90 protein-coding genes and 2 tRNA genes (1 of these 92 only partly in view) are annotated in these 106,473 nt (G+C 66.1%); 31 read left to right on the top strand and 61 right to left on the bottom strand.

What is annotated here, in order from left to right; all coding sequences use genetic code 11:
- Window positions 1-252 precede the first annotated feature (252 nt).
- The 3 genes from K3F48_RS01830 to K3F48_RS01820 all read left to right on the top strand — a co-directional run bounded on the left by K3F48_RS01830 (window position 253) and on the right by K3F48_RS01820 (window position 2,463).
- Window positions 253-1,485 (top strand): aspartate kinase, encoded by a 1,233-nt coding sequence (locus tag K3F48_RS01830; RefSeq protein WP_222573687.1) that lies wholly within the window; start codon window positions 253-255, stop codon window positions 1,483-1,485.
- Window positions 1,486-1,559: 74 nt separating this feature from the next.
- Window positions 1,560-1,970, top strand: a complete 411-nt coding sequence (locus K3F48_RS01825; RefSeq protein WP_222573686.1) for a DUF2267 domain-containing protein — start codon at window positions 1,560-1,562, stop codon at window positions 1,968-1,970.
- Window positions 1,971-2,052: 82 nt separating this feature from the next.
- On the top strand, window positions 2,053-2,463 hold the full coding sequence (locus tag K3F48_RS01820; RefSeq protein WP_222573685.1) for a DUF2267 domain-containing protein: 411 nt from the start codon (window positions 2,053-2,055) through the stop codon (window positions 2,461-2,463).
- Here the strand turns inward: K3F48_RS01820 and tyrS are convergent.
- A complete protein-coding gene (gene tyrS, locus K3F48_RS01815; protein WP_222573684.1) occupies window positions 2,451-3,725 on the bottom strand; it encodes a tyrosine--tRNA ligase in 1,275 nt (424 codons plus the stop codon). The genes K3F48_RS01820 and tyrS overlap by 13 nt on opposite strands.
- A 150-nt stretch (window positions 3,726-3,875) precedes the next feature.
- On the opposite strand from tyrS, the gene K3F48_RS01810 reads away from it, so the two are divergent.
- Entirely contained in the window at window positions 3,876-4,706 is an 831-nt protein-coding gene (locus K3F48_RS01810; RefSeq protein ID WP_222573683.1) for an invasion associated locus B family protein, read from the top strand.
- A gap of 117 nt (window positions 4,707-4,823) precedes the next feature.
- Here the strand turns inward: K3F48_RS01810 and K3F48_RS01805 are convergent, their stop codons facing one another.
- Window positions 4,824-5,834, bottom strand: coding sequence for a methyltransferase (locus tag K3F48_RS01805; RefSeq protein WP_222573682.1), 1,011 nt, complete (start codon window positions 5,832-5,834; stop codon window positions 4,824-4,826).
- Window positions 5,835-6,157: 323 nt separating this feature from the next.
- Window positions 6,158-7,228 carry a hypothetical protein gene (locus K3F48_RS01800; protein WP_222573681.1) on the bottom strand — a complete coding sequence of 357 codons (1,071 nt, stop codon included), beginning with the start codon at window positions 7,226-7,228 and terminating at the stop codon, window positions 6,158-6,160.
- A gap of 961 nt (window positions 7,229-8,189) precedes the next feature.
- Between K3F48_RS01800 and topA the strand changes: the two genes are divergently transcribed.
- Window positions 8,190-11,108: a type I DNA topoisomerase gene (gene topA, locus K3F48_RS01795; protein WP_222573680.1), complete on the top strand. Its 2,919-nt coding sequence runs from the start codon at window positions 8,190-8,192 to the stop codon at window positions 11,106-11,108.
- Between the two features lie 54 nt (window positions 11,109-11,162).
- Here topA and K3F48_RS01790 read toward each other — a convergent pair whose 3' ends face one another.
- The 3 genes from K3F48_RS01790 to K3F48_RS24115 are packed head-to-tail and all read right to left on the bottom strand — an operon-like array spanning window position 11,163 to window position 13,713.
- A complete protein-coding gene (locus K3F48_RS01790; protein WP_222573679.1) occupies window positions 11,163-12,608 on the bottom strand; it encodes a pilus assembly protein TadG-related protein in 1,446 nt (481 codons plus the stop codon).
- A gap of 16 nt (window positions 12,609-12,624) precedes the next feature.
- Window positions 12,625-13,194, bottom strand: a complete 570-nt coding sequence (locus tag K3F48_RS01785) for a TadE/TadG family type IV pilus assembly protein (RefSeq protein ID WP_255607965.1) — start codon at window positions 13,192-13,194, stop codon at window positions 12,625-12,627.
- Between the two features lie 3 nt (window positions 13,195-13,197).
- Window positions 13,198-13,713 (bottom strand): TadE/TadG family type IV pilus assembly protein, encoded by a 516-nt coding sequence (locus K3F48_RS24115; RefSeq protein ID WP_255607962.1) that lies wholly within the window; start codon window positions 13,711-13,713, stop codon window positions 13,198-13,200.
- 588 nt (window positions 13,714-14,301) lie between these two features.
- Here K3F48_RS24115 and rnr point away from each other — a divergent pair.
- A complete protein-coding gene (gene rnr, locus K3F48_RS01775) occupies window positions 14,302-16,599 on the top strand; it encodes a ribonuclease R (protein WP_255607959.1) in 2,298 nt (765 codons plus the stop codon).
- 61 nt (window positions 16,600-16,660) lie between these two features.
- Here rnr and K3F48_RS01770 read toward each other — a convergent pair whose 3' ends face one another.
- The 6 genes from K3F48_RS01770 to K3F48_RS01745 all read right to left on the bottom strand — a co-directional run bounded on the left by K3F48_RS01770 (window position 16,661) and on the right by K3F48_RS01745 (window position 23,055).
- A complete protein-coding gene (locus tag K3F48_RS01770; RefSeq protein WP_222573677.1) occupies window positions 16,661-17,857 on the bottom strand; it encodes a glycosyltransferase family 2 protein in 1,197 nt (398 codons plus the stop codon).
- 433 nt (window positions 17,858-18,290) lie between these two features.
- On the bottom strand, window positions 18,291-18,659 hold the full coding sequence (locus tag K3F48_RS24110) for a hypothetical protein (protein ID WP_255607956.1): 369 nt from the start codon (window positions 18,657-18,659) through the stop codon (window positions 18,291-18,293).
- Entirely contained in the window at window positions 18,656-19,369 is a 714-nt protein-coding gene (locus tag K3F48_RS01760; protein WP_222573676.1) for a lytic transglycosylase domain-containing protein, read from the bottom strand. The genes K3F48_RS24110 and K3F48_RS01760 overlap by 4 nt, the downstream gene beginning before the upstream one ends.
- Window positions 19,366-19,803 (bottom strand): hypothetical protein, encoded by a 438-nt coding sequence (locus K3F48_RS01755; RefSeq protein ID WP_222573675.1) that lies wholly within the window; start codon window positions 19,801-19,803, stop codon window positions 19,366-19,368. Before K3F48_RS01755 ends, K3F48_RS01760 begins: the two co-directional genes overlap by 4 nt.
- Before the next feature lie 8 nt (window positions 19,804-19,811).
- Window positions 19,812-20,870 carry a tetratricopeptide repeat protein gene (locus K3F48_RS01750; protein ID WP_222573674.1) on the bottom strand — a complete coding sequence of 353 codons (1,059 nt, stop codon included), beginning with the start codon at window positions 20,868-20,870 and terminating at the stop codon, window positions 19,812-19,814.
- Window positions 20,854-23,055 carry a tetratricopeptide repeat protein gene (locus tag K3F48_RS01745; RefSeq protein ID WP_222573673.1) on the bottom strand — a complete coding sequence of 734 codons (2,202 nt, stop codon included), beginning with the start codon at window positions 23,053-23,055 and terminating at the stop codon, window positions 20,854-20,856. The genes K3F48_RS01750 and K3F48_RS01745 overlap by 17 nt, the downstream gene beginning before the upstream one ends.
- 212 nt (window positions 23,056-23,267) lie before the next feature.
- On the opposite strand from K3F48_RS01745, the gene K3F48_RS01740 reads away from it, so the two are divergent.
- On the top strand, window positions 23,268-25,148 hold the full coding sequence (locus K3F48_RS01740) for a substrate-binding domain-containing protein (protein ID WP_222573672.1): 1,881 nt from the start codon (window positions 23,268-23,270) through the stop codon (window positions 25,146-25,148).
- Window positions 25,149-25,432: 284 nt separating this feature from the next.
- On the opposite strand, the gene K3F48_RS01735 is transcribed toward K3F48_RS01740, so the two are convergent.
- The 11 genes from K3F48_RS01735 to K3F48_RS01685 form a co-directional block, all read right to left on the bottom strand.
- On the bottom strand, window positions 25,433-37,708 hold the full coding sequence (locus tag K3F48_RS01735; RefSeq protein ID WP_222573671.1) for a filamentous haemagglutinin family protein: 12,276 nt from the start codon (window positions 37,706-37,708) through the stop codon (window positions 25,433-25,435).
- Window positions 37,709-37,738: 30 nt separating this feature from the next.
- Window positions 37,739-38,212, bottom strand: a complete 474-nt coding sequence (locus tag K3F48_RS01730) for a YbjN domain-containing protein (protein ID WP_222573670.1) — start codon at window positions 38,210-38,212, stop codon at window positions 37,739-37,741.
- 21 nt (window positions 38,213-38,233) lie between these two features.
- Window positions 38,234-39,232, bottom strand: a complete 999-nt coding sequence (locus K3F48_RS01725) for a peptidylprolyl isomerase (RefSeq protein WP_222573669.1) — start codon at window positions 39,230-39,232, stop codon at window positions 38,234-38,236.
- Window positions 39,229-39,825 carry a hypothetical protein gene (locus K3F48_RS01720; protein ID WP_222573668.1) on the bottom strand — a complete coding sequence of 199 codons (597 nt, stop codon included), beginning with the start codon at window positions 39,823-39,825 and terminating at the stop codon, window positions 39,229-39,231. The genes K3F48_RS01725 and K3F48_RS01720 overlap by 4 nt, the downstream gene beginning before the upstream one ends.
- A gap of 2 nt (window positions 39,826-39,827) precedes the next feature.
- Window positions 39,828-41,684 carry a putative porin gene (locus K3F48_RS01715; RefSeq protein ID WP_222573667.1) on the bottom strand — a complete coding sequence of 619 codons (1,857 nt, stop codon included), beginning with the start codon at window positions 41,682-41,684 and terminating at the stop codon, window positions 39,828-39,830.
- 72 nt (window positions 41,685-41,756) lie between these two features.
- On the bottom strand, window positions 41,757-42,506 hold the full coding sequence (locus K3F48_RS01710) for a TonB C-terminal domain-containing protein (protein ID WP_222573666.1): 750 nt from the start codon (window positions 42,504-42,506) through the stop codon (window positions 41,757-41,759).
- 41 nt (window positions 42,507-42,547) lie between these two features.
- Window positions 42,548-42,952 (bottom strand): biopolymer transporter ExbD, encoded by a 405-nt coding sequence (locus K3F48_RS01705; protein ID WP_222573665.1) that lies wholly within the window; start codon window positions 42,950-42,952, stop codon window positions 42,548-42,550.
- A 3-nt stretch (window positions 42,953-42,955) separates the two neighbouring features.
- Window positions 42,956-44,770: a DUF2341 domain-containing protein gene (locus K3F48_RS01700; protein ID WP_255607949.1), complete on the bottom strand. Its 1,815-nt coding sequence runs from the start codon at window positions 44,768-44,770 to the stop codon at window positions 42,956-42,958.
- Between the two features lie 77 nt (window positions 44,771-44,847).
- Window positions 44,848-46,689, bottom strand: a complete 1,842-nt coding sequence (locus K3F48_RS01695; protein ID WP_222573663.1) for a ShlB/FhaC/HecB family hemolysin secretion/activation protein — start codon at window positions 46,687-46,689, stop codon at window positions 44,848-44,850.
- 223 nt (window positions 46,690-46,912) lie between these two features.
- Window positions 46,913-47,341, bottom strand: coding sequence for a DUF4880 domain-containing protein (locus K3F48_RS01690; RefSeq protein ID WP_222573662.1), 429 nt, complete (start codon window positions 47,339-47,341; stop codon window positions 46,913-46,915).
- 194 nt (window positions 47,342-47,535) lie between these two features.
- On the bottom strand, window positions 47,536-48,078 hold the full coding sequence (locus K3F48_RS01685) for an RNA polymerase sigma factor (RefSeq protein WP_222573661.1): 543 nt from the start codon (window positions 48,076-48,078) through the stop codon (window positions 47,536-47,538).
- A 357-nt stretch (window positions 48,079-48,435) separates the two neighbouring features.
- On the opposite strand from K3F48_RS01685, the gene K3F48_RS01680 reads away from it, so the two are divergent.
- Window positions 48,436-49,851, top strand: coding sequence for an SRPBCC domain-containing protein (locus K3F48_RS01680; protein ID WP_222573660.1), 1,416 nt, complete (start codon window positions 48,436-48,438; stop codon window positions 49,849-49,851).
- On the opposite strand, the gene ggt is transcribed toward K3F48_RS01680, so the two are convergent.
- Together ggt and K3F48_RS01670 are read right to left on the bottom strand one after the other, a co-directional pair.
- Complete coding sequence (gene ggt / locus K3F48_RS01675) at window positions 49,845-51,518, bottom strand: gamma-glutamyltransferase (RefSeq protein WP_222573659.1); 1,674 nt, start codon at window positions 51,516-51,518, stop codon at window positions 49,845-49,847. The two genes, K3F48_RS01680 and ggt, sit on opposite strands and share 7 nt — an antisense overlap.
- A 57-nt stretch (window positions 51,519-51,575) precedes the next feature.
- Window positions 51,576-52,343: a phytochelatin synthase family protein gene (locus K3F48_RS01670; protein ID WP_255607946.1), complete on the bottom strand. Its 768-nt coding sequence runs from the start codon at window positions 52,341-52,343 to the stop codon at window positions 51,576-51,578.
- A gap of 128 nt (window positions 52,344-52,471) precedes the next feature.
- Between K3F48_RS01670 and K3F48_RS01665 the strand changes: the two genes are divergently transcribed.
- Together K3F48_RS01665 and K3F48_RS01660 are read left to right on the top strand one after the other, a co-directional pair.
- Window positions 52,472-53,116, top strand: a complete 645-nt coding sequence (locus K3F48_RS01665) for a SagB/ThcOx family dehydrogenase (RefSeq protein ID WP_222573658.1) — start codon at window positions 52,472-52,474, stop codon at window positions 53,114-53,116.
- Between the two features lie 41 nt (window positions 53,117-53,157).
- A complete protein-coding gene (locus tag K3F48_RS01660) occupies window positions 53,158-53,898 on the top strand; it encodes a glutathione S-transferase (RefSeq protein WP_222573657.1) in 741 nt (246 codons plus the stop codon).
- Window positions 53,899-53,923: 25 nt separating this feature from the next.
- Here K3F48_RS01660 and ppsA read toward each other — a convergent pair whose 3' ends face one another.
- The 7 genes from ppsA to K3F48_RS01625 all read right to left on the bottom strand — a co-directional run bounded on the left by ppsA (window position 53,924) and on the right by K3F48_RS01625 (window position 63,882).
- Window positions 53,924-56,305: a phosphoenolpyruvate synthase gene (gene ppsA / locus K3F48_RS01655; protein WP_222573656.1), complete on the bottom strand. Its 2,382-nt coding sequence runs from the start codon at window positions 56,303-56,305 to the stop codon at window positions 53,924-53,926.
- Between the two features lie 205 nt (window positions 56,306-56,510).
- Window positions 56,511-59,066: a TonB-dependent siderophore receptor gene (locus K3F48_RS01650; RefSeq protein WP_370631330.1), complete on the bottom strand. Its 2,556-nt coding sequence runs from the start codon at window positions 59,064-59,066 to the stop codon at window positions 56,511-56,513.
- Window positions 59,067-59,217: 151 nt separating this feature from the next.
- Window positions 59,218-60,150 (bottom strand): FecR domain-containing protein, encoded by a 933-nt coding sequence (locus K3F48_RS01645; RefSeq protein WP_222573655.1) that lies wholly within the window; start codon window positions 60,148-60,150, stop codon window positions 59,218-59,220.
- A 126-nt stretch (window positions 60,151-60,276) separates the two neighbouring features.
- Window positions 60,277-60,774: an RNA polymerase sigma factor gene (locus K3F48_RS01640; protein ID WP_222573654.1), complete on the bottom strand. Its 498-nt coding sequence runs from the start codon at window positions 60,772-60,774 to the stop codon at window positions 60,277-60,279.
- 92 nt (window positions 60,775-60,866) lie between these two features.
- Window positions 60,867-61,268 (bottom strand): hypothetical protein, encoded by a 402-nt coding sequence (locus tag K3F48_RS01635; RefSeq protein ID WP_222573653.1) that lies wholly within the window; start codon window positions 61,266-61,268, stop codon window positions 60,867-60,869.
- A gap of 125 nt (window positions 61,269-61,393) precedes the next feature.
- Window positions 61,394-62,422: a nicotinate-nucleotide--dimethylbenzimidazole phosphoribosyltransferase gene (cobT, locus tag K3F48_RS01630; protein WP_222573652.1), complete on the bottom strand. Its 1,029-nt coding sequence runs from the start codon at window positions 62,420-62,422 to the stop codon at window positions 61,394-61,396.
- Entirely contained in the window at window positions 62,419-63,882 is a 1,464-nt protein-coding gene (locus K3F48_RS01625; RefSeq protein WP_222573702.1) for a cobyric acid synthase, read from the bottom strand. The genes cobT and K3F48_RS01625 overlap by 4 nt, the downstream gene beginning before the upstream one ends.
- A gap of 348 nt (window positions 63,883-64,230) precedes the next feature.
- Here K3F48_RS01625 and cobU point away from each other — a divergent pair, with 348 nt between their 5' ends.
- The 4 genes from cobU (at window position 64,231) to K3F48_RS01605 (ending at window position 67,979) form a co-directional block, all read left to right on the top strand.
- Window positions 64,231-64,743: a bifunctional adenosylcobinamide kinase/adenosylcobinamide-phosphate guanylyltransferase gene (gene cobU, locus K3F48_RS01620; RefSeq protein WP_255607942.1), complete on the top strand. Its 513-nt coding sequence runs from the start codon at window positions 64,231-64,233 to the stop codon at window positions 64,741-64,743.
- Between the two features lie 81 nt (window positions 64,744-64,824).
- Window positions 64,825-64,918 (top strand) — tRNA-Ser (locus K3F48_RS01615).
- A gap of 317 nt (window positions 64,919-65,235) precedes the next feature.
- Complete coding sequence (locus K3F48_RS01610; protein ID WP_222573650.1) at window positions 65,236-65,595, top strand: hypothetical protein; 360 nt, start codon at window positions 65,236-65,238, stop codon at window positions 65,593-65,595.
- A 74-nt stretch (window positions 65,596-65,669) separates the two neighbouring features.
- Window positions 65,670-67,979: a TonB-dependent siderophore receptor gene (locus tag K3F48_RS01605; protein ID WP_222573649.1), complete on the top strand. Its 2,310-nt coding sequence runs from the start codon at window positions 65,670-65,672 to the stop codon at window positions 67,977-67,979.
- Between the two features lie 276 nt (window positions 67,980-68,255).
- On the opposite strand, the gene K3F48_RS01600 is transcribed toward K3F48_RS01605, so the two are convergent.
- On the bottom strand, window positions 68,256-70,379 hold the full coding sequence (locus tag K3F48_RS01600; protein ID WP_222573648.1) for a S9 family peptidase: 2,124 nt from the start codon (window positions 70,377-70,379) through the stop codon (window positions 68,256-68,258).
- 381 nt (window positions 70,380-70,760) lie between these two features.
- On the opposite strand from K3F48_RS01600, the gene K3F48_RS01595 reads away from it, so the two are divergent.
- From K3F48_RS01595 to pqqA, 7 genes are all read left to right on the top strand, one after another.
- Window positions 70,761-71,858, top strand: a complete 1,098-nt coding sequence (locus K3F48_RS01595; RefSeq protein WP_222573647.1) for a formylmethanofuran dehydrogenase — start codon at window positions 70,761-70,763, stop codon at window positions 71,856-71,858.
- A complete protein-coding gene (locus tag K3F48_RS01590) occupies window positions 71,852-73,483 on the top strand; it encodes a formylmethanofuran dehydrogenase subunit A (protein ID WP_222573646.1) in 1,632 nt (543 codons plus the stop codon). Before K3F48_RS01595 ends, K3F48_RS01590 begins: the two co-directional genes overlap by 7 nt.
- A 22-nt stretch (window positions 73,484-73,505) precedes the next feature.
- A complete protein-coding gene (locus K3F48_RS01585) occupies window positions 73,506-75,137 on the top strand; it encodes a formylmethanofuran dehydrogenase subunit A (protein ID WP_222573645.1) in 1,632 nt (543 codons plus the stop codon).
- Window positions 75,125-76,030: a formylmethanofuran--tetrahydromethanopterin N-formyltransferase gene (fhcD, locus tag K3F48_RS01580; protein ID WP_222573644.1), complete on the top strand. Its 906-nt coding sequence runs from the start codon at window positions 75,125-75,127 to the stop codon at window positions 76,028-76,030. The genes K3F48_RS01585 and fhcD overlap by 13 nt, the downstream gene beginning before the upstream one ends.
- Window positions 76,031-76,840 (top strand): formylmethanofuran dehydrogenase subunit C, encoded by an 810-nt coding sequence (locus K3F48_RS01575; protein ID WP_222573643.1) that lies wholly within the window; start codon window positions 76,031-76,033, stop codon window positions 76,838-76,840. It abuts the gene before it with no gap.
- A 251-nt stretch (window positions 76,841-77,091) separates the two neighbouring features.
- A complete protein-coding gene (locus K3F48_RS01570) occupies window positions 77,092-78,018 on the top strand; it encodes a cysteine synthase family protein (protein ID WP_222573642.1) in 927 nt (308 codons plus the stop codon).
- A 213-nt stretch (window positions 78,019-78,231) separates the two neighbouring features.
- Window positions 78,232-78,357: a pyrroloquinoline quinone precursor peptide PqqA gene (pqqA, locus tag K3F48_RS24765; RefSeq protein ID WP_370631329.1), complete on the top strand. Its 126-nt coding sequence runs from the start codon at window positions 78,232-78,234 to the stop codon at window positions 78,355-78,357.
- 182 nt (window positions 78,358-78,539) lie between these two features.
- Here pqqA and K3F48_RS01560 read toward each other — a convergent pair whose 3' ends face one another.
- The gene (locus K3F48_RS01560) at window positions 78,540-79,529 is read right to left on the bottom strand and encodes a PEP-CTERM sorting domain-containing protein (protein WP_222573641.1); all 990 of its coding nucleotides are present in this window, start codon (window positions 79,527-79,529) and stop codon (window positions 78,540-78,542) included.
- Window positions 79,530-79,771: 242 nt separating this feature from the next.
- Between K3F48_RS01560 and K3F48_RS01555 the strand changes: the two genes are divergently transcribed.
- On the top strand, window positions 79,772-81,205 hold the full coding sequence (locus K3F48_RS01555; RefSeq protein ID WP_222573640.1) for a PepSY domain-containing protein: 1,434 nt from the start codon (window positions 79,772-79,774) through the stop codon (window positions 81,203-81,205).
- Window positions 81,206-81,349: 144 nt separating this feature from the next.
- Entirely contained in the window at window positions 81,350-82,387 is a 1,038-nt protein-coding gene (locus K3F48_RS01550) for a cytochrome-c peroxidase (RefSeq protein WP_222573639.1), read from the top strand.
- Between the two features lie 45 nt (window positions 82,388-82,432).
- Here the strand turns inward: K3F48_RS01550 and K3F48_RS01545 are convergent, their stop codons facing one another.
- A complete protein-coding gene (locus tag K3F48_RS01545; protein WP_222573638.1) occupies window positions 82,433-82,801 on the bottom strand; it encodes a TIGR02300 family protein in 369 nt (122 codons plus the stop codon).
- 255 nt (window positions 82,802-83,056) lie between these two features.
- Here K3F48_RS01545 and K3F48_RS01540 point away from each other — a divergent pair.
- The 3 genes from K3F48_RS01540 to K3F48_RS01530 all read left to right on the top strand — a co-directional run bounded on the left by K3F48_RS01540 (window position 83,057) and on the right by K3F48_RS01530 (window position 84,766).
- Window positions 83,057-83,130: transfer RNA gene (locus K3F48_RS01540), tRNA-Gly, on the top strand.
- A 160-nt stretch (window positions 83,131-83,290) separates the two neighbouring features.
- A complete protein-coding gene (locus K3F48_RS01535; protein WP_222573637.1) occupies window positions 83,291-83,746 on the top strand; it encodes a hypothetical protein in 456 nt (151 codons plus the stop codon).
- A 342-nt stretch (window positions 83,747-84,088) separates the two neighbouring features.
- The gene (locus K3F48_RS01530; RefSeq protein ID WP_222573636.1) at window positions 84,089-84,766 is read left to right on the top strand and encodes an outer membrane protein; all 678 of its coding nucleotides are present in this window, start codon (window positions 84,089-84,091) and stop codon (window positions 84,764-84,766) included.
- 140 nt (window positions 84,767-84,906) lie between these two features.
- Here the strand turns inward: K3F48_RS01530 and K3F48_RS01525 are convergent, their stop codons facing one another.
- A complete protein-coding gene (locus tag K3F48_RS01525) occupies window positions 84,907-85,851 on the bottom strand; it encodes a right-handed parallel beta-helix repeat-containing protein (RefSeq protein WP_222573635.1) in 945 nt (314 codons plus the stop codon).
- A gap of 68 nt (window positions 85,852-85,919) precedes the next feature.
- Window positions 85,920-86,858, bottom strand: a complete 939-nt coding sequence (locus K3F48_RS01520; protein ID WP_222573634.1) for a right-handed parallel beta-helix repeat-containing protein — start codon at window positions 86,856-86,858, stop codon at window positions 85,920-85,922.
- 372 nt (window positions 86,859-87,230) lie between these two features.
- On the opposite strand from K3F48_RS01520, the gene ilvD reads away from it, so the two are divergent.
- A complete protein-coding gene (ilvD, locus tag K3F48_RS01515) occupies window positions 87,231-89,075 on the top strand; it encodes a dihydroxy-acid dehydratase (protein ID WP_222573633.1) in 1,845 nt (614 codons plus the stop codon).
- A gap of 25 nt (window positions 89,076-89,100) precedes the next feature.
- Here ilvD and K3F48_RS01510 read toward each other — a convergent pair whose 3' ends face one another.
- The 4 genes from K3F48_RS01510 to K3F48_RS01495 all read right to left on the bottom strand — a co-directional run bounded on the left by K3F48_RS01510 (window position 89,101) and on the right by K3F48_RS01495 (window position 92,715).
- Complete coding sequence (locus K3F48_RS01510) at window positions 89,101-90,552, bottom strand: TadE/TadG family type IV pilus assembly protein (RefSeq protein ID WP_222573632.1); 1,452 nt, start codon at window positions 90,550-90,552, stop codon at window positions 89,101-89,103.
- A gap of 13 nt (window positions 90,553-90,565) precedes the next feature.
- Window positions 90,566-91,078 carry a TadE/TadG family type IV pilus assembly protein gene (locus tag K3F48_RS01505; RefSeq protein ID WP_222573631.1) on the bottom strand — a complete coding sequence of 171 codons (513 nt, stop codon included), beginning with the start codon at window positions 91,076-91,078 and terminating at the stop codon, window positions 90,566-90,568.
- Window positions 91,079-91,148: 70 nt separating this feature from the next.
- Entirely contained in the window at window positions 91,149-91,745 is a 597-nt protein-coding gene (locus tag K3F48_RS01500; RefSeq protein WP_222573630.1) for a TadE/TadG family type IV pilus assembly protein, read from the bottom strand.
- A gap of 118 nt (window positions 91,746-91,863) precedes the next feature.
- Window positions 91,864-92,715, bottom strand: coding sequence for a 23S rRNA (adenine(2030)-N(6))-methyltransferase RlmJ (locus K3F48_RS01495; RefSeq protein WP_222573629.1), 852 nt, complete (start codon window positions 92,713-92,715; stop codon window positions 91,864-91,866).
- A gap of 368 nt (window positions 92,716-93,083) precedes the next feature.
- On the opposite strand from K3F48_RS01495, the gene K3F48_RS01490 reads away from it, so the two are divergent.
- Window positions 93,084-93,341: a hypothetical protein gene (locus K3F48_RS01490; RefSeq protein ID WP_222573628.1), complete on the top strand. Its 258-nt coding sequence runs from the start codon at window positions 93,084-93,086 to the stop codon at window positions 93,339-93,341.
- Here K3F48_RS01490 and K3F48_RS01485 read toward each other — a convergent pair.
- Window positions 93,295-93,942, bottom strand: a complete 648-nt coding sequence (locus K3F48_RS01485) for a TetR/AcrR family transcriptional regulator (protein ID WP_222573627.1) — start codon at window positions 93,940-93,942, stop codon at window positions 93,295-93,297. The genes K3F48_RS01490 and K3F48_RS01485 overlap by 47 nt on opposite strands.
- Before the next feature lie 101 nt (window positions 93,943-94,043).
- Here K3F48_RS01485 and K3F48_RS01480 point away from each other — a divergent pair, with 101 nt between their 5' ends.
- Window positions 94,044-95,036 carry an aldo/keto reductase gene (locus K3F48_RS01480; RefSeq protein ID WP_222573626.1) on the top strand — a complete coding sequence of 331 codons (993 nt, stop codon included), beginning with the start codon at window positions 94,044-94,046 and terminating at the stop codon, window positions 95,034-95,036.
- Between the two features lie 289 nt (window positions 95,037-95,325).
- Here the strand turns inward: K3F48_RS01480 and K3F48_RS24105 are convergent, their stop codons facing one another.
- From K3F48_RS24105 to K3F48_RS01395, 18 genes are all read right to left on the bottom strand, one after another.
- The gene (locus K3F48_RS24105; RefSeq protein ID WP_370631332.1) at window positions 95,326-96,156 is read right to left on the bottom strand and encodes a tyrosine-type recombinase/integrase; all 831 of its coding nucleotides are present in this window, start codon (window positions 96,154-96,156) and stop codon (window positions 95,326-95,328) included.
- Window positions 96,157-96,182: 26 nt separating this feature from the next.
- Window positions 96,183-96,554 carry a helix-turn-helix domain-containing protein gene (locus tag K3F48_RS24095; protein ID WP_255608012.1) on the bottom strand — a complete coding sequence of 124 codons (372 nt, stop codon included), beginning with the start codon at window positions 96,552-96,554 and terminating at the stop codon, window positions 96,183-96,185.
- Window positions 96,551-97,090: a hypothetical protein gene (locus K3F48_RS01470; RefSeq protein WP_255607933.1), complete on the bottom strand. Its 540-nt coding sequence runs from the start codon at window positions 97,088-97,090 to the stop codon at window positions 96,551-96,553. The genes K3F48_RS24095 and K3F48_RS01470 overlap by 4 nt, the downstream gene beginning before the upstream one ends.
- Window positions 97,087-97,614, bottom strand: coding sequence for a phospholipase D-like domain-containing protein (locus tag K3F48_RS01465; protein ID WP_222573624.1), 528 nt, complete (start codon window positions 97,612-97,614; stop codon window positions 97,087-97,089). Before K3F48_RS01465 ends, K3F48_RS01470 begins: the two co-directional genes overlap by 4 nt.
- Complete coding sequence (locus tag K3F48_RS01460) at window positions 97,611-97,805, bottom strand: hypothetical protein (protein ID WP_222573623.1); 195 nt, start codon at window positions 97,803-97,805, stop codon at window positions 97,611-97,613. The genes K3F48_RS01465 and K3F48_RS01460 overlap by 4 nt, the downstream gene beginning before the upstream one ends.
- A complete protein-coding gene (locus tag K3F48_RS01455; RefSeq protein ID WP_222573622.1) occupies window positions 97,802-98,062 on the bottom strand; it encodes a hypothetical protein in 261 nt (86 codons plus the stop codon). Before K3F48_RS01455 ends, K3F48_RS01460 begins: the two co-directional genes overlap by 4 nt.
- The gene (locus K3F48_RS01450; protein WP_222573621.1) at window positions 98,059-99,075 is read right to left on the bottom strand and encodes a DUF5131 family protein; all 1,017 of its coding nucleotides are present in this window, start codon (window positions 99,073-99,075) and stop codon (window positions 98,059-98,061) included. The genes K3F48_RS01455 and K3F48_RS01450 overlap by 4 nt, the downstream gene beginning before the upstream one ends.
- Window positions 99,068-99,454 (bottom strand): ProQ/FINO family protein, encoded by a 387-nt coding sequence (locus tag K3F48_RS01445; protein ID WP_222573620.1) that lies wholly within the window; start codon window positions 99,452-99,454, stop codon window positions 99,068-99,070. Before K3F48_RS01445 ends, K3F48_RS01450 begins: the two co-directional genes overlap by 8 nt.
- Window positions 99,455-99,468: 14 nt before the next feature.
- Window positions 99,469-99,957: a single-stranded DNA-binding protein gene (gene ssb, locus K3F48_RS01440; protein ID WP_222573619.1), complete on the bottom strand. Its 489-nt coding sequence runs from the start codon at window positions 99,955-99,957 to the stop codon at window positions 99,469-99,471.
- Entirely contained in the window at window positions 99,954-100,490 is a 537-nt protein-coding gene (locus K3F48_RS01435) for a 3'-5' exonuclease (protein ID WP_222573618.1), read from the bottom strand. Before K3F48_RS01435 ends, ssb begins: the two co-directional genes overlap by 4 nt.
- Before the next feature lie 12 nt (window positions 100,491-100,502).
- Window positions 100,503-101,618 (bottom strand): DNA polymerase III subunit beta, encoded by a 1,116-nt coding sequence (gene dnaN, locus K3F48_RS01430; protein ID WP_222573617.1) that lies wholly within the window; start codon window positions 101,616-101,618, stop codon window positions 100,503-100,505.
- Complete coding sequence (locus tag K3F48_RS01425; RefSeq protein WP_222573616.1) at window positions 101,615-101,938, bottom strand: hypothetical protein; 324 nt, start codon at window positions 101,936-101,938, stop codon at window positions 101,615-101,617. The genes dnaN and K3F48_RS01425 overlap by 4 nt, the downstream gene beginning before the upstream one ends.
- A 56-nt stretch (window positions 101,939-101,994) precedes the next feature.
- A complete protein-coding gene (locus tag K3F48_RS01420; protein ID WP_222573615.1) occupies window positions 101,995-102,960 on the bottom strand; it encodes a DUF2303 family protein in 966 nt (321 codons plus the stop codon).
- Window positions 102,961-102,997: 37 nt separating this feature from the next.
- Window positions 102,998-103,339, bottom strand: a complete 342-nt coding sequence (locus K3F48_RS01415) for a hypothetical protein (RefSeq protein ID WP_222573614.1) — start codon at window positions 103,337-103,339, stop codon at window positions 102,998-103,000.
- An 11-nt stretch (window positions 103,340-103,350) separates the two neighbouring features.
- Window positions 103,351-103,962 carry a hypothetical protein gene (locus K3F48_RS01410; protein WP_222573613.1) on the bottom strand — a complete coding sequence of 204 codons (612 nt, stop codon included), beginning with the start codon at window positions 103,960-103,962 and terminating at the stop codon, window positions 103,351-103,353.
- Entirely contained in the window at window positions 103,959-104,666 is a 708-nt protein-coding gene (locus tag K3F48_RS01405; protein WP_222573612.1) for a hypothetical protein, read from the bottom strand. The genes K3F48_RS01410 and K3F48_RS01405 overlap by 4 nt, the downstream gene beginning before the upstream one ends.
- Window positions 104,667-104,909: 243 nt before the next feature.
- On the bottom strand, window positions 104,910-105,374 hold the full coding sequence (locus K3F48_RS01400) for a hypothetical protein (RefSeq protein ID WP_222573611.1): 465 nt from the start codon (window positions 105,372-105,374) through the stop codon (window positions 104,910-104,912).
- Window positions 105,371-105,598: a hypothetical protein gene (locus tag K3F48_RS01395; RefSeq protein WP_222573610.1), complete on the bottom strand. Its 228-nt coding sequence runs from the start codon at window positions 105,596-105,598 to the stop codon at window positions 105,371-105,373. Before K3F48_RS01395 ends, K3F48_RS01400 begins: the two co-directional genes overlap by 4 nt.
- 142 nt (window positions 105,599-105,740) lie before the next feature.
- On the opposite strand from K3F48_RS01395, the gene K3F48_RS01390 reads away from it, so the two are divergent.
- Complete coding sequence (locus tag K3F48_RS01390) at window positions 105,741-105,947, top strand: hypothetical protein (protein ID WP_222573609.1); 207 nt, start codon at window positions 105,741-105,743, stop codon at window positions 105,945-105,947.
- 33 nt (window positions 105,948-105,980) lie between these two features.
- Here K3F48_RS01390 and K3F48_RS01385 read toward each other — a convergent pair whose 3' ends face one another.
- Window positions 105,981-106,280, bottom strand: a complete 300-nt coding sequence (locus K3F48_RS01385) for a hypothetical protein (protein WP_222573608.1) — start codon at window positions 106,278-106,280, stop codon at window positions 105,981-105,983.
- Between the two features lie 145 nt (window positions 106,281-106,425).
- Between K3F48_RS01385 and K3F48_RS01380 the strand changes: the two genes are divergently transcribed.
- Window positions 106,426-106,473 carry the start of a WYL domain-containing protein gene (locus K3F48_RS01380; protein ID WP_222573607.1) on the top strand. 714 nt of this gene lie beyond the right edge of the window, so only the first 48 of its 762 coding nucleotides appear in the window; its start codon is at window positions 106,426-106,428; the stop codon falls past the right edge of the window.

The following is a 106,473-nucleotide window of genomic DNA, read 5'->3' as shown; positions in this document are numbered from 1 at the left end:
CTCGAAGGACGGCAACGGGGAGAAATCTTTGATTGCGCCCCGCGGCCGTCCTTCGAGACGCCGCCTACGGCGGCTCCTCAGGACGAAGGTTGGGGATTTTGTCCTTCACCCGATTGCCCTGACCCGTTCGCGCCCCCGGCGTTGACACCGCCTCCGAGGCCGTCACATATACGCCCGCTTTTGGTCGGATGCGAGCGGCCATCCGGCTCGCCCGCGAGCCTCGGCGCGTGTTTACACTCCTTCAGGTCGGTCATGGCTCGTCTGGTGATGAAGTTCGGCGGCACCTCCGTCGCCAATGTGGAGCGCATTCGCAATGTCGCGCGCCATGTGAAGCGCGAGGTCGACGCCGGCTTTTCGGTCGCGGTCGTGGTCTCGGCCATGTCCGGCAAGACCAATGAGCTCGTCGCCTGGTGCAAGGACGCTGCGTCCCTGCACGACCAGCGCGAATATGACGCGGTCGTCGCCTCGGGCGAGCAGGTGACCGCCGGCCTCCTCGCGATCGCGCTGCAAAATATCGGGATCGCCGCCCGCTCCTGGCAAGGGTGGCAGATCCCCATTCTCACCTCGGACGCGCATGGCTCCGCCCGCATTCAGTCGATCGACGGCGCGCAGCTCCTTTCCGGCTTCGAGCGCGGCGAAGTCGCCGTGATCGCCGGCTTTCAGGGAATCCATCAGCCGACCGGCCGCATCGCCACGCTCGGCCGCGGCGGCTCGGACACGAGCGCGGTCGCCGTGGCGGCGGCGATCGAAGCCGACCGCTGCGACATCTACACCGATGTCGACGGCGTCTATACGACCGACCCGCGCGTGGTGCCCAAGGCGCGGCGGATGGAGCGCATCTCCTTCGAGGAGATGCTGGAGATGGCCTCGCTCGGCGCCAAGGTGCTGCAGGTGCGCTCGGTCGAGGTCGCCATGGTGCATGGCGTGCGCACCTATGTGCGCTCGTCCTTCGACGATCCGGCCGCGCCCAGCGACGGCACGCTGATCTGCAGGGAGGAGGATATTGTGGAAGCGCAAGTCGTCACCGGCATCGCCTTCTCGCGCGACGAGGCGCAGATCACCCTGCGCGGCGTCGCCGACAAGCCCGGAGTCGCGGCCGCGGTGTTCGTGCCGCTGGCGGAAGCCGGCGTCAATGTCGACATGATCGTGCAGGTCGCCTCGGAAGACACGATGACCGACATGACCTTCACCGTTCCGGCCGCCGAATATGAGCGCTGCGTCGCCATTCTCGAGGCGGCGCGCCCCTCGATCGGCTATGCGGCGCTGACCGGGGCCAAGGATGTCGCCAAGGTCTCGGCGATCGGCATCGGCATGCGCAGCCACGCGGGCGTCGCCGCGCGCGCCTTCAAGGCGCTCGCCGACAAGGGCGTCAATATTCGCGCCATCACCACTTCCGAGATCAAATTCTCGGTGCTGATCGACGCCGCTTATACAGAGCTCGCCGTGCGCACGCTGCACTCGCTCTACGGGCTCGACGCGGCTTGACCGTCGCTTTCGCGCCGCGCCTGTGCCATGCTGGCGCGCGGGCGCCGAACCCGGCGCGAGATTCGGAGTGAGGGATGGAGGAGCTGGTCGCCCGGCTGACCTATGCGCTCGGCGTCGACGCCGAGACGGCGCGCATCGCGGCCGGCCATGTCCTGGGGTTTTTCCTCAAGGCCTTTCCCGACATCGGCAGGGAGATCGTCGAGAAGACGCCCGGCGCGCGCGAGGCGATCGCCGAGGCCGATGCGAAACGCTATAAGCGCGGCCTGTTCGGCGCGCTCGGCGGCCTCGGCAGCGTGATCGGCGGCAAGGCCGAGGTCCTGGCGCTGACCGCAAAATTGAACGCCATGGGCTTTTCTCCCGACCAGCTGCAGAAGCTCGCCCGGGTCGTCTTCGCTCATGCGGAACAGGCGATCGGCCGGCCGAAGCTGCAGAAGCTGACCGATACCATTCCCAAGCTGTCGCAATTTCTCTGGCCGAAGGGCTGAGCCTGCTCCGGGCGGGCTCCCGCCCCCTTCGTCGGGATGGGCGTCTTCGGTCACTCGTTCCACCTTTTGAAGGGAGTCTCGGATGGAAGAACTGGTTGCGCGCATTTCCGCGGCCCTCGGCGTCGAGCCGGACACGGCGAGGCTGGCGGTCGGCCATGTACTCGGCTTCTTCCGCAAGGAATTCCCCGACGGCCCGATCGCCGAGCTGATCGGCAAGCTGCCCGGAGCGGAAGAGGCGATCGCCGCGGCGGAGGCGGCGCCGGCCGCGGACGGAGGCCTGCTCGGCGGCCTGCTGGGCGGGCTCGGCGGCCTCGTCGGCGGCTCCAAGGGCGATCTGATGGCGCTCGCGGCGAAGCTCTCCGGCGTCGGCCTGTCGATGGATCAGAGCCAGACGCTCGCCAAGGAGTTCTTCGCTCATGCCGAAGGGATCGTCGGCCAGGAGAAGCTGAAGAAAATCGCCGATTCGGTGCCGGGCCTGTCTCAGTTCCTCTGAGCGCCTTCGGGCGCCAGCAGCACATGGCGCTTCTTGCCGAGCGACAGCTTGACGACGCCGTCGACGAGATGGGCGTCGCCGAGCGTCGCCCGCTCATCGGTCACCGGCTCGTCATTGAGGCGCAGCCCGCCGGCTTTGATCTGGCGGCGCGCCTCGCCGGTCGAGGCGACGAGCCCGGCCTTCACGAAGGCGGTGAGCACGCCGAGCCCGGCGGACCATTCCTCGGCCGTCGCCACGACCTTGGGCAGCGACAAGGCCAGCGCCCCCTCCTCGAAGGTGCGGCGCGCGGTTTCGGCGGCGGCTTCCGCCGCCTCGCGGCCGTGCAGCAGCGCCGTGGCCTCGGTGGCCAGCGCCTTCTTCGCCTCATTGATCTCGGCGCCGCCGAGCGCGCCGAGCTTCTCGATCTCGCCCAGCGGCAGGAAGGTGAACAGCTTCAGGAAGCGGACGACGTCGGCGTCCTCGACATTGCGCCAATATTGCCAATAGTCGTAGGGCGAGAGCATGGACGCATCGAGCCACACCGCCCCCGCCGCGGTCTTGCCCATCTTCGCGCCCGAGGCGGTGGTGAGCAGCGGGGCAGTCAGCGCATAGAGCTGGTGCGTGCCAAGACGCCGGCCGAGATCGACGCCCATGACGATATTGCCCCATTGGTCGGAGCCGCCCATCTGCAGAGAGGCGCCGTGGCGGCGCGCGATCTCGACGAAATCATAGGACTGCAGGCACATATAATTGAACTCGATGAAAGAGAGCTCCTGCTCGCGATCGAGCCGCAGCTTCACCGAATCCATCGACAGCATGCGATTGACCGAGAAATGCCGGCCGACGTCGCGCAAGAAATCGATGTAGTTGAGCTTTGTGAGCCATTCGGCGTTGTCGAGCAGCACGGCGTCGGTCTTGCGCGCGCCGAAGGACAAAAATTTCTCGAAGGTCTTCTGGATCGCCGCCTTGTTGGCGTCGATGGTCTCGATGGTCAGCAGCTTGCGGCTCTCGTCCTTGCCGGACGGATCGCCGACCCGCGTCGTGCCGCCGCCGACCAGCGGCAGCGGCTTGCCGCCTGTGCGCTGCAGCCAGGCGAGCATCATGATCGACAGGAGATTGCCGACGTGCAGCGACGGCGCCGTGCAATCGAAGCCGACATAGGCGACGAGATCGCCGGACGAGGCTTTTTCGTCGAGCCCCGAGAAGTCGGAGCATTGATGCACGAAGCCGCGCTCGATGAGCGTTGCGAGAAACTCGGAATTGGGGCGGAAAGCGTCTGACATGGGAGGGGTGTTACGGGGAATGGCGCGCGAAGGCAAGGAGAAGCCGGGGCGACACCGGTGAGCCGCGCCTCGCGAAACATTGCAGGGAAAGACGCTTCGCCGCGCGGGCGCCACTGGTTCGCCACGTGGCGAATCGATAAAATTCGATTGATGATTCGTTCCTTCCCCTTCCCCCTGGTCGCCGCCCTGAGCATCGGCCTCTCGCTCGTCTGCGCCGGCCCGCATGCGCCGGCTTTCGCCAAAGAAAAAGCCGCCGCGGAAAACGCGGCCGCCGACTCCAAGACCGACAAGAAGAAGCCGGCGAAAGCCGAGGCGAAGAAGACGGAAACCGCCAAGCCGGAGGCCAAGAAGCCGGTCGACGGCAAGAAGACGGCGGAAGCCAAGAAGCCGACCGGAAAGCCCGAAGCCGAAGCGAGCTCCGCCGCCGGCAAGGATGCGAAGCACGCCAAGGGCAAGCCGGCCAAGGACGCCAAATCCGAAGGCAAGGAGAAGCCCGCGGAGAAGGACAAGCCCGCCGAGAAGGACAAGGGCGCCGCCAAGCCGCCGACTGCGGTGGGAACCTTCGGTGATTGGAACGCCATGACCGCGCATGGTCAGGGCAAGGACAAGACATGCTACGCGCTCGCCGAGCCGAAGGATCGACAGCCCGGAAAGCTGCAGCGCGACAAGGCCTATGTGTTCATCTCGACCCGCCCCGGCGAGGGCGTGCGCAATGAGGTGGCGATCATACTGGGCTTTCCGCTGAAGGACGGCGGCGCCGCCACCGCCGAGATCGACGGCGGCTCTTTCGAGCTCGTGACCAAGGGCGCCAACGCCTGGGTGAAAAACCCCGCGAAGGAGAAGGAGTTCGTCGAGGCGTTGAAGAGCGGCGGCAAGCTCGTCGTCAAGGCGCCCTCGATGAAGGGCAATGTGACCACCGACACTTATTCCCTCAAAGGCCTTTCCGAGGCGCTCGGCCGCGTCCAGAAGGAATGCCAGTAGTGGCGTGATTCAGCCGATTTGAGCGAGCCTAAAGGCTTCAAATTTGTCGACGCGAGCCAGTAGCCTATTCGTGCAGAATGATATGCGCGAGAAGCGAGCCCGAAGGCTCGCTCCAAATTATTTGATCGCGACGACCATGGAATCGGGTCCGAGCAAATGCTCGACGCGCGTCTGCGCAAATCCGGCCTCGCGCATCCAGCCCTGGCAGTCGGCGCCGGTGTAGTCGAAGCCGCCGGGCGTCTCGATCAGCATGTTGAGGCTCATCAGCAGGCCGAAGGCGTTCGTCTTGCGCTCGTCGTCGATCAGCGCCTCATACACGATCAGCGCCCCGCCCGTCGGCAGCGCCGCATAGGCCTTGGCGAGCAGCTGGCGCTTCTCCTCGAGATTCCAGTCGTGGAGAATATGGCCCATGATGATGACATCGGCCGTCGGCAGCTCATCGCGGAAGAAGTCGCCCGCAAAGAAGGCGAGCCGATCGGAAAGCCCATTCCCGGCGATGAAATGGTCGAAGATCGGCTTCACCTGCGGCAGATCGAAGCCGCCGCCGGTCAGATGCGGATGGGCGCGCGCGACGGTCGCCGGAACCATGCCCTGCGCGGCGCCGACATCGACGAAGCTCGCATAATCCTTCCAAGGGAATTTTGCGGCAATCGCCTGCGCCGGCCCGGCGCTGATCCCGCTCATCGCCGCGAGAAAGGAGCGCAGCCGATCCGGGTCGGCATAGAGCGCGCCGAAGAAATCCTCGCCGCCGGCGTTCTCGCTCTGAGCGCGGCCGGTCTTCAGCGCTTCGGTGAGGCGGCCCCAGCTCGAGAACAGCCGCGCATTGCTCATTTCCAGGATTTGGCCGACATAGCTCGGCTTGGCGCGGTCGAGAAAGAACTCGGCCTCCTTGGAGTTGCGATAGACGCCATCTTCGCGTTCCAGCAGTCCGAGCGCCACCAGAGCGTCGAAAAAGTCCCGGGCCGAACGCGGATGCAGGCCGAGCCGGCCGCGCAGCGCCTCCGAATCCGCCGGAGCCTCGGCCAGAGCCGTGAACAGGCCGAGCTCGACGGCCGAGAGGAGGGTCTTGGAACTCCAAAAACCAAGACCGAGACGAAGAATTTTTTCCGGGGACAGCTGATCCGGCATGATCGTCTCTCTCTCCGATGGAAATAAAGCGCGCGAACAGATAACATGGCACCGCGCCGAGGTCGATGCGCGAGCTCCGCCCGGTCATTCATGGACCGGCGAGCTTGACTCTTTCGCGGCTTATATCAAACTCGAGAACAGCGCCGGAGAGTGCCTTGGCGCTGGAAGAAACTGGAGGGAAAAAAATGGAGGGCATGCTTATTCCGGGGATCATGGTCGGCATGGCGATCGCTGGCTTCGTGATCATGACTCGCCTGTACGGTTCGAAATAATCGATCCGACGCATTTGCGAGTTACGGCCCGGTCCATGTGACCGGGCTTTTTCATTCCCGGGCGTCGCGCGCATGGGCCGGGCGCAGGTCGCGCAGCTGGTCCGGCAGCGCGGCGCCGATCGCTCCGGCGAGCCGGGCGCCATAGCGATGGAACAGCAGGCCCGTCGCAATGATGGCGACGCCGATCGCCGAGAGGGCGAACGGAAAGAGAATCGAATCCTGGAACACCTCGCTCGCCAGATGGCCGAGGTAGAGCGACAGGCCGAAGGCGCCGAAAACGGCGTAGGCGCGGCGCATCAACACGAGCGACAGCGTCACCAGGCCGAAATTGATCAGGCAGTAGAGCGCTTTGCCGATCTCGTCGCCACTGTGCTGCGCCGTGAGCCCGCCCCAGAAGGCGAGTAGGCCGGACAGATGCAGCCAGAAGGCGAAGTCCCCTCCCCTCCACCGTTTCAGATCGATGAGCCAGGCGGCGGCCATCACCACGAGGCCGAAGACGAGGCTGACATTGGCGCGCTGCTCGAAGCTGAACGCCTCGCTGCGCAGGAGCCAGGGCGTCACATCCATCGACATGAACCAGAGCGCGAAGGCGATAATCATGGTCAAAAAGGGAAAGGGAAAGAAGATCAGCGCGATCAGCGCCGCCGCCATGGTTCCGAGCTCCATCGGCAGCCAGCTCGACCGCACCCAGACGTAGAAATCGTGATAGTTCGGCGCCTCGGTCGGATCATGGCCGCCGGCGAGCTGCAGAGCGAAGACCAGCAGCGGCGCCATGGCGACCGCGCAGGTGACGAGCAGCCCCGCCGGCGTGCGCAGCCCGCGCCGACGCCAGAGATAGGCGCCCGCCGCCGTGAAGGCGAGGCCATAGGCCAGCGAGGTGACGATCAGCGACGGCGCGCCCCAGAGGCCGAAGGCCGTGGTGCTGAACAGGCTCATCGCCGAGATCACGATCAAAGCGCCCATGTACCAGAGGACATTGACGACGTCGAAGCGTGGAGCGGATTCGCGGCCGCTCGCCCGCTCGGCGAGAAAAGCCTCGAGATTGTGATGAGTCGACGCGTCGATCACGCCGGCCTCGAGGGCGGCGCGCAGATCATCGGTCGCGAAAGTCGTCTGGGGCATCGAAGAGTCCTCGTTCAAAGCGGCCGCGCGGGCGCGAACGTCGCCGGCCCCGCAGCTCTGTCTCCGATAGCGCAGGATTTGGAGCAAATTTATGCGGCGACGCACGGGAGGCCGAGACGAGTCGCCGCACGTCCATTTTGGGCTAGTGTTCTGCTTCATCTGAATTGAAGGCCCCTCCCCTACTTCGCGGGAGAGGGGCGCGTCGACGTTTCACGAACGTTGATAAAACGCCGAATCTACGCCCTCTCCCGCGAAGCGGGCTACCGCACGCACACATCTTGAAATGCACAGCGCCGTCATGGCCGGGCTTGTCCCGGCCATCCACGCCGAGCCGAGCAGTTATCTTCGGAAAGCGCCCGCGATCTGCGGTTTTCTCATTTTTTGCGGCAAGGCGCGGAACGCGTCGCCGCAACGTCAACGCCGTGCGTAAACTTGCAAGACACAGCGGCGTTGCGGCGTGGATGGCCGGGACAAGCCCGGCCATGACGGCCTTCTGGAAATGTGTGACTCCCTTAGCCCGCGAAGCTGGGGAGGGTTGGAGGGCGGCGAACGCTCGAATCGCTCGAGGACTCGTCTCGAATGCTAAAGCGCTGCCGCCGGATCGGCGACGCGCCCTTCGGCGGCCGGGCGCACGACGACATCTCGCCGGGATCGCGGATCGTTCCATTCGAGCGATCCGCGGTGATCGCATAACGGGTCGAGGACGACTGCGTTCGGATCATCGACGTGTTTTACGGCGGCCGCGATTTCGAGGCGTTCTTTCGTCGAGGCGGGGCCGAAGACCAGCAGTGAGAGCCTCGTCCCGACATTGACGGGCGGGCCAGCGACTTCCCGCCCCGTCCTCCCCCGATTTGACAGGCGGCCCCTGTTTTGCCCATCTTCGCGCCCGAATGCGGGACGGGGCCCCCGGCGCGAGCCGAGACGGGGCCGCCTGCGCGCGGATTTCTCGAGGAACTGACGGATGAACCTCGTCATCGTCGAATCGGCCGCCAAGGCTCAGACGATCAACAAATATCTCGGCCGAGACTTCAATGTCCTCGCCTGCTACGGCCATGTGCGCGACCTGCCGCCCAAGGACGGCTCGGTCGATCCGGCCGAAGATTTCGCGATGAAATGGGAGAGCGACGCGAAATCGGCGAAGCGCATCTCCGCCATCGCCGACGCCGTGAAGAGCGCCGACAAGGTCATCCTCGCCACCGACCCGGATCGCGAGGGCGAGGCCATCTCCTGGCATCTGCTCGATATATTGAAGAAGAAGAAGGCGCTCGCCGGCAAGCGCGTCGAGCGCGTCGTCTTCAATGCCGTGACCAAGGACGCGATCAAGCACGCGATGGCGCATCCGCGCGAGATCGACCAGGCGCTGGTCGACGCCTATCTCGCCCGCCGCGCGCTCGATTATCTCGTCGGCTTCACCCTTTCGCCCGTGCTGTGGCGCAAGCTGCCGGGCGCGCGCTCGGCCGGCCGCGTGCAATCGGTGGCGCTGCGCCTCGTCTGCGACCGCGAGCTCGAGATCGAGAAATTCGTCAGCCGCGAATATTGGTCGCTGGTCGCGCATCTGAAGACCAAGGCCGGCGAGCCCTTCACCGCCCGCCTCTCGGGCGCCGACGGCAAGAAGATCACGCGCCTCGACATCGGCTCCGGCCAAGAAGCCGAGGATTTCAAAAAGGCGCTGGAGAGCGCCGCCTTCACCATTCGCTCGGTCGAGGCGAAGCCGGTCAAGCGGCACCCCTACGCCCCCTTCACCACCTCGACGCTGCAGCAAGAGGCCTCGCGCAAGCTCGGCCTCGCGCCGGCGCAGACGATGCGCATCGCCCAGCGCCTCTATGAGGGCGTCGACATAGGCGGGGAGACCGCCGGCCTCATCACCTATATGCGAACCGACGGCGTAGACATGGCGCCGGAAGCGGTCGCCTCGGCGCGCAATGTCATCGCCAAGGAATATGGTGATCGCTTCGTGCCCAAGGCGCCGCGGAAATATTCGGCGAAAATGAAGAACGCCCAGGAGGCGCATGAGGCGATTCGTCCGACCGACCTCACGCGCCTGCCCAGGCAAATGGCCAAGCATCTCGATCCGGAGCAGGCCAAGCTCTATGAGCTGATCTGGATCCGCACCATCGCCAGCCAGATGGAATCGGCCGAGCTGGAGCGCACCACCGTCGATATCGACGCGGCGGTCGGCAAACGCGCTTTGGAGCTGCGCGCCTCCGGCCAAGTCGTGCGCTTCTCGGGCTTTCTGGAGGTCTATCAGGAAGGGCGCGACGACGAGGCGGACGAGGATGGCGGCCGCCTGCCGGCGATGAAGCCCGGCGAGCCCGCGACGCGCAAGACGATCGAGGCGAGCCAGCATTTCACCGAGCCGCCGCCGCGCTACACCGAGGCGACGCTCATCAAGCGCATGGAGGAGCTCGGCATCGGGCGCCCCTCCACCTGGGCCTCGACGCTCGACGTGCTGCGCGAGCGGGATTACGTGCGTGTCGATAAGAAGCGTCTCGTCCCAGAGGACAAGGGCCGCTTGCTGGTGGCGTTTCTCGAAAGCTTCTTCACCCGCTACGTCGAATATGACTTCACCGCCGATCTCGAGGAGAAGCTCGACAAGGTCTCCAATAATGAGATCGATTGGAAAGAGGTGCTGCGCGACTTCTGGACCGATTTTTCGGGGGCGGTCGACGGCACCAAGGAGCTGCGCACCAGCCAGGTGCTCGACAGCCTCAACGAGCTGTTGGGACCCCATATCTTCCCGGCCAAGGCGGACGGCTCCGACCCGCGCGCCTGCCCGGCCTGCAGCGCCGGGCAGCTGTCGCTGAAGCTCGGCAAGTTCGGCGCCTTCATCGGCTGCTCCAATTATCCCGAATGCCGCTTCACCCGCACGCTCTCCCCGCCCACGGGCGAGGCCGCCGAGGGCGCGCGTCCGGGCGTGAAGGTGCTGGGCCAGGACCCCGAGAGCGGCGCCGAGGTGACGCTGCGCGGCGGACGCTTCGGCGACTATGTGCAGGAGGGCGAGGCGACCGAGGACGGCGAGAAGCCGAAGCGCTCCTCCATTCCAAAGAGCATCAAGCCCGACGAGCTGACGCTGGAGCAGGCGATAAGGCTGCTCTCGCTGCCGCGCGAGGTGGCGAAGCACCCGGAGAGCGGCGAGCCGATCGTCGCGGGCATCGGCCGCTTCGGCCCTTATGTGCAGCACGGAAAAACCTACGCCAATCTCGGCCGTGACGATGATATTCTGTCGATCGGCGGCAATCGTGCGATCGACCTCATCGTGCAGAAGGAGAGCGGCGGCGGCGGCTCGCGCTTCGGCCGTTCGTCGGACCCCGGACGCTCGCTGGGCGATCATCCGCAGGGCGGCGCGATCACGGTGAAGAGCGGCCGCTTCGGGCCTTATGTCAGCTGGGGCAAGATCAACGCCACTCTGCCCAAGGGGACCGACCCCGAGAGCCTGACGCTGCAGCAGGCGGTGGAGCTGCTCACGGCAAAGGCGAGCGGCGCGCCCTCCGGCGGCGGCCGCGCGCTCGGCGAGCATCCTTCGGGCGGCGCCATCACGCTGCGCGACGGCAAATACGGGCCTTATGTGAATCTCGGCAAGGTCAACGCCACCCTGCCGAAGAACATGAGCCCGGAGGATGTGACGCTGGGGGAGGCGATCCGCCTGATCGAGGAGAAGGGCGGTCCGATCAAGGCCAAGAAGGCCCCCGCGAAAAAGGCCGCGCCAGCCGCGAAGGCGCCGGCCAAGAAGGCCGCGCCCGCGGCCAAGGCGCCGGCGAAAAAGGCTGCGGCCAAGAAGGCGATCGAGGAGAGCGACGAGGTCCCCTTCGCGGATTCGAAGCCGGTAAAGAAGGTCGCCTCCGCCCGGAAACCGGCGAACAAGGCCGCCTCCGGGAAATGAGCGCGGGTCTCATCCCTGGCGTGACGCACGCCCTGACGCGCGTCGGCCGCCGCACTATTGCGTGAGGTGCGGCGCCGTCGAGACGGCGTTCTTGAACAGCGTGGTCATCGCCTCGGTGATATCGCCATTGGTGTTCACCTCGAAATAGAGTTGAGGCGACGACGCGCAGCTTTGCAGATTGGTCGGCACCTGCGAGATGAAGGGCGCGACGGTGTCTCTGTACCAGCCGTTGCTGGTGACGGGGAAATAGGTGGTATAGAGCACGGCGATCCGAATGCCGCGGCTTTTGATCGTCGAGCAGAGCGAAACGTCGATCGGCTGCTGGCAGCGGTAGAATGATCCGAAGCTGTTCGAATAGGACCAATTAAATCTCGTGCTGCATTGCCCGCTCAAATAATGGCTCGCGTCGTCGACGCCATCGGTGACGAGCATCAAGACCTCTTGCGGTTTGTCACCGCCGGTACTCCCGCCATTGCCGGGATCGGGAAGATCTGAGTTCATTTTTGTCAACGCCATATTAAAATCGGTCATGGCGTCGTTATTATACAGGGACCCCGACAGGACCCTGTTCGTCGTGACATAGGAGCTGGGACCAGTCGGGTAGGTATAGTATTGGTCTCCGGCGAGATTGTTGTTGTCGGACATCAAGGGCGGCGTCAGCTGGCCGATATTTTTGCTGATGATTTTCACAGTGCCATTCGTGATCTTGGTAATTTTCTGCAACTCGGCGTATTTATAGTCGAAGCTATATGCCGCGAGGCGATAGGCGGCGCCGTTGGTCGCCATGACCGACTGAGCGGTCGTGGCGAGGCTCTGCGCCGCCGCGCGCACATTGTCGATGCGCAGGGTGATGCCGTTATCCTTGGCGTAAGCATAGCTGTCCTTGGACCCCCAGCCGCTATACGTCTTCAGCTCTGGATCCTTGAAATTCGTCTCGTGACAGGCGAATGCGCAACCGGTCGCCTGCACCATGCTGTCAATTCCCGCCGTCGTCGCCGGCAGCTCCATGGACGGGGAATTGTCCAGGAGGAGATAGAAATCGATGTTCGGCGCATTGGACCGGCTCGCCGCCGAGCTCACGGCGACATTGGTGTATCTCGAATAATACAGTCCGCCGAACGAGTTGGCGACCCTCCCGGAATATGACACGGTGACCGTGCGCATCTTGTTGACCTCCGCGCTATCGGCGACGTCGATCGTCAAATTGCGTCCGTCATAAGCAAACCCCTTTATCAGATTGGCCTGGGCCGCGAACATGTTCGTCGCGGCGGTCTCCGCATCCGCTTCGGACTGCTTCATCATCGCGGGGGTCGTCGCGGACAGGGCCGCGGCGTCGGCGATGGCGGCGAGCTGGGTTTTGATCTTCGCGGCGAAGCCATAGTCGATCGCCACTCCTGCGGCCACGAACAAGGGCGTCGCCCCCAGCGCGAAGATGATCGCAGTGTTGCCGCGACGATCATGGACGAGAGAGGAAAGTCGGGACAGGACTGAAAATGTCATGGTTTCCACTCGGTCGTCAGTTCAGTGGGATGGATGCAGAAACGCGCGGGTTCATGTAGAGCGAATAGGAGATCGGTATGGCGCCCAGCAGGCTGGAGCCGACCGGCGGGCGGTAGTCGAGCCGCACGGATCCGTAGATCAGCGATGTGTTCGCCTGCGCGACCCCGGCGGGAAGCGCGACTGTCGCGCCCAAGGCGAGCCGGTCGCCATGGAGCGCTCTGCTCCAGTCGACGGTCGCGTTTCCATCCCCGTCGATTTTCAGATGCGAGAGCACGATCACCATGTCCGCGGACGAATAGGGCGCCGCGATCTGCGCCGAGGCGCTGAGAATGGATGTGACCTTGGACTCCGTCACATCCGACTCTTGCGCGACGAGATCGACGACGACACGACCGGTGATCGCGACCTTTCGACTGATGGAGATGGCTTCTCCCAGCGCGAATTCGCCGACGAGCAGCAGAACGAAAACCGGCGCCAGCAGAGCGAATTCCACTGCGGAGATGGCGCGCTGATCGCACGACAGGCGCCGCGCGGCATCGCGCAGGTCGCGCATTCCCATCAAGGCGCGGTAGGGCGGGCGGATCATTGTCTAAAGTCCCGTCGTTGAATAGGGTTCGACCTTGAAGACGGCGACGGACGCCAGCAAGCGCTTGCCGCCCGGCAGATTGGCGAGATGAAAGCGCAACGGACCGTTCACGACGGGAAACTGATAGATGACGCGCAGCACCATGATCGCGCCGGCGCCGCCGGTCTCGAAAAGCCAGTTATTGGTGACGTTGCCCGTCCTGTCGAAGGTCAGGACCGGCGTCGACGTATCGAGGGAGGAGAAGGCGTTCGCCGTCCGCAGATCGACCATGACGCCGGAACATTCGAACAGCGCCGGCAGATTGGCGCAGACTGTGGCAATGAACTCGTCTCGCGTCGAGCTATTCTGTTGCACATGGCCGGTCAGCAAGGTGCGAGCGGCCTTTTCGGTGGCGGTCTCCAATTCGTCCTGCGCGAGAAAGACGATTCCGATCTGCACGATCGCGACCAGAAGCGCGAGCAGCGGCAGGGCGATGAAAGCGAATTCGACGGCGGCGACGCCCCGCCGGCAGGTCGCCAAGCGCCGGATCGAACGACGGACGCGCCGCGCCACCTCGGCGACGAGGCCCCGCCCGGCCGTCGCGGACGTGTCGAACCGCTTTCGGCGCGAGGCGCCGGATATAACGTTACGGAACGGAGCGACAGATCGCACTTTCTCACCTCGCGGCCGATTGCAGTCGAATGCGGCGCTTTCCTGACGGAGTGGCCCACCCAGCCGATCCGGGGGGCTTCGAGATCTGCGCCGCACCTTGCGGCGACGGGGCGGCGATGCCGCCCGATGGCGTCGAACTCCCTTCGCCTTCAAGGCGAAGCGACGATGCACGCTCGCGATTAAGCCGGCCAAGCTGCAATAAACCGCTAACGCGATCAGCGAAAACCGAACATGTTTTACGAAAATGTCCCGAACTTCGTCCGCACGCGGCAAGCGGCCAGGACAGCGGCCAGGACAGCGGCCAGGACAGCGGCCAGGACAGCGGCCAGGACAATCGATGAAGCCCATATCTGAGGAGAGCGAAATCGGCCGCGGTCGGCGTTTCGGCTTCTCGCGAAGGCCGTATATATTGCGAGCGACGTCGGCCGGACGCCTCCGGCCGCCCCGAGACCGACCTTGACCAGAAGACAGCGCGAGACCGACCTGCTTTCCACCCTCCCCTCGAAAGAGGATATTCTCGCCTTCATCGCCCGCGAGCGCGAAGCCGTCGGCGGCGCCGGAAAAATCGGCAAGCGCGAGATCGCCCGCGCCTTCGGCGTCAAAGGCGCGGATCGCGTCGAGCTGAAGCGCCTCATCGCGGAGCTCGAGGCCGAGGGCGCGCTGGAGCGGCGCGGCAAGCGCCTCGCGCGTCCCGGCGTTCTCCCCGCCGTCGTGCTGGCCGACATTACGGGACGCGACAGTGACGGTGAGTTGATTGCCGTCCCCGCCGAATGGAACGCCGACGAGTTCGGCCCTGCGCCGCGCATTCTGGTGAAGGCGCCGCGCCGCCCGAAGCCCGGCGAGCCTTTGCCCGGCGTCGGCGACCGGGCGCTGATCCGCGCCGAGCCCGACCGCGACGCCGGGCCGAACGAGCCGCCCTATGCCGGCCGCATCGTCAAGCTGCTCTCGCGGGCGCGCGGGCGCATCATCGGCGTGCTGCGCGTCGCGGCCAATGGCGTGGCGCGCATCGAGCCGGTGGACAAGAAGCAGGCCGGCCGCGAGCTTTCCATCTCTGCCGAGGATCGCGGCGAAGCGGAGGACGGCGATCTCGTCGCCGTCGATCTCATCGGCAAGACCCGTTTCGGCGCGCCGCGCGCGCGCGTGCGCGAGACGCTGGGATCGCTCACGACCGAGAAGGCGATCAGCATGATCGCGCTCAAGGTCCATGGCATTCCCGACGTGTTCCGCGCCGAGGCCCTCGCCGAGGCCGCCGCGGCGAAGCCCGCTTTGGTCGACGCGCATCGCGAGGATTGGCGCGAGCTGCCGCTCGTCACCATCGATCCGCCCGACGCCAAGGACCATGACGACGCCGTCTTCGCCGAGCCCGACACGGCACTGGACAATGCGGGCGGGCATATCGTGACCGTCGCCATCGCCGACGTCGCTTTTTACGTCCGCCCCCATTCGGCTTTGGACAAGGACGCGCTGGAGCGCGGCAACTCGGTCTATTTCCCCGATCGCGTCGTGCCCATGCTGCCCGAGCGCATCTCCAACGATCTCTGCTCGCTGCGCCCCAATGAGGACCGCCCCGCCCTCGCCGTGCGCATGCGCATCGCCGACAATGGCCGCAAGCTCGACCATTCCTTCCATCGCATCATGATGCGGTCAAAGGCCAAGCTGAATTACGCGCAGGCGCAGGAAGCGATCGACGGTCGACCGGACGAGATCTGCGCGCCGCTGATGGAGCGCGTGCTGTCGCCGCTCTATCGCGCCTATCAGGCCGCCGATCATGCGCGCGGCTTGCGCGCGCCGCTCGAGCTCGAGCTGCCGGAACGGAAAATTCTATTGAAGCCGGACGGAACGGTCGACCGCGTCGTCGTCCCGCCTCGTCTGTCAACGCACCGGCTGATCGAAGAGTTCATGATCCTCGCCAATGTGTCGGCGGCCGAAGTCCTCGAAGAGAACCGGCAAAAGCTCATCTATCGCGCGCATGACGAGCCCTCGCGCGAAAAAATCGCGGCGCTTTCGGAATTTCTCGCGACGATCGGCGTGAAGCTCGCCAAGGGCCAGGTGCTGCGTCCGTCACATTTCAATGTGATCCTCGCGCGCGTGCGCGGCATGGAGCATGAGAATATCGTCAACGAGATCATCCTGCGCACTCAGGCGCAGGCCGAATATACGCATGACAATTACGGCCATTTCGGTCTCAACCTGCGCCGCTATGCGCATTTCACCTCGCCGATCCGCCGCTACGCCGATCTCGTGGTGCATCGCGCGCTCATTCGCGCGTTGAAATTCGGGCCGGGCGCCATGCCCGATGTCGCCGCGGGCGAGCTCGCCGAAGTGGCGGCGCGCATCTCCGGCGCGGAACGGCGCGCCATGGCGGCGGAGCGCGAGACGGTCGATAGGCTCATCGCCGCTCATCTCGCCGAACAGATCGGCGCGCGATTTTCTGCACGTATCTCGGGGGTCGCCAGGGCCGGCCTGTTCGTGCGCCTCCTCGACACCGGCGCGGACGGATTCGTGCCGGCGGCGACGCTCGGCCGCGATTATTTTCGCTATGACGAAGGCGCCCATGCGCTGACCGCGCGCGGAACCGGCGAGAGCTTCCGGCTCGGCGACATTATCGAGGTGCGGCTCGTCGAGGCGACGCCCATCGCCGGCGCCCTGCGCTTCGAGGTGACGGGCGGCGGACGAGCAGCAGGCGGCTCGAAAGGCGGGCGAATCTCCGGGCGCGGGCGCTCCGAGCTTCCCAAGACCAGGCGACGCAAATAGGACCTGTCGCGCCGGCCTGCGAGCAAGACATTTTTTGCTCTCGCTGTCGAATCGGGGAGCTTCAGGCCCGCCAGAGACGCTCGCCCAGCGCCGAAATCGCCGAAGCGTGAAAGAACCTTCCCATCGTCAGGAAAAACTCGGCGACGCGTCGTATCCTTCGCCGCCTTCGACGCTCGATCTCGATCACACGACGCAGGAAACGGCGGTCGACATGTCCCTCCTTTGCGGACACGCCGCGCAGCTTCGTCGCGATATAGGATTCCGCGCCGGGGACGTCGGAGAGCTCCGGGATCATGGCGGAAGCTCTCTGCAGCGTGGCCAGCATTTCCGCATAGCGCTGCAAGCCGACCTTCGCGACGAGCGGCGCCGCGTCGGCGATCAGCCGATCGACGAGCATGCGCCAGGCGATTTGGTCAGCGCGACCGGCTTTGCTCATATTCGCGCCGTGAAAGCCGTGCAGCTCCGGATGATCGATGAAGCCATTGCGGTCGTGGAAGCGATAGACGAATAAGGGCAGATCGATCAGAATTGCGCCGCACAACAGGCAGGCGCCCTTGTTCACATAATTATCGGAATGAAACCTCAGCGCCTCGACGCCGTCGTCGCCGAGGAGGAGCTCGAGCGCCTCGCGACGAAAGCAATTGCCCGAGGTCGGCGCATAGATCCAGTCTTCCCACTCATGGGTCGTGCCGACGAAATGGACGCGCGACTCGATGTCGTCGAAACCATCGCTCGTCATCGGCCACACATCGGGAGCGCAGGCGTCGATGCGCCGCAGCAGCCCGCTCCGTCGCCCGCGCCCGGAGACGATATAGCGGTTCATTCGCTCCCAGGCGGAGGTGACGACATGGCGCCCCTTCGACTGAACCATGTCCGACGACGTGAAGCCGACCGCCCTGCGCGATGAGAGATGGACGAAGATATGCGTCTCGACGAAGCGCGGGAACAGCATGTCGTCGGCGTCGAGAAAGACGACATATTCTCCGCGGCTCGCCAGCAGGCCCGTGCGAAACGCCATCGACTGTCCGCGATTGGTCTCGTGGAGAGCGAGCTTCAGTCCCGGCGTCCGCTGAGCGAGCGCCTCGATGATCGCCGGACTATCGTCGGTCGACGCGTCGTCGACGATCACGCATTCGATGCGCGGATAGGTCTGGGCCGACACCGACGCGACCGCATCCTGCAGAAAGCGCCCATAATTGAAATTGGTGATGACGATGCTGACCAGCGGCGGCCCGAATCCCGGAACCTTGTCCTCCATGCGATCGACCCACGCAAGCTCGACGGAAGGCGGCTCCTAACATGGGCGCCCCCTCCGGTAAAGCGAGCGCGAGGCCCGGTTCAGGGCTCCGAATTCGGGTTAACGAGCAGAGAGTTTCCAGCGTCATGGCCGCGCTTGTCGCGGCCATCCACGCCGTGACGGCCCGCAAAGCCGGAACATGAGCCGAACATCACCGCCTCTTTTTCCCGCACGTCGCGATGTCACGGCGTGGATGCCCGCGACAAGCGCGGGCATGACGCGGTTGCACGGAATTTGTTAACCTGGATTCGAAGCCGTGGAGGCCCGGTTCAGGGCAACGGGTGAAGGATAAAAATCCCAAACCCTCGTCCTGAGGAGCCGCCGCAAGGCGGCGTCTCGAAGGACGAGGATGATGGGGCTATAGTCCTTTACCCGATTGCCCTGAAGGCCCGGTTCAGCGTCCCAGGACCGGCGACGCCCGGACGACCGGATCGCGGTAGGGAACGGTCGAAATCCCGAAATTGCGACCGAACTGCTGGCGTATGGCCGGGATGTTGACGACGCCAGTCTTCAAATCCGAGGATCTCGCGTCGATCGGCGGGGCCGGAAGATGCGGCTCCGTCTTGCTCACCTCGCTGCGCAGCCGCCGATTGAGACAATCGAAGGAGCGGTGGGCGCCGATCTGCACATCGACGCAAGGACCGGAGGACGCGACGGACGGCGCCCCGCCGATGATGATCTCCTCTTTCGCAGCGGCGTCCTCGGCCCGGACCGGCCCCGCGAGCGACAAGATCACGCCAGTAACGAATAAAAACATCTTCATCGCAGCCTCACCACATTGGCGCTCGCCTGCGTGACGAGATGATCGAGACGCGCATTGATAGCATCGAAATCGGGACCGCGCGACGGCGCCGCGAGACAATCGCGCCGGCAGCGCGACGCGAGCGCCCCGCCGAGCCCTCCGCGCAGCGGCGGATCGCCGAAAGTGGCGACCGGCACGGATCCGGTCACCCGATAGCCGCGCGCCGCGAGCTTCGCGCGCACGGCGAGACAATAGTCCACCGACCTGCGAGAAAAGCGCGTCTCGCCATGGCCGGCGCGATATTTCATGACGGCCGTGCACAGATCGCCGCCGGCGAGCCGCCAAGCTCCCGCGAGATAGGTCACGCCATAATGGATATTGGTCGCCGGAGCCGCGAGGGATTCGGCGCCTCCGGCAAAGCCCATCATGCGCGCCGTCGACGGCAGCACCTGCATCAGGCCGATTTCGCCGGAGGAGCCGATCGCACGCGGATCATAGCCGCTCTCGACGGCCATGACAGCGTCGGCGACCTCGCCCGGCAGGCCGGCGCGCCGCGCCTCGTCATGGGCGAGCGATCGATAATCCGTCGCGGGGACGGCGCGCGTCAGGGATGGACCCGCTTCCGCCGAAGCCAGACGCGGGGCCGCCTGCTCTTCCGCCGCGAGGCACAGGCGCGGGGCGAACGCCGCCAGCATTGCGAGAAGGATCACGCAGGGGCGCGCCGCGATCATCCGCGCCGCTCCGGAAGCGCCGCATGGCTCTCGACCTGCAGAGACAGCTGCAGATGCATCGGCTGCGCCATATCCGCCGGCGGCGGCGCGCCGATGCGCCGATGCAGGACCAGCGCGCGCAGCTCGACGGCGGCCGCCGCTTCCACACCCTCGAATTCCGCGCGCGTCACCTCGCCGTCCGCGAGGAACCAGAGCCGCGCGACGAAGCGCGTCGCCGCGCCGCGTTCCGGCGCGCGCGCGTCGAGGGACGCGCGCAGCCGCTTTGCCGGCTCGTCGTCGCCCGAGAGCCAATCCTGCACGCGGCTCTTCACCAGAGCGGCATAGTCGCGCCAGGCGGCGGGAGCATCGGCCGGCGATTTGAAGGCGACGGCCGGCGCGCCGGCGAGGATCCCCGCTGCGGCGATCGCGAGAAATGCGAAGCGACGACGTGACATGGCGGACCTCACGACGGCCGCGCCAGCGCAGCGGCGTGCTGGAGCGCGACCTCCGCCCGATCGCGCATCCCCATGGCCTCGAGCGCGGCGCCGAGAGCCGCATAGAATTCGGCGGGCTGATTCTGATCGATCATGATCGCGCGATGAAAATGCTCGATCGCCTCCTGCGGCGCGCCCAGCTTCTGCAGCGCCATCGCAAAAGCGGCATGCGGCGCGGCGTCCTGCGGCGCGAGCGCGATCGCCTTCAGAAATTGCGCGCGCGCCTCTTGCGCGCGCCCTGCCGCAAGATGAGTTTCCGCGAGCGCGAGACGCGCGGGAAGGAAATTCGGATCGAGGCCGACCGCCTGCTCCAGCAGCGATCTCGATTGCTCTTCATGGCCGAGCGCCCGCTCGAGCGCGCCGAGATTGCAGAGACTGAAGAGATGGGACGGCGCGCGCTTCAGCACGCGCTCGTACATCGCCTTCGCCCGCACCGTCTCGCCGGCGCCGAGGCGCCGCGTCGCCTCGGAGAACAGAGCGTCGCAGAGCAGCGCCTCGTCCTCCGGCGACAGAGCCTCGAACTCGCGCGCGTCCTCCTGCTCCAAAAGGGCCGCCGCCTGCTCGGCCCGCTGATGACCGGGCGCGCGCGCCAGCGCTTCGTCGAGACTATCCCTCGCGAAATCGCCGAAGCCGAGCCGCCGCAGCGCTTCGGCAAATCCGCAATGCCAGTCGGCGTTGCGAGCGTCGAGCGCGAGAGCGGCGGCGAAAGCGGCGGCCGCCGACACCGGGCGCTCCTCGAGCAGCAGCGCGCCGAGCTGCGCATGCGCGTCGGCATTGTGCGGATTGCTCTCGAGAGCCGTTTTGAACAACAGCTGCGCCGCGACCGTCTCGCCGAGACGCGCCGCGATCACGCCGCGCAGATAAGCGACCGCCTCCACGGCGCTCGGCTCGGCGCTCAATGTCTTCAGCAGCACATCGGCGCTGTCCAGCCGGCCTGCCTCGATCATCGCGATCGAGCGATCGAAAACGGCGCGGATGTAATCAGGATGGCGCGCGCCCGGCGCATTCTCGTCAGTCATGTCGTTCATCCGAACTCTGCGCTTGCGCTCTTTGGCCGCTGCCCTGCTCCCGCCGCAGAGCGCACCATCGCGTCCACAGCGCCTCCAATTCCTTCGACAAATTCGCCCCGAAGCGCTGCTGATCATTGAGCGGAGACGCCGCGACCTTCTCGCGCAGGCCGGCGCGCAGCGCGGCGAGATCGCGCGGGCGCTTTGCCCAATCCACCGCCAGCGCCACATAATCGTCGATCGACTGCGCGCAGAAATCCGCGAGGCCGGCGGCGGTCAGATGCGAGGCCGCATGACGACCCGCGAAAGTTTCGCCGACCAGAGCGACAGTCGGCACGCCCATCCACATGGCCTCGAGCGTGGTGACGCCGCCGGAATAGGGAAAAGGATCGAGCGCGAGATCGACTCTGTTCGCGTAGAAGTCGAGAAGGTCGCGCTGCTCGGTGCGGCCGACGAGCTCGACATGCGCGCGCGCGAGGCCGCCTTGCTCGAGCACGCGATAGAGCGCGTCCTGCGTGGCGCTCTCGTCCAGCCCGCCATAGACCATGAGAACGCGCGAGCCGGGAAGCTGCTCGATGATGCGCGCCCAGGCGCGCCCGACCTCCGGATTGATCTTTGCCGGACGATTGAAGCAGCCGAAGGTGACGACGCCGCTCGCTAGCGCGGGAAGCGGCGCCGCCTCCGGCGCGCTCGTCGGCGGATGATAGCACACATAGCAATCCGGCAGGCGAATGACCGGCTCCGAATAGAATTCGTCGTCCTGCGGCGGAATTTCGACCGCGTCGGCGATGACGCCGTCATAAGTGTCGAGGCCGACAGTGCCGACATATCCCGCCCAGCTCAGCTGGATCGGCGCGGCGCGGCGCGCGAACACGGCGAGGCGATTGCCGGCCGTGTGTCCCGAGAGATCGAAGAGAACATCGATCCGATGCGCCTCGATCAGCGCGGCGAGTGAATCGTCGTCGAGACCGGACACGTCGTTCCAGCTCTTCGCCGCGGTCTTGTAGCGTTCGCTGAAATCATCGTCCTCGCGCCGCGCGTCGGTCTTGTAGCAGTAGAGCTCGTAGCCGAACGCCGCGAGCTGCTCGAACGCGCGAAGCGTGAGGAAGGCGGCGGCATGCCGATGCAGATCGCCGGACACGAGGCCGATCCGCGGCCTGCGCGAGGGGTCCGGATCATTGTCGAAGGCGAGCGGATCGCGCGGGGCGCTCGGCCGATACAGCGCCGCCCATTTCTCATGCGCCTCGAGCAAATCGCGCTTGGTGACGCTCGGATAGTGCTGAAGCGCGAACAGCAGCGTGCCGGCGGCGTTGGCGCTGTCCGGCGCGAGCTCGCAGGCGTGTCGATAGGAGGCGACGGCGTCGTCGATGCGTCCCTGCCCCAGCAGGCCGAAGCCCTTGGCGACATAATGCTCCGACTGCCGCGGATCGAGCGCGATGGCGCGCTCGATATATTGCAGGCCTTTCTCGAAGAAGCGCTGGTTCACGAGGAACTGGCCGAAGACATATTGCGGCAGCGCCACGTCCGGCGCGACTTTCGCCGCCATCTCGAACAGGCGTCCCGCCTGCCGGTCGCGGGCGGCGGCGCCGAAATCGACTCCGAGCTCCAGCATCGCCCGATAATTCTTGCTGTCCAGCGCGGCGGCGGCCTGCAGATCGTCGACCGCCTTGTCATACTCGCCTTCCATCACCCGGGCGAGGCCGCGCGTGCGATAGGCGTCCGCGAAGGCGCCGTCGAGCGCCAGCGCACGGTCGAGCGCGGCGAGCGCCTCGGCGCGGCGGTTCTCGGTGAGCAGCGCCAGGCCGAGACTATAATGCGCGAGCGGCAGATTGGGCATCAGCGCGAGTCCGCGCTGCAGGAATGGAACGCCTTGTCGCGTTCGCCCGGTGCGCGCGAGACACGTGCCGATCTCGGTGAGGGACCGAGGATGTTCCGGCGTCACGACGAGCTCGCGCTCGAAGGCGGCGATCGCCTCGTCGAAGCGATCGTTCCGGCATAGCGCGACGCCATGCACGAAATTATAGCCGGGCTGATCCGACGCGCAGCGGGCCGCCTCCGCGAATGCGTGCAGCGCGTCCCGCCACTGATCGGCGCGCGCATGCTCGACCCCGCGCGCATAATATTTGCGCCCGCGCGCGAGCCGGGCGTCCGAGAGGTCGGAGCAATCATGCGCCGACGACTCCAACGCGCCTGACGTTGCGGCCATTGTATCGGATCTCCTGCGCATCGAACCCTCACGAAGTATAAAAAGGAGCGCCATTCGCCGCGACTCATATTTTTTGCAAAATTCGGGATTTTTTTTTCGTGATCGTCGATGCGGCGCCGTCTGTGAAGGTGTAGGGGGCGTGACGGCGGCGAACCAATGGCGGCCGATCGATTTCGCGCGACCTTACGACGACGATCCATTGGGAGAAACTCATGTCTGCTTTTTCAGTCGGCAAAGGTCTGCGCGACGGAAGCTCGCTTCTGGCGCTTTCGACCGTCGCCCTGATCGCCGCGCAGCCGGCTCACGCCGCGAACTCCGGCATCTTCGGCGGCGGCAGCACGCTCGCCTCTCTCGTCATGCGTCAGGTCGGCGACTGCTATCTGAAGAAGACGGTCACCGGCGACGGCTACACGTTCAGCAGCTCCTTCAACGAAAACACCCCGACGCCCGGCAAGCTGCCGAACAGCTGCACCACCTCGCCGATTCTCTTGCTCTATGGCGGCGTGGGCAGCAGCGCCGGCCTGCGCGGCTTCGTGACCAATGATCCCAAGCAGCTGTTCCGCGGCAGCGTCAGCACCACCACGGCTGCGCAGACGATCCAGCTTCCGGCCGATCCGCCGAAATATCTCGAGAGCGCCGGCCCGGCTCCGTTCAACGCCTATCCCTATCCGAGCGTCGACTTCGGCGCTGGCGACTCGCCTCTCCCCTCGGCTCTCGTGAGCACGACGGGCACGGCCAGCGTCTTCTCCTACAACGTGTCTCCCGCGGCCAATTGGCAATCCGCGGCCTCGATCACCGCGACGCGCGCCGATACGACCTCTACGGTCGCCTATGACGCGACGAAGTTCGGCAAGCCGCTGCAGCTGCCGCTGTTCGAGGCGCCGGTCGCCGTCGCCGTCAATGTTCCCTCCATGGGCTCCACCGGCACGAGGGTCCTCAACGGGGTCAAGTGGACCATCAAGTCGCAGGTCTCGGCGACCGGCGCGGGCGACCGCATCCAGCTCTCCACCGCCCAGGTCTGCGCGATCTTCTCCGGCCTCGTGACCAATTGGAACTCCACGGCCACGATTCCCTATCTCAAGTCCAATGGCACGACCGGCACGGAGAGCTTTGCGGCCTCCAACACTTGGCATGCCGGCGCGGCGGCTCCGGGCACCGGCGGCGGCACGCCCTACGCCAACAAGAGCGTTCCGATCACCGTCGTCTATCGTTCGGATGGAAGCGGCACCAGCTTCATCTTCGGCAATTATCTGCGCACGGTCTGCCCGCTGCTCGATCCGAACAACACCTACGGCTACAAGACCATCTTCACCGCCGGCATCGTGCCCGACAACAGCTTCCAGAAGCTCGTGGACGCGGTCAAGGCCCAAGGCCGCAACATCAACTGGATCGGCGCGTCCGGCAGCGACGCCGTTGCGCTGGGGATCGGCAACAGCATCTCGAAATACGGCCGCATCGGCTATCTGAGCAACGACTTCGTCGTGCCTTACAATCCGGTCACGACGACGCGTCCGGCCGCTGCGCGGCTGCAGAACGACTATCTGCGCTCCGCCGGCGTCTATCATCCCGGTCAGTCGGCCTCGGGCGTGGCGAAGAACTTCATCGCTCCGACTCCGGCCAACGCCGATCTGGCTTGGGCGTCTCTCGCCATCTTTGGCGTCACGCCGTCCACGAGCTGGACGTACAATGACTACAATGTTTACACCAAGGCCTTCCCGAGCCCCACCTATCTTCCGGGCAGCGGCAGCAAGGTCAATATCTCGGGCCTTTCCATTCTGCCTCTGGCCAAGGCGGGCGGCGCTTATCCGGTGGTCGGCACCGCTTATGCGTATTTCTACAGCTGCTACGGCGCCGGCTCCGTGGGTTCGTCCGCGACCCGCGTCGCCAATCTGAAGTCGTTCCTGCTGTGGTTCTACGACGACTCCCGCGCGCGGAAGATCACTCTCAACAATGGCTTCCGTCCGCTGGCGAGCAGCTGGGTCCAGAACATCAAGGCGGAGTATCTGCAGGGCGCGACCAGCACGTCGATCACCGCCTACAACGCTCTCAGCAAGGTCAACGGCTGCCAGGGCGTGACCGGCGGCGCGAAGTAAGCTTTCGCTCTTCGCCTTCGATCACCTTCGGCCGGGCGCGTCGTCAGACGCGCCCGGTTTTTTTTGCGCCGTGGAGTTCGTTTCGCGCCGCCCTGTCGGCGACGCCGATATACGCCGGAGCCTGCGGGATCAATGTCGCGTTCGACGCGCGACGCGCTGCGGGAATAGGCGGGCGAAGACGAAGTCGAGCTCGCGCGGCACAAAGCGCGCGACGCCATTTGCGAGTTTTCGGCTACGCCGCCCTGATCGGCGGCAACGAGCGCGCGTCCCTTGTCCCGCGGCGCTCAGCGCCGGCGGCGCTTCTGATCATCCGCTCCGCCGTTGCTCGGCGGCGCCGCGGCGCCGGCGCTTTCGGCGTCGTGCTCGGAGCCGCCATAGCCGAGCACTTCGACCGTGATGATCGACGGCGCATCCGAGCCCGCATTGCCGGCGCGCGGCGTCTCCACCGCCTTGGCGGCGGCGCCGGCGGTGCTCGAAGCCGAGGTCAGAGCGCCCACATTGGCCGAGGAGGAGCTGGCCGGCAAACCGGATGCATTGCCTCCGAAGCTGATATTGGCGCCATTGCTCACTCTCTGCGCGACAATGACGAGATTGCCGCTCACGCGAATGCCCGCGGCGCCCGCATCCACCGTGCCGCGCGGCGCCGACAGAACGGCGTTGGAAAGGCTCGGATCCTGCGACGGCAGCGTGACGATGGCGCCGATGCCCGCGCCGGTGACGAGACCCTGCGGATTGACCGAGCAATAGCCGGTCGAATAATTGCACACCTCGCTCAGCACCGGATTGGCGACATAGGTCTTCGGGCCCGAGCCGGCGTCGATATCGCCATTGCCGCTGAAGATCTCCACATTGCCGCCCTGCTGCGTCATGATGCGGCTCTGGTTCACCAGCACCGTCTGATCCGTGTAGATGCGGATCGCGCCGCCGCGCAGCGTCAATATGCCTTCCTTGTCCGGCGTGAGCGTGTCGCGTCCGGCCGAGCCGACGCGAATGCCGCCGACGGGGCCGATGACATTGATGTCGCCGCCCGCCTGCGTCTCGATGAGCGAATAAGGCGTCACCAGCCGACCGACCGCGGCGGGATCGACGCGCTCGCTCTTCGGGAACAGCGTGTCGATCACTTCATAGGCGCGCGAATATTTGAGATAATAGGGGCTCGACGAGTCGCGATAGTCCGTCGCGACGCTGGTCAGGAACGAGAGAAACGCTTCGTCGATCATGAGCCGCTGCCGCGTCGCGGACAAATTCTGGAAGCTCGTCCAAGCCTCTTCGCGCGACTGACCGAGACTCGCCGCGATGAGGGCGAGGAAGTCGACGCCATTCGTTCCGGCCGACGCGGGATCGATATAGAGCCGGACCGCTTGCTCATAGCGATAGGAGAGAAAAGCCTCGTCGATCAGCAGATGCCGGCGCGTCTCCGAGAGTCCCTGGAAAGTGGTCCAGGCCTCCGTCCGCGACTGGCCGAGGCTCGATGCGACGAAGCGCAGGAGGTCGACGCCGCTCGTCGCCGCCGACGCGGGATCGACATAGAGCCTCGTCGCCGTGTCATAGTCGACGCCGCTGGCTACGCCATAAAGCACGAAGATGCTCGCGCCTTCGTCGGGAAGATAGCTGTGCAGCGTCGGAATGACGCCGTCGGCGAGCGTCCCGCCCGACCCGTTGCCGATCGTGTAGATCGAGAACTCGTTCTCCGGCGAGGCGTTCAACGGCCTGCGCACATTGCGGCCCGCCTGGATCAACAGCGACCCGGGACCGTAGAGATGATAGGCGCCGCCGATGTCGCGGCCGGCGACGAAGCTCGTCACATCCGCGTCAGTGAAATTGAGGCCTATGAAGGTGAAGACGTCGGAGCCGATGTCGCGGCCGACGTTAATTTGCGCGGGCCGGTTCACCGATAGCGCGCCGTCGAGATCGACGTCGGCGCCGACGACGACCGGCCCGCTGGTCGACAAGGCCGTCGACGCCATGGAATAGGACGACAAGCCGAGCGGATTGACATAATTGGAATCGTGCGCCGCCGTTCCAATGACGGCGGCCGACGGCGTGTCGAGCTGCAGGTCGACGACGATCGAGCCCGCGGCGGCGAGCGTGAGGCCCCCCGTGTCATGGCCGGCGCCGTCGGTCGGAAACGCGAGGATCGTCCGCGAGCCGCCTTCGCCGATCGTGACATTCCCCTGCAGCGCCGTGACCGAGAGGCTCGGCGGCAGCAGCGACGACGAGGCGATGCGTCCCGGGCCGTCCGGCTGGCTATTGTCGACCGCGAGCGTCATCGCATTCACATTGCCGGCGACGCTGAGGAGCGAGAGGCCCGCCTGCGCGCCATAGCTGGTGAAGCTGTTGCCCCACAGCACATTGCCCGTTCCGTCGAAGCCCGGCAGCCAGGCGATCGGCGTGAGGTTCTGAATGAACGTCATCCGCTCGAGCTCGTACTGCTGCGTCGTCGTCGGATCGAGCATCGTCCCGAGCGTGATATCGCCCTTGGCGACAATGGAAACGAAGCCGTTCTGCGCTGCGAGCATCAGCGGATAGGTCGCGGCGTCGCGCCCGCGCGTGATCGGATTGTCGGCGGTTTGCCGCACCGAGCCGCCGATCTCTATGCGGCCGACGCCGCGTCCGACGAGAAAGGTGCCGGAGTTCAGGTCGCCGCCGGCCTGCACGAGCAGATTGCCGCCGCCGTAATAAATCGCATGCGCGGGATCGGAAGCGGAGAAGCCGCCGGCGACGATCATCGTTTCTGGAAGCGAGGCGGAAATGTCGGTGATGTCGCGGCCGGCCCGCAGCGTGACGTCGCCGCCGCCGAGCGCCCCGAACTGCTGGAAGAAGGCGGCATAATTCACGAAGGTCGCCGTCTGGCAGGCGATGGCGCCGCCGTCGCAGGCGGAGAAAGGCGTGCCGTCGCCATCCGAGGCGCCATAGTGAATGAGCCAGTCCGCCCATGTCTCGCTCGCGCGCGCGGAAGAGAGGCCGATGATCGAGCCTCCCACCGCCACATCGACCGATCCTCCGCCCGTGCCCCAGGCGGGGGTGGATACGAGCCCGTTTGGATTGGCGAGATAGCTGCTGGTCAGGCTCGGCGCGACGTAATCGGACGGCGTCGCCGCCGCGGCGCCCGCCGTATAGACGGCGCCTTGAACGACCTCGTCGGTGAATTCCACATTGCCTGCGGCGGCGAGCGTGATCGAGCCCGTCCCCGTCCGCAGCATCGTCGGAATATGGATCGTCGTCGTATGCGTCTCTGTGTCGACGTAGGTGAAATCATAGCTCGTGTGGCCGCTGATCACGATGCTGGCCTTCGGCGCCGTCGCATCGACCGCCGACTTGCGCGAGACGACCGCATTGGGATCGACCGAAGCCTTGTTGCTGGTCAGGAAGCTCGCCCCGGCGACGAGATCATAGGAGAAGCTGTTGCCGAGGCTCACGGGCATCAGGCTCGCGGCCGACGTCGTGTTGGACACGGCGACATTGCCGACGCTGTAGATCGCCGGATTATTGGCGATGAGGTCCGCCGGATGCGGCGGATTGATCGTCTCGGACGACACATAGCCCGGCTGCAGCGTCGTATAGGCCGGCGGCGCGAAGGGCGGCGTGACGGCGACGGCCGCGAGGGCTCCGAACGCCGCGTCGGCGCCGGCCGCGCTGGAGAGAGTGAGATCGGAGACGACTTGGCTCAATGTGATCGTCTGCGTCATATTGAAGATGTTGAGATTGATCGTGCTGTAGAAATACGCCGCCCAGCGCGTCGCATAATCGGAGGCGGAGGTCGTCGCGGAGCCGTTCTCGGCGAACTGGATGGCGCCCAATCCGTGGCGGATATCATAATATGCCGAAGAAGTCGTCGGGGCCGTCGGAACGACGAGCGTCGACGGATCGATGGCGACGCTGCCGACCACGGCGGAAAGAATGGCGGAATAATCGGCGTAGGAGACGATGTTGCCGCCGGTGACGGAAACGCCGGTGTTGGCGGCGTTGACGTCTATGCCATGCAGGTCGAGCCCGGTGAGCTCGGTCTCATAGGCGCGGAACATCTCTAGATATTGCGCGTAATATTGATTGTACTGATCGACGACCTCGGCCGAGCCGGCGACCACGGTCGGCGCGCGTAGACTGAACTGCAGCGAATTGAACACGCTCTGCGACAGGTCGAAGAAGTCGGCGCTCGCCGGCGAGGAGTTCGCGGGGCCGGTGAGGCCGAAATCCCCCCAGGAGGAGCCGAGCGCGCTCACGAGATCGTTGAGGCCTTGCGCCGAATAGCGCAGCGCGCCATTCGAGAACATGGTGAGATAGGTCTGATAGAGACCCGAGTTGATTTCGTTGTTGTAGAGCGTCGCCGCATCGGTCGCGCCGGCGCCGCCGACGTCGTAGCGCACATAGAAGCCGTCGGTGATCGTGGCTTTGACGTCGATATTATTGGCGGCGCGCAGCACCAGCGTCCCGGGCTCGCCGCCATTGGTGGTGCGATAGAGCAGATTGAACGCGCCGGACTTGTCGATCGAGCCCGCGCCGAAATTCCAATTGCTGGCGACCGTGATATTGCCGCCATTGACGCTGGCGCTCGGATTGTAGAGATCGATTTCCGGCCGCAGATGCAGAGCGCTCCGCACATTCTCGCCGAAATGCCCCTCGACCGTCGCCTGCGCGCCGCCGAACGGATCATTGACGAAGCCGAGCAGCGTCTGCTGGTAGAAGGTCACGTGATTGGCGTTGACGGACCCGCTCGGCGTGAAAATGCCGGTCACGGGGTCCGTCGTTCCGGCGACCCGCGTACCATTCGAGCGGAACCAGCCGGCGGGATCGATGACGCCGTCGAAGTGCCGACCGGCGCCCCTCGTGGTCGGATCGGTCGTGCTCCACACGGCGAAGGCGTTCAGCGTCACAGCGCTCGCGCCGATGACGCTGTCGGAAGCGTTCTCGTAGAAGCTGACATTCACGTCGCGGCGACCATCGGCGTCGGTGACCACCGGCGCGCGCAAGGACACTGTTCCGCCGGTCCCGCCCGCTCCTGCGCTCACATCGATCGTCGCGCCCGAAGCGACCACGATCTTGCCGGACCCCTCGCGCGTCACCCGCTCGCTGCCGTCGGCGTTGAGCCTGACGCCGTCCCAATAGCCGGTCACGCCGAGCGTGATGCTGCCGCCATTGCGGTTGAGCTCGGCCTCGCCATTGGCGTAGCCGGGATCGTCGGCCTCCGGCGCCGCATAACGGGCGAGAAGCTTTGCGCCCGCATTGATGGCGACGCCGCCGGTCGTGACGCCGCGCGCATTCGTCTCGCCTGCGCCATAGAGCCCGATCACGCCGCCGGTCGGTCCGCTCGCGTCGATGGTTCCGTCGACGATGACGCTGCCGCGATTGGCGACGAGCCGCACCTCGGTCGAATTCAATGTTTGACCCGTCGGCACGACGAGATCGCCGTGACCGACAACGGTCTCGAAGCGGCGCGTGAAGCCGTTCCAGGGCAAGTCGCCGACGATGCTCCCTGTGCTCAGCACGAAGGTCCCGCCCGAATCCTTGTAGGCGGCCGAGGCGTCGAAGGCCCCGTGCAATGTGGTGACGCCCTCCGCGCCTGTCGCGATATAGACGCCGCCCGCATATCCTCTGCCGGACGCCGCGACCGTCACTTTCGCCCCGTCCTCGATCGTCACATCGCCCTTTTGCGACGCGATCCGCACCGTTCCGCCGGGCGTGTCCTGGGTGACGCCGCCGATCGCGACGCGCGTGCCGGATGCGTTCACGAGCGCGCCTGCCGCGAGCGTGACATCGCCCTCGGTCGCCGTCAGCGCCAAGGTTCCGCCCAGCGCCGTCAGCGCGCCGGAGCTCAGGATGCTCGCCGCGGTCAGGGACAGGCTGCCGCCGATCTCGGTGGGCGTGACCGCTGTCGCCGCGCCTGTGGAAACGATCGTCAGCGCGCCGCTCGTTTTCAGCGACTGGGCGCTGCCGGCCATCGCGATCACATTGCGCGCCGACAGGACGACATCCGCGTCGCCGGAGCCGTTGCGCGCGGTCAGCGAGCCCGAGCCGGAGAAGCGAATCTCCTCGCCCGCCACGAGATCGATCCGGCCAAAGCCGTTCGCCGTCATGGAGCCGGCGTCGCGCGTGATCGTCTGCGTCGCGTCGAGCCTCAGACGACCATCGCGTCCCGTGAGGCCGTTGGCGGTCGTCGAGGCGCCACGGGTGTTGGTCAGCACGATGTTGGCGGCGAAGACGCGGGTCTCGCCGCCCTCGCCATAAACTCCGCCGCCGTCCAGGATCAGCGCGCCGATCGGATGCGCGGCGTCGCCGATCGATAAACCGTCCGCGTCATGGAAATTAATGGCCGAGGCGCTGCGCAGACGCACAGAATCCGCGCCGGCGAAATTGGCGATGATGGCGTCGCTCAGAACGAGGCCGCCCGACGCGCCGTCGCCGCCGAAATCGACAATCTTGGCGGAGAGGTCGAAGGCCTTCGCCGTGAGCGCGACATTCGCGCCGAGCCGATTGGAGCCGCTCGAATCGATCGTGAGCGCAACAGCGGCGATCGAGACATTCTCGCTGATGAGAATGCCGCCGTTCTGCGCCGTCGCGCCGCTGCGCGTGACCGAAACCATGGCGCCGGCGGAGACGCGCAGCAGCGAGCCGTCGCCGTCGACGACGATGTCGCGGTCGCCGCCGCTCCCGGCCGTTCCGATGGCCCCTATGGCGGCGCCCTCGTCGACGACGATGCCGCCGCCGCCCGCCCGCGTGACGACGACGAGCTCGGGAGCGGTCAATCTGTGCGAAGCGTCCGTCGCGATCTCGACATCGGTCGCGACGCCGGTCACGGCGAGATCGCCGGAAGAGTCGACGCTCGAGGAGCCGCCGATCAGCACCGTCGTCGCGCCGACCCGGCTGATCTGATCGGCGTCGACGGTGAGATAGCCGGTTTGGCCCGGCGCCGGGGTCTTGTCCGAAGCCAGCACGAGGATCTTCGCGGCGCTGATCGCCAGCTGTCCGCCGACGCCTGTCAGGCCCGTCTCGAGCGGGCTCTCGCCAGCGCTGAAATCGAAGGAGCCGCCGATCGACAGACGATCGCGCGCGGCGAAGGTCAGCGCGCCGCCGTCGAGCGGCAGAGCGGGAATGGCCGTTCCGGCGGTCAGGGCGAGTTCGCGAATGTAGCGCGCGCCCGAGGTGATGTCGATCTGCGAATAGCGCGACCAGGTCGACTGCGCCTGCAGCTGGAACACCATGTTCTGCGACGATCGCGCGCCGGTGATGAGATTGGCGAACTGGCCCGTCACATAGATGGAGCCGTCCATCGACGTCAGGCTCCAGGACGCGGCGCTGGCGGTCGAAGCGGAAGCGACCGTGACGCGATAGGCGCCGGGCAGCGTCGCATACATGCCCGGCATCAGCGTGTAATAGCCCGCCGGCACGCCATTGCCGCCGGAGATGTAGATCGCCTGGCCCGCTGTCGCATTCAGCAGGCTCGAATCGAACGGCGCGCCGGTCGCCGACGAGGCAAAGGTCGGATCATAGGGCGCGACCCGAGCCGAAGAGGTCGGAACGAGCGCATAGACATTCGGGCCGGCGAGCACATTCTGGCTGCCGCCGACGCCCGCCACGAACTCGCTGGCGTAGATGTCGCCGCCGCCCGAAAGATCGAGCCGCGCGCCTTGGAGCGTGTCGACTTCCGCGCCATTGAGCGTGATCGCGCGCGCCGGGCTCGAGGTGAGGCGGAAACCTTCGTAATCCTTTCCGTCGGACGTCGTGTCGCCGACGAACCATCTCTCGCCGTCGACCGTATAGCCGTAAGGAACGACCGTTCCAGCGCCCGACACCGAGGTCAGGCTGCCCGCGCCGAGGGTCACGCTCGCCGTCGTGGTCTTGTTGCCGAGAACGACCTGTCCGAAGGGCGCCCAGAGCGTCCCGTTCTGCACGATCTCACGCGCGTCGAGTATGATCGAGCCCCCGGCCGACAGAGGCGCGCTCGCCACGCCGTTCTGCTCGACGGTGATCTTGCCGGTCGCCCGCAGCGTGAAGCTGGTCCCGCTCGTCGGATAAATCTCCGCCGCCTTCAGCGTCAGATCGCCGGCCACCGCGAGCGAGCCGACGAAGCGATTGCCCGTGCGCGTGGACGAGACATTGGAGCCGATGAGGCGGATCGCATCGGCGCTCTCGAGCGTGACCGAACCGAAATTCCGGAAGGTGACCTGCGAGCCTTCGTCGCGCACATGCGTGTCCGGCGTGCCGATATCGATCCATTGCGCCGAAACCTGGAGAACGCCGTCGCCCGTCCGCGCCGGCGATGGATCGATATCGGACTGCCGCAGCCAGACATAGCCGGCGTCGAGCGCGACCATCGCCGGCGATCCGTCGCTCCCCGGTCGCGCGGTCAGCATTCCGCCGAGGATCAGCGATCCGCGCAGGGCGACCGACATGGACCCGACGAAGGAGACGTCGGGCAATGAAAGGGAGTCGAAGCCGCTGCTATTGAGCGTGTCGACGCCGATGACCAGACTGTCCGCGGTCGCGTATCGACTGGTGGAAACTCCAACGACGCCGGCCTGCTCGATAACCGTCGGATCCGTCACGACCAGCGAGCCATTGTTCGCCAGCGGCGCGCCGCCGCGCGCGCTCACGGTTCCGGCGAAGGCGCCCGGCCCGTCGAGCGTCAGCACGCCGCCGTCGCTCCAGATCGGCTGCGCGACGAGACGCTCCCCCGACAGCGCCGCGCCCGAGGGGATTTCGACGCTGGCCGACGTTCCCTCGAGCAGCAGCCGCGCGCCGCGCTGCACATCGATCGCGCGTTCGGCGAACAGATCGATCGATCCGCCGTCGAGCGCGACTCCGGTGCGATAGGCGATTTGCGTCGGATCTCGGACAAAGACGCCGCTCACATCGAGCGACGCCTCGGCGCCGACGGTGACGGTCAGGCGACTCGATCCGCTGACATTGGTGCGCTCGGCGCGCAATTCGATCTCGCCGCCGGGCACCGTGATCGCGCCGAGCACAGTGACCGAGCCGCCGAGAGATTCGAGCCGGACCGACGCCTGCGCCTTCGCGCTCGCTTCCGCGACGATGCGCGCGCCGGAATCGAGCAGCACGCCCGCCGTCGTGCTCGGCCCCGTCTCGCCATAGACGTAAGCGACATGGCCGAGCGCGAAGCTCACCGGATTGCGCAATCCGTCCGGCGCGAGGCCGATCCGCGCCACATCACGCAAATCGGCGCCGGTCGGCAACGCCGTCAGCGCGTCCGTCGGCAGATAGCTCGTCTGCTGCAGGAGCACATGGGTTCCCGCCGTCACCGTCGAGCTTCCATAGACGCTGGTCAGCGCATAATCGGAAAAGCCGTTCGCGGCGAAAAAGCGCGCGGGCAGCACGACCTCGCCCGAGCGCTCGCCCGACGTATAGGAGGCGATCGCATTCGCGGCGCCGTCGATCGTGACGGTCGGCGCCTGCAGCGTGAATTTTCCGCCGGCGCCGAGCCCTTCGGAACGGATCGTTCCGCCGAGCACGACCGTCGCCGCATTCGGCTGATTGCCGCCGCTCGGATGCTCGTTATAGACGTTGGCGTTGGGATTGAGCGCGACCCAGTCGCCGACATAGGTTCGCAGCGAGAGATTGCCGCCGCGGCCGACGGGCAGTCCATCCGCGCCGAGCTTCAACTGGCCGTCGGCGCGGACATAGCCGCCGCTCGACACGTCGATGACGCTGCCGGACGAGAGGATGATGCTCTGCGTCGCGTCCAATATGTGGCTGTCGTCGTTCTGCACGAGCCGATAGCTCGCCGCGACCGTATTGATGCTGACCGAGCCGCCGTTCACGAAGGCGGCGCCCTGCAGCGCATCGCCGACCGCGCCCTGGTCATTGACCCAGAGGCCCCGCACATTCAGCTCGGCATGCGAGCCGAGCACCAGCGGCGGCGGAGCGGAGACGGCGTCGGCGCTGGCGTAGCTGCCGGTGAGGGTGATGCTTCCGCCCGCCGCTCTGATGACGCCGTCGATCCTCTGCACGCCGGCGAGATCGACCGCGCCGCCCGCCGCAACGGTCAGCGTCGCGCCCTCGGCCATGTTCACGACCGGCTGGACGTCCCCGGCGGGATTGATCTCGATGGAGCCGAAGCCGGTCGCCGAGAGCCGGTCCGTGAGCAGCGCCACCGTCGTCGGCGTGGAATAATCCGCCCCATAAGCATAATCGGCGAGCCCATAAGGATCGTCGCCGGCCTGCTCGCTCGTCTCGAGCAGATAATTGCCGCCGCGGGTGATGGTCAGCGAGGCGCCTGCCGGCAATTGCTCGAGCGAGGTCTGCCGCGTCGCGCCGCCGCCGACCGCGTTGGCGCGCTGACGCAGGCCCGCGACCGTGCGCGCGATGATGGTTCCGTCCAAAATCGGAATCGCCGTGGTCGACAGCGAGCCCGCGCTCGCCCCGGCGATATAGGTTTCTTCGTAATGCGCGCGATTGAGCAGCGAATTGACGTAGGTTTCGCTGACGCCCCAACGTGAATGATTCACGGTGAAGCCGCCCGCCGCCGCGGAGCCGACATAACGCATGCCCGGATCGGCGGAGCCGATGTCGTAAAAGCGGCCGTCGGCGCCGATGAGGCGCGTCGTGTTGATCGCGCCTCCGGTATAGGTGACATAGCCGCCCGAGAGATCGACGACGGAGCCGCGCTGCTGAATGAAGGTCTTGCCGGATATGTTCAGCGACCCGCCGACCGTCAGAAGCTCCTCGATCGTCTTGGGAATGAGGCCGGCGTAGCCGGACGCGTCGACGACCGGCGACCCGACCCAGCTCACGCCGTCGGCGCGCGTGCCGGAGAGGCGCGTGTCGATGGTCACCGTCTGGCCGATGAGCGCCGCGGCGAGCGGGGAATCGGCGACCTCATTCGGCGTGACGACGAAAGTGACGAGAAATTTGGAGACCGGAACCTGCACATCCGCGAGGCCGGAGACGTCGATGGTCGCGCCGGATTCGAGCAGCACCGGAGAGGAGAAGCCGCGAATCACCACCGCCGCGCTCGGAGCCCGCAGCAGCGAGCCCGATTGAAAATCGACGCCGGCGCCGCTGATCTCGATGCGGGGCTGCAGGCTGTCGGCAAAATAGTCGGGAGTGGCTGTTCCGGCCGGAGTCGTTCCGCTGCCTTCGTCCGGCAGAATAGTGGTCACGCTGTCGCCGCCGAAGATCACGTCGCCCGACGCGGAGAAGGTGATCGAGCCGGGACGCGCCACGCTGGTCGTCGCCGCGACAACGCCCTTCTGCTCGATGCGGTCGCTGGAGATGGTGACCGCGCCATTCGGAGCGAACAGCAATCCGTCATTCGTCGCGAGCCCCGCCCCGCCGAGCGTAAGCGACGTGAAGGTCGAATTCGACGGATTTTCGCCTCCAGAAAAATCCTGGTCGACGACGATCGAGGTGTGCACGCCCGTCGCCGTCGCCTGCGGCTCGCTGAGCAGCGCCGAGCCCTGCGCCGCGAGGATGACCTGCCCGTTCTGCGTCTTGATGCTGCCGGAATTGGCGACCCGCGGCCCGAGCAGCGCGACATAGCCGCCATCGTCGGTCTCATTGACCGAGGTCGTGAGCGATGCGCCGCGCTCGACGACGATCGCGCCGCCGCCCGGAGCCTGCGACGCCGCGACGCCGTCCATCGTCCCCATCGAGAAGCGCGTCGAATTGCCGACCGTCACGCCGAGCTTGGTCGCAATGGGGAATAATCCCTGCCCCGACCCGGTTCCGACGAAATTGCGATTTGCCGCCGCTTCGTTGGGCGGCGCAAAGGCCGTCACCGCTCCGAGCCCGGCGATCTCGAAGGTCATCTTATTGTAGGCGGCGTTTCCGTTGAACACGCTCGCCGCCGCCGTCCCGTCGATGTCGAGCGAGGAGGCGATCAGCGAATGCACATTGACCTGCGAGCCGGCGCCGAAGATGATTCCGTTGGGATTGATCAGCAGCACTGTGCCGTCGGCTTTGATTTGGCCGAGGATGCGGCTCGGCGCGCCGGTCGCGTCGATGCGGTTGAGCGCCACCCAATTCTCATGGCCCTGCTGGTCGTAGACGACGGACGTATTGGGCGAGACATTGTAGTAGAGCCAGGTCATCACCGCCTGCGCGGCGTTCTGCTTGATGGTGACCTCGGTCTTGCCGTCGCCGACGCTCTGCTTGGGCAGATCGGCGTTGATCCAGAGATTTGGATCGGAGCCGACGCGCGGATCGACGACGAGCCCCGGCAGCCTGCCTCCGCCCCCGAGGCTGAGGCCATCCGCGATCTGCGGTTGGACCGCAGCGCCCGCCGCGGCGCGCGCCGCCGCCTGCGCGGCCTGCATCGCCTGGATCGCCTGCGTCGCGCGCGTCAACGAGCTCTCGCTTTGGCGCGCGATCGTGGCGGCCTGCTGCGCTGCGGCGTTCGCCCCGTCCACCGCTGCGACGGCCGGCGCCGGAACGCTCGCGCCGCCCAACGGCCGCGCCGCGGCGCCCTCGAAACCTTGCGTGACGAAGGCGGCCAGAACGAGCGCGCTGGCGCCCGCCAGCAGCCGCTTGCGGGAAAAGGAGGCGACGAAGCCCGCCGACGGAGCGACCGACCGGCGGGAGTGGGCGCGCGCGCGCAATGTCATGACCGACCCATCCGTGATTTCAAGACGTCTTCACGCCACCGAGGCAGGCGCGGGCGATTCTGTCGCGACCGCCTGCTCGCGAAGACCTTCGCGCAGATAGACGACGAGATCTTGAATGAGACGGTCCCAGATCTCGATCTGCGCGCGCAGATACGCCTCTGTCACGCCGCCGACCACCGAGACGTCCATGCACAGCGCGACGAATGAGCCGCCGCGCTGGAGCCGCGCGAAGCGGCGCGCGACATTCCAGCCATTGATCAGATCCGCCGGCAGCTCGCCGACGATCTGCAGCACGCAGACGAAAGCGACGTCGGCGAACTGCGCTTCGCCCTCGCCGGCGAGGCGGCTGCCCGGCCGGATATCGAAGCCGAGGCCGCTCGTCGCCGAGCGCAGATAAGGAATGGCCGCGACCGGATCGGTCGCGGCCTCCACACGATAGCCGGCTCGTTGCAGGAGCTCGCGCAGATCGTCGAGCGTCAGGCGAGCGATGAGGGAATCCGACATGGGCAGCCTTTCCTGCGTGGCTTACTTGCGGACGCCGTCGAGAAGATTCGACAGCGCGATCTCGTTGACGACGGGCGGATTGCGCTTGACGAGCTCCGCCACATAGGCTCGGCGCAGCATGGACGCGCGCTCGGCCCGCATCTGCTGTGCGAGCTGCTCGCGCGCTTCCGCGAGCGGGCGCGTGTAGGACGGCTTGGTGTCGAGCAGCTTCACGATGTGCCAGCCGTCGTCGAGCTGAATCGGCTCCGACACGCCCCCCTTGGCGAGCCCCATCGCCCGCTGCCGGATCTCGGGTCGAATCTGCCCTTCCGACAGCCAGCCGAGTTCGCCGCCGTCCTTGCCTTCGCTCTCTGTCCTCGCGACCGCGGCGAAATCCGCGCCGGATTTCAGCTTGCGCTGAATCTCCTCCAGCGTCTTCTTCGCCTTGTCCTCCGTCGCGCGGTCGGCGTCCTTCGGCGCCTGGACAAAAATGTGGCCGAGCTGGAATTGCCGCGGAACCACGAAGGCGCTGCGATTGGCGTCATAAGCCTTCTGCATCTCCTCCTCGCCCGGATAGCCGGTGGGCGGAACAGACACGGACTGCAGATAGAGCTCGACCACAGCGCGCTCGCGCAGCCGCTCGAGCTGCGCCGCCACCTTGGGCTCCTGATCCCACTTCTTGGCGAGCGCCTCCTGCAGCACGACGCGCTCGCTGAGCATCTGCCGAACGGCCTGATTCAGCAGGCCGGGCTCCTTGGCGATGGCCGCTTGCTCGCGCGCGCCGAGCGCCTCGACATAGGCGCGCAGCTGGCCCGCCGTGATGTCGGTACCGCCGACATGGGCGACGACGTCCTCGCCCACCTTCGCGGCCGCGGGCGGCTGCGGCTTGATCGCCGAGACCTGCGGCGCCGCCGGCCTGGGCTTTTGAGCCGGAGCCTGCGTTTGCGCCAGGGCGCACGCGGGCGACGAGAGCGCGGCTCCGATCACGAGAGCGCGAAGCGCTCGGGACAGGAATGCGGGCCGTTTCGTCACACTGCTCATGGCGTCACCTTCTGATCGAGAATCTTGTCATTGTAGTCCTGCAGCAGATTTTGAATCTCGACCCGGCGCACGCCCGAGAGCGGCTCGCTCGCGACCGCGAGATCGGCGAAGTTGGCCGTTTCGTAATGCTGCAGCAGCTCGCGGCCGATTCTGGCGAGCTCCGTGTTCTTCGCCTTGCAGGTCTTCAGGCCCGCCTTGAAGCTCGCGGCCTGCGCCTCGAATTTGGCGCGCTCGGCGTCCTTGGCGCGCGCGACATCAGCCGCCTCTTCATAGGCCGCCTTCCATTTCTCCAGCGTCTGATCGCGTTCGGTGAGGCGCTGATTGAACTCCTCGACCGCGTCGCGATGCGCCTTCTCCACCTGTTTGATATCGGCCTTGGCCGCCTTCACCTGCCCCTCGAGCTTCGCGCGCACGGCGTCCGCTTCGGTGAGCTTGGCCTGCAGCGCGGCGCGCTGGTCCTCCAATGCGCGCTGCTGCGTGATCGCGCCACGCAGAGCCTCGCGGAGCCGGTCCGCCTCGGAATCCGCGGCCGCCGCCGGCAAGAACGGCGAGGCGGCCAGCGCCAGAGCGAAAGCAAGCGTGCGAGGGCGCATGATCAGAACTTTCCGTTGAGATCGAGATGCAGAACGTCGGCGGCGTAGGGCGAGCCGGAGATGTTATTTGCGCTCATCCAGCGCAGCGCGAGCCACACATTCTCGCCGACGCCGAGATTGCCGCCGAGGAAATAGCCTTTCAAATTCGTGCCGCCGAGGCCGAAATCCGCGTCGACGAAAGCGTCGACCATCGCATCCGACCCCAGATATTTATACCCCCCGAACACATTCCAATCCCAAAGATGCCGAATATCCTTGTGGCCGACTGTGGCGCTGGCGAGATAGCCGTATCGCCCGCCGACATACCAGCCCGGAAACACATCCTGGATCGCGCCCACCACATTATTGGCGAGGAAAGAAGTGTTCAAGTTTCCGTTAAACGCTGTATTTAAAATATATTCACCATCGAGCACGATGTGAATCGGATCGAAATGTCCGAAATCGGCCTGGGCGGCGGCAACGACCGGCCGATACTGCTGGGCAAGCCCGAAATATTGAAATTGATTGAGCTGGTTGCCATTGTTCGCGATGGTGCTGATGATCGAGCGCAGTGGGAAATAGGTGTTGCCGCGCTGCGCGAAGGACGGCCGCGTCAGATCCGTGTCGCACAGGTCGGACGCGCTGGAGACGGAGCAGGGAGTCGAGAGCTGCCCCTGCACATTGCTGAAATCATAATAAGTCGCAGCGAGCTTGAAAGAATAATCGGCGCCGATCTTGGCGGCGACGCCGAGCTGGCCGGCGAACAGCCATTTGTCACGGCTCGGCAGCTTCGACGGCGGACCGTAGTCATAGGCCGGGAGGTTGATGCCGGCGTTGAGATCGGTGTTGAAGAGCGGAAAGGCGCCGCCGGAGGCGAAGGCCGTGACATTCTCGGCGACTTGATACTTGCCCTGCGCGGCGAAGCCGTCGAACCCGATGTCGCGATACCAGACGAGATTGGTCGGCGACCAGAACGGATTGTCCATTCGCCCGGCCGTGATCGAGAACTCCTCGACCGGCCGAAATTTGAAGAAGGCGCGGTCGATCCACAGCGAATATTTCGAGAAATTGCCGCCGCCCGCGCCGAAGGTCTGGTTCTGCGACACGGGCGAATTATTCTCGCCGCCGGCGAAGCGCAGTCCGACCGAGAAGCTGTCGTCGAGCTCGGCGATCATGCCGAGGCGGCCGCGGAAGCGGAACTGGCTGCGGTCCTGCGTCACATTATAGGTCGGATAGTAGTACTCGTAGGCCTTGCTCACATTATAGGGCGAGCCGGTGTTGATGGCGTTGAAGTTGACCGCATTGATCTGATCGTTTCCGTCCGGATAGAAAATGCCGCGATAGCGCAGGCGCATGTCGCCATAGAAATGGATGCGCGTCGCCCATTCCGGAAACACGCCGGGAGACGCCCAATTCTCCTTCTGCGCTTGCGCCATCACGTCCTTCTTGATGTCCTCGCGCAATTGGCGTTTCACGATCTCGGGCACATAGGTCACATGCTTGACGCCGGGCGGCGAGGCGGCGGCGCTCGCGGCGGCGGCGGTCTTGGCCGCGTCCCCGGCTTTCGCCGTCGCGTCCTTCGTCGCCTGACGCTGCACATAGGCCTCCTTCTCGGCCTGATCGATCAGCGAGCGCGCCTGCTCCTCGCTGAGCACGCCCTGCTTCACGAGAAGATTGACGAGATTGACGGTCGCATTGGGCGAAATCCCCCGCGCTTTCGAAACCTTCGGCCGCGTCGCCTCGCTCGGCTTGCCGACGTCCACCGCATCCGCAGCATCCGCCGCGCTCTGCGCAAAGGCCGGCGTCGCGCAGATCAGAGCATGGAGCGATGCGGCGACGAGCAACGCCCCGCGACGAAAAATTGAATTTCTCTCCAACATCGAACTCCCCAGCCTACCCGCAGCGCCGCGTCGCGCCGCTCGACGATTTATCGTTTTCGAGCGCCCGAACGATCAGCTCGGACGTTGCTCCGTGATGCTGATGATGATCGGCATCGGCATTCCCTTGGGCGGCGGCTCGCGCAGCGTCAGATTGCCGAACACCTCGCTGCGAAGCGCCGCGTCGAGCTCCGCATCGCCGGTCGAGCCGGCGAGCTGCACGCGGACGACGCGGCCGCTCTGATCCGCCCAGAGCCGAATCTTGCCGCGCATGTTGGCCTTGCGCGTCTTCTTGTTCTGCTCGAGCGCGGAGCGCAGCTGCGATGTCACGATGGAGGCGTACCAGCCCCAGCCTCCGCCGCCGCCCCCGCCCCCGCCCCCGCCGAAGGCGCTGCCGCCCGGCTTGCCGCCGAGGCCGAAGCTGTCGCCCGGCCCCTGCCCTTTCGCATCGAGCGACAGCGGACCCGGCGGCTCGTCGGCCTTGGCGTCCTTCACCGGATCGGCCTTCGCCTCCTCGATCGGCTTTTGCTCCTGAAACTCCTGCTGCTGCTCCTCGAACTTCGTCTCCTCGATCGGCTTTTGATCGGGCGGCGGCGGCGGAGGGGGCGGCGGCGGAAGGCTGATGACCGTCAGCTCGCGCACCTGCCTGGGCGGCGGAAGATCGTCGTGCCGCGTGAGAGCGACGACGATGCCGCCGACCGTCAATGTCACGCCGCCGACGGCGATGGCGGCCTTGTAGCGCTCGAACCAGCCGCGCCGCCGGCGCGGCGATTGCCGCGATGGATCGCGCGTGCGCTGATGCTTTGGATCAATCGGCCATTTCATGAATGCGTCTCCGCTGTGCCGGCGTCGCGCCGACTTGCGTCTCATTTCACGAGCGGCTTGGTGGCGAGACCGACCTGCGCCAGGCCGATACGGGACAAGAGATCGAGAACGTCGATGACGCTCTGATATTGCGCCTGCGAATCGCCGCGCAGCACGATCGGAAAGTCGGGTGTCAGCGCCTTCTGCTGAATGAGCCGCTGCTCCAGCTCCGGCAATGTCACGGGTATCGTGTCGAGGAAAAGCTTGCCGTCGGCGCCGACGGTGATCGCCTTGGTCGTCTGCGTCGCAAGGCTCGGCGCCGCCGAGGCCTTGGGCAGATTGACCTTCTGCCCCTGCACGGTCGCTGTCGTCATGATGATGAAGATCACCAGCAGCACATAGGCGAGATCGAGCATCGGCGTGATGTTGATGTCGTCATAGGGCTTGCCGTCGTCCTGCGCCTTCATCGCTCACTCCCCCGCCGTCGGCCGCTCGGCGAGACCGCCGCGAGGCTCGGAATAGGCTTCGGCCATCTTCGTCACGAACTCGTCGACGAAGACGTGAATCTCGCTGGTCAAATCCTTGATGCGGGAGATGAGATAATTGTAGCCGAACAGCGCCGGGATCGCGACGCCGAGGCCGGCGACAGTGGCGACCAGCGCCGCCGCAATGCCCGGCGCGATGGCGTTGACGTTCACATCGCCGCTCGCCGCAATCGCGGCGAAGGTGATCATCACGCCGACCACCGTGCCGAGCAGGCCGAGGAAGGGCCCGCCGGAAATGGCGATCGTCAGCACCACCATCATGCGGTTGAGCGCCTGCGTCTCCTTGACGACGCCGCTGTCGAGCGCCGCGCGGATCGCCGCGATCGACGCGCCCGACAGAACCGTCGGCCGTCCGCCCGCCACGAAGCGGTGCGCAATCTCGGAGGCGCCGATGTGATAGATGCGATACAGCGCCGAGAGACGCATCATCTCGGCCTCGGCCTCGCCGATGCGGCCGCCGATCGTGGCGACCTCCTCGGCGTCGCCGTGGTCGAGCGCCGTCAGATCGGTCGCCATCTCGCGAAAGCTCTTCATGAACTGCTCATTGGCCTTGGCCTGGCGGCTCACATAGGAGGCACGGTCGATCATCACCATCCAGCTGATCGCCGCCATGATCATCAACAGGCCGATCACGATCCAGCCGTCGAGCGTGACGGAGCGCAGGATCACCGCGAGATAGCCGGAGGACCAGCCGGCGGCCTCCTCGTCGACGCTGAAGGCGACGAGCTTCGACGGATCGGAGCCCTGGCTGATGGCGGCGAATTTGACGAAGCCGGCGGAGCGGGCGGCCTTCGCCATCTGCAGTTCGTCCACGTCGCCGACGAAGGCTGAGGCCGTATCGCCCGCCTCGCCGCCCATCGTGGCGACGCTCTGCAGGGCCGGCAGCGCGGCGTCGATGTTCGCATAGACGGCGCCGTCGACATAGAGAGTCACGCGCCCCGCGCCGGCGACCACGGCGATGTGGCGCCAGGCGTTGGCGGCGACCGCGGCGCCGGCGGCGGTGCGGGTCGCGACGCCCGCATTGGTCACCTCGACGAAAGGCGCGCCATTGTCGAAGCCGACCACCAGAGCGTCGGCGCCATCGCGCCGGCTATAGAGAACGGCGTTCGGCGCATGCGCGAGCGGCTTCGCCCACAGCGATAGGCTGAAGGCGGAGCCGGCCGGAACGGCCATGGTCGGAGAAGCCGGCATAGCGAAGGGCGCGTGGCCGTCGAGCCGCAGGCCCGAGCCGATCAGCGCGCCATCCGCGCTCTGCACGATGCTCGACGCATTATGCGCCCAGATGGTCGCATCCATCGCCGGCGTTCCGCGCTCGGCGAAATGATACACCAGCGAGGCGTCGGGATCGTAGGTGCCTTTGGCGTCGGCGCCCGCGACCGCTTTCTTGTTTCCGTAGTAGAGCCAGATATCGGTCTTGCCGCCCGCCGGAACATTCGGCGCGCCGACCCAGACGAGCGCCTCTCCGAGCAGAGAATCGAATTTCTCGATGTGATATTTGAGCGGCGTCTTGTCGTCGCCGGCGACGAAGCGAAGATCCGCGCCGTCCTCCTTCGCCGAAGAGAAGCGGAAATTGCCCATATGCAGCCGCACCAGCACCGGCGCCGGACCGATCGCGTCGGTGATATTGGCGCCCGAAGCGCCGGCGTCGATGGTGATCTTCTTGCGCATCTCCCATTCGTCGTTCCACCAGGCCATGGCGGAGGACGAGCACAAGGTCAGCATCGCCAGCAGCAGCAGCATCCGCCGCGCCGCAGCACGCGCAAAACGAGAAGGGCGCGCTTCGATTCGCGGCCGCAAGTCGATATGATTCGTTCTCATCAGAATTCACCCCAGACGCGAAAATTCAGGCGTGGCTCCCTCGCCTGCGTGTAGACTTGGCGGATCATCGGCGTCGAATAGACGAACATGCCGCTCACATGATCGAGCAGCTTGACGCGCGCGCCGAAGCCGTAGCTCCACAGATTGAAATGCGCCTGCTGCTCGGCCAGCGGATGCAGCACTTCGGCCGCGCCCTTGTCGACGAAGCCGAACAGGCGCCATTCATCGAAGATCGCGACCGTCGGCTCCCCTTCGGCAGCTTCGCGCTTGATCGCGTCCTGCAGCATCTCGCCCACATCGGGACTGCGCAGCTCGAAACTGCCGATGGCGCCGGTGTCGCCCAGGATCTCCGATTCGAGATAGCCGCGGACGCTGTCGAGGCCGCCGACGCTGATCTGCTCGCTCGACACCAGCGGGCCGTCGGCGATCTGGCCGACGAAACGCCCATAGGCCTGGAATCCCGCCGGCAGCGCCTGCAGATGCGAGGCCTCGAGATTGAAATGGGCGAAGCGTCCAGACGCATAAGCGCGCTTGTTGTCGAAGGCGGAAAAGTCGCTGCTCGCCGTCCGCATGTTCAAGGTGAGCGACGCGCTGAGCTGCGAGGTGAAGTCCTCGGTCTGATAGGCGCCGCCATAGGTGAGCACGAAGGGATAATATGTGATCGGCGTCGAGGTGGCCTCGGCGCCGCCGAGCCGGACGATCTCGCCATAGTGTTTATAGTCGAGCCCGGCCGACAGCGAATGATACAGATTTTCGATCGCCGGAAGCGACATCACGGCGCGCGCGCCGATCGTCTGGCCCGGGCCGACGACATTGATTCCGCCGACGGTCGCGACGTCGCTGCTCGACGTGAGGCCATAGGCGAGGACGGAGAGCCAATCGACGTCGGGAATGCGCGCGAGATAGGAGGCCGAGAAGACTTCCGCATTGGAGCGCCGCTCGGGCGCGACCTGATAGGTGAAGCTCAGCGAATGGCCGAGTTGCCAGAGATTGTCGTATCGCACGGTTCCGACGACGCGCAGCGCCGACGTATTCGGCGAGCGCCGGTTGTTGAGCTCCACATTGGCGTGCACGGGGAGCTTGTCGTCGACGGTGAGATCGACGTCCACCGTGCCCGGCGTGACGCCGGCCCGCAGCGACGGCGTCACGCGCCGGTCTGGCCATTGATTGAGCGCGACGATCTCCTTCGTCACCGCGCCGAAATTCGGGACGTTTCCCTCCTTCAGAGAGGGGGCTTTCTCTTTGATTTTGTCGATGTCGAAATAGCGCGCGTTCTTCACGCGCAGCCGGCCGACCTTCAGCTCCGCCACCTTCAGGACGACAACGCCGCCCTTCACGCTCTGCTGAGGCACCGACACGCCGACGGTTTGAAAGCCCCTGTCGTGATAGGCCTTCTCCAGCGCGGCGCGCGCCTTCTCGACGTCGTCGGCCGTCTTTCGGGGTCCGACGAAGGGATAGATCGCCTCCTCGACCTCGACCTGCGTCAGGCGCTCGGCGCCCTCGACGGCGAAATCGTCGATGTCGAAACGCGCCGGCGGCGCCGGCTTGCTCGCCGCCTTGTCGGCGCCGGCCTTGGCCGAGCCGGCGTCGGCCGAACCAGCCTTTCCCGAACCTGCCTCGCCCGATGAAGCGCCAGAAGGCTTTTCAGCGTCGGCGGCCACGGGTGTCGTTGCGGCGCGGCGCGCTTCGCCCTCCCCCGCTTTCGCGGCGCTCGCCGACCATGCCGGAGCGGCCGCCGTCACAGCGCCGCACATCACGAGGACGGCCACGGCGGAACAATTGATCTCGCCGCGGAACCGCAAGCATTCGCGGCCTCCCGCCTCATCCTTGGACAGAATCATTCCGCCTCTCACGCCGCACAGTGAAAATCCCCTCCGTGCGGATGACTTCCGCTCGGAGCGACGAAAAAGCACACGCTCTCTACTTGGGAGACGATCGGGAGAGACCGGACCCGAAAAAAATTCGTCATGGACCCGGGGAAAAATTTCGCGGGCGCCACGACGACGCGGTTTCGAGGGGAGATGACGACGCGCCCGGCGCCGCGTCGGGCGCCGGATTTATGCGTCACCGCCGGCGTTTGCCGGGGCGGGCGTCGGCGGAAAGCGTTTCGAAGGTCGTGCGAAGCGATGAAACGGCGCTGCGCCAGGTCCAGCGCTCGCGCGCCGCGGCCCATCGCTCGGCCCGCCGCTCTGCGGCGAGTTCTCGAGCAGCAACGCCGACGCGACGCCAGAGACGAGCCGCGTCGCGAAACGCCTCGTCATGACGGGCGCTCCGATCGCGCCAGCGCCGCAACGCCTCGAGATCGGCCTCCGTCGCCTCGCCGGATTTCAACCGCACGATCCAATTCAGGGCGTCGTCGAGAAGCTGGCGCGGCTCGAGGGACGCGCTCCCTTCCCCGGCAATGGGAGGCTCGCAGACGGGTTCGACCCCACGGCGAGCATCCGCGGGAGGGCGATCATCCGAATATCGGCGATGTTCCTGGCTTATATCCATGCGCGCCCCGGATATGCCTGCGTCCCATTCGTCCGGTCCGCCCGCCGCCGCTCGGCGAAGCGCCCTCGAGACGCCAGCCGCGAAGAGCCCCCGCGCCCGACGCTTCGGCGAGTCGATGTCGTCGAACCTACACATAGAGAGACGATCGGCGGCTTTCTATCCCGAAAGGCGCGTCCGCGTTTTTTCGCGCCGGCTCACGCCCTCGGCCGCGGGCCGCCGAGCCGGACGACCGGCGTTCGGCTCAGACTATCGGCGCAATGCATCAGAGCATGCTTCAGATCGGTCTCGACGGTGCGCGTCGTCACCTGCAGGCTGGCGGCGACTTCCTGCGCGGTCCGCCCCTCGATGGCGATTCTGTGCAGAACTTCGCGCCGCCGCGCGGGAAGCGCTTCCATCGCGCGCTTGAACGCCTCGATCTCCGAGCGCGCCTCCGCGACCCGCGAAGGGTCCGGCGACTCGTCGCAAAGATCGAGCAGCTCATCGACCGTCGTCGCGCTCAGGCGACGTTGTCCGGCCTTCTTGCGATCCTTGGCGATATTGACGGCCGCGCAGAATATATAGTCCTTCGGGCTGCGTACCGGGGTCACGTCATTTACCCGGTCGAAGCGCAGAAACGCCTCGTGCAGCGCCTCATGCGCGAAATCGGACGAGCCCAATCGCCTCGTCAGCTGCCGCGCCAGCTCGTCATAGTTTTGCACGAGCTGAGCGCACAAACGCGCGCGGTTGGTTTCGATCACGTGACACCCGCCCCCGAGCCGCCATCCCCCGCTAAATGGGGGCGCGGCAGTAAGTAACGAGGCAGAGCTACAGATTTGTGACGCTCACGCCGGGGCTGCCCCGAGCGTGCCGCGGTCGGCCATGTTTCGGCCGTCCCGCCGCCATGAGGCGCGGCGCCGCCGAGCCGGAGCGGCTGCCGGGAAACTATCGGGCTCCCAAACGGTTGAGAGCGCTCGAGGGCGAGCGGACGCGAACCGGCTCCGGACGAGTCATCGCGCTGTCACACAATCCTCGTGAAATCCCGTGGTCGCGGGAGCGGCGCCTTGCGGCCATTTTTTCGCCCCAGGCCCCGGGCGCGCATACAGGAAAGAGGAGTAATGGGCGAGAAACCCGAGATCACCATGGACGCGGACAACCCCGTCATTTCTCTGCAGCGCAGCTTCGATGCGCCGCGCTCGCGCGTCTTCGAGGCGTTCACGCGCGCCGAGGACGTCGACCGCTGGTTCAAGCCGAGCGGCTTCCGCCTCGTGGAATGCGAGATCGATTTGCGTGTCGGCGGAAGCTGGCGCGTCGCGCTGCGCGGTCCGCAGGGCGAGACGCATCGCCTCAGCGGCGAATATCGCGAGATCGACGCGCCGCAGCGGCTCGTGCAGACGCTGCGCTCCGATGACGCGCCGCAGACGCAGGCGTTGGAGACTCTGGTCTTCTCCGAAGCCGACGGCAAGACGCTGCTGACCAGCACCATCACCCATGCGTCGGCCGCGAGCCGCGACCGCCATGTCGCCTCCGGGCTCGAGAAGCGGGCGGCGCAGCTGCTCGACCGTCTCGCGGACCATCTGCAATACGGAGACGCCGCGGCGATGGACGATCCGCCGGCGCCGGTCGCCGCGCCGGGCGAGCGGAGGACGGCCAGGCCGCTCGGCCGCATCGCGGCGGCGCTCGCCGTTCTCGTCGCGCTCGCGGGCGGCGGCGTGTATTGGACCATGCAGCAGACGCCCAATGCGGCGGCGACCGGGCCCGGGCCGGTCGCTCACAAGGCGAGCGCGACCGGCGCGCTCGTCGCTGTCGGCGCCGTTGCGCTGCGCGCCGAAGTCGCGGGACCGATCGAGCTGGTCGATTGCGATATCGGCGGAGAGGTCGTGTCGGGGACCGTCTGCGCGACGATCGACGAACGCGCGAGAGAAGCGGCTCGCGACCACGCCGAATTGGTCATGGCCGAGGCCGAGGAGCAGATCCGGATCGACGAAGGGCGCGTCGAGGCCGCGACCGCCGCGCTGGACCGGGAAAAGCGCAAGCGCCGCGCCGGCGCTCGCGCGGCCGAGAAGGCGCAGGCCGCCCTCGACGAGGCGCAGCAGCGAGCGGCGCGATCCAAGACGGCGTTCGAGCGGGCGACCGCCGCGTTCGAATCGGCCAGCGAGAGCGCCTCTCGCGCTCGGATCGTCTCGCCGATCGACGGCGCCGTCGCCTCGCGCAAGGCCGAGGCTGGCGCGACCGTCGCCGAAGGCGAGGAGCTATTCGTCGTCGCGCCCGCCCCGATCGCTCTGCAGATCGAAGCGCGCGTCGCCGACCCGAGCGAGGTCCATGTCGGCGACAAGGCGACATTCACCGTCGACGGGCTGGACAACCGCGCCTTCACGGGAGCCGTCGGCAAGATCGGCCGGCCGGCGGCCGACGGCGCCGACAAGAGCCCCGACGCCGATCTCGTCGTCATCGACGCGCCAGACCCGGACCATGTGCTGAAGCCCGGCATGACGGCGAAAGTCGAGATCGAGACCGGCGCGCGGCCTCAATAGCCGCGCGCCGCGCCTGCGGGCGAGCGCGGATCGTTGACGCCGGTGATGACGCCGTCGACGACTCCGATCGCCTCGCAAGCGCCGAAGGGCGCATGATCCTCGATCTGATGGCCCATCTCCTCGAGCCGGCGCCGCGTCTGCGGCGTGAGCGCGCCCGGCTCGGCGAGCGCCACGTCCGGCAGCCATTGATGATGAATGCGCGGCGCCGCGACCGCCTGCTCGAGGCTCATGCGGTGGTCGACGACATCGAGCAGGGCTTGCAGCGTCACCGAGATGATGCGCGGACCATTGGGGCTGCCGAGCACGAGGACGACCTTGCCGTCCTTCGTCACAATGGTCGGCGACATGGACGAGAGCGGACGCTTGCCCGGCGCGATCGCATTGGCGCTCCCCTGCACGAGTCTAAAGCCGTTGGAGGCGCCCGGGCGCGCGGCGAAATCATCCATCTCGTCGTTGAGCAGCACGCCCGTTTCCGGCGCCATCACCTGCGCGCCGAAGGAGCCGTTGAGCGTGTAGGTCACGGCGACGGCCGAGCCTTCGCCGTCGAGAATCGAGTAATGCGTCGTCTCCGGCCGCTCGCGCAGCGCCGCGCCCGTCGCGAGATCTGCGGAAGGCGTGGCCCGCTCCGGGGATATTCGCGCGCGAATCTCGGCGGCGTAAGTTTTTGAGGTCAGACGCTCGACCGGATTGCGCACGAAGGCCGGATCGCCGAGCAGCAGATTGCGGTCCTTAAAGGCGTGGCGCTCCGCCTCGATCAGCAGATGCAATGACCGCGGCGCATGGAAGCCGAGCGCGGCGAGGTCATAGCCCTCGAGAATGTTCAAAATCTCGCACAGCGCGACGCCGCCGGAGCTCGGCGGCGCCGAGGAGAGGATTGCATAGCCGCGATAGGCGCAGCGCACCGGCTCTCGCTCCTCGACCCGATAGCGCGCGAAATCCTCGGCGGAAACGACGCCGTTGGCCGCCGTGGCGGCGCGCTCGATCGCTTGCGGAACGCGCCCCTCGTAGAAGGCGCGCGGCCCGCGCGCCGCGATCTCGCGCAACAGCCGCGCGAGATCGCTCTGCACGAGCCGGTCGCCCGCCTGCAGAGGCGAGCCATCGGGGCGAAAGAAAATCGTCGCGGCGGCGGGATCATCCTTCAGACGCTTGGCCGCCCGCAGCGGCGGCAGGTCGCTCTCCTCCAGGACGAAGCCTTGCTCGGCGAGCGCGATCGCCGGCGCGATCAAGCTCTCGCGCGGCAGGCGCCCATAGTGCTCGCGCGCGGTTTCGAGGCCGAGCACTGTCCCAGGAACCGCGACGGCGCGAAAGCCGATGCGGCTCGCATCGGCGACGACCTCGCCCGACGGGTCGAGGAACATGTCGGCGGTCGCCGCCGCCGGCGCACTCTCGCGAAAATTGACGAATCGGTCCTCGCCGTCGGCGCGATGAAGCAGCAGAAAGCCGCCGCCGCCGAGATTGCCGCAGCAGGGATGCACGACGGCGAGCGCATAGCCGACGGCGACGGCGGCGTCGACGGCGTTGCCGCCCGCCTTCAGAATGGAAAGGCCCACTTCGCTCGCGAGCCTGTGCTCGGTGACGACCATGCCGCGCCGCCCCGTCGCCACGGGCTCCGCCGTGGCGGCGTAGGCGACGAGGAGGAGGAGAGCGGCGGCGAGCAGGCGTTGCATTCGGTCGATCCTGTCCTGGCGATGAGCGATGGAAATAAGCGAGCCTGAAGGCTCGCTCTATCGCCGGCTTCCGACCGCCTCCCCCGCCACCAGCACGAAGCCCCGGCTGCGGCCGTCATTGCCCGCATCGCTCGTGTTCATCGCGGCGAAGAGATCGGCGGCGGCGATCCAGACCGGCGGATATTTGTAGCGCGCCACATCGAGCACGAGAAAGCGGTCGGTCCTGCCGTCATAGGCGGCGAGCGGCGAAATATGCCCGCCGCGCTGCTGCCCGAGCGCGGCGCGCAGATAATTGACGACCACATGATGCTTCTTCCTGGAGAGATGATCGATGGCGAGCGCGCGGAACTCCTCGAGCGAGGACTGCGCCGCGTGAACCGTGCGCGCCGAAAGGCCGAAGCGCGCGAAGAGCGCGCCGAGTTCGTCCAGCGTCATGCCTCTCTGCAGGATGCTGTCTCGGCGCACGATCGCTTCGGTCCGGTCGTCGAACACATTCTCCTGCGTGAAGCTCGCCGGATCGAGGCCTTTGGCGGGAGGCGCCGGCAGCTCGAGGCTGTTCAGCACCATCACGAGCGTCGCGACGCCGCAGAAAGCGCCGTTCGCCTGGGTGACGAATTCCGTCGCGAGCGGCCAATAAGCCTCGCGCGCCTCCGCCTCGAGGAACCATTCGCGTCCCTGCGCGCTGCGCAGATCGACGAGATTGTCGGCGAGCGGCAGACGCTCCGCCAGCGCCGGCGCGAGGCCGACGAGGCAAGCGAGGCCGAGACGGACGAGAAGAAAAAAGACCGGACGTCGAAGGATGGTCATCATCGTCGGAAGCTGCATGTGCGACGGCTCGGACCCGAGCCCCAGGCGCGGGGGGAGAGTAGAAGCGCCGGCGGCGGCGCGCAACCGCCGTCGACATTCTCGCGCGCCGCCTTAACTGCGCGCGAAAGGAGAAAAGGAGCGGTCCGATGAGCACTCTGACGAAGCTCGCGCTCGGCATGATGGGACGGCTGCGCCCCAAGCCCGTGCGCGGCGAAGCGCTGGCGCAGATCGCCCTCCCCGCCGCGCACAAGGAGGGCGGCATGCCCCTGATGGAGGCGCTGGGGAAGCGCCGCTCGACCCGCGAGTTCGCGCCGGCGGAGCTGCCGCTGCCGCTGCTCTCCGACCTGCTGTGGGCGGCCTGCGGCGTGAACGGTCCAGACGGGCTGCGCACCGCGCCCTCCGCCCTCGATGCGCGGGAGGTCGATCTCTATGTCGCGCTTCCGTCGGGCGCCTATCTCTATGAACCCGACGCCCATGTCCTGTCGCTCGTCGTCTCGAGCGACATCAGGCGCGTGACCGGCTATCAGGATTTCGTCGACGACGCGCCGCTGGACCTCATCCTGGCCGCGGACATCGGCCGCATGAGGCTCGCGCCGGTCGCCCAGCGCGAGAGCTTTGCGGCGGTCGCCGCCGGCGCCATCTCGCAGAATGTCTATTTGTTCGCCGCCGCCAATGGGCTCGCCGCCGTGATCCGCGCCTGGATCGACCGCGAGGCGATCGCCGAGGCGCTGGGGCTGACCCACGACCAGCATATCCTGCTGTCGCAAACGGTCGGCTATCCCCGCGGCTGACCGGCGGACGCCTGGAGACGGCGGCGTCGATGGAGAAGCCGATGGCTTACGAGCTCGACTACTGGCCGGACATACAAGGCCGCGGCGAATTCGTCCGCCTCGTGCTCGAGGAGGCGGGCGCCGATTATGTCGATGTCGCGCGCGAACGCGACGGCGAAGCGAGAATGCTGGCGCTGCTCGCGCGCGAGGACATTGCGACGCCGCCTTTCGCGGCGCCCTTCCTGAAGGACGGCGACATCATCATCGGCCAGACCGCCGCGATCCTGCTCTATCTCGGCGACCGGCACGGCCTCGCGCCGCGAGACGCATCGCTGCGGCTCTGGACTCACCAGATCCAGCTCACCATCGCCGATCTCGTCTCAGAGGCTCACGAGACGCATCACCCGCTCGGCGCCGATCTCTCCTACGAGGAGCAGAAGGACGCCGCCGCGAGGCGCGCGAAGAGCTTTCGCGAGACGCGCATTCCGAAATTCCTGCGCTGGTTCGAGACCATCCTCGCCAATAATCCGCGTGGGGACGCCTGCCTCGTCGGCGACGCCGTCACCACCGCCGATCTGTCGCTGTTTCAGGCGGTCGAGGGATTGCTCTACGCCTTCCCCACAGCCACGAGAGCCGCCCTCGCCGAGACGTCGCGGGTCGCGCGCCTGCACGGCGCGATCGCGCAACGCCCGCGCATCCGCGCCCATCTGACGAGCGGGCGCCGCATCGCGTTCAACGACTATGGAATATTCCGTCACTATCCGGAGCTCGACTCCCGTTCGAACCCTCGAGAGCGAGCTTGAAGGCTCGCTCTTCCGAGCGTCTCGGTCATTGCTCCGCCGCCGCCACATGACGCTTCACGGCGAGGAAGCTGTCCGGCGTCACCGACACCGAATCTATTCCGCACTCGACCAGGAACTCGGCGAATTCCGGATGATCGCTCGGCGCCTGCCCGCACAGGCCGATCTTGGCGCCGGCGCCGCGCGCGGCGGCGATCACGGTGCGGATCATCCATTTCACCGCCTCGTCCTGCTCGTCGAACAGTTCGGCGAGCTCGGCCGAATCGCGGTCGACGCCGAGCGTGAGCTGAGTGAGATCATTGCTGCCGATGGAGAAGCCGTCGAAGCGTTCGGCAAAGGCCTTCGCCAGAATGACATTGGAGGGAATCTCGCACATCACATAGACCTGCAGCCCGTTCTCGCCGCGCCTCAGCCCATTCGCCGCCATGACCTCGAGCACGCGATCCGCCTCCTTCACCGCGCGGCAGAAGGGGATCATCACGATGACGTTTGTAAAACCCATCTCCTCGCGCAGACGGCGGACGGCGCGGCATTCGAGCGCGAAGCCCTCGCGATAGCGCGGCGAATAATAGCGTGAGGCGCCGCGAAAGCCGATCATCGGATTTTCTTCTTTCGGCTCGAACTCGGCGCCGCCGATCAATTGGGCGTATTCATTGGTCTTGAAGTCGCTCATGCGCACGATGACCGGCCGCGGATGCACGGAGGCCGCGATGCGGCCGAGCGCGCGCGACAGGCGGTCGACGAAATATTCGGTCTTGTCGTCATAGCCGATCGTCGCCTCGGCGATTTTCCGCTTGGCGTCCTCGTCCTTCAGCCCGTCGTAATGCACGAGCGCCATCGGATGGATCTTGATGTCGTTGTTGACGACGAACTCCATGCGCGCGAGGCCGACGCCGTCGGCGGGAAGACGCCACCAGCGAAAGGCCGCGGCCGGATCGGCCAGATTGAGCATGACCTTCACGCGCGTCTCCGGAACGGCGGAGAGATCGAGCTCCTCCGCCTCGAAATCGGCGACGCCCTCATAGACGAAACCCGTGTCGCCTTCCGCGCAGGACAAAGTGACGAGCTGCTCGTCGTGAAGAACGTGCGTCGCATCCGCCGCGCCGACGATCGCCGGCAGTCCGAGCTCGCGGCTGACGATGGCGGCGTGCGAGGTGCGGCCGCCATGCTCGGTGACGATGGCGGCGGCGCGCTTCATGATCGGCGCCCAATCGGGATCGGTCGTGCGCGTCACCAATATCGCGCCGTCGACGAAGCGGCCGATCTCGCGCACATCCTCGATCACGCAGATCTTGCCCGCCGTCACGGCGTCGCCGATCGCCAGCCCCGAGCAGAGGGTGCGGCCCTTGCGATGGATATGATAGGTCGCGAGCGCGCTCGCGCCGCGCCGCGACTGCACCGTCTCTGGACGCGCCTGCACGATATAGAGCGCGCCGGTCTCGCCGTCCTTGGCCCATTCCATATCCATCGGCCGGCCGTAATGGTCCTCGATCAGCCGCGCCCAGCGCGCGAGCTGGAGAATATCCGCGTCGCCGAGAACGAAAGCGGCGCGCTCGGCCTTGGAGGTCGGGACATTGCGGGTGGGACGATCGCCCTGCGGCGCATAGATCATCTTCACCATCTTGGCGCCGCGCTTCTTCTCGATGATCGGCGTGAGCGCGCCGTCCGCGAGGAAGGGCTTGAACACGACATATTCGTCCGGGTCGACGGCGCCTTGCACGACAGTCTCGCCGAGCCCCCAGGAGGCGTCGATCAGCACGACCTCGTCGAAGCCGGTCTCGGTGTCGATCGAGAACATCACGCCCGCGCCGCCCATATCCGAGCGGACCATGATCTGCACGCCGACCGACAGCGCGACCTTCATATGGTCGAAGCCCTGCGCCTCGCGATAGGCGATGGCGCGATCGGTGAACAGCGAGGCGTAGCAGCGCCGGCAGGCGTCGAGCAGCGCGCGCTCGCCGCGAATGTCGAGATAGGTCTCCTGCTGGCCGGCGAAGCTCGCATTGGGCAGATCTTCGGCGGTGGCGCTCGACCGCACGGCGACATCGGGCTCCGCCTCGCCGACGCGCCGTCCGAGCTCGCGATAGGCCGCGACGATCGCGCTCGCCATCTCCGGCGACCAGCGGCCGCGCAGAATGGCCCCGCGAATGGTCGCGCCCGCATCGGCGAGCGCGATCCTGCCGTCTTCCAGCTCGGCGAGGGTCGCGGCGATCGCCTCTTTCAGCCCATTGCCCTCGACGAAGCGGCGAAAGGCGTCGGCCGTCGTGGCGAATCCCGGCGGCGTCCTGACGCCCTTCGCCGTGAGATGAACGATCATCTCGCCGAGCGAAGCATTCTTGCCTCCGACGCTCGCCACATCCCCGCGCGTCACCTCCTCGAGCCAGACCACATTGCGCGCAGCGTCGATCATTCGATCCTCCCTCGGCGGTCTCGCGGCGAACGATCTCCGAGCGAATGCGCGGCTTTCGATGTCCGGGCTGCTCGGGCCATTCCCCCTTGCAAATGGGAGCGGCGCCCGCCCGAGGCAACGCCGACGGGACGCTGTGGCGGGACATGCGAGGAAGGCTCCGGGACACGCCCCGAGAGGAGCGTGTCCGTCATGATGCCGCCGCCGCTCAGAACTCCGCGCGAATCGAGGCGAGGAAGGTGCGCGGCGTTCCGGGCATGATGATGCCGCGGCTCTGCGAGTTGACGTAATAGACCGAGTCGAACAGGTTCTTCACATTGAGCTGCACGGTCACATTTTTGGTCCAGGGCAGTTCCGGCGGCTGGAAGGAATAGGCGATCATCGCATTGGCGCTCGCATAGGCCGGCAATTGGAACGTGTTGGCGTTGTCGCCCTGCCGTTCGCCGACCACATTGAGTCCGCCGCCGAGGCTGAGCCCTTTGAAATCTCCGTCGGCGTCATATTTCACCCAGATGTTGCCGGAGTCGATCGGCGCGTTGATCAATCTGTGTCCGATATTGGCGGCGTTGGCGTCCTTGGTGATGCGCACCGTGTCATGGCTGTAGCTGCCGATCAGGCTCCAATTGTCGTCGATGCGTCCGGCGATATCGATTTCGAATCCATTGCTTTCGATCTCGCCGACCGGCGTCTGGTAGGGCGTGAGGCCGACGGTCTGAAGAATGCCCGATTTGGTGATGGCGAAATAGGCCATGCTCGCGGTGAGGCGGCCGTCCAGCAGCTCGGCCTTCACGCCGCCCTCGAATTGCTCGCCCTTTTGGGGCCGGAAAGGCGGCTGGCCGGGAACGGGGAGGCCGTTCGTCGTGCCGAAGGACTGCGAATAGCTGCCGTAGAAAGACACCCACTCCATGGGTTGAAGGACGACGCCGACCCGCGGGCTGAACGCCTTGTCCGAGGAGCCGAGATAGCCGAAGCCAGTGCTCGCATCATAGGCCGCCGTCGTCTGCGCATAGGACGAGTCGCCTTCGCCATAGCCGTAGTTCGCCCAGTCGTAGCGTCCGCCGAGCAGCAGATGCAATTTATCGTTCAGGAACGAGATATAGTCCTGCGCATAGACGCCCTTCCAGCTCTGGCGAAACCTCCAATAGAAATTGTTCTGCGGCTTCGCATAGGTGGAAAAGCTGTAGGTCGGAGCGTACATGTTGATCGGGTCGACGCCGGCGACGGGGCCGGACACGCCGGCGTCGTTGTCGGCCTCCTTGAAATAATCGAATCCGACGAGAATGGAGTGCTGGAATGGGCCGGTTTCGAATTTGCCCTGGAGGTCGAGATTGGTGGCGAGATAGTTGCGCTGATTGTCCACCTCCCACACGCCGCGCGAGATATCGCCCGTTGTCTCGTCGATCTTGCGGAAAGTGGCGACCCGCTGCGCCCAGTCGATCGCCGTATAGCTGAACCGATTGGTCAGGCTCCAATCCTTGTCGAATTCATAGGTCCAGTCGAAGCCGATGAACTTGCGGTCCATGCGGCTCGGATTGGCGGCCGTCACCGCCGGATCCTGAAGATAGCGGCTGATCGGAATATTGGCGGGCCGGTTTCCGACCGCCGGAATCACATTATTGTAGTCCGATACGAAAATCTCGTTTTGATATTCGGCGTCGATATTCAGCCGGAACTGTTCGGTCGGCCGGTAGGTGAGGGTCGGGGCGATGAACCCGTCCTGACTGGTGACGAAATTTCGAAACGAGTCGCTGCGGTCGAACGAGGCGTTCACGCGATAGAGCCAAGTCTTGTCGTCCGTCAGCGGTCCGGTCGCATCGACGCTGGTGCGCGTCCTGCCCCATGATCCCGCCTGCTCCTGCACCGAGAAATAGGGATCGGCGAGCGGACGCTTCACCACCATATTGACGACGCCGCCGGGCTCGAGCCGGCCGAACAGCATCGCCGCCGGCCCTTTGAGCACCTCGATCGACTGCAGATTGGCGGTCTGCAGATGCGTCGTGTTCGGCATTTTCAAATTCTGCCGGTAGATGCTGGCGTTGGGGAGACCGCGGATCGTGAAGCCGTCGTAGAAGAGATTGCCGCCGGGCTGCACGCTGCTGACATTGCCGACGATGCCGTCCTGGACCGAGATGGCTCCTTGATCGTCGAGCGCCTGACGCGGCACCACCTGAATGCTGAAGGGCGTCTTCAGAATCGAAAGGTCGGCCTTGCCGGCGACCGAGCCCCCGGTGACATTATAGCCGGTGAAGCGGCCGCCGAGCCCGGCGCCGCGCTGGCTGTCGCCCGGCTTGTCGGCGTGGCTGGTCCGCTTCTTCTCTTCGGCGCCGATATCGATCGTCGGCAGCGCCTCGGCCCCGGCGTCGTTGCGCACCGTGTCCGCCTGCGCCAGCACGATCGAGACATTCCCGTCGACCTCGGCGAAGCGATAGCTGTAGCCGGTGCCGGCGAGCAGCCGCTCGAGCCCCTCGCGCAGCCCGTGGCGGCCGGAAAGTCCCGGCGAGGTCAGGCGCCGCGTCGCGCGCGCGTCATACAGCAGATGAAGTCCGTTGCTCTCCGCGAAGGCGGTGAGCGCGGTCGACATCGAGCCCGCCGGAATCGCATAATCCATGACAGCGTCGGACAATATGTCCTGCGGCGGGACGGCCGCCTCGGCCGGGGCGGAGGGCGATCCAATGGCGAGAGCGCTCATCGCCACCGCCGCCAGCACCGACTCCATGTCCTTGCCCTCACGAGACGTTTTCGATCGCGCCGCCTGCCGTTCCATCTCTCGATCCTCCGCATGTCGTTCGCCGGAGCTGCGACGCTCCTGCTTTGCTCCACGTGGAGGTCGACAATTCGGAACCTCGATCGGTGAGAAAAAATTTGAAAATCCGCTCATGCCGGAATGGGCGGAACTGTCGGCGAGCCGCCGCCTTTCACTCGTAGAGGACGACCATCAGCTCGGTGAAGCGGACGGAGCGCAGGCCGAGAAACAGCTCGATCTCGCGCAGCGCTTGGCGCGGATCGTCGGCGGGGAGCACGGCCGTCACCGGCCGCGCGCAAATCTCCCGCGTCGCGCAATGGACGCGCCCGCGGCGATAGCGGCCGAGCGCCGCGAGCGCCTCGCCGAGAGGCCGATCCTCGAAAATGAGGCTGCCCCGCCGCCAGGCCGCGAGGCTGCGCGCCGCCGGCGACGGGGGCGCCGGCGGCGCCTGCGTCTCATAGCTGGTCTGCTGGCGCTCGCCGACGACGACCGTCTCGCCATTGCTGGCGACGGCGACGCTGTGCTGGCCGACCGAGACGCGCGCGCCGCCATCGACGATGTCGACGTCGAAGGCCGTGCCGAGCGCGGTGATCGTTCCGCCCATGGCCTCCACGACGAAGGGCCGCGCCGGATCTGCCGCGACCTCGAACCAGGCTTCGCCCTCGAGCAGCTCGACGCGCCGCTCGCCGGCGTCGAAACGCAGCGCGATCGCCGAGCTTGCGTCGAGCGTGACCTTGGAGCCGTCGTCGAGCGTCACCATGCGGGTCTCGCCCGTTCCCGTCGCAAAATCCGCCCGCAGCAAGATCGAGATCGGGCGAAGCGCAAGCCAGAGCGCGAGGCTCGCCGCGGCCGCGAGCGCCACTGCGGCAACGAGCCGCCTCCGGCGCGGCGCCGCAACCCGCACATGCTTTCGCCGCACGCGCCGAACCTGCGCATAGGTCCGCTCGATATCGGCATAGGCCTCCGCGTGGACGGGATCGGCCGCGAGCCAGGCCTCGAATTTCGCCCGCTCCTCGCGCGAAAACCCCGCTCGCGAGACGACCCACCATTCGATGGCCGCCGCGCGAGCCTCGTCCGCGAGCGAGCGGTCGCTGTCATCGATCATGGCGACGTCCGTCGGAGCCCCCGAGCCGCGCCGATCGAGAATCGGATCTTGCGATCTCGTATAGCCTATGGCGAAGCCGGGCCGAAAGCAGGACGTCGCGGGCGGAGAAGATCATCAAAAGCCCCGTCAATCGAGCGCGGCGCGGCAGACCTGCATCGCATGGGCGAGGTGCTTGCGCACCATGCGGTCGGAAATGCCGAGGCGCATGGCGATCTCGCCGACCGTCATGTCCTCCATGCTGAGCTCGAACACCTCGCGGCAGCGGGGCGGGAGCCGGTCGACCGCGGAATCGAGCAGGCGCGACTTGCGATCATATTCGATGCGCTCCTCTGGCGGCGCTTCATCCGAAGGCGCGTCGTCCTGATCCTGTCCCGGGCGAACATAGGTCGTCTCGGTCTTTCGCTTGCGCGCGAAGTCGTGAGCGAGATTGATCGCGATCTTCTGCAGCAGGGCGGGCGGATCGGCGACGGCCTCGAGCCGACCACGTCCGAGAACGCGCACGAACGCGTCCTGCAGCAGATCGGGAGCCGCGTCGCGGCCGACCTTGCGCGTGAAATAACGCAGCATGGCGCGTTGGTTGCGCTCGAACAAGTCGCGGGCGAGCGACTTCCTGTCATCGAACATGGGAGGCTCCAGAGGGAGCGAAGGGGGCTTTCCGGCCAGTTGCGGCGGCGCCGCGCCGGCGCATGCGCCGAAAAGCGCTCGGGCGAGAGCGCTCAGCAGCGAGGCGGCGCTCGCTGCGACCATGAGCCGATCCAGCCGGGCGGCGGACCTGCTTCCACGACGAGAAAATGCTCGGCTTCGAGACCGTCCGCCGCGGGAAACGAGACAGACTCGCTCGCGACCGGAAACGCCAGATGGAGCGTGAGGTCGCCGAGTTGAGCGGATCGGCACGAGAGGCAGCAGGAGCTGGAGCAAGGGAGATGACGCTCGGGCCCATGTGGACGGTGGTCGCCGCGCTCGGCGCAAAAGGCCTGCTCCGCGGACATGACGCCGGCATGGGCGGAGCCGCCGGTCGCCGTCGCCGCGGCGACGCTCTGCGCGATCAGTCCCCATGCAAAGAGGCCCGCGATGACAACGCGGGCGATTCTCCGCAGCAAAAGCGCGAGCTCGTCCATGCCCGCATCGGAACCCTCGGGGCGGAGCCGAGTCAAGGGCGCGCGAGGAAAGCTCCACGAAAGATCGGCCTCTGTTGCAGCGCCGCCACAGAAGGGGCTGCGCCGAACGAGCGCGGCCGGGCTCGTCACAGCCGTCCGGCCAGCACATCCTCGAGCGCGGCGGTCTCGCTCATCAGCCGCGCGGCCGAGCGCAGGAGCGGCGCGGCGAGCACGCCGCCGCTGCCCTCGCCGAGCCGCATTCCGAGATCGAGCAGCGGGCGCGCGCCGATCGCCGCCAGCATGCCGGCGTGGCCGCGCTCGGCGGAGGCATGGGCGAAGATCAGCCGCTCGGCGAGCCCGGGCGAGAGGCGCAGGGCCACGAGCGCCGCGGCGCTGGAAATAAATCCGTCCGCCACCATCGCCTTGCCCGCCGCCGCGCCGCCGAGGAAGGCGCCGGCCATCATGGCGATCTCCAATCCGCCGAACTCGGCCAGAACGGCGAGCGGCTCGCGCGCATCCGAGCGCGCGGCCGCGCGCTCCAGCGCCGCGAGCTTGCGCGCGAGGCCCGCGGCGTCATGTCCGGCGCCGGCGCCGACGCAATCCGCCAGGGACGCCGGCGCGAGACGATGCATGATCAGCGCCGCGGAGGCGCTGTTGCCGATGCCCATCTCTCCGACGACCAGAGCCTCGGCCTGCGAGGCCGCGGCGATCTCGCCGCCGCGCGCGAGCGCCGCCGCCGCCTCGGCCGCAGTGAGCGCCGGCTCGACCGCGGCATTGCGCGAGCCGCGCCGGATCTTGGCCGCAACGAGGCCGGGATGGACGGCCAGCTCGGCGTCGACGCCGGCGTCGACGACGATCACCTCGACGCCGCAGGCCGCCGCGAGGGCGTTGACGCTCGCGCGTCCGGCCAAGAAGGTCGCGACCATTGCGGCGGTGACGGCGGACGGATAGGCGGACACGCCCTCCGCCGTGAGCCCATGGTCGCCGGCGAACACATAGGCCTCGACGCGATCTATGCTCGGGCGCTCTGTTTCCTGGATCAGGGCGAGCTGCAGGGCGAGCTCCTCGAGGCGGCCGAGCGCGCCCGGCGGCTTGGCCAGGCCGTTTATGCGCGCGCGCAGGCGCGCGGCGAGGACGGGATCGAAGGGCGGCAGAACGGGCGTATGAAAGGTCAAAGTCCGGCGATCCTCTCGAGGGCGGGAATATCGAGGCTGCGCGCGACGGTCTCGGCGAGCGCGTCGAGCGCCGCTTCGACCGTCGCATCATGGTCGCCGCCCGCGGAGGTCCCGCCGAAACGGGCGAGCAGCGCCTCGCGGGCGCTCCCGCGGTCGAAGAGGCCGTGGACATAGGCGCCGGCGATGCGTCCGTCGGCGCTGACCGCGCCCTCTCCCGAGCCGTCCGACCGCCGCAGCAGCGGGCGGCCGAGCGCCGGCCCCCGGCTGACGCCGGCGTGAATCTCATAGCCCGAATAGGCCGCGCCGCCCTCGGCGAGCGCGCCGCTCGCCGGCCGCACGACCTTGTCCTTCCCGAGCGTCGTCTCGAGGTCCAGCAGGCCGAGTCCCTCGACCTCGCCGGCGGGTCCCTCGAGGCCGAGCGGATCGGCGATGCGGCGGCCGAGCATCTGATAGCCGCCGCAAAGGCCGAGCACGCCCCCGCCCCTGCGCGCATGGGCGGCTATGTCGATGTCCCAGCCCTGCCCCCGCAAGAAGGCGAGATCGGCGATGGTCGTCTTCGTTCCCGGCAGGATCACGAGATCGACGTCGCCGGGAATGGCCCGGCCGGGCTCGATGAAGCCGAAGTCGACCCCGGGCTCGGCCCGCAGCGGATCGAGATCATCGAAATTTGCGATATGCGGGAACAGCAGCGCGGCGACGCGCAGAGCGCGTCCGGCGGCGCCCGCGGGCGCCCCCCGCTCCAGCGCCACGGCGTCCTCGGCCGGCAGCCGCCGCGCCGCGGGCGACCAGGGGACCATGCCGAGATCGCGCCAGCCGGTGCGCGCGAAGATGTCGCGGCGGCCGGCGTCGAAGAGGCTCGGCTCGCCACGGAACTTGTTGACGATGAACCCGCGGATGCGGGCGCGGTCGGCTGCGTCCAGCACCGCATGAGCGCCGACCAGCGCGGCGATCACATGGCCCCGCTCGATATCGCCGGCCAGCACGACAGGCAGATCGGCCGCATGGGCGAAGCCCATATTGGCGATGTCGCCGGCGCGCAGATTGGTCTCGGCCGGACTGCCGGCGCCTTCCACCAGCACCAGATCCGCCTCGGCCGCGAGCCGGCGAAAGCTGTCGAGCGCGACGTCCAGCAGCGCCGCCTTGCGCGAGACGAAGTCCTTCGCCTGCAGCTCGCCGGCCAGGCGGCCGCGCACGATGAGCTGCGCGCCGACGTCGCTCTGCGGCTTCAGCAGCACGGGGTTCATATGGACGCTGGGCTCCACGCGGCAGGCGCGGGCCTGCAGCGCCTGGGCGCGCCCGATCTCGCCGCCCTCGCGCGCGACCGCAGCGTTGTTGCTCATATTCTGCGGCTTGAACGGCCGCACCGCGAGGCCGCGATCCGCGAAGACGCGGCAGAGGCCGGCGACGAGGGTCGACTTGCCCACATCCGAGCCGCATCCCTGCACCATCAGCGCCGGCATCGCGCCCACCGGTCCGCGCAGGCGGTCGAATTGCTCATGAAAGGCCTTTCAGACGTCGACCGGGGCGCAGGCCATGCGGGTCCGAAGCGGCGCGAACCGCCGTCGACGGAGGAACCCCGCGCCACGCCGCGCCCCGCGCGCATGGCCGACAGATGCGACAGGCAGGTCTCCAGGCTTGGTCTCCTGGCTCGCGGGTCGTCGCGATGGTCCGCCGCCTTCCCAGAGCGCTTTCGAAGCGCCGCCCAGTGGCATATGACGGACGCGCTTTTTCGTTCCCTCGCGGGGAACCTGTCGCGAGGGCCCCTATATCAGCGGCTCGCAAAGTCCGTCAACGCAGAGGTGCGGCCCTTGACATCGACCCTCGTTCTCGGCGGCGCCCGCTCCGGCAAGAGCGCCTATGCGCTTCGCAGCGCCGAGGCCGGCGGCCGCCGGCCGGTGATGATCGCGACGGCGCAGGCCCTGGACGCGGAAATGGCGGAGCGCATCGCGCGCCACCGGGCCGAGCGCGGCCGGGCCTGGCGCACGATCGAGGCGCCGCTCGACCTCTCCGGCGCCCTGGCCGAGATCGCGGCGGACGAAACGGCCGTGATCGACTGCCTCACGCTCTGGGTGTCGAATTTGATGCACGCCGAGCGCGATGTCCCCCGCGAGACGGAGCGGCTCATCGCCGCGATGCGCGGAAAGGAGCTGCTGCTCGTCGCCAATGAGGTCGGCCTCGGCGTCGTGCCCGACAACGCTCTGGCGCGCCGGTTCCGCGACGAGGCCGGCCGGGTCAATCAGGCGATCGCCGCGGCCGCCGACCGCGTCGTCTTCCTCGCCGCCGGCCTGCCGCTCGCTCTCAAAGAGCCGAGCCGAGGCTGAAAGAACGAGAACGGCCTCTTGCCAAGGATTCGTCGGTTTGGCATATGTCCTTCGCCCCGACAGGACGCCTGCGGGGCGAGCGGAGACGTGGCCGAGAGGCTGAAGGCGGCGGTTTGCTAAACCGTTATAGGGTTGTAAAGCCCTATCGAGGGTTCGAATCCCTCCGTCTCCGCCAGTTCAACTACTTCTGAAGCAAGCGAGCTTTGACGCGAGTCGAAGCAGAATCGGCGCGCGACTCGCCCGCCCGCTTGTCGAAAGCAAATCGGAAAATCCTGCCGTCCCTTTAACCGTGGGGGAATTCTCAGGAAATTCTTCTCGATTACGGTGACGAACGAGCCAGGAGAGGCTCACGGTGTCGATCGAGAAGCCGATCGAGCCGTCTGCGATCGCCGAACGCGGCGCGACAAAATCAGAATTGCGATCCGGGACGACGATGCTGTGAGCAAGCAGCGCCAATTCGGTCGAGCGACGTCCACGCAAGACGGGTGGGCGATGCGGTCGCTGATTCTGCAGTGGATCGCTGCGTTGATGCTGCTTTACGGCGGTCCGCTCTCCGCCCTGCGCGAAGTCTCCGCGCCGGATTTGTCGCTCGCAGGCCAATATTGCCGGACATCGACGACAGAGGACGGCAGAACGCCGGCGCCTCTCCACGATCATCGGCGAGACTGCATTCTGTGCGTCGTCGACGATCAAGGCCAGCCTCTCGATCGCGCGCTCAAAGCGACGCGGCTCGCTCCTGTCGCGGTCCGTCCTGTGAAGATCGAAGGCTGGTCGTCTTCCGACGATCCGACGGCGCCGCTCGCCGGGTGGATCAGCACATGGTCCTCGAGGGCGCCGCCGTTTTTCTCCTGAACAGCGCAACCCTGTCGGCTGCGGCGCTTTGTTCGCGCTCGAACGGCCGATGACGCCGAACCAGGAGATTTCCCATGCTTCGTTCGACTCTATCGCGCGGCGTTTCCGTCGGCGCGTTGACCATGATCTTTTTTTCGTCGGCTGCGGCGACTCAGGAGGCCCTGCCGACAATCGATATCGACGCGGAACGCGGGCCCTCGACCAGCGAGGGGCACTCCTCTGCCGGTCGCGAGAGAACAGACAAGGAGCTCGGATATTCGCGAGCGATATCCTCTTCGGCGACGAAGACCAGCGCTCCGATCCTCGATACGCCGAGGTCCATCGTCGTCATTCCTCATCAAGTCCTGAACGACACGCAGGTCTTGAACGTGCAGGACGCCGTCAAATTCGTATCGGGCGTGCAGCAGACCGGCGCCTTCTACGACAGCTATCTCCTTCGCGGCTTCACCAACTCGAACAGCACCTACCGCAACAATCTCAAGCTATTCGGCGTCACCGGATCCGAGGACGTGTCATTCGTCGACCGCGTCGAGATCGTCAAAGGACCGGTCGCCATGCTCTTTGGCCGGGTTCAACCGGGAGGCCTCGTGAATTTCGTCACGAAAAAGCCCGAGGAAGAGCCTGCCTACAGCGTTCAGGAGCAGTTCGGCAGCTGGGGCTTGTCGCGCACGACCGTCGATGTCACCGGGCCGATCGACAAGGATAAGACGCTGCTCTATCGGGTGATCGGCGTCTATGACCATGCCGATGATTTCATCGATTTCCGCCACCGCGACAATGGCGCAGTTTATGGCGCTCTGTCCTGGCGGCCGACCATGCAGTTCGACGGCGATATCCAGATCGAATACTACAACAATAAATCGACCAATCTGGGCCAGTTCGGGCAACAAATTCCAGCAATGGCCCTGTCCTACAGGGCGCCGGGGATCGTCGGCCGCCCGGCCGATCTTCCGCGCAATTGGACACAGAACGATCCGTCGATGTTCGGCAATTTTCCCAGCACCGCCGAGCGCATCTTGGTCTATGGGGAATGGACCTATCGCTTCGACGATGCGTGGAAGGTGACGAACCGCTTTCATTACGCTCGCGCCGACGAGGATCAAGAATACATCCTCTATCGCAGCTTCAACCTGAAGACCGGCGATATGTCGCGTCGCGTCAGCTGGACATATTTTACGCGCGACACCTATTCCCTCAACCTCGATTTCAGCGGAGAGCTGCACACCGGCCCGGTGAAGCATAATTTGCTGCTAGGCTTCGATTATTTCGATTACCACAGCATCAGCAAGGGCGACAATCCACAGGGCCCGGGCCCGGAGTTTCCCTTGTTCAATGTTTTTGCGCCGGTCTATGGCGGCGGGAACTGGTCCCAGATTGCCGAAGAGCACGCCTATTCGCGAGGAAATATCCTTTCTCGCTCGAAGCAGCAGGACTTCGGATATTATATTCAGGACGACATTTCGTATGAAGACTCGATCCATCTGCTGTTGGGAGGCCGCTATGATGTCGCATTCGACGCCAGCGCGGAGGTGTACGGCGTTTCGGTCGCTTCCGGCTCCGATATATACGGACCGGCCACGCCGAAATGTTTTCCTTTCTGTGACGGTCACTACAGCCCGCTGGGCAAAGGCAATCCAACAGAGCGCAAATTTTCGCCGAACGCCGGATTGCTGTTCAAGCCGACGCCGGATTATTCCCTCTATTCCAGCTATTCGCAATCCTTCGCGAATTCGAACGCCACCTCTCTCAGCTTCGACGGGACGCAGTTCAAGCCGGAGGAGGCGTGGCAATTCGAAATCGGCGGCAAGGCCAGTCTCTTCGGCGGCAGGATAACAGGGTCGATCGCCGCATTCGAATTGCACCGGACCAATGTTCTCTCCCCCGACCCCGTGCATGTGGGCTTTATGCTCGCATCCGGCGAAGTGCGCAGCCGCGGCGTCGAAGCCGACCTGGCCGGAAAGCTCACCGACAATGTCAGCGTGATCGGCAGCTACACTTATGATGACGCGATCATCATCAGAGACACGGCGACGGGCACGGCCGCTCAGCTCGGAAAGCGCTGGCCCGGCGTCCCGCGCCACGCCGGCAATCTGTGGGCGAAATATGACACGGCGCCGGGACAGAAAGACGGCTGGACCTTCGGCGCCGGCTTCTACGCGGTCGGACTGCGCGAGGGCAACGCCACGAACTCATGGGCTCTCCCGGGCTATGTCACTTTCGACGCGATGCTCGGCCGCCGAACCGTCATCGAAGGACTGCCGATCGAAGCTCAACTCAATGTGAGGAATATCGGCGACGCCAAATATTTCGAAGCGAGCAGCGGCGCCTATGCGAATTACGGCGCGCCGCGGACGTTCATCGGCTCGGTCAAGGTGAAATTCTAGAGCGCTTTCCGATCGAACGGAATCGATCGATCGATCAGCATTCGCTCCAAATCAAAAAAGCTGGAGCCGTTTTCGATCCACTCGGATCGGACAACTGCTCGAGACACGGATCGGGAGGCGCGCGGTCGCAGCGATGCGGCGACGGCGCGCCGCTTCCTCGCGTCGACTGGCAGGATACGCTTCAAAACGCCTCGCCGAGGCCGCCTCAGCCCCGAGGATTCACCACCGCCACGCCCATCGGCTCGAAGTCCGCGACATTGCGCGTCACGATCGTCGCTACGCTCCCGCCCTTCCCGCGCAGGCGAGCGCGAACGCCCATTCCAGCGCCACTTCCTCCAGCCGCTCGAAACGTCCCGAGGCGCCGGCGTGGCCGGCTTCCATATTGGTGCGCAGCAGGACGGGCCCGCCGCCGGTCATCGCGGAGCGCAGGCGCGCCGCCCATTTCAGCGGCTCCCAATAGGTCACGCGCGGATCGGTGAGGCCGGCGAGCGCGAGGATCGCGGGATAGGATTTGGCCGCCACATTGTCATAGGGCGAATAGGCGGCCAGGCGGTCGTAGGCGGCGACGTCGGCGATCGGATTGCCCCATTCCTCCCATTCGGGCGGCGTCAGCGGCAGGTCGTCGCGCATCATCGTGTTCAGCACGTCGACGAAGGGCACGCCGGCGATGATTCCGGCAAACAGCTCCGGCGCCTCATTGGCGATCACGCCCATCAGCAAGCCGCCGGCGCTCGCGCCCTGCGCGACGATCCCGCCCTCTCTCGCATAGCCGGTCGCGATCAGATGGCGCGCGACGGCAATGAAGTCGGAGAATGTGTTCGGCTTGCGCTCGAGCTTGCCGTTCTCGTACCAGCTCCAACCCTTGTCGGTTCCGCCGCGCGTGTGGGCGAGCGCATAGACGAAGCCGCGGTCGACCAGCGACAGAGCATGGCTGTCGAAGCTCGCCGACAGAGGATGCCCATAGGCGCCATAGCCGTAGAGCAAGGTCGGCGCGCCGCCCTCGAGGTGAAGATCGGCGCGGTGCAGCAGAGTGACGGGCACTTCCGCGCCGTCCGCCGCGCGCGCGAACAGGCGCCGCGTCACATAATTCCGCGGATCATGGCCCGAAGGGATTTCCTCGCGCTTCAGCAGCACGCGCGTGCGCGCGCGCATGTCGTAATCATAGGTCTCCTCTGGCGTCGTCATCGAGGAATAGGTGAAGCGCAAAATATCGGTGTCGAACTCGACGCCCGGCTGGAGGCGCAGCGCATAGGCCTCCTCGTCGAAGGCGATGGCATGATCCTCGCCGCTGACGAGATCGCGGATCACGATGCGCGGCAGGCCGTTCTCGCGCTCGACCCAAGCGAGATGGCGCGCATAGACGGTGCCGATGACGATGAGACGTCCGCGGACATGCGGCACGACCGGGCGCCAATCCGCGCGCGCGGCGCTCGTCAGCGGGGCGCGGAAAATCGCGAAATCCTCGGCGCCGTCGGCGTTGGCGCGGATGTAGAGATCATCGCCATGCGGCTCGACGTCGTAAAGGAGCTTTGCTTCGCGCGGCGCGACGAGTCGAGGCGCCGCATCCTTGTCGCGCAGGTCGATCAGATGGCATTCGCTCGCATCATGGCCGCGGATCGCGACAATGGCGAATCGCCCGCAGCGGCTGCGATGCAGAGACACGAACCAGGCCGGATCGGGCTCCTCGACGGTCAGAACATCCGCCGATGGATCGGCGCCGACGTCGTGGCGGAAGATTTGCGTCGTGCGGTGATTCTCGTCGACGCGCACATAATAGAAGCTGCGCGAATCCGCGCTCCACACCAAGGAGCCGTCCGTGTGCGCGACGATGTCGGGGCGGTCCTCGCCGTCTTCGAGCGCGCGCGTGCGGATCGAATAATATTCCGAGCCTTTGTCGTCGACGCTCCAAGCGATCTGAGCGTGATCGGGCGAATGGTCGACCTGGCCGATGTCGAAGAAATGCGTGTCGCCGGCCTCCTCGTCGCCGTCGAATAGGATGTGTTCGGCGCCGCCGCCGCGCGGCGTGCGGCAATAGAGCACATGCTCGCCGCCCTCGCGATAGCGGTCGAAATAGGCGAAGCGCCCGTCCGGCCACGGCGGATCGCTGTCGTCCTCCTTGATGCGGCCGCGCAGCTCCGCCTGCAGCTTTTCGCGCAAGCCGCCGAGCGGGGCGAGCACGGCCTCGCAATAGGCGTTTTCGGCCCTCACCAACGCGGCGATGTCGTCCGGCAGCGTCGCGGGGTCGCTCAGCACCTCGCGCCAGTTCTCGGCGGCGAGCCAGGAATAGGGGTCGTCGAGGACGCGGCCGTGGATGACGCGACGGGTCGGCCGCTCGTCGGCGACCGGCGGCGTCGCGGCCGAAAGGGCGAAGACGGTTTCGGGGGCGGCGGCGTTCGCCATGCGGAGGCTCCTTCTCGACAGTGACAGCCAAAAACCCGGCCCCTCACTGAGGAGCCCGCGAAGCGGGCGTCTCGAAGGGTGGGACGCCGCGCGATCTGGAACATCCTTCGAGGCTTTTCGCTTTCGGCGAAAAGCGCCTCAGGATGAGGGGGCTGGAGGTCGGGGCGGGCTTCGGCCTACATTGCCGCCCTCCGAAGCCGAAGAGCATAATTGAGGCGCTTCGATGTCTCGACTTCCTGCGCCGCGGCTGATAGGCATAGCGCGCGACGCGGGCCCCGGCGAGGGGTCGGCGCCGGTCTTGCCTTCGCCCGCGGCGAGCCGAGGGGCGGACAAAAAGGGCGCGGGCGCAAACCCGGGCGGGTGGAAACATCGGTTGAGGCAATGAGCAACGCGACGCTCGACGGCAAATCCATTTCTTCCGAAGACGCCTACGAACAAGCCGCGAAAATTCTGCAAGAGGCGAGCTTTCCGCTGGTGGCCGGCCTCGGGGCCGATGTCGCCGGCGCGCAGGCGGCGATCCTCCTGGCCGAGCGGCTGCGCGGCGCTTTCGATCATCTCGCCTCGCGCGATTCGCTGACCGATCTCGAGGTGCTGCGCTCGGCCGGCGTGTTCGTGACGACGCCGAACGAGGCGCGCGTGCGCGCCGATCTCGTGCTGCTGGTCGGCCCCGGCCTGCAGAGCTATTGGCCCGGAATCTTCGATCGTCTCGCGCTCGACAAGGAGACGATCCACGGCGGGACGAGCAAGCGCCGCGTGCTGTGGATCGGCCCCAAGCGCAACGAGGCCAAGCTCGACGGCGTCGAGATCGAGACGATCGCCGCCACCGAGCAGGACCTCGCCGGCGTGCTCGGGGCGCTTCGGGCGCGCGTCGGCGGACGGCCGGCGGCGCTCGCCCCCGCCGCGCTGAAGAAGATCGACGCGGCGGCCGAGGCGCTCAGAGCGGCGCGATTCGGCGTCGCCGTATGGGCGGCGGCCGGGCTCGATCCGCTGATCGTCGAAATGCTGCAGGGCATGATCGCCGATCTCAACGTCACGACCCGCTTCACCGGCGTGCCGATCGGCGGCCGCTCCGGCGCCACCGGCGTGCTGCAGGCCTCCGCCTGGATGACCGGCTTTCCGCCGCGCACGGGCTTCGGCCGCGGCTATCCCGAGCACGACACCTGGCGCTTCGAGGCCTCGCGCCTCGTCGACAGCGGCGAGGCCGACGCGGCCTTGTGGATTTCCGCCTATGACGGCGAGGCCCCGCCCTGGGAGAGCGACGATATTCCGCTGATCACGCTGGGGCCGCCCGGCTCTGCGCCGAAGCGCGGCCTCTTCATCGCCGTCGGCAAGCCGGGCGAAAACTATGACGCGGTCGAGTTCGCGCAGGAGACCAGCTCGCTGGTGCTGCGCCGCGCCGGCGCGCCGGCCGAGCTGCCGACCGTCGCGGAGGCGATCGCCGCCATCAGCGCCAAATTTTCGGAGGATCTGCCGTGCTGACTCGTTTGCGCGGCGGCCATGTCGTCGACCCTTTCAACGGCGTCGACGGCGTCGCCGATGTTTATCTCGAGGATGGGCGCATCGTCGCCCCGGACGGCCGCGCGCCGGACGAAGAGATCGACGTCTCCGGCCATGTGGTGATGGCCGGCGCGATCGACATCCATTCCCATATCGCCGGCGGCAATGTGAATTCGGCGCGGCTGCTGCTGCCCGAGATGCATCGCTCGATCCGCGCGCGGCTCGACGGCACGCCGCTTTCGACCGCCAAATGGTCGACCTTCGAGACCGGCCGGCTCTATGCGCAGATGGGCTTCACGACGGTGGTCGAGCCCGCCGTCGCGCCGCATCACGCGCTGCACGCCCATTTCGAGCTCGGCGACGTGCCGATCATCGACAAGGGCGCGCTGACCGTCCTCGGCAATGACGACTTCCTGCTCGCTGCGCTGCGCTCGAACGAGAGCGAGACCGCCATCACCGATTATGTCGCGCAGACGGTCGAGGCGACCGGCACGCTCGGGCTCAAATGCATTAATCCCGGCGGCGCCGACGCCTTCAAGCAGAACATGCGCGCCTTCGGGCTCGACGAGATCGTGCCCTTCTATGGCGTGACCTCGCGGCAGATCTTCACCTCGCTGCAGAAGGCGACGCAGACGGTCGGCATTCCGCATCCGCTGCATCTGCACATGAACAATCTCGGCATCGCCGGCAATATCGACACGGCGCTCGCGACGATCGACGCCGCCGAGGGCCTGCCGCTGCATCTCGCTCATGTGCAGTTCTACGCCTATGGGCTCGAGGGCAAGAGCGCTTTCTCCTCTGCGGCGCCCGCGCTCGCGGCAAAGATCAACGCCAATAAAAACATTACAGTCGACGTCGGCCAAGTGATGTTCTCCGATACGGTGACCATCTCCTCCGACGTGCTGAGCCAATACGGCAGGCTGGAAGGCGCGATCCCGAAGAAGGGCGTCATCTTCGACGGCGACGCCAATGGCGGCGGCGTCGTGCCCTACGCCTATCGCATCTCGAACTATTACAACGCCGTCCAGTGGGCCGCGGGGCTGGAATTGTTCCTGCTGATCGAGGACCCTCTGCAGGTCTTCTTCACCACGGATCATCCCAATGGCGGGCCCTTCACCACCTATCCGGAGCTGTTCGCGCTGCTGATGAGCGCCGAGCTGCGCGCGCAGTGGCTGGAGCGCCTGCCGGCCGAGGTGCGGGATGTGACCACCCTGCCCTCGATCACGCGCGAATATACGCTGAACGAGATCGCGCTGATGAGCCGCGTCGGGCCGGCGCGCCTCTATGGCTTTACCGATCGCGGCCGGCTCGACGCCGGCTCCATCGCCGACATCGCCGTCTATAAGGACCAGAGAGACAAGGCCGGCATGTTCCGCAACGCCGCTTATGTCTTCAAGGACGGCGAGCTGGTCGTGCGCGACGGCGCGGTGACGAAATATGTGAAGGGCAAGACCCTGCGCATTCGCCCGGGCTACGACCGCGCGATCGAGAAGCGGCTCGACGCTTATTACGACGATGTCTACGGCCTCTCGCGCGCGATCTTCGAGGTTCCCGAATCGGCGCTCGCCGGCAAGAGCGTCTATGCGGAGGTCGCATGCCGCAATTGATCGGCCCTTCGGAGGACGCGCCATGCTGACCCGTCTTCACGGCGGCCATGTCGTCGATCCCGTCAACGGCGTCGACGAGATCGCCGACCTCTATTTCGAGGACGGCCGCATCGTCGCGCCCGAGGGACGCGCGGCCGATGTGGAGCATGACGTCTCCGGCCATGTGGTGATGGCCGGCGCGATCGACATTCACTCGCATATCGCCGGCGGCGGCGTGAACACGGCGCGGCTGCTGCTGCCCGAAGCGCATCGCGCCCATCGGCCGCGCCCGGCCGACACGCCGCTGTCGACCGCCGGCTGGTCGACCTTCGAGACCGGCCGCCTCTATGCGCAAATGGGCTATACGACCGTCATCGAGCCGGCGATCTCGCCGCATCACGCGCTGCACGCCCATCTCGAGCTCGCCGACATTCCGATCATCGACAAGGGTTTTTTGACGGTCCTCGGCAATGAGGATTTCCTCCTCGCCGCCTTCCGCGACCGCGCGAGCCAGGAGTCCATCGTCGATTATATCGGCGCCACGCTGGAGGCGACGCGGGCGATCGGCGTCAAATGCGTGAACGCCGGCGGGGTCGACGCCTTCAAGCAGAACATCCGCCATTTCTCGCTCGACGACGAGGTTCCGGAATACGGCCTCTCCTCGCGGCAGATTTTCCAGAAGCTGCAGCAGGCGGTGAATGCGACGAAGATTCGTCATCCGCTGCATCTGCACATGAACAATCTCGGCCTGCCCGGCAATGTCGAGACGGCGCTGGCGACGATCGACGCCTCGCAGGGCCTGCCGCTGCATCTCGCCCATGTGCAATTCTATGCCTATGGGACCGAGGGCAAGAACGGCTTCTCCTCGGCCGCGGCGAAATTCGCCGAGAAGATCAACGCCAACAAGAATGTCACGGTCGATGTCGGCCAGGTGATGTTCTCCGACATCGTGACCATCTCCTCCGATGTGATGAAGCAGTTCAACAGCCTGCCCGGCGGGCGGCCGAAGAAGGGCGTCATCTTCGACGGCGATTCGAACGGGCTCGGCGTCGTGCCCTACTCCTATCGCGTCTCGGATTTCTTCAACGCCGTGCAATGGGCGGCGGGCCTCGAGCTGTTCCTGCTGTGCGATGATCCGATGCAGGTGTTCTTCACCACCGACCATCCGAACGGCGCGCCCTTCACCACCTATCCGGAAGTGTTCGCGCTGCTGATGAGCGCCGATCGCCGGGCGCAATATTGCTCGCGCCTGCCGGCCGAGGTGCTCGAGCTCACCAATCTGCCGGCGCTGAAGCGCGAATACACGCTCTATGAGATCGCGACGATGACCCGCGCCGCGCCGCGCCGGCTCTATGGCTTCGAGGATCGCGGCCAATTGGGCGAGGGCGCGGTCGCCGATATCGCGATCTACAAGCTCCAGGCCGACAGAGCGGCGATGTTCCGCAACGCGGCCTATGTCTTCAAGGACGGCGAGTTCGTCGTGCGCGAGGGCAAGGTTTCACATTACACCAGAGGGAGGACGCTGCGCGTGCGGCCCGAATATGATCGCCAGATCGACAGCCGCCTCGACAAATATTACGAGGGGCTCTATGGCCTGCCGCGTGCGCTGTTCGAAGTGCAGGACGCGGCTCTTCCCGCGTCGGCGAGATTTTCGGAGGTCCCGTGCCGCCATTGATCCGCAAGGGAATCCGCATCGACGAGAGCTTCGCCGAGGCTTTTCCGATGACAGGCTCGGGCGTCGTCGTCACGGCGCCGACCCGCAAATGGGCCCTTCAGGCCGCGACCACCATGACCGGCTACGCCACATCGGTGATCGGCTGTGACTGCGAGGCCGGCATAGATTGCGAATTGACCGCGCGTGAGACGCCGGACGGACGTCCGGGCGTGCGCGTGCTGCTGTTCGGCTTCTCACCCAAGAGCGTCGAGAAGGCGCTCGTCAATCGCATCGGCCAATGCGTGCTGACCTGTCCCGGCTCGGCCGTCTTCTCCGCCTTCGACGGCGAGGCGAAGATCAAGGTCGGCGATTCGATGCGCCAGTTCGGCGACAAATGGCAGATCTCCAAGGCCATCGACGGCCGCCGCTATTGGCGCGTGCCAGTGATGGACGGCGAGTTCCTGGTCGAGAGCCAGGTCGGCCTCACCAAGAAATCGGTGGGCGGCGGCAATCTGCTGATCATGGGCGAGGATTGGGCGAGCACCATGCGCGCGACCGAGGCGGCCGTCGAGGCCGTCCATGCGACGCCCGACGCGATCGCGCCCTTCCCCGGCGGCGTCGTGCGCTCCGGCTCCAAGGTCGGCTCGAAATATAAGGGCATGGGCGCCTCGACCAATGACGCCTATTGTCCGACCCTGCGCGGCGCGACCGACAGCGCGCTCGACGCCGATATCGGCTGCGTGCTGGAGATCGTCATCGACGGCCTGACCAGCGAGGCGGTCGCGGCGGCGATGCGCGCCGGCATCAAGGCGATCGTCGCGCTCGGCCCCAAGACCGGCGCCAAGCGCGTCGGCGCCGGAAATTACGGCGGAAAGCTCGGCCCCTTCCACTATCATCTGAAGGATCTCGTGTAAGTGAAGCCGCTTCTCTTCACGCTGAAAGCCGAGCCCGACCAGCGGCTCGACCTCTCGCTCCTGACGCCGGACCGGCTCGTCGGCCGCTCGGCGAAGGAGATCGAGGGGATTTCCATCGGCACGACGCGCGAGACCGTGACCGTCGGCGACCTGTTCAAAGTGCGGCTCGGCGAGGCGACCTCGGTGCGCTTCGACGGCGGCTCCGATCGCTTCGACCTTCTCGGCGCCAAGCTGCTGCCCGGCTTCGAGATTCATGTCGAGGGCGACGTCGGCGCGCAGCTCGGCCGGTCGGCCAAGGGCGGGACGATCACGGTGGCCGGCGACGCCGGCCCCTACGCCGCCTCGCAGTCCGCCGGCGCGCTCATCGATATTTATGGCGACGCCGGCGATTTCCTCGGCGGGCCGCTCGCCGGCGAGATTCCCGGCATGTCGGGCGGCCGCGTGATCGTGCGCGGCAGCGTCGGCGCGCGTTGCGGCGACCGTCTGCGCCGCGGCATCATCATCGTCGAGGGCGACGCGGGCGACGATCTCGGCTCGCGCGCGATCGCCGGCACCATCATCGTGCTCGGAGAGGCGGGCGAGCGCATCGGCTATCTCAACAAGCGCGCCTCGATCGTTTTGTCCGAGCAACGCGCGCTCGGCCCGACCTATGTCGATTGCGGCGCGCATAATCTCGGCTTCGCCAAGCTGTTCGCCAAATCGCTGGCTCCCGAGAGCCGCGGCGCCTCGCGCCTGCTGTCCGGCCGGCTGCAGCGCTTTGCGGGCGATACGGCAGTGTACGGCAAGGGCGAGATACTGGTTCCGGCCTGAGACCAGGGCAATCGGGTGAAGGATAAAAATCCCCAACCCTCGTCCTGAGGAGCCGCCGCAGGCGGCGTCTCGAAGGGCGGCCGCTGGGCGAAATCAAAGGTTTCTCCCCGTTGCCGTCCTTCGAGACGCCCGCTTCGCGGGCTCCTCGGGACGAGGGCGATGGGGCTATAGTCCTGCACCCGATTGCCCTGGGCTGAGACGCCCGGACATTGCGGGGGCTGAAAAAGCTCATTGGATGATCTGGTGAGGGCGTGCTCGTCGCATCCGCCATCGATCTGATCGGCAAAACGCCCCTGGTCGCCCTGGCGCGGGCTTACACGGGTCCGGGCCGAATCGTCGCCAAGGCGGAATTTCTGCAGCCGGGCGGCAGCGTCAAGGATCGCGCCGCGAAAGCCATTCTCCTCGCCGCCCGCGCGGACGGCCGCTTGCGGAACGGCATGACGGTGGTCGAGATGACCAGCGGCAATATGGGCGCGGGCCTCGCCGTCGTCTGCGCGGCGCTCGGCCATCCGCTGATCGTGACCATGTCGGCCGGAAACAGCGCGGCGCGCGCGAGGATGCTGGAGGCTCTGGGCGCCGAGGTCGTCCTCGTCGCTCAGATCGACGGCGAGCCGGGCCGGGTGACGGGTCGCGACATAGCGGCAGCGGCGGAAGCCGCCCGGCGGATCGCGAGCGAGCGCGACGGATTTTACGTCGATCAGTTCCATGCTGAAGAGGCGATCGCCGCGCATGAGGCGACCACCGGTCCCGAAATCATCGAACAGCTCGGGCGTCCGCCGGACGGCTTTGTGGCGGCCGTGGGCGCTGGCGGCACCTTCATGGGCGTGGCCCGGGCGCTGAAGGCGGTCGCCCCGGCCACGATCTGCGCGGCGGTCGAGCCGCGCGGCTGCCGCCCGCTCGCCGGCGAAGTCGTCGTGCAACCCCGGCATTTGCTGCAAGGCGTCGGCTATGGCTCGATTCCGCCGCATTGGGATCCGTCCTTGATGGATATGAGCCTCGGCGTCGGCGACGAAGAGGCCGAGCGCTGGCGCCGCGCGCTCGCGAGAAAAGAGGGCCTTCATGTCGGCTACTCGGCGGCGGCGAATGTCTGCGCCGCGGCGATTCTCCTGCAATCGGGTCGGCTAAGGCGGGACGCCACGGTGGCGACGGTGCTGTGCGACACGGGCCTGAAATATTGAGCCGCATATCTATCGGCGCGGCATGGGACATTTGCCCGTCGCTCGGGCGTTCGCAAGCCGCCTGCCCTCGTATTTTCAGATGCTTGCCGCTAAAATGGGAAAATTTGAACGGCGTGCGTCTCAAAATGCCGAATTGCGTGAAAAGGGCCTTCATGCTACTCCTCGGCCCAGCTCAAACCTGCCGGCTCATGCGGAAACAGCGAGAGAAGCAGGATGAGACATCGCCTCGAAAGGGCGAATTCTTCAAATGGAGGAAGTGACATGGCCTGGACCGCTCCGGTGATCGTCGAAGTCTGCGTCGGCATGGAAATCACCAGCTACGAGTCCGCCGAGATCTAATTTCTCGGCGCGAACCGCCCTTTGGGCGGCTGAATTTCCGAGCCGGTAAGAAGCCCGCATGTTCTCACGGGTGCGGGCTTCTTACCGGCTCGCCTGTTTCGACGGCGCTCACCCGCTGGATGATTGAAAAAGCGCGGCGCGGACGCCGCGCGAATCTCGTCACGCCTCGGGAAGCCGACAGATCAATCCCGCGAGTCGGATCGGCCGTGCCCCGCGCGGCGATAATGATAGAGCGACACGCGCAGATTCTTATTGGCCAGATCCTGTCCGGAGCGATCCGGATCGACGATCAGCTCGACATAGAGATCGAGCGAGCCATCACGGCCTTCCTTCACCGCTATTCCTTCGACCTCGCGGTCGCCCTCCGGCTTGGGCAGCTGGAACAATTCCTCGACCTTGCCCGTGCGCAGATTGGCGCGATAGATCGACTGGGTCGAATTATCCGACGACATATAGAGCCAATCGCCATGGACCTTCGCGCCCTGAATGCTTTCGAGCGCCGTGTCCAGCGTGATGACGCCGGTCCATTTCCACCCGGGCAGGCTATACACATTGATCGTGTTGCCGCTCTGCCATTCCTTGCCATAGCCGCGATGCCGCTCGTGGTCGATCGCGACCCAGCTGGCGATATCCTTCTTGGGATTGCTCGGCGCGCCGGTCAGCTCATAGGAAACGCCCGTGTAGCTGAGATCGCGCGCGTCGAAGAGCGCGACATGGCCGTTGGTGTAGCCATTCGTCGTATCGAGCGGGGCGTAGATGATCCCATCGTGATAATCGATGTCGCCGATGTGATCGAGACCTTGCGCCAGCAGCGCCGGCGGAATGCCGGGCGTCAGATTGAAAGGCAGCGAAAAGGACGAGTTCCTCTTCACCGTCTCGAATTTCTTATTGGCGATCTCCAGTCCATATTGCCAGGAGAAGAACCAGCGGTCGCCATGGACCGCGATTCCCTGCGTGCGATAGAGTCCGGTGAAGGAGTTTGCCGGCTGGTGCAGGAAGAATTGCTGCTCGTCGGCCAGGACCCAGTCCCTGGCCTGCAGCGGCTGGCCGTGGGTCGGGCCGTGACGGCGGTCGAAATCCAAGCGTCCTTTGCCGGCGTCGGCCGGCGCGGAGAGAGTAGCCGCCAGCGCCAGAGCGAGCGCGGCGGTGATATGAGCGCGCGTGACATGCATTGTGGTAAGCCCCCATTTTGGTTGCGCGAAAGGGGACTTAGCGGCGTTGCATGACGTGTTTTTGAAGCGGATGCGTCATTTGGGTCAGGAGGCGCGCCGACACCAGCGGGGACTGCCGCCTTGCCCGGGTTTCGGCGCCGATGTAGCTTCGCCCCTGGCTCGCGACGCGGAACGCGAGCGACGACCTCGGATGCTTTCCACCGACCGGACGGGGCGCCGAGCGAGATGTCGAGGAGGCCCGTATGAACATCGTCATTCGCAGCGAGGGCGCCGATCGCGCGACCTATCGCTCGGCCGCATATCGCGTCATCTGGCGCTGGCATTTTTACGCTGGCCTCTTCTGCCTGCCGTTCGTCTTCGTGCTGACGATCACGGGCGCGATCTATCTGTTCAAGCCGCAGATCGACGCCTTTCTCGACCGCCCTTACGATCAACTGACGCTGTCGGGCGCGCCGAGATCGCTGGACGAGCAGGTCGCCGCCGCACAGGCGGCGATGCCCGACGCGCGCCTCACCGGGATCGAGCTGCGCGCCGACCCTCGAGACGCCGCGCGCGTGCTCTTCTCCAAGAATGTCGCCGCCGCGCCCGCCGAAGAATTCGTGAATTTTCGCGTGTTGGTCAGACCCGACACGCTCGAAATCCTGACCATAGAGGACGAGCGCTTCCGTCCGTCGCGTCTCGCCGGCGACATTCATGGCGACATGCTGCTCGGCGGGCCCGGTCATATCGCATTGGAGCTCGCCGGCGCCTGGGCGATCGTCATGATCGTCACCGGCCTCTATCTCTGGTGGCCGCGCGATTCGCAGAGCCTCGCCGGCATTCTCTATCCGCGCCTTTCGTCCGGCCGACGCCTGTTCTGGCGCGATCTGCACGCGGTCACCGGCTTCTGGATCTCCTTTTTCGCGCTGTTCCTGCTGCTGACCGCCCTCCCCTGGACCACTGTCTGGGGCAAGAGCTTCCGCTATCTGCGCAGCCTCGGCGAGCAGGCGATGGTCAAGCAGGACTGGACCACCGGGCCCGACGAGAAGCAGGCGCAGCGCAAGGAGGGCTTCCAGCAGGCGGCGCCGGCGCCCAGCGCCGATCCGCACGCCGGCCACCATGGCCATCATGGCGGCGCAATGCCCGTTGGCCGGCCGCCGCTCGGCTTCGACAAAGCGGCGGCGACCGCGGCGGGACTCGGCCTCGCCGATCCGGTGACCATTGCCCCGCCCGCAGCCGGCAAGCCCAATTGGGTGGTGAAGTCGACGACCCAGAACCGCCCCCTGCGCCGGACCGTCGAGCTCGATCCGACCAGCTTCGAGACGCTGCGCGAGAGCGGCTTCTTCAGCGCGCCGCTGATCGACCGCCTGTTCGGGATCGGCATCGCCGCCCATGAGGGCCAGCTGTTCGGCTGGCTGAACCAGCTGCTCGGCCTGCTCACCGCGATCGGCTATCTCCTGCTGGTCGTCTCCTCGGCGGTCATGTGGTGGCGCCGGCGCCCGCGGGGCGCTCTCGGCGCGCCGCCGGCGCTGTCGCCCGAGCCGCGCCTGGCGCCGCTCGTGCTCGGCCTCGTCGTCGCGCTGGCCGTGTTTCTGCCGACGCTCGGCCTGTCGCTGCTGTTCGTTCTGGCGATCGAGCAGATCATCCGCCGCTTCCTCCCCGGCGCGCGCGGATGGCTCGGGCTGCGGCCGATCTGACCGCGACCACGCTCCCCAAATCCTAGCAGGCGACCCGGATTTTCCGAGCGGAGATCTTGCCCTGCATTTGGAAGCGAGACAGGATGCGCCCGCGCCGCGGCTCGCTGCTGCGGCGCGTCACTCGGGAAGAAACGGCGGACCAACATGAAGTTCTTCGTTCCAGCATCTATTTCGGCGATGCTCGCCGTCGCGGGACTCGCAGCCGCGACGGCCGCCCCCGCCGCGGGAGCCGACGCCTCGCTCCTCACCGACGCGCAAAAGCTGTTTCGGCCCTTGCCGGCCTCGCCGAGCGGGGCGAATGAACAGGCCGAGCTCGGCCGACGGCTATTCTTTGAAAATCGCGTCTCGGCCGACGGCAATGTGAGCTGCTCTCATTGCCATCTGCCGGAGCTGCAGGGCGCGGACGGCCTGCCGAAGTCCTTCGGCGTGTTCGGCAAGATCAATCCCCGCAATGCGCCGACGATCTTCAACGCCGCGCTGCAGTTCAAGGCGCATTGGCGCGGCGACCGTGAGACGATCGAGGAGCAGGCGGAAAAATCGCCGACCGGCGCGGTGAGCTTCGGCAATCCCGATTTCGCGGCGGTGATCGCCAAGCTGAGGTCCATCCCGGGCTATCCGGGGCTCTTCGCCAAGGCCTTCCCGGGCGAGGCGGACCCGGTGACGCAGAAGAATTGGGGCCGAGCGATCGGCGCTTTCGAGCGCACCCTGCCCCGGCCGACTCGTTTCGACGCATTTCTGAAGGGCGACGAGAAGGCTCTGTCTCCTGCCGAGCAGGCGGGCCTGCGCAAATTCATCGCCGTCGGCTGCGCCGGCTGTCACGACGGCGTCGGCCTCGGCGGCGCGAGCTTCGCCAAATTCGGCGTCGTCTCGGATTATTGGAAGGAGACCGGCGTCGCGGAGCCCGACAAGGGCCGCGCCGACGTGACGAAGAACGACGCGGATCTCTATGTGTTCAAGGTCCCCAGCCTGCGCAATGTCGCGAAGACCGCGCCCTATTTCCACGACGGCTCGGTCGCCGAGCTTCCGCGCGCTGTGCGGGTGATGGGCAAAACGCAATTGGGCGTCGATCTCGCGGACAAGGACGTCGAATCGATCGTCGCCTTCCTCGGCGCGCTGACCCAGCCTGTGCCGGCCGATTATTCGGCGCCGGCCCCCTTCCCCGACGCCGCCGCCCATAAATGAGGCGAGGCGGCGGCCCTCAGGGTCGGGGCCGCCGCACCGCGCGACTCAGGTCTCCTCGTCGGTGTCGATGTCGCCATCGATGAGGCCGGAGACGTCGTCGTCATCCTCTTCCTCATTCTCGAGGAAGGTGTCATCCTCCTCGACGGCGTCGTCGATCTCGACATCCTCGTCCACGTCGATCGCATCGGCCTTCGACTCGCTCGCCTCGACCTCGTCGAGCGACACCGTCTCGGCCCCGTCCTTCTCGCTTTCGACGGTCTCGTCCTCCTCGACGGCGCGGCTCGCGACGCGCGTCGTCGCCACGTGGAAAATCGCTCCACACTTCGGGCAGACGACCGGATCCTTGTTCAGATCGAAGAATTTGACGCCACAAGATTGACATTGGCGCTTGGCGCCGAGTTCGGGTTTGGCCACGGTCCTTGCTTCCTCGATATAGAGCGCCATGGGAACGCCCGGTGGAGACGGGCGCTCGGGTTAGTGTGCTCCTCTGCGGCTGTCAAATGAGAAATACGCCGGCGCCGTGTCAAGCCGATCGCTTCCGCCGGCGGCCAAAAAGCCCTTGTCCGCACGAGGAATCCCCCCATTGCCCACAAGCAGGAGGGCTCCGCCGCTCATCGACCCACTTCGCCCATTGCCAAGCGCGGCGCGACTTGGCATATCGGAGGGGTCGCGGGTGTAGCTCAATGGTAGAGCAGCAGCCTTCCAAGCTGAATACGAGGGTTCGATTCCCTTCACCCGCTCCAGTCTGCTCGCACGCGGCGTGACGACTGCTGCGCTCCCGGAAATAGCGCGTGAGCTCTGAGCTCACATCGCTCCCGTATCGCCGCGGGCCTGTCGCTCGTTATGTAATTATTCTATATCTTCAGCTCCGCGCCGGGAGCCGGCGCTCGGAGACCCATGACCATGCGACGCCGAGACAAATTGATTACGGCCTTCTGCCTCACTGCATTCCTGGCGATGGGGCGCGCCGGAGCCGAGGACGCCGACATGCGCGCGCCGCTCGCGCTCACCGCGTCCGAGAAGGCGTTCGTGCTCGACCAGATGCGCCTGTTCGTGAAGAGCCTGGAGCAGATCGTCTCCGGGCTCGCGACGGACGATCGCGCCGCCGTCGCGGAAGCCGCGGCGGCGCGCGGCGGGCGGCGATTCCAGGCGGAAGGCAAAATGCCCGAGACGTTGGCGGGCAGGTTTCCCGACCGCTGGACAGGATTCGGACGCCCCATGCGCGCCGGCTTCGACGAATTGGCGCGACGTGTGACCGAAGGGGAGAGCAAGAACCAGTCGCTCGCGCGCCTCGGCGAGATCATGCGCAATTGCGTCGGCTGTCACGCCGCCTACCGCATCGTCGATGCGCCGAACTGAGAACCGCCTTCTCTCGCCGCGATGCGGTCTTTGAGCCAGAGGCGCTCTCCCGGCCGAACCACGAATTTACCGGTTATTAGGCAATCTCATCGGCGGGAATCCCCGCCGAAACAGGAGTGCGAGCCCGCATCCCGAGACTCGTCTAAATAAACCAAAGTTTCGACACAAACTATACATGAATATTTGGCGCATGTTGCTCACGCCGCGAGGCTGGGCGGCGGGCATAAAGAACTCGTTAAGGTGAATGATTCTAATTCGACTGAACTGAGGCTCGGCTTTCGGCGCCGACCGTGGAGAGCGAGCCGCCGGCGTAAAGGCGCGCCAATCGTGGAGTTCGGTACGATGAGAAAATCGCTGCTTTCCGCCTTGATCGCGTCCATGCTGGCCGCAGGCGCGGCGGACGCCGCCGACCTGCCGCGCCGCAGCGCGCCGATGGAGGATTATTATTCGCCGGCGCCCGCCTTCTCCTGGCAGGGCTTCTATCTCGGCGTCAACGCCGGCTATGGCTTCAGCGCCTTCCAGAAGGGCAGCGACGGCGCGCTCGGCGAGCCCGATGGCTGGCTGGCCGGCGTGACCGGCGGTTTCAACTACACCTTCGGCCCGAACTTCCTCGTCGGCCTGGAGGCCGATTTCGACTTCAGCGGCGGCAAGAGCAGCCGCTCGCCCGTCGCCGGCGTCTTCGGCAGCAGCGGCGTCGACAATATCATGACGGTGCGCCCGCGCGCCGGCGTGACCTTCGATCGCGCGCTGGTGTTCCTGACCGGCGGCTTCGCCGGGGTGGTGGCGAATGCGACGCTCGGCAATGCCTTCACCGGCTTCTACGCTCAGCAGTCGAAGTTCCTGCCGGGCTGGGCGCTGGGCGCCGGCATAGAATACGGCCTCGCCCCTAACCTCTCCGCCAAGGCGGAATATTTGTTCACCTCTGTGGAGAGCGAGCGCTACTTCGAATTCACGCCGAACGCGCTGCATTCGACCCTCGACACCTCGCTGATCCGGGGCGGATTCAACTATCATTTCTGATGCATTGCGCGCCGCGCCGAGGCGCGGCGCGCGACGTCCTAGAGCGTTATCCGATCCGAACGGATCGGATAACGCTCTAGGATTCTTTAGTTTGAGCGAATTCTGATCGATCGAACGATTTCGTTCGATCGGAAAGCGCTCTATTGCAGCGGCGTGGCGCCGAAGGACCCGTCGGCGGCATTGCCGGCCATCGCATTCGTCGCGAAAGACTGCGCGACGCCGGCATTCGCCTGGCTGACGGCCGTGGCGTTCGCCGACATGTCCGACTTCGTGAAGCGAACGACCGCGCCCGAGCCCGACGCGGAAAGGCCCGTCGCATTGTCGATAGCCTCGCTGCTCTCGACGAGAACCACGGCGGCGGCGCCGTTCGAGACCACGGCCAGGCCATTGGTCGCATTGCTGGCGAAGACGCTGTCGCGCACGAGGCCATTCACCTTGCCGGTCGTCGCCGAAGCGTCGAACAGGGCGCCGTCGGCTCCGCCCCCGCTCACATGCACGCCGGAAAGCATTACATTCGCGCTGGCGCCGGACGCTGGCTTGACCCGAACGCCCACCCCCGGATTTTCGGCGAGCCTCGTATCGAACGCCTGCAGGCTGATCGTCGCGCCGGGAACGCTCGGAATGACGTTGATTCCCGCGACATGAAAGCCGCGGATCGTCGAGTTCCTGATCGCCACCGACCGCGCCTGCAGCACGCGGACGCCGCTGAAGCTCGTCGTCACGCCGCGAATATGCAGACCGCTGAGCAGCACGTCGTCGCCCGCGCCGGCGCTGATCGTGATCGCGTCATTGTTGACGACGAGCACTTCCGCCCGCACATCGTCGCAGACGATCGAGAGAGCCTTTTGAATCGAGAAGAACGCGCCGAAGGGGCCGGAGTCGACGCAGTTGATCTCGCCTCCCGCGGCGGTCTTGGAGATCGCAGCGGAGAAAGTCTTGCAAGGCGCCGTGCGGCTGCAAGGCTTCGTGTCGTCGCCCGAGGCCGAGACGAAGGTCCGCGCCGCTTGCGCCTGCGCGCCTTGCGAAGCGAGCGCGAGGAGCGCCGCAGCCGCCAGCGCGGCCAACCATGAAATTCGCATCGTCATGTCGAGAATCCTCTTTGCGATCACGGCAGCCCGCTACGCGAGCAAAGCTCTGACAGGCCGCGCCGCAGTCACTTCAGCGCCGTCGTGCCGAACGCGCCATTGTCGGCGTTGCCGACGATGGCGTTGGTCGAGAAGCTCTGCGCGACGCCCGAGTTGCTCTGCAACACGCCAGTGGCGTTGCCCGATATGGTCATATTGCTGAAGCGGATAACCGCGCCGTTGCCGCTCGCGGCAAGGCCGTTGCTATTGTCGAACGAAGAGCTGCGGTCGATCAGCACATGCGCGCTGACGCCACCGGCCACGACGTTGACGCCGGCCGAGACATTGCTGGCGAACACGCTGTCGACAATGACGGCCTTCAGAAGTCCCGTCGTCGCGGAGCCGTCTACGACGAGCCCGCTGCCGCCGCTCTCGGTGACATGCACGCGGTCGAGCAGCAGACGCGCTTTCGCGCTCGTCGTCGGACGAACGATGATTCCGGAGCCGGGATTGTCGTGCAGCGTGGCGCCGACCAACTCGACCTTGATGAACGCCGCCGCCGCGCTCGGGACCACATTGACGCCCGCGACCGTGAAGCCGCGGATCTTCGAATTGGCGATCCGCACCGATTTCGCCTGAAGAATGTTGACGCCGCTCACGGCCCCGTTGATTCCCTGGAGGTCGAGGCCGCTCAGGAACACGGAGTCGGACGCCGCGGCGTTGACGACGATGCCGCTGCTGTTCGAGGCGAGCACTCCTGCTTCCGCGCCGTCGCAGACGATGGCGATGGATTTGGTGATCGTGACCGTTCCATAGGCCCCGCTGTCGACGCAATTGATCTCGCCCCCGGCCGCAGTTTTCGAAATCGCGCCCGCGAAGGTCTTGCACGGCGCGGTGCGGCTGCAGGGATTGACGTCGTCGCCGAGGCCGGCGACCCAGGTGCGCGACTGCGCCCGCGCATGGTCGGGGACGGCGAGGAACAGCGCCGCCACCGCGACGGCGACCAGCAAGAATATGCGAGTGGTCATGACGAAAAAACCCTTCTTTGTTCGAGCCTCGAAGGCAGGCTCGTTAAACTCCCCGACGCAAATTTTCGATGTGCTCGGCCGCACGAAGCCGGCGCCGCGACGCACGGCTGCCGCCGACCTCGGGCCGGCGAGCTTCTTCCCATGTTTTGAACGTATTACGCCAAGTCGAACGCCGTGGTCGGCCAGAGCTTCTCATGAATTCGACGCAAGCGAAAGGATTTCGTCTTTCGTTCCTGATGGGCGCAAAGCTTTTCGAGCGGCGCGCGAGCGCTCGGACCGCGCGGCATCGGTCCCGGCGACCGGTTGCGGGGGGGCGCGCCTTGGGCTAGTTCATCGCCTGTCCCAAGGCCAGACGCCGAAAAGAGAGCCGCCATGCCGCCGTTTCGCTCCCGCACCACCACCCATGGACGCAATATGGCGGGCGCGCGCGGCCTGTGGCGGGCGACCGGCATGACGGACGCCGATTTCGGCAAGCCGATCATCGCCGTCGCCAATTCCTTCACCCAATTCGTGCCCGGCCATGTCCATCTCAAAGATCTCGGCCAGCTGGTCGCTCGCGAGATCGAGAAGGCCGGCGGCGTCGCCAAGGAGTTCGACACCATCGCGGTCGATGACGGGATCGCCATGGGCCATGACGGAATGCTCTATTCCCTGCCCTCGCGCGAGATCATCGCCGACAGCGTCGAATATATGTGCAACGCCCATTGCGCCGACGCGCTGGTCTGCATCTCCAATTGCGACAAGATCACGCCCGGCATGCTGATGGCCGCGCTGCGGCTGAACATTCCGACCGTGTTCGTCTCCGGCGGCCCGATGGAGGCCGGCAAGGTCGTGCTGCATGGCGAGAAGCATGCGCTCGATCTCGTCGACGCCATGGTCGCCGCCGGCGACGACAAGGTCAGCGACGCCGATGTCGCGACCATCGAGCGCTCGGCCTGTCCTACCTGCGGCTCCTGCTCCGGCATGTTCACCGCCAATTCGATGAACTGCCTCGCCGAGGCGCTCGGCCTCGCCCTCCCGGGCAATGGCACGGTGCTGGCGACGCACGCCGATCGCGAGCGCCTGTTCGTCGAGGCCGGACATCTCATCGTCGATATCGCCCGCCGCTGGTACGAGCAGGACGACGCCAGCGTGCTGCCGCGCTCCATCGCGACCTTTGAAGCCTTCGAGAACGCCATGACGCTCGACATCGCCATGGGCGGCTCGACCAATACCGTGCTGCATATTCTCGCCGCCGCTTATGAGGCCGATGTCCCGTTCACGATGGCCGACATCGATCACCTGTCGCGGCGCGTGCCGGTGCTGTGCAAGGTGGCGCCCTCGGTCGCCGATGTGCATCTCGAGGATGTGCATCGCGCCGGCGGCATCTACGCCATTCTCGGCGAGCTTTTCCGCGCCGGGCTGCTGCACCACGAGTTGCCGACCGTGCATAGCCGCACGCTCGGCGAAGCGCTGGCGCGCTGGGACGTGCGCGTGTCGGGCAGCGAGAGCGTCGCGACCTTCTATCGCGCCGCGCCCGGCAACGTGCCGACGCAGACCGCTTTCAGCCAGAGCCGCCGCTTCGACGCGCTCGACCTCGATCGCGAGAAGGGCGCGGTGCGCGAAGCGGCGCACGCCTTCTCCAAGGACGGCGGCCTCGCCGTGCTGACCGGCAATCTCGCGCAGGACGGCTGCATCGTGAAGACGGCGGGCGTCGACGAGTCCATATTGAAATTCGCCGGTCCGGCGCGCGTGTTCGAGAGCCAGGACGCGGCGGTCGAGGCCATTCTCGGCAACAGAATTGTCGCCGGCGATGTGGTGGTGATCCGCTATGAGGGCCCGCGCGGCGGTCCCGGCATGCAGGAAATGCTCTATCCGACGAGCTATCTGAAGTCGAAGGGGCTCGGCAAGGCCTGCGCGCTCATCACCGACGGACGCTTCTCGGGCGGCACATCGGGCCTTTCGATCGGCCATGTCTCGCCGGAGGCGGCCGAGGGCGGACTGATCGCCCTGGTGAAGGAGGGCGACCTCGTCGAGATCGACATTCCGGCCCGCTCCATCCGCCTCGCCGTCTCCGACGAAGAGATCGCGCAGCGCCGCGCGGCGGAGCAAGCGCGCGGCAAAGACTCCTTCAAGCCGGCGGCGCGCGCCCGCAAGGTCTCGAAAGCGCTGCGCGCCTATGCGGCGATGACGACGAGCGCCGCGCGCGGCGCCGTGCGCGAAGTCCCCGAGGCGTGAGCGCGGAAGGCGCCTGCCCGCCGCCTCACTGTGTGAGACGCGACGCGCTGGTGACGACCTTCTGGAAGAGATAGAGCATCGCGTCGGAGATATCGCCGGTCGTGTCGACCTCGAAATAGAGATCGGTCGAGGCGCATGTCTTCAGCGCGGGCGACACCTGCGAGGTGAAGGGCGCCACCGCGCTGTCATAGAAGCCATAGCCCGGCGTCGGATAATAGACGGTGTTGAGCACGGCGATGCGAAATCCGCGGTCTTTGAGCGTCTTGCAATCGGCTGTGTCGATCGGCCCCATGCAGCGGTAGAAGCTGCTGTTGAAGCTGTTCGAATAGGCTTTCGTATAATAGTTGCAGCCGGTGGTGGTCAGAAAGCTGCCGTCGACGACGCCGTCCGTCACCAGCATCACGACCCCCTGCGGCTTGTCGCCGCTCGCCGTGGTTCCGGAGCCGGGATTGGTCGTGACAGCGCTGTTGAGCCTTTTCAGCGCCATGCCGATATCGGTCATCGCATCGCGCGTGTTCAGCTCGCTGGAGCCGATCGTCGCGGTCGTCCAGCTCGTCGCGCTGGTCGGATAGGTGTAGCTCGCGCCCGGGGGCAAATAGTTTTCCCGCGACATCAGCGGCGGAGTCATCGTGCCGACGCCGTTCGTGATGGCGCTCAAATTCGCGCTCGTCGCGGACGTCAGAGCGTGGAGCTGGGTGAAGCCGAAGTTGAACGCATAGGACGCGATACGATAGGTCGCGCCATTCGCCGCCATCATCGTCTGCGCGCTGGACGCGACGCGTTTCGCGGCCTCCCGAACGTTGTCGATGCGCAAGCGGATGCCCTGGTTCTGCGCATAGGTGTAGCTGTCGTAGCTGTTCCAGCCGACGAAGGAGGCGCTGATCTGAGCCTCCTTCAGATCATTCTCGTGACAGGCGAAGACGCAGCCGGTCGCCGCCGCCATGCTGGCGAGCCCGGCCGTCGTCGCCGGCAACTCCATAGAAGGGGAATTGTCGAGCAGGAGATAGAAGTCGATATTGCGCGCCGTCGACGCGGTCGATGCGGCCGTCACTGTGAAGCTCGACGTCGGCACGTGGTAGAACGAGCCGAAGGCGTTGTCGACCTGCGCCCTGTAGGACACGGTGACGGTGCGCGTCTTCGTGGAGGACGCTGTCGCATCCTCCACCGTCACCGTCAGATTCGCCGAATTATAGGCGAGGCGCTTGATCTGCGCGACTTGCGCCCCGAACATGCCGATGGCGGCCGATTTCGCGGTGGACGTGCTCTGCGACATCATCGCCGGCGTCGTCGCCGCCAGGGCGGCGGAATCGCAGATCGCATAGAGCTGAGTCTGAACTCGGCTGACGATGGCGAAATCGACGGCGCCGCCGGCGGCGATGAGCAGCGGAAACGCCGCGAGCGCGAAAACGACCGCGACATTGCCCTTGGCGTCGCATGCGAGGCGCACGGCGGCGGCCGCAATTCGAAAGCGGGTCATGTCGATCTCCTCGTCAGTTCGTCAGCGGGATCGACGAGGTGACGCGCGGGTTGACGTAGAAGGCGAATGTGATCGGATAGGACGGCAGCAGCCGGATGGCGAAGCCCGGCGTGTAGGAGTAGCGCACGCTGCCGTAGATCAGCGTCGTGCTCGCACGCGCCACTCCGGTGGGGGGAGTGAAGGTCGATCCGGTGGTCAGCGCCGTCCCGTTCCGCGACCTGCTCCAGGTGACGGTCGTCTGACCGGAGGCGTTGGTCGCGAGCGCGGCCACCACGATCGTCATATTCGCTGTCGAATAGGGCGCTGCGAGCTGCGCCGAGGCGTTCAGGATCGTATTCAGCTCGGACTCGGTGAGGCTCGGGCGGCGCGCGATCAGATCGGTGAGCGTGCGCCCGGTGATCGCGACCTTGCGGCTGATGGCGAGCGCCTCGCCGAGCGTGAACTCGCAGACGAGCGTCAGCGCCGCGATCGGGAGGACGAGCGCGAATTCGACCGTCGAGACGCCGCGCTCGTCGCGTCGGAACATCCGCCCGCCGAACAAACGGCGTGCGAAAGAAAGGAAGAACAGACTTGGCAACGTCGACGTCCGCTTCGGCTCACGAGTAGGGCTCGACTTGGAACACCGCGGTCGCCATCAGCAGCCGCTTGCCATTTCCAAGATTCGCCAGGCTCACATTCAGCGGTCCGCCCACCACCGGAAACTGGTACATGACGCGCAGCACCATGACCGCGCCGGCGCTTCCCATGTCGAAGCTCCAGCTGTTGGTCACATTGCCGGATGCGTCATAGGTCAATGTCGGCGCCGACGTGTCGGCCGCCGAGAAAGCGCTCGCCGACCGCAGATCGACCATCACCTGCGAGCAGCTGAACAGCACCGTCAGATTTGCGCACAGTGCGCTGGCGAACTGGGCCTGAGTGAGCCCGCTCTTCTGCGCGCTCCCCGTCAGCACCGTGCGCGCCGATTTCTCGACCGCGGTCTCGAGCTGCTGCTGCGCCAGAAACACGACGCCGATCTGCAGAATGCCGATCAGCAGCGCAAAGAGCGGCGTCGCGACGAGGGCGAACTCGATGGCCGCCGCCCCGCGCCGACATCCGAAGAACCGTACGCCCGCCGAACGACGCGGCGCGCAGCCGGTCGCCGCCTGCGCAGGGAAGCGCTCTGCAACCAGGACTTCCTTTGGCGCTGGCGTCATTCCCATGTTCCCCCGCATCTCTTCGTACGGGAAAACTGAGAAAGAAAAGTTACCGCTTGCTCCCGAAGCGCCTGCCTCTTCTCCGGCGAGACGGATCGCTCGTTCCCCGAGTCGCCTCCTATTCGCCGCTCACCTGCTCGATCTCGAAGCCGGCGCCTGCGCCCTGCGCCAGCCGCTCGGCGAGGAAGGCGGCGAGCGCGCGCGCGTCCTGAGGGAAAGTGAAAGGCGGATTGACGACGACCATCGAGGTGCGGCGCAGCTTCTGATCCTCCGCCGCGCCACCCACCGAAAGATCGAGCCGCAATATCCTCTTCACGCCGCTCTCGCGCAGCCGCTCGACGAAGGCGCGCGACTGGCCTTCGTCCTTGATCGGGCGCCACAGCGCATAGATTCCCGTCGGCCATTTGCGATGCGCGTCGAGAAAGCCCGCGAGCATGCGCTCGTGCTCGTCGCGCTGCTCGAAGGGCGGGTCGACGAGCACGAGCCCGCGCCGCTCCTTGGGCGGCGTGAAGGCGGAGAGGCCGAGATAGCCGTCGAGGCGGAGCGTCTTCACGCGCTTGTCGCGCGCAAAGCGCGCTTGCAGCGCCGCGAAGGCGTCGGGCCGCAATTCGCAGAAAATGGCGTGATCCTGAGCGCGCAAAAGTCGCGATGCGATCAGCGGCGAGCCGGGATAGAGCGCTGGCCGCCCCTCGGCGTCGAGCGGGCCGACGATGTCGAGATAAGGCGCGAGCAATTCGCGCGTTGCGGCGTCGACGGTCGAGACATCGGCAAGGCGCCCGATTCCGGAGCGCCACTCGCCGGTGCGCGCGGCTGCGTCCGCAAAAAGATCATAGGCACCCTCCCCCGCATGGGTGTCGATGACGCGGAACGCGGTCTCCTTGCGCGTGAGATAGAGAATCAACCGCGCCAGCAGGGCATGCTTGAACACATCGGCGAAATTGCCGGCGTGAAATCCATGACGATAGTTCATCGGCTCGGGTGTCTCATCATCCGATCGACCGCGCTCTCGTGGCCTGCGTCACTCGAACCGGGAGGGGGCGGCCAAGGTTTCGCGAACCTCATATGAAGCGCCGAATCTGCTCCCTCTCCCGCGAAGCGGGGGAGGGCCGGGAAGAGGCGTCGAGCGCCCTTCCCTTTCGTCGACGCAAGTCTCTAGCCTAGGCCGCGAGCCGGCCTTACGAATATTGCGGCTCGGCGGCCTTTGTCCAGTTCCGCTCCTCGATCCGTTTCGGCTGTCGCGATCAGCCTCGGTTGACCGCCTCGCCTCGAACGCCATTTGCTGGCGATCTCGACGGCTGAGAACAGCAGCCGCCACATCAGCAGACGGCCGAGGGAGCCATGGCGACATATTTATCGCCCGACGCGTTTACGGCTTCGGCGACGAGCGCCGGCGACGTGCTCGACATCCAACTCGAGCGCAACAAGGCCGCTTTGCTTCTCGGCGTGCTCCAGCAGCGCCTCGAAGCGATTCAGAGAGCCGAAAAGTCGGAGCGGGACCCGCGCGCAGGCGCGGCGAGAGGGCGCGAGAAAAGCGCGATCATGCCCGCCATCATGGCGTTGGAGGCGGCGCTGAAGGCGCCTCGCCGCTCGACGTAGCGCTTCGTCGTCTCCCCAGAACGCCCTCCAGCATTTGCCGCATGAAGCCGACCGCCGCTTGCCGGTCCAGGGTCGGATCGCGAAGGCTGAGCGCTTTCAACCCGTCGACCATCATGATCATGACGGTTGCAGCGGCTTCGACGTCGACATCCGGATCGACGGCGCCGCGCTCTTGTCCTCCTCGCAGCACATTCGCCAGGATCGACCGCAGGCTTCGGCCATGCGCCTGCATCGCTTTCGCCATGGCGGGATTGCGCGCGCTCTCCGCCAGCATTTCGAAGACGAGCTCCGAACCCGACCCGGGGCCGCTCGGCGCGAGCGCGCCGATCTCCGCCACCAGCGGAGCCACGACATCGCTCTCCAACGCCGACAGCCGCTCGAAACGCTGCCGCGTCCGGTTCAGCCAGTCCTCCGCGAGCGTCGCGACAATCGCGTCCTTGCTCGCAAAATAATGATAGAGGTGGCCGGGGCTGATGCCCGCCTCTTTGCAAACATCGGCGATCGACGCGCCTTTGAGCCCGCTGCGCTCGAAGCAGCGGCGGGCGGCCGCCAGAATCTCCCGCCGCTTTTCCTCGTGCCGGACGGGATCGAGCTTCCTCATGCTGTTCCTTCAAAAATGTTAGAGCGATCGCTCTAGCGATCTTGACGCGCGGAGCCTCCCATCTTTAGATAGAGCGATCGTTCTAATAAATGGAGCTGCCGATGAAAATTCATCGATTGGGGAAAAACGGCCCCGAGCTGCCGGCGCTCGGATTGGGCTGCATGGGCATGTCGCCGATGCGCCCCCAGCCCGGCCGACGCGACGAGGACGCGGAGAGCGTCGCGACCATTCGGGCGGCGCTCGACGCCGGCGTCCGCATGGTCAACACCGGCGATTTCTACGGCATGGGCCACAATGAGCTGCTGCTGCGCGAGGCGCTGCGCGGCCGCCGCGATCAGGCCTTTCTCAGCGTCAAATTCGGCATGATGATCGCGCCGAACGGCCGGCCGCTCGGCCTCGACGTCGGCCCGCGCGCAGCCAAGAACTTCTGCTCCTATTCCCTGCAGCGGCTCGACACGGACGTCATCGATCTCTATCAGCCGGGCCGCATCCCGACCTCGACGCCGATCGAGGACACGGTGGGCGCGATCGCCGACCTCATCGCGGAGGGCAAGGTCCGTCATCTCGGACTGTCGGAAGTCACCGGCGAGCAGCTGCGCCGGGCGCATGCGGTTCATCCCGTTACGGCCGTGGAAGTCGAGCTTTCGCTCGCCGGCCGCGCCGCCGAGGGCGATCTCCTGCCTGTGGCGCGCGAGCTCGGCGTCGGCGTCGTGGCTTACAGCGTGGCGGCGCAGGGTCTGCTGACAGGCGCGATCCAAGGGCCGCTGCCCGCGCACGACGCCCGCAATTGGACGCCGCGCTTCCAGGGCGAGGCTCTGGCGAAGAACCTGCACATCGTCGCGCAATTCACGGCCTTCGCCGCCTCGAGGGGCTGGACCCCGACGCAGCTCGCCGCCGCCTGGGTGCTGGCGCAAGGCGAGGATATCGTCGCTCTGGTGGGCATGAGCAGCCGCGAGCGCATCCAGGAGAATCTGGCCGCGGCCGATATCGAGCTGTCGTCCGACGATCTCGCCGCGCTCGACCGGATGTTTTCTCCAGGGGCCATTGTCGGAGATCGTTACGCGCCGCAGGTCCTCGAGATGTGGCGCTCGTGAACGATGGACGAATATGCGGGCGCCGCGTTCGTGGCCGAGCACGCGGCGCCCGCGTCCGCCTCCCATAGCGAAGAAACGCGGCAGTCGACTGTAAGCCGTTCGCGATGTTCGAACTCGAATCCCGCGCGCAGGGTCGCAACGGCTGGGCGCGCGAACGAAAAATGGCGGAAGGGGTGGGATTCGAACCCACGGTGAACTTGCGCCCACGGCGGTTTTCAAGACCCGTGCGTATCTCGCCCATGCGCACTGCGTAACTGTTTAATATAAAATAGAATACAGCGATACGAAGTCACGCAGACCGCCGTGGTTGTGCCGGATTTTGTGCCGCCGCCTTCTTGGCCGCCGCCTGCTCCTCGGGGGTCAGAAAGTCGAGATAAATCTCGGTCGTCTTCACCGATGTATGGCCGAGGTGCTGCTGTAGATCGTAAATCGAGACGCCTCGGCGCAGCTCCTCCACAGCAAACAGGTGCCGCAGGTCGTGGAAGCGAAATCGTTGAAAATCCGTCTTGTTCTTCTTCGCTTGAGCGATCACGGCGCGTCGCACATGCGTGAAATCCGAGGCGGCCTGAGAAAATGGCTCGCCATCCTCGCGGCAAAAAATGAACTCGCTGCCGAGCATGACGGGCTGTGCCGAGAGATGTGCCGAGGCGGCTGCCGATAGCGAGATCGTCCGGCGCTTGTTCCCCTTGCCGATCACCTCGAGCTTTTTCGCCCTGGCCGTGAAGGCTCGCCATGTCGCGTTGACCAGCTCATCCTGTCGACACCCGGTCAGCCATGCGGCGCGGATCAGGGCGCCGAAGCGTCGCGAGGCCGCCGCGATGACCGTCTCGATATCGGCCGGCGTCGGCAGGACGATCGGGTCGCGGCGCTCCTTCAGGAGGCGCCGCTTGCTCAGGGTCGGATTCCCATCCCGCCATTCCATCGCTTCGGCGAAGGTCAGCACGCGGGAAATGGCCGTGAGATCGCGTCGGACAGTCGCCGGCGAGGCGCCATCGGCGCGGCGAGCAGCTACGAGGGTGACAATGGCCTTACCGTCGATCTTGTCGATCGTATATTTCGCGAGGTGACGCTCGACCATGGCGAGGGAGACGGCATAGCGGCGTGCGGTCGAGGGAGAAATCTGGTCCGCCTCATGCTCGCCCCAAGCTAGGACCGCTTCGAGCCATGTTTTCCGCTGCTCGCCGTGCCGGCGCGCCGCCTTGATGTCTTCGAGCCTCTTGTCCCGGAGCCGCCGCGCAAGCGCGACATCATGAGTCTGTAAGCTTTCTCGATATTCTTTTCCTGCAATGGTGGCTCGCAGCCACCAGACGCCCCCTCGTCGGTAAAGATTTGGCTCGTCCTGCATTCATCCTCCTTCGCCGCGACGAAGCGGCGGAGCTTGCCCGGGTCGAAGGTCCATAGGCTGCCGATTTTCGCGGCGCCCGGCAACCGCCCTTGCGCGGCCATCGCCTGGACGCCGCGGACGGTCAGACCAAGCATTTTTGCCGCATCGACGGCGCGCACCCGGGACTCGATCATCTCTCCACCTCGATCGCGTGGGTGATGTGCCAGCCGCCCGATGCGCGCGGGATATGGCTGATGATCCACGGCGCCGTGAACGCGTCCCAATTCCCTTTGGCGGTCCAGCCGCTGCCGTTCTGCATTTGATTGCAGTCGAATATTCCCGTCGCGCCGTCATTCGCCCTCCGGCTCGCGCCGACCCAATGCGTGTAGCGATAGCGGGCGCGGATCGGGACGCCCGGCTGGGTCCAAGGGCCTTCCCATTGGATGCGCAGGAGGCCCCATGCGGGGAAGGAATCGTCGGGATCGATCCGGCGGGCGCCTCGGCCGGCCTCGCGCAGCGCATGGGCCATCATGCTCGGATTAGTGTAGCGCCGGGCGTCGAAGCCCGGCAGTAGCGCGCGCGCCTCGTCGAGCGTGAGGCCGCAGATCGCCGCCAGCGCCATCGGGCCGCAATTGCAGCCCCAGGCCTCATAGGCGCGTTCGGCGTCATCGGTCGAGAACAGCGGCGGAATGGGCGCGGGGGAAGCGCCGAGGCGCGGCAAAGAGGTCATCGTCCCCTCCCCCACATCTGCTCGAAGGTGGCGGCGAAGCCGGCGCAGGCGCCTTCGCCGTTGATCAGCAGGAGGTCGTTCTCCTGGCGCTTCAGGCCGCTGGCGGTGAAATTGGCGGCGCCGGTGCGGAGGCGCTCGCCGTCGATGCAATAGCTCTTCAGATGCATGAAGGTGCGCGTCGGCTTGCGGCGCTGCTCGACATTGGGCGCGGCGGCGAGACGCTCCAGCGCCTCGGCGACCGCGCCGCGCGCGGGGCGACCGCCGCCGTCGCGATAGAGCCGCACGCGCACGCCGCGCGCGCCGGCGGCCGTGAGGGCGTCGATCACCGGGACATCGGTGAGCACGTAAGCAGCGATGTCGATCGTCCGCGTTGCGGCGCCGAGCAGCTCGACATCCAGCCGCTCGAGGTTTTCGCGCGGGGCGTAGTGGGTCTCGACGCGCAGCGGCTCGGCGGTGGCTGGCGAGGCGAGTGCGAGGCCGGCGCCGATAACGATGGCCGGCAGTGGCAAATGGTTTAATATCATAGCAGTTTCTTCTCGATAGCCATCCATTCCGGCAGGGTCACGACGACGACGCCCTGTTTTTTCCTCTCGAATTCGACATGCGACTTCGGCAGCCAGACGGCCTTGTCGCGGTCGCCGGCGTCCGACACGAGGATCGCTTTCGGCGTCTCGTGATGCAGCTGCATGGTGAGATCGACGAGATCGCTCTTCATGCGGCCTCCGCGTGCGTGACCGCGGCGCGGGCGCGATGATAGGCGATGCGATGGGCGCGCATGTCGTGCAGGCGCTGGAGCTCGGCGTCGCGGCCTTCGGCGCGCAGCGCACGCTCCTTGCGGGCCTGCTCCCAGGCCCAGCGCTGGCAATCGCCCCAGGCGCGGCCGCCGACCTCGCGATATTCGAACAGGGCGAGCGCCATGATGGCGCGGCGGTCATAGGCGCCGCCGGCGCGGGTGAGTTCGCGGGGCGTCATGAGCGCGGCCACGGGAATTCGTTATGCTCGCGGCCGTCGAGCAAGCGGCCAGCGCGGCGCTTGCCGACGCGCTTCATCAAGGAATCTGCACCCCATACCGAGCAACTACGGGCCGCCCTATCGGCGAGTTCAATGCGCGCGCCATCTGGTCGCAACCAGAAGACGCCCGGCCCACGATCACTCCGGGAGCCATGGCCGCCCCTGCATCGCGGGCCGTCGACCTCGACATATTCGCCGTGCTGCTTGAAGAAGAATGGCGCGCCTGCCCCTGCGCATTGATCGCGCAAGCCCCTGAACCAATCGGGGTGAGACGGCCGCGCGCCGGGGCCGCTCTCGCCGCCGGCGATGATCCAGTCGAGGCGAGGGTCGTTGTGCAGCGCATTCCAGTAAAATTTGCATTCTGGCGTGTCGTCTGGAGTGGATAGGCGAATGCGCCGCAAATCGATCGCTCCAAGCATCGGCTCGATCGACAAGCCGACGACGCGAATGCCGAGCTTGGATTTGAGGCCGAGCAGGCGCGGCGTCTCGCGATCGGCACTCGCCTGATCATGGACGCTCGTCAACAACCAAGCGTGTTGCGGCCAATCCGAGAACCCCGATTCCTCGAGGCGCTTTTCGATCATCGCGAGCCGCTTGGTCACGACGATGATGTTCACGCGGTTGCAGACGACGATCGTCCGCCATGCCTCGACGAACCATTCGAGCGGAACCTCATTGTCGAACAGATCGCCCATGGACATGCAGAACACGCGGCGCCTCGCGCCGCTCAGAGGCGGAAGCGGCCCGCACGCGTGATCCGCCGCCCATTCCGCATAATCATTATCGAGGCGGTGGAGCAAGGCGCGAGCGCCCTTGATCCTACGCCGCGCCACTCCTGCCCCCCAATGCTCGCCATTGAAGCGGCGCGCCCATGTCTCCGCATAGCAGTGATCGCATGCGGCGCTGACCTTCGTGCAGCCCCACCAAAAATTGACGGTCGCATCCGTCCATTCGATCTTGCTCGTCTCAGCCATCGGCTGCGGCCTCCTTTTCCGGCTGGCCCGGCTTCGGCTGGCGCTTGGTGAAAAGCTTCATGCGATCGGCGGCGTAGGCTGCTTCCGCGTCGCTCACATGGCCGCAGGGCTCGCCGTCGAGGCCGACGCGCGCGGCGCCGGCGAGCACATGGCGGCAATAGGTCGGGCCCCAGGTGTAGTCGGCGAGCGCGCAGGCGAGGCCCTTGCGGGTGAGCTCCGGCATGGCCAGCAGAATGTCCGCGTCCATGCCGATCTTCAGCGGCTTTTTTTCCGCGCCCGCCGGCGCGAATGCCTGCGGGAAGCGCTCTTCGAGAATGGCGCGCACGCGCGTCGCGATCGCCTTATTGCGGAATATCTTGCGCGACTCGGGAATAGCCATGGCCAACTCCTCTCTCAAAAGGGAATCTCGTCGTCGAGCTCCTGAGCCGTCGTGCGGCCGCCACCGGCTCCGACGCCCATGCCCATGCGCGGATCGTCGGCGGTCTCGCGCTTCGCGCGCGTCTGGCCATAGGCGTGCTCGTCGCGCTCGGCGCCCTTGGGCGAGCCTTCGAGGCCCAGCGAGCCGTCGAAGCGGCCGATGACGATCTCGGTCGAATAGCGGTCCGACCCGTCGTTCGCCTGCCATTTGCGCGTCTTGATCTGGCCCTGCACCGAGACCTTCGCGCCCTTCTTCACATATTTCTCGACGATCGCGACCAGCGGCTGATTGAACACGACGACGCGGTGCCATTCGGTCGCTTCGCGGCGCTCTCCGGTCGCCTTGTCCTTCCACTGCTCGGAGGTCGCGAGCGAGAAGCTGGCGATCTTGTCGCCGCTCTGCGTCGTGCGGATTTCCGGATCGCCGCCGACATTGCCGAGGAGGATGGCGCGATTGATGCTCATGCGGCCGACCTCATCGCTGCGAAGATGTGCTCGGCGTGGCGTGCCTGGGAGATCGCGTCGTCGAGCGCGTTATGAAGCGTTCCGACGCGCTCGATCGCGATGTCGGTCCGCAAGTTCTTCAGCGTGCGATAGCAGCGGTCGAAGTGGGGCGGCCATGGAGCTTCGCAATAATGTCGTTCGTAGGCGCGGCGCAGAATGACATTGTCGAAGCCGGCGCCATTGCCCCAGATTTTCACATCTCCGAACTTGTCGATGAATGAGCTGAAGAGTTGCAGCGCATAGGCCATGTCGATCGCGTCTGGATCGGACAAGACCGCGCGTGCCGCATCGGATTGCTGCGCCCACCATTGAACGGTGCGCGAATCGATCTCGCCGCCGAGGCGCTGCGCGCTGCTCGGCGACACCGGGATATAGATTTTCGGCGCATGGTCATAGGCTGCGAGCGACGCATGACCGTCCGAAGAGAATCCGATCGCCCCGATGGCGACGATTGCCGCATCCGGGCTCGTCGACAGCGTTTCCAGATCGAGCATGATATCCATGGCTCAAACCCTCATCGGCATGAGCACGATCAGCAAATCCGGCTGCGTCGCGCTCTGGAACAGGGTCGGCGCGCCGGGATCGGCGAGGCGGATGACCGCCGAATCGCCCTCGAGCACCTGCAGCGCCTCGGCGAGATAGCGCGAGTTGAAGCCGATCTCGATCGGTGGGCTGGCATAGTCGGCCTCCATCTCGTCGCGCGCCTCGCCCATGTCTGGATTGTTCACGGAGAGCGTAAGCGCGCTCGCGTCGAAGGAGAGCTTCACCGCGCGGCCGCGCTCGCTGTGAATGGTGGAGACGCGATCGGCGGCCGCCGCCATAGACGCGCGATCGAGCGTGGCGCGCTTGTCATTGCCTTGCGGGATGACGCGGTCATAATCGGGGAAGGTCCCGTCGATCAGCTTGGTGGAGAGCGTCACATCGCCGATCGAGAAGCGCAGCTTGTTCGCCGAGACGGCGATGCGCGCCTCCGCCTCTTGGCCTTTGAGCAAGCGCTCGATCTCGCCGCAGGCCTTGCGCGGCACGATGACGCCGGGCATGGCGGCGGCGCCCGCCGGCGCCTCGGTCTCGATGCGCGAGAGGCGATGGCCGTCGGTCGCCACCATGCGCAGCAGCGCGCGGCCGTCCAGCTCGAGATAATGGCAGAACACGCCGTTCAGATAATAGCGCGTCTCCTCGGTGCTGATGGCGAAGGCGGTCTTGCCGAGCATGCGCGCCAGCGTGGCCGCGGGAATGATGAAGTCGGCCTTGAAGCTCTGCTCCGTGTTCTCCGGGAATGTGTCTGCCGGCAGGGTGGAGAGCTTGAAGCGCGAGCGGCCGCTGCGCATCTGCAGCTGGCCGGCTTCCTGCCCGTCCAATGTGATCTGCGCTTTCTCCGGAAGCTTGCGCGTCAGATCATGCAGCACCGCGGCAGAGACGGCGAGCGCGCCGGTCTCGGCGATCTCCGCATCGAGCAGGATGCGCGTCTCGATGTCGAGATCGGTGGCGCGAATGCAGAGGCGGCCGTGATCCGTCTCCAGCAGGGCGTGAGAGAGGATCGGAATCGTCGTGCGCTGCTCGGCGATGCGGCGCGTCGTCTCCAGCGCCTTCAGCAGCGGCGCGCGATCGATGGTGAGCTTCATTTTTGGCTCGCATAATGGCGTTGCACGGCGTCCGGCAGGCCGTCGAGAAATTCGGGAATGGCGCGGCGCAGGAGGAGCGAGCGGACGGCGTCGAGCTCCTCGAACTCGACGCCGTCTCTAAAGGTCTCGTCGTCGTCATCATCATATCGGCACTCGAGGCCGAAGCATCCGGCGAGCGATCGGACCGCGCGGGCCAAATTTCGATAGGCGTCGCCATCGGCTTCGTCCGCGATGCGCGCACGCTCGAAACCGACCATCAGGGTTTCGATTTCGGAAACCTGCTTCGCCAGCAGCTGCAAATGTTCGCCGACCGTCGACATTTCCCTCTCCCCGCCGCGGCGGTCGGCGCCGCGGCGCCGACCGTCTTTGATTGCGATCACGCTTCCGGCGCGCCCTCATAGGCCGGCAGGCTGGTCGCCAGAGCGGCGGTGAGGAGATCGTTCTTGATCTGCTCGCGCAGCCAGAAATCGGGGCGGTAGAGCTGGTAGAACCATTTTATTGCCGTGGCGGCGCGATAGCGCAGCCGCACCGGAATGCGCACCGGCTCGCCGGACTCGAATGCCGGCAGAGAGATCATGAACAGGCCGGGCACGATCAGCTTCTCGCCCTGCGCATTGGTGTGTTCTTCGGTGAAGACGACCTCGGACTCGCCGCTCTGCAACGTCACGCTGTTCTTCACCTTGGCGCCGACATTGACCTGCAGCCCGCGCGAGAGATCGATGATCTCGTTCGGCGCGCCGAATTTGGTCTTGAACAGCGTCTCGAACTCGTTGCGCTCCTGATCCATCGGCGAGGCGAGCTCGGCGATATGATCCTCGAGAAAGGACGCGAACTCGCCCTGGTCGAATTTCTCGCCGTTGAAGTGCTGCCAGACCTGAAACTCCTTGGTCGTGGGGAAATTATACTCGACGCGATGATTGCCGAAGCGGGCGACGCCGGATGTCTCGTGATAATCGATCACCGCGAGCAGCTTCGCCTCTTTCAGATCGGTGTTGGCGAAAATGACGCTGTGCTCGTCCTTGTGCCGGTTCACCAGATCGATAAAGCTCTGCAGATTGTCGACCTGCGCCACCCCGCGGCGCCGCTCCGGCGCGGTGCGATAGGCGTCGAACAGCGCCCGCAGGCCTTCGAGCTTCGGCGCCGCCCCGCGATGCAGCGCCAGCGGGATTTCCTGCGGGAGGCCGATGACGTCCACCGGCGATTTGATGTTGATGATCTCGATGTTCTGCGCGGCGCCGCCGAGGGCGAGGAGCCGATCGAGCACGTCCTTGTTCTCGATCTTCAGCAACGTCTCGGGCTGCAGCGACAGCGCCTCGCCGAGGATGGGCTCATTCTCCGACATGCAAATCTCCAATGGTCGCGTTCAAAGGATGGAAAGATCAGCCGGCGTCGCGCGTGCGCGGCGCCACTTCGCGCGGGCCCGAGAACATGTCGATCTGGCTCGGATGCTGGAGCGAGATCTTGCCCTCGACCAGCCAGCAGGTGGTGCCGCGGAATCCGGCCTGTGGCGGCAGCTTCGATTTCACCGCCGGCACGATGGTGACGCGGTCGCCGTCGCGGGCGAAGGCGATGTCGAGCGTGACACTGGCTTTCGCCTTGTCGCCGGGCGCGTCCTCGATCGCCTCGAGCGCCTCGCGCAGCAGCTCATTGAGCTTGCCGTTCACGTCCTCGCGGCCGAATATGCCCATGATCTCCGGATAGCTGTCGATCAATCGCATCATATCCCCTCCTCTCACATCGTCCGCGCGGCCAGCGCCGGCAGGAAGCGGCTGAACTTGTCGTAGAGCTCGTCGGCGACATCGGCCGGCTTGCGCAGGCGATAGACGGAGCGGAGCGGCGAAACGGCTTCGACCTCGGGCGCCCAGGGGCGCGGCGACGGCCCCAGAAAATCACGGCGCTCCGTCGCCAGGGCGACGAGACCGGCGCGGCGAATGCGCTCTCTCTGCGCCATGTTCGGAGGCCGCAGGCCGGCGGCCGCGTAGAAAGCGGAGTCGTGCCGCTCCTTCAGCGCGCGCAGGGCGCGATAGATCGTGTTGCGCTCGTCGCCGTCGAAACGCGCGATCATCGCCAGCGCGTCGGCCGCCGGCGTCGTGATCTCGCCGATATGCGCCTCATGGGCGTCGTGCAGCAGCGCATAGGGGCGATCAGTCGGCTCAGATGCGTCGAAGACGATGAGCGTGTGCTGGCCGACGCTCACTGTCTTCTCGGCGCCGCCTGCGTAGCGGTTGAGCTGCGCCAGCGTGTCGGCGACAGCACGAAAGTCGATCTCGTTCGGATCGGGGGTCAACAGGTCCATGGCGCGACCGCCGCGGATCTGCGCCCAGGGCGCGATGTCCGCGATCATGCTCCCGCGCTCCTCTCGGGGCGTTCGACGCATGGGCGCGGCGAGAGCTCGCCGCCCATGCCCATCGCGAGATAGACGCTCCAGGCCTTGCTGCGCTGCTCGCCGGCGCGGGCGGCGGCGTCCTGCATGATCTCGGCGCGCCGCGCCTCGCGACGGCGCTGGTGGGCCAGAATGCGGCCGGCGACATAAAGACCGCAGGCGATATTGGCGAGGATCAGCGCCGAGGCGAGCAGCGTCATGACGAAATCGCCCTCGCGGCCGGTCGTCACGATCGCTGTCGCCGCCTCCGCCTCGTCGAGCATGGCGTCGGCGAGCAGGCCGAGAAAGCCCCAGCTCAACCAGCCGAGGAGAAAGAAGACCCCTTCGATGACCGCCTGCGGCGAGCCGAGGCCGAAGGTCTCGCGCAGCTCGCGCGCCTTGCCGGCGACGAAGGGCGCGAGACGGCCGATGTCCGGCGCCGGAAAGCGGAGTCGATGCAGAGCGAGCAGCAGGCCGCGCTCATCGGCGAGGCTTTGGGACGGCGGCAGGCTGGCCGCCATGGCGGTGACGCGAGCGGAATCGTCGGGGGTGAGCGGCGCCTCGCGGCCGGCCTCGTTTCGCGATAGGCTGTCCGCAGCCTCGGAGGCGGCGTCATGCCCGATCAGTTTGAAATCATCCCCTTCTTCGACGAAAAAGCTCATGCTCGCATTTGCGAGGTCGTCCACGACCCGGACGTGTTTCCGCAAACCTACGCTGAACTTGAGCGTCGACTCGACGAACGCAAGGCCGCGCTCACGCGAATAGGCGTAAAATTCCGGGTTCTCAATGTAGACGCGGACGATTTCATCACCCGTTGCGGCATTCTGCGCGTCGCCCTCACAATCGAAAACGCAGCACATTACCTCGCGAACCAACACTCGGTCCCACGATTTCCAGGCTGAAACTCGGACGGTGAGCATGTCGGCCTCCTAACGCTCGCCAATGACGCGAGCTTTCAGGCCCGCAAAGAGAGTCCGCAGACGCTCGGCAAGTCCGTGATAGAAGCGGAGATAGAATGGTGACGCGCGGCGGCGCAGCGCGTCCCCGAACGCAGTCCGCGACCGCTCTCGGCGGCGCATGCTCCAATCGACATAGGCCTGATAAACGTTCTGCGCAGACGCCGCCGTGTCGTCGGATGCGACGGGAGCGGCGGCGCGATCGTCCGACCATTCGACGGTGACGGCGCGCTGCTCGGTCTCGAGGCGATCAGCCATCTCGCGCATGGCGACGAGGGCGAGCTCGAAGACGGGGCGGCCGCAAGGGAGGTAGAATAGCCACGGCCTTTTTGTTTCGAGTCCAAAGACGGCGCCATGGACGCCGGTTTTTTCCATCGCCGCAGCAATAGCTCTCACCTCGTGAGAGCTGAACTTTTCGACCTGCTTGGGGGCGCTCATGCCATTTCCCCTTCTGCACGCCGGTCCGTTACGATAGCGGCGTCGGTCCATTCGACGGTGACGGCGCGCTGCTCGGCTTTCATCCGCTCGGCCAGCTCGCGCATGGCGACGAGGATCAGCTCGAACACCGGCGGCCCGCCGTGCAGATAATGCATCGTCACGACGGGCGGGTTCGAGAGCGGGAGACTAAAGGCGCCCGTCTTCGTCAGGGCGTCGGCGATCATCTCGACGTCGAGCGGTGAAAACGATGTGCTTTTATTGGAGGTTGTCATGACTGAGTCATCCAGTGTCGCAGCGATGCTGAGGATTCTGAGAACAAGGCTCGAAGGCGTAAGCCCGTTCGTCGAGACCGAGTCTCCGGGTGCAGTGATCACTGAAATCGAGAGGCTGGTGACGCGTGCGCCGGCGGTCGCGACGGCGGCGGCCGATCTTCGCCGCGCCATCGTCACTCTCTTCGCCAGCGGCCGCCGAGAGTCGGAGAAGGCCGAAGCGCTCGCGGCGCTGGACCGCTTCGACGCGGCGGTCGATGCGGCGGGGCCGAGCGACATCGCGAAGATCCTGCGGGCCGACTGACGCGGCACGCGGCAGGGGTGATGTGACTCACGCTCATGCATTGGCATGGCCCTCCGGGTCGAACATCAGCGCCTCGCAAGCGCGATCGAGCTCGCGCGCGGCTGCATTCAGCGAATCCTTGATCGCGAGAAAAACCGCCACGCTGGCGCCGGGCTCTTCGGCCATCTGGAAATTGTAAGACGCCATCATCGCTTGCGCGGCCGCGGCGAAGGCGCGCGCGTTCGACATGTGCTGCACGGAATCGCGAGGCTGCGGGCATTTCGCCCGATAGCGAATGCGCGGGTAAGCGGGAGGGTTCTCTTTGGTGTCGGGCGCTGGTGTGGAAGTCGGCATGTCCCCTCCCTTTGGTGCGGCGCCTAGCGCGTCGAGCAGGATGACATCTCTAATAAGTTACTTGTTATCCCCTGTCAATAAGTAACTTGTTATATCTTCGCGTAAGCTGCGGCCTGACAAAAAGCTCGTTATTTCAGGGTCGCCCATGGCATCGCAAGACATTGGTGAGAAGGCCTCCAGGCTCGCGGAGGCG

The organism is Methylosinus sp. Sm6 (genome assembly GCF_019802345.1).
GTDB lineage: Bacteria > Pseudomonadota > Alphaproteobacteria > Rhizobiales > Beijerinckiaceae > Methylosinus.
This window is presented reverse-complemented; position numbering and strand designations above follow the sequence as displayed.

Bases quoted from the DNA above. Each gene is read 5' to 3' on its own strand.
- K3F48_RS01595 (WP_222573647.1), top strand. From the start codon at position 70,761: ATGAGCAACGCGACGCTCGACGGCAAATCCATTTCTTCCGAAGACGCC.
- K3F48_RS01470 (WP_255607933.1), bottom strand. From the start codon at position 97,090: ATGACCTCTTTGCCGCGCCTCGGCGCTTCCCCCGCGCCCATTCCGCCG.
- K3F48_RS01805 (WP_222573682.1), bottom strand. From the start codon at position 5,834: ATGCCGGATCAGCTGTCCCCGGAAAAAATTCTTCGTCTCGGTCTTGGT.
- dnaN (WP_222573617.1), bottom strand. From the start codon at position 101,618: ATGAAGCTCACCATCGATCGCGCGCCGCTGCTGAAGGCGCTGGAGACG.
- K3F48_RS01680 (WP_222573660.1), top strand. From the start codon at position 48,436: ATGGGCGAGAAACCCGAGATCACCATGGACGCGGACAACCCCGTCATT.
- K3F48_RS01710 (WP_222573666.1), bottom strand. From the start codon at position 42,506: ATGAAATGGCCGATTGATCCAAAGCATCAGCGCACGCGCGATCCATCG.
- tyrS (WP_222573684.1), bottom strand. From the start codon at position 3,725: ATGTCAGACGCTTTCCGCCCCAATTCCGAGTTTCTCGCAACGCTCATC.
- K3F48_RS01400 (WP_222573611.1), bottom strand. From the start codon at position 105,374: ATGAGCGCCCCCAAGCAGGTCGAAAAGTTCAGCTCTCACGAGGTGAGA.
- K3F48_RS01585 (WP_222573645.1), top strand. From the start codon at position 73,506: ATGCTGACCCGTCTTCACGGCGGCCATGTCGTCGATCCCGTCAACGGC.
- K3F48_RS01740 (WP_222573672.1), top strand. From the start codon at position 23,268: ATGTCTGCTTTTTCAGTCGGCAAAGGTCTGCGCGACGGAAGCTCGCTT.
- K3F48_RS01785 (WP_255607965.1), bottom strand. From the start codon at position 13,194: ATGATCCGCCCGCCCTACCGCGCCTTGATGGGAATGCGCGACCTGCGC.
- K3F48_RS01415 (WP_222573614.1), bottom strand. From the start codon at position 103,339: ATGATGCGATTGATCGACAGCTATCCGGAGATCATGGGCATATTCGGC.
- K3F48_RS01820 (WP_222573685.1), top strand. From the start codon at position 2,053: ATGGAAGAACTGGTTGCGCGCATTTCCGCGGCCCTCGGCGTCGAGCCG.
- K3F48_RS01560 (WP_222573641.1), bottom strand. From the start codon at position 79,529: ATGCATGTCACGCGCGCTCATATCACCGCCGCGCTCGCTCTGGCGCTG.
- K3F48_RS01385 (WP_222573608.1), bottom strand. From the start codon at position 106,280: ATGCCGACTTCCACACCAGCGCCCGACACCAAAGAGAACCCTCCCGCT.
- K3F48_RS01645 (WP_222573655.1), bottom strand. From the start codon at position 60,150: ATGATCGATGACAGCGACCGCTCGCTCGCGGACGAGGCTCGCGCGGCG.
- K3F48_RS24110 (WP_255607956.1), bottom strand. From the start codon at position 18,659: ATGAAGATGTTTTTATTCGTTACTGGCGTGATCTTGTCGCTCGCGGGG.
- K3F48_RS01665 (WP_222573658.1), top strand. From the start codon at position 52,472: ATGAGCACTCTGACGAAGCTCGCGCTCGGCATGATGGGACGGCTGCGC.
- K3F48_RS01450 (WP_222573621.1), bottom strand. From the start codon at position 99,075: ATGGCTGAGACGAGCAAGATCGAATGGACGGATGCGACCGTCAATTTT.
- K3F48_RS01720 (WP_222573668.1), bottom strand. From the start codon at position 39,825: ATGCGCCCTCGCACGCTTGCTTTCGCTCTGGCGCTGGCCGCCTCGCCG.
- K3F48_RS01730 (WP_222573670.1), bottom strand. From the start codon at position 38,212: ATGTCGGATTCCCTCATCGCTCGCCTGACGCTCGACGATCTGCGCGAG.
- K3F48_RS01745 (WP_222573673.1), bottom strand. From the start codon at position 23,055: ATGGCCGCAACGTCAGGCGCGTTGGAGTCGTCGGCGCATGATTGCTCC.
- K3F48_RS01660 (WP_222573657.1), top strand. From the start codon at position 53,158: ATGGCTTACGAGCTCGACTACTGGCCGGACATACAAGGCCGCGGCGAA.
- K3F48_RS01455 (WP_222573622.1), bottom strand. From the start codon at position 98,062: ATGACGCCCCGCGAACTCACCCGCGCCGGCGGCGCCTATGACCGCCGC.
- K3F48_RS01825 (WP_222573686.1), top strand. From the start codon at position 1,560: ATGGAGGAGCTGGTCGCCCGGCTGACCTATGCGCTCGGCGTCGACGCC.
- K3F48_RS01735 (WP_222573671.1), bottom strand. From the start codon at position 37,708: ATGACATTGCGCGCGCGCGCCCACTCCCGCCGGTCGGTCGCTCCGTCG.
- K3F48_RS01650 (WP_370631330.1), bottom strand. From the start codon at position 59,066: ATGGAACGGCAGGCGGCGCGATCGAAAACGTCTCGTGAGGGCAAGGAC.
- K3F48_RS01605 (WP_222573649.1), top strand. From the start codon at position 65,670: ATGCTTCGTTCGACTCTATCGCGCGGCGTTTCCGTCGGCGCGTTGACC.
- K3F48_RS01395 (WP_222573610.1), bottom strand. From the start codon at position 105,598: ATGATCGCCGACGCCCTGACGAAGACGGGCGCCTTTAGTCTCCCGCTC.
- K3F48_RS01410 (WP_222573613.1), bottom strand. From the start codon at position 103,962: ATGATCGCGGACATCGCGCCCTGGGCGCAGATCCGCGGCGGTCGCGCC.
- K3F48_RS01520 (WP_222573634.1), bottom strand. From the start codon at position 86,858: ATGACCACTCGCATATTCTTGCTGGTCGCCGTCGCGGTGGCGGCGCTG.
- topA (WP_222573680.1), top strand. From the start codon at position 8,190: ATGAACCTCGTCATCGTCGAATCGGCCGCCAAGGCTCAGACGATCAAC.
- K3F48_RS01460 (WP_222573623.1), bottom strand. From the start codon at position 97,805: ATGAAGAGCGATCTCGTCGATCTCACCATGCAGCTGCATCACGAGACG.
- K3F48_RS01800 (WP_222573681.1), bottom strand. From the start codon at position 7,228: ATGCCCCAGACGACTTTCGCGACCGATGATCTGCGCGCCGCCCTCGAG.
- K3F48_RS01500 (WP_222573630.1), bottom strand. From the start codon at position 91,745: ATGACGCCAGCGCCAAAGGAAGTCCTGGTTGCAGAGCGCTTCCCTGCG.
- K3F48_RS01490 (WP_222573628.1), top strand. From the start codon at position 93,084: ATGGCGACATATTTATCGCCCGACGCGTTTACGGCTTCGGCGACGAGC.
- K3F48_RS01770 (WP_222573677.1), bottom strand. From the start codon at position 17,857: ATGGAGGACAAGGTTCCGGGATTCGGGCCGCCGCTGGTCAGCATCGTC.
- ssb (WP_222573619.1), bottom strand. From the start codon at position 99,957: ATGAGCATCAATCGCGCCATCCTCCTCGGCAATGTCGGCGGCGATCCG.
- pqqA (WP_370631329.1), top strand. From the start codon at position 78,232: ATGAGACATCGCCTCGAAAGGGCGAATTCTTCAAATGGAGGAAGTGAC.
- K3F48_RS24095 (WP_255608012.1), bottom strand. From the start codon at position 96,554: ATGATCGAGTCCCGGGTGCGCGCCGTCGATGCGGCAAAAATGCTTGGT.
- K3F48_RS01465 (WP_222573624.1), bottom strand. From the start codon at position 97,614: ATGATATTAAACCATTTGCCACTGCCGGCCATCGTTATCGGCGCCGGC.
- K3F48_RS01530 (WP_222573636.1), top strand. From the start codon at position 84,089: ATGAGAAAATCGCTGCTTTCCGCCTTGATCGCGTCCATGCTGGCCGCA.
- K3F48_RS01715 (WP_222573667.1), bottom strand. From the start codon at position 41,684: ATGTTGGAGAGAAATTCAATTTTTCGTCGCGGGGCGTTGCTCGTCGCC.
- K3F48_RS01670 (WP_255607946.1), bottom strand. From the start codon at position 52,343: ATGCAGCTTCCGACGATGATGACCATCCTTCGACGTCCGGTCTTTTTT.
- K3F48_RS01695 (WP_222573663.1), bottom strand. From the start codon at position 46,689: ATGATTCTGTCCAAGGATGAGGCGGGAGGCCGCGAATGCTTGCGGTTC.
- K3F48_RS01555 (WP_222573640.1), top strand. From the start codon at position 79,772: ATGAACATCGTCATTCGCAGCGAGGGCGCCGATCGCGCGACCTATCGC.
- K3F48_RS01495 (WP_222573629.1), bottom strand. From the start codon at position 92,715: ATGAACTATCGTCATGGATTTCACGCCGGCAATTTCGCCGATGTGTTC.
- K3F48_RS01610 (WP_222573650.1), top strand. From the start codon at position 65,236: ATGCGGTCGCTGATTCTGCAGTGGATCGCTGCGTTGATGCTGCTTTAC.
- K3F48_RS01535 (WP_222573637.1), top strand. From the start codon at position 83,291: ATGCGACGCCGAGACAAATTGATTACGGCCTTCTGCCTCACTGCATTC.
- K3F48_RS01485 (WP_222573627.1), bottom strand. From the start codon at position 93,942: ATGAGGAAGCTCGATCCCGTCCGGCACGAGGAAAAGCGGCGGGAGATT.
- K3F48_RS01750 (WP_222573674.1), bottom strand. From the start codon at position 20,870: ATGAACGACATGACTGACGAGAATGCGCCGGGCGCGCGCCATCCTGAT.
- K3F48_RS01690 (WP_222573662.1), bottom strand. From the start codon at position 47,341: ATGGATATAAGCCAGGAACATCGCCGATATTCGGATGATCGCCCTCCC.
- K3F48_RS01525 (WP_222573635.1), bottom strand. From the start codon at position 85,851: ATGACGATGCGAATTTCATGGTTGGCCGCGCTGGCGGCTGCGGCGCTC.
- K3F48_RS01480 (WP_222573626.1), top strand. From the start codon at position 94,044: ATGAAAATTCATCGATTGGGGAAAAACGGCCCCGAGCTGCCGGCGCTC.
- K3F48_RS01445 (WP_222573620.1), bottom strand. From the start codon at position 99,454: ATGGCTATTCCCGAGTCGCGCAAGATATTCCGCAATAAGGCGATCGCG.
- ppsA (WP_222573656.1), bottom strand. From the start codon at position 56,305: ATGATCGACGCTGCGCGCAATGTGGTCTGGCTCGAGGAGGTGACGCGC.
- K3F48_RS01635 (WP_222573653.1), bottom strand. From the start codon at position 61,268: ATGGACGAGCTCGCGCTTTTGCTGCGGAGAATCGCCCGCGTTGTCATC.
- K3F48_RS01425 (WP_222573616.1), bottom strand. From the start codon at position 101,938: ATGTCGACGGTCGGCGAACATTTGCAGCTGCTGGCGAAGCAGGTTTCC.
- K3F48_RS01510 (WP_222573632.1), bottom strand. From the start codon at position 90,552: ATGACCCGCTTTCGAATTGCGGCCGCCGCCGTGCGCCTCGCATGCGAC.
- K3F48_RS01760 (WP_222573676.1), bottom strand. From the start codon at position 19,369: ATGATCGCGGCGCGCCCCTGCGTGATCCTTCTCGCAATGCTGGCGGCG.
- K3F48_RS01625 (WP_222573702.1), bottom strand. From the start codon at position 63,882: ATGCCGGCGCTGATGGTGCAGGGATGCGGCTCGGATGTGGGCAAGTCG.
- K3F48_RS01810 (WP_222573683.1), top strand. From the start codon at position 3,876: ATGATTCGTTCCTTCCCCTTCCCCCTGGTCGCCGCCCTGAGCATCGGC.
- K3F48_RS01505 (WP_222573631.1), bottom strand. From the start codon at position 91,078: ATGTTCCGACGCGACGAGCGCGGCGTCTCGACGGTCGAATTCGCGCTC.
- K3F48_RS01725 (WP_222573669.1), bottom strand. From the start codon at position 39,232: ATGAGCAGTGTGACGAAACGGCCCGCATTCCTGTCCCGAGCGCTTCGC.
- K3F48_RS01830 (WP_222573687.1), top strand. From the start codon at position 253: ATGGCTCGTCTGGTGATGAAGTTCGGCGGCACCTCCGTCGCCAATGTG.
- K3F48_RS01600 (WP_222573648.1), bottom strand. From the start codon at position 70,379: ATGGCGAACGCCGCCGCCCCCGAAACCGTCTTCGCCCTTTCGGCCGCG.
- ggt (WP_222573659.1), bottom strand. From the start codon at position 51,518: ATGCAACGCCTGCTCGCCGCCGCTCTCCTCCTCCTCGTCGCCTACGCC.
- K3F48_RS01755 (WP_222573675.1), bottom strand. From the start codon at position 19,803: ATGTCACGTCGTCGCTTCGCATTTCTCGCGATCGCCGCAGCGGGGATC.
- ilvD (WP_222573633.1), top strand. From the start codon at position 87,231: ATGCCGCCGTTTCGCTCCCGCACCACCACCCATGGACGCAATATGGCG.
- K3F48_RS01435 (WP_222573618.1), bottom strand. From the start codon at position 100,490: ATGCTCGATCTGGAAACGCTGTCGACGAGCCCGGATGCGGCAATCGTC.
- K3F48_RS01700 (WP_255607949.1), bottom strand. From the start codon at position 44,770: ATGCTGCTGCTGCTGGCGATGCTGACCTTGTGCTCGTCCTCCGCCATG.
- K3F48_RS01550 (WP_222573639.1), top strand. From the start codon at position 81,350: ATGAAGTTCTTCGTTCCAGCATCTATTTCGGCGATGCTCGCCGTCGCG.
- K3F48_RS01790 (WP_222573679.1), bottom strand. From the start codon at position 12,608: ATGACATTTTCAGTCCTGTCCCGACTTTCCTCTCTCGTCCATGATCGT.
- K3F48_RS01640 (WP_222573654.1), bottom strand. From the start codon at position 60,774: ATGTTCGATGACAGGAAGTCGCTCGCCCGCGACTTGTTCGAGCGCAAC.
- K3F48_RS01420 (WP_222573615.1), bottom strand. From the start codon at position 102,960: ATGTCGGAGAATGAGCCCATCCTCGGCGAGGCGCTGTCGCTGCAGCCC.
- K3F48_RS01705 (WP_222573665.1), bottom strand. From the start codon at position 42,952: ATGAAGGCGCAGGACGACGGCAAGCCCTATGACGACATCAACATCACG.